General features: G+C 39.4%; 94 protein-coding genes, 4 tRNA genes and 1 pseudogene (2 of these 99 running past the window's edge). 62 read left to right on the top strand and 37 right to left on the bottom strand.

Annotated features, from left to right (window positions below):
• Together R3X28_RS13335 and R3X28_RS13340 are read left to right on the top strand one after the other, a co-directional pair.
• Positions 1 to 1556 carry the 3' portion of a hypothetical protein gene (locus tag R3X28_RS13335; protein ID WP_317664889.1) on the top strand. The gene continues 517 nt to the left of window position 1, outside the view, so 1556 of the gene's 2073 nt are visible here — the last part of the coding sequence; its start codon lies off the left edge, out of view; its stop codon occupies positions 1554 to 1556.
• A gap of 513 nt (positions 1557 to 2069) precedes the next feature.
• The gene (locus R3X28_RS13340; protein ID WP_317664891.1) at positions 2070 to 3485 is read left to right on the top strand and encodes an alkaline phosphatase; all 1416 of its coding nucleotides are present in this window, start codon (positions 2070 to 2072) and stop codon (positions 3483 to 3485) included.
• A 755-nt stretch (positions 3486 to 4240) separates the two neighbouring features.
• Here the strand turns inward: R3X28_RS13340 and R3X28_RS13345 are convergent.
• The 6 genes from R3X28_RS13345 to R3X28_RS13370 all read right to left on the bottom strand — a co-directional run bounded on the left by R3X28_RS13345 (position 4241) and on the right by R3X28_RS13370 (position 14161).
• Complete coding sequence (locus R3X28_RS13345; protein ID WP_317664893.1) at positions 4241 to 4909, bottom strand: RNA pseudouridine synthase; 669 nt, start codon at positions 4907 to 4909, stop codon at positions 4241 to 4243.
• Positions 4910 to 5017: 108 nt separating this feature from the next.
• Positions 5018 to 6970: a YgiQ family radical SAM protein gene (locus R3X28_RS13350; protein ID WP_317664895.1), complete on the bottom strand. Its 1953-nt coding sequence runs from the start codon at positions 6968 to 6970 to the stop codon at positions 5018 to 5020.
• An 838-nt stretch (positions 6971 to 7808) separates the two neighbouring features.
• Positions 7809 to 9794, bottom strand: a complete 1986-nt coding sequence (locus R3X28_RS13355; RefSeq protein WP_317664897.1) for an alpha/beta hydrolase-fold protein — start codon at positions 9792 to 9794, stop codon at positions 7809 to 7811.
• 164 nt (positions 9795 to 9958) lie between these two features.
• The gene (locus tag R3X28_RS13360) at positions 9959 to 10921 is read right to left on the bottom strand and encodes a glycoside hydrolase family 43 protein (RefSeq protein WP_317664899.1); all 963 of its coding nucleotides are present in this window, start codon (positions 10919 to 10921) and stop codon (positions 9959 to 9961) included.
• Positions 10922 to 10945: 24 nt separating this feature from the next.
• Positions 10946 to 12508 (bottom strand): carboxylesterase/lipase family protein, encoded by a 1563-nt coding sequence (locus R3X28_RS13365; RefSeq protein WP_317664901.1) that lies wholly within the window; start codon positions 12506 to 12508, stop codon positions 10946 to 10948.
• A gap of 129 nt (positions 12509 to 12637) precedes the next feature.
• Positions 12638 to 14161: an alpha-N-arabinofuranosidase gene (locus tag R3X28_RS13370; protein ID WP_317664903.1), complete on the bottom strand. Its 1524-nt coding sequence runs from the start codon at positions 14159 to 14161 to the stop codon at positions 12638 to 12640.
• Positions 14162 to 14222: 61 nt separating this feature from the next.
• Here R3X28_RS13370 and R3X28_RS13375 point away from each other — a divergent pair, with 61 nt between their 5' ends.
• A complete protein-coding gene (locus tag R3X28_RS13375) occupies positions 14223 to 14924 on the top strand; it encodes an NUDIX hydrolase (protein WP_317664904.1) in 702 nt (233 codons plus the stop codon).
• A gap of 275 nt (positions 14925 to 15199) precedes the next feature.
• Here R3X28_RS13375 and R3X28_RS13380 read toward each other — a convergent pair whose 3' ends face one another.
• From R3X28_RS13380 to hutH, 6 genes are all read right to left on the bottom strand, one after another.
• Positions 15200 to 15760 (bottom strand): hypothetical protein, encoded by a 561-nt coding sequence (locus R3X28_RS13380; RefSeq protein WP_317664905.1) that lies wholly within the window; start codon positions 15758 to 15760, stop codon positions 15200 to 15202.
• Between the two features lie 17 nt (positions 15761 to 15777).
• Positions 15778 to 16194: a hypothetical protein gene (locus R3X28_RS13385; protein WP_317664906.1), complete on the bottom strand. Its 417-nt coding sequence runs from the start codon at positions 16192 to 16194 to the stop codon at positions 15778 to 15780.
• Positions 16195 to 16326: 132 nt separating this feature from the next.
• Positions 16327 to 17277: a formimidoylglutamase gene (gene hutG / locus R3X28_RS13390; protein WP_317664907.1), complete on the bottom strand. Its 951-nt coding sequence runs from the start codon at positions 17275 to 17277 to the stop codon at positions 16327 to 16329.
• A gap of 2 nt (positions 17278 to 17279) precedes the next feature.
• The gene (locus R3X28_RS13395; RefSeq protein WP_317664909.1) at positions 17280 to 19304 is read right to left on the bottom strand and encodes a urocanate hydratase; all 2025 of its coding nucleotides are present in this window, start codon (positions 19302 to 19304) and stop codon (positions 17280 to 17282) included.
• A gap of 5 nt (positions 19305 to 19309) precedes the next feature.
• Entirely contained in the window at positions 19310 to 20557 is a 1248-nt protein-coding gene (gene hutI / locus R3X28_RS13400; protein ID WP_317664911.1) for an imidazolonepropionase, read from the bottom strand.
• A 60-nt stretch (positions 20558 to 20617) separates the two neighbouring features.
• On the bottom strand, positions 20618 to 22198 hold the full coding sequence (hutH, locus tag R3X28_RS13405) for a histidine ammonia-lyase (RefSeq protein WP_317664913.1): 1581 nt from the start codon (positions 22196 to 22198) through the stop codon (positions 20618 to 20620).
• Positions 22199 to 22275: 77 nt separating this feature from the next.
• Here hutH and R3X28_RS13410 point away from each other — a divergent pair, with 77 nt between their 5' ends.
• Together R3X28_RS13410 and R3X28_RS13415 are read left to right on the top strand one after the other, a co-directional pair.
• Positions 22276 to 23160: a LysR family transcriptional regulator gene (locus tag R3X28_RS13410; protein WP_317664915.1), complete on the top strand. Its 885-nt coding sequence runs from the start codon at positions 22276 to 22278 to the stop codon at positions 23158 to 23160.
• 40 nt (positions 23161 to 23200) lie between these two features.
• Positions 23201 to 23755, top strand: coding sequence for a nitroreductase (locus R3X28_RS13415; protein WP_317664917.1), 555 nt, complete (start codon positions 23201 to 23203; stop codon positions 23753 to 23755).
• Between the two features lie 12 nt (positions 23756 to 23767).
• On the opposite strand, the gene R3X28_RS13420 is transcribed toward R3X28_RS13415, so the two are convergent.
• A complete protein-coding gene (locus R3X28_RS13420) occupies positions 23768 to 24283 on the bottom strand; it encodes a DUF456 domain-containing protein (protein ID WP_317664918.1) in 516 nt (171 codons plus the stop codon).
• Between the two features lie 177 nt (positions 24284 to 24460).
• On the opposite strand from R3X28_RS13420, the gene R3X28_RS13425 reads away from it, so the two are divergent.
• The 12 genes from R3X28_RS13425 (at position 24461) to R3X28_RS13480 (ending at position 33878) form a co-directional block, all read left to right on the top strand.
• On the top strand, positions 24461 to 24823 hold the full coding sequence (locus R3X28_RS13425; RefSeq protein WP_282055318.1) for a BlaI/MecI/CopY family transcriptional regulator: 363 nt from the start codon (positions 24461 to 24463) through the stop codon (positions 24821 to 24823).
• Positions 24820 to 26202 carry a M56 family metallopeptidase gene (locus R3X28_RS13430; RefSeq protein WP_317664920.1) on the top strand — a complete coding sequence of 461 codons (1383 nt, stop codon included), beginning with the start codon at positions 24820 to 24822 and terminating at the stop codon, positions 26200 to 26202. Before R3X28_RS13425 ends, R3X28_RS13430 begins: the two co-directional genes overlap by 4 nt.
• Before the next feature lie 199 nt (positions 26203 to 26401).
• A complete protein-coding gene (locus tag R3X28_RS13435; RefSeq protein ID WP_154364260.1) occupies positions 26402 to 26878 on the top strand; it encodes a hypothetical protein in 477 nt (158 codons plus the stop codon).
• A 60-nt stretch (positions 26879 to 26938) separates the two neighbouring features.
• Positions 26939 to 27541, top strand: coding sequence for a crossover junction endodeoxyribonuclease RuvC (gene ruvC / locus R3X28_RS13440; RefSeq protein WP_317664922.1), 603 nt, complete (start codon positions 26939 to 26941; stop codon positions 27539 to 27541).
• Positions 27542 to 27751: 210 nt separating this feature from the next.
• Positions 27752 to 28885 (top strand): radical SAM family heme chaperone HemW, encoded by a 1134-nt coding sequence (gene hemW, locus R3X28_RS13445; protein WP_317664924.1) that lies wholly within the window; start codon positions 27752 to 27754, stop codon positions 28883 to 28885.
• Positions 28886 to 29009: 124 nt separating this feature from the next.
• A complete protein-coding gene (locus tag R3X28_RS13450) occupies positions 29010 to 29762 on the top strand; it encodes a cyclase family protein (RefSeq protein WP_317664926.1) in 753 nt (250 codons plus the stop codon).
• Positions 29763 to 29849: 87 nt separating this feature from the next.
• On the top strand, positions 29850 to 30209 hold the full coding sequence (locus R3X28_RS13455; RefSeq protein ID WP_282055313.1) for a DUF4260 domain-containing protein: 360 nt from the start codon (positions 29850 to 29852) through the stop codon (positions 30207 to 30209).
• Positions 30202 to 30825 carry a DUF4230 domain-containing protein gene (locus tag R3X28_RS13460; protein WP_154364250.1) on the top strand — a complete coding sequence of 208 codons (624 nt, stop codon included), beginning with the start codon at positions 30202 to 30204 and terminating at the stop codon, positions 30823 to 30825. Before R3X28_RS13455 ends, R3X28_RS13460 begins: the two co-directional genes overlap by 8 nt.
• A 65-nt stretch (positions 30826 to 30890) precedes the next feature.
• Positions 30891 to 31214, top strand: coding sequence for a Dabb family protein (locus tag R3X28_RS13465; protein ID WP_317664927.1), 324 nt, complete (start codon positions 30891 to 30893; stop codon positions 31212 to 31214).
• A gap of 11 nt (positions 31215 to 31225) precedes the next feature.
• A complete protein-coding gene (locus R3X28_RS13470) occupies positions 31226 to 31585 on the top strand; it encodes an MmcQ/YjbR family DNA-binding protein (protein ID WP_317664929.1) in 360 nt (119 codons plus the stop codon).
• A gap of 3 nt (positions 31586 to 31588) precedes the next feature.
• Positions 31589 to 32062 (top strand): DinB family protein, encoded by a 474-nt coding sequence (locus R3X28_RS13475; RefSeq protein ID WP_317664931.1) that lies wholly within the window; start codon positions 31589 to 31591, stop codon positions 32060 to 32062.
• 43 nt (positions 32063 to 32105) lie between these two features.
• Entirely contained in the window at positions 32106 to 33878 is a 1773-nt protein-coding gene (locus tag R3X28_RS13480) for a MutS-related protein (RefSeq protein ID WP_317664933.1), read from the top strand.
• 176 nt (positions 33879 to 34054) lie between these two features.
• Here R3X28_RS13480 and R3X28_RS13485 read toward each other — a convergent pair whose 3' ends face one another.
• Positions 34055 to 35155 (bottom strand): DUF4407 domain-containing protein, encoded by a 1101-nt coding sequence (locus R3X28_RS13485; RefSeq protein ID WP_317664934.1) that lies wholly within the window; start codon positions 35153 to 35155, stop codon positions 34055 to 34057.
• 341 nt (positions 35156 to 35496) lie between these two features.
• Between R3X28_RS13485 and R3X28_RS13490 the strand changes: the two genes are divergently transcribed.
• Positions 35497 to 36075, top strand: a complete 579-nt coding sequence (locus R3X28_RS13490; protein WP_317664935.1) for a PhnA domain-containing protein — start codon at positions 35497 to 35499, stop codon at positions 36073 to 36075.
• A 216-nt stretch (positions 36076 to 36291) separates the two neighbouring features.
• Here R3X28_RS13490 and R3X28_RS13495 read toward each other — a convergent pair whose 3' ends face one another.
• Positions 36292 to 37686: a dipeptidase gene (locus R3X28_RS13495; protein ID WP_317664937.1), complete on the bottom strand. Its 1395-nt coding sequence runs from the start codon at positions 37684 to 37686 to the stop codon at positions 36292 to 36294.
• A 122-nt stretch (positions 37687 to 37808) separates the two neighbouring features.
• On the opposite strand from R3X28_RS13495, the gene R3X28_RS13500 reads away from it, so the two are divergent.
• The 13 genes and pseudogenes from R3X28_RS13500 (at position 37809) to R3X28_RS13555 (ending at position 55298) form a co-directional block, all read left to right on the top strand.
• Positions 37809 to 37890: transfer RNA gene (locus tag R3X28_RS13500), tRNA-Leu, on the top strand.
• Between the two features lie 186 nt (positions 37891 to 38076).
• Positions 38077 to 40821: a substrate-binding domain-containing protein gene (locus tag R3X28_RS13505; protein WP_317664939.1), complete on the top strand. Its 2745-nt coding sequence runs from the start codon at positions 38077 to 38079 to the stop codon at positions 40819 to 40821.
• Positions 40822 to 41052: 231 nt separating this feature from the next.
• Positions 41053 to 42405, top strand: a complete 1353-nt coding sequence (locus R3X28_RS13510; protein ID WP_317664941.1) for a sugar porter family MFS transporter — start codon at positions 41053 to 41055, stop codon at positions 42403 to 42405.
• A gap of 38 nt (positions 42406 to 42443) precedes the next feature.
• Positions 42444 to 44069, top strand: coding sequence for a glycoside hydrolase family 32 protein (locus R3X28_RS13515; protein WP_317664943.1), 1626 nt, complete (start codon positions 42444 to 42446; stop codon positions 44067 to 44069).
• A gap of 13 nt (positions 44070 to 44082) precedes the next feature.
• Complete coding sequence (locus R3X28_RS13520; protein ID WP_317664945.1) at positions 44083 to 47235, top strand: TonB-dependent receptor; 3153 nt, start codon at positions 44083 to 44085, stop codon at positions 47233 to 47235.
• Between the two features lie 12 nt (positions 47236 to 47247).
• Positions 47248 to 48990 (top strand): RagB/SusD family nutrient uptake outer membrane protein, encoded by a 1743-nt coding sequence (locus R3X28_RS13525; RefSeq protein WP_317664947.1) that lies wholly within the window; start codon positions 47248 to 47250, stop codon positions 48988 to 48990.
• Between the two features lie 78 nt (positions 48991 to 49068).
• Positions 49069 to 49956, top strand: a complete 888-nt coding sequence (locus R3X28_RS13530; protein WP_317664948.1) for a carbohydrate kinase — start codon at positions 49069 to 49071, stop codon at positions 49954 to 49956.
• Between the two features lie 278 nt (positions 49957 to 50234).
• A tRNA-Leu gene (locus tag R3X28_RS13535) sits at positions 50235 to 50316 on the top strand.
• A gap of 241 nt (positions 50317 to 50557) precedes the next feature.
• A pseudogene (locus R3X28_RS13540) lies at positions 50558 to 51103 on the top strand (IS3 family transposase); the annotation flags it as partial.
• A 70-nt stretch (positions 51104 to 51173) separates the two neighbouring features.
• A complete protein-coding gene (locus R3X28_RS19385) occupies positions 51174 to 51305 on the top strand; it encodes a hypothetical protein (protein ID WP_411556613.1) in 132 nt (43 codons plus the stop codon).
• Positions 51306 to 51764: 459 nt separating this feature from the next.
• Complete coding sequence (locus R3X28_RS13545; RefSeq protein ID WP_317664949.1) at positions 51765 to 53294, top strand: glycoside hydrolase family 97 catalytic domain-containing protein; 1530 nt, start codon at positions 51765 to 51767, stop codon at positions 53292 to 53294.
• 31 nt (positions 53295 to 53325) lie between these two features.
• Positions 53326 to 53673 carry a glycoside hydrolase family 97 C-terminal domain-containing protein gene (locus R3X28_RS13550; protein WP_317664951.1) on the top strand — a complete coding sequence of 116 codons (348 nt, stop codon included), beginning with the start codon at positions 53326 to 53328 and terminating at the stop codon, positions 53671 to 53673.
• Positions 53674 to 53681: 8 nt separating this feature from the next.
• The gene (locus R3X28_RS13555; RefSeq protein WP_317664953.1) at positions 53682 to 55298 is read left to right on the top strand and encodes a sulfatase; all 1617 of its coding nucleotides are present in this window, start codon (positions 53682 to 53684) and stop codon (positions 55296 to 55298) included.
• Between the two features lie 910 nt (positions 55299 to 56208).
• Here R3X28_RS13555 and R3X28_RS13560 read toward each other — a convergent pair.
• From R3X28_RS13560 to R3X28_RS13570, 3 genes are all read right to left on the bottom strand, one after another.
• Positions 56209 to 56337 (bottom strand): hypothetical protein, encoded by a 129-nt coding sequence (locus R3X28_RS13560; protein WP_281351213.1) that lies wholly within the window; start codon positions 56335 to 56337, stop codon positions 56209 to 56211.
• A 214-nt stretch (positions 56338 to 56551) separates the two neighbouring features.
• A complete protein-coding gene (locus R3X28_RS13565) occupies positions 56552 to 56815 on the bottom strand; it encodes a hypothetical protein (RefSeq protein WP_317664957.1) in 264 nt (87 codons plus the stop codon).
• An 18-nt stretch (positions 56816 to 56833) separates the two neighbouring features.
• Positions 56834 to 58069 carry a 3-deoxy-D-manno-octulosonic acid transferase gene (locus R3X28_RS13570; protein WP_317664959.1) on the bottom strand — a complete coding sequence of 412 codons (1236 nt, stop codon included), beginning with the start codon at positions 58067 to 58069 and terminating at the stop codon, positions 56834 to 56836.
• Between the two features lie 82 nt (positions 58070 to 58151).
• Between R3X28_RS13570 and R3X28_RS13575 the strand changes: the two genes are divergently transcribed.
• The 3 genes from R3X28_RS13575 (at position 58152) to R3X28_RS13585 (ending at position 60845) form a co-directional block, all read left to right on the top strand.
• The gene (locus R3X28_RS13575) at positions 58152 to 59309 is read left to right on the top strand and encodes a DegT/DnrJ/EryC1/StrS family aminotransferase (RefSeq protein WP_317664961.1); all 1158 of its coding nucleotides are present in this window, start codon (positions 58152 to 58154) and stop codon (positions 59307 to 59309) included.
• 35 nt (positions 59310 to 59344) lie between these two features.
• Positions 59345 to 60361, top strand: a complete 1017-nt coding sequence (galE, locus tag R3X28_RS13580) for a UDP-glucose 4-epimerase GalE (RefSeq protein WP_317664963.1) — start codon at positions 59345 to 59347, stop codon at positions 60359 to 60361.
• 127 nt (positions 60362 to 60488) lie between these two features.
• Complete coding sequence (locus tag R3X28_RS13585) at positions 60489 to 60845, top strand: hypothetical protein (RefSeq protein WP_317664965.1); 357 nt, start codon at positions 60489 to 60491, stop codon at positions 60843 to 60845.
• Here the strand turns inward: R3X28_RS13585 and R3X28_RS13590 are convergent.
• A complete protein-coding gene (locus tag R3X28_RS13590) occupies positions 60842 to 61342 on the bottom strand; it encodes an alpha-ketoglutarate decarboxylase (RefSeq protein WP_317664967.1) in 501 nt (166 codons plus the stop codon). The genes R3X28_RS13585 and R3X28_RS13590 overlap by 4 nt on opposite strands.
• Positions 61343 to 61560: 218 nt before the next feature.
• Here R3X28_RS13590 and R3X28_RS13595 point away from each other — a divergent pair, with 218 nt between their 5' ends.
• Together R3X28_RS13595 and odhB are read left to right on the top strand one after the other, a co-directional pair.
• Positions 61561 to 64356, top strand: coding sequence for a 2-oxoglutarate dehydrogenase E1 component (locus R3X28_RS13595; protein WP_317664969.1), 2796 nt, complete (start codon positions 61561 to 61563; stop codon positions 64354 to 64356).
• A 28-nt stretch (positions 64357 to 64384) separates the two neighbouring features.
• Positions 64385 to 65599, top strand: coding sequence for a 2-oxoglutarate dehydrogenase complex dihydrolipoyllysine-residue succinyltransferase (odhB, locus tag R3X28_RS13600; RefSeq protein ID WP_317664971.1), 1215 nt, complete (start codon positions 64385 to 64387; stop codon positions 65597 to 65599).
• A 35-nt stretch (positions 65600 to 65634) separates the two neighbouring features.
• On the opposite strand, the gene R3X28_RS13605 is transcribed toward odhB, so the two are convergent.
• Positions 65635 to 66087 carry a retropepsin-like aspartic protease gene (locus tag R3X28_RS13605; protein WP_317664973.1) on the bottom strand — a complete coding sequence of 151 codons (453 nt, stop codon included), beginning with the start codon at positions 66085 to 66087 and terminating at the stop codon, positions 65635 to 65637.
• Positions 66088 to 66210: 123 nt separating this feature from the next.
• Here R3X28_RS13605 and R3X28_RS13610 point away from each other — a divergent pair, with 123 nt between their 5' ends.
• The 9 genes from R3X28_RS13610 to R3X28_RS13650 all read left to right on the top strand — a co-directional run bounded on the left by R3X28_RS13610 (position 66211) and on the right by R3X28_RS13650 (position 72383).
• Positions 66211 to 66978, top strand: coding sequence for a TatD family hydrolase (locus R3X28_RS13610; RefSeq protein WP_317664975.1), 768 nt, complete (start codon positions 66211 to 66213; stop codon positions 66976 to 66978).
• Between the two features lie 4 nt (positions 66979 to 66982).
• Positions 66983 to 68011 (top strand): asparaginase, encoded by a 1029-nt coding sequence (locus R3X28_RS13615; RefSeq protein WP_317664977.1) that lies wholly within the window; start codon positions 66983 to 66985, stop codon positions 68009 to 68011.
• A 66-nt stretch (positions 68012 to 68077) separates the two neighbouring features.
• Positions 68078 to 68165 (top strand) — tRNA-Ser (locus R3X28_RS13620).
• A gap of 227 nt (positions 68166 to 68392) precedes the next feature.
• Positions 68393 to 69142, top strand: coding sequence for a MotA/TolQ/ExbB proton channel family protein (locus R3X28_RS13625; RefSeq protein WP_154364201.1), 750 nt, complete (start codon positions 68393 to 68395; stop codon positions 69140 to 69142).
• A 24-nt stretch (positions 69143 to 69166) separates the two neighbouring features.
• The gene (locus R3X28_RS13630) at positions 69167 to 69598 is read left to right on the top strand and encodes a hypothetical protein (RefSeq protein WP_154364199.1); all 432 of its coding nucleotides are present in this window, start codon (positions 69167 to 69169) and stop codon (positions 69596 to 69598) included.
• Between the two features lie 13 nt (positions 69599 to 69611).
• The gene (locus R3X28_RS13635) at positions 69612 to 70220 is read left to right on the top strand and encodes an ExbD/TolR family protein (RefSeq protein WP_154364197.1); all 609 of its coding nucleotides are present in this window, start codon (positions 69612 to 69614) and stop codon (positions 70218 to 70220) included.
• A 19-nt stretch (positions 70221 to 70239) separates the two neighbouring features.
• Positions 70240 to 70722: an ExbD/TolR family protein gene (locus tag R3X28_RS13640; protein WP_154364195.1), complete on the top strand. Its 483-nt coding sequence runs from the start codon at positions 70240 to 70242 to the stop codon at positions 70720 to 70722.
• Positions 70723 to 70917: 195 nt separating this feature from the next.
• Positions 70918 to 71628, top strand: coding sequence for a porin family protein (locus R3X28_RS13645; RefSeq protein WP_317664982.1), 711 nt, complete (start codon positions 70918 to 70920; stop codon positions 71626 to 71628).
• A gap of 116 nt (positions 71629 to 71744) precedes the next feature.
• Positions 71745 to 72383: a biopolymer transporter ExbD gene (locus R3X28_RS13650; protein WP_317664984.1), complete on the top strand. Its 639-nt coding sequence runs from the start codon at positions 71745 to 71747 to the stop codon at positions 72381 to 72383.
• Positions 72384 to 72529: 146 nt separating this feature from the next.
• On the opposite strand, the gene R3X28_RS13655 is transcribed toward R3X28_RS13650, so the two are convergent.
• From R3X28_RS13655 to rplM, 10 genes are all read right to left on the bottom strand, one after another.
• Positions 72530 to 73135, bottom strand: a complete 606-nt coding sequence (locus R3X28_RS13655) for a hypothetical protein (RefSeq protein ID WP_154364189.1) — start codon at positions 73133 to 73135, stop codon at positions 72530 to 72532.
• Positions 73135 to 74592: an RNA polymerase factor sigma-54 gene (gene rpoN / locus R3X28_RS13660; RefSeq protein WP_154364187.1), complete on the bottom strand. Its 1458-nt coding sequence runs from the start codon at positions 74590 to 74592 to the stop codon at positions 73135 to 73137. Before rpoN ends, R3X28_RS13655 begins: the two co-directional genes overlap by 1 nt.
• Positions 74593 to 74632: 40 nt before the next feature.
• The gene (asnS, locus tag R3X28_RS13665) at positions 74633 to 76066 is read right to left on the bottom strand and encodes an asparagine--tRNA ligase (RefSeq protein ID WP_282055283.1); all 1434 of its coding nucleotides are present in this window, start codon (positions 76064 to 76066) and stop codon (positions 74633 to 74635) included.
• A gap of 188 nt (positions 76067 to 76254) precedes the next feature.
• The gene (locus R3X28_RS13670; protein ID WP_317664987.1) at positions 76255 to 78654 is read right to left on the bottom strand and encodes an efflux RND transporter permease subunit; all 2400 of its coding nucleotides are present in this window, start codon (positions 78652 to 78654) and stop codon (positions 76255 to 76257) included.
• Positions 78655 to 78799: 145 nt separating this feature from the next.
• On the bottom strand, positions 78800 to 79357 hold the full coding sequence (gene frr, locus R3X28_RS13675; protein ID WP_154364181.1) for a ribosome recycling factor: 558 nt from the start codon (positions 79355 to 79357) through the stop codon (positions 78800 to 78802).
• A 42-nt stretch (positions 79358 to 79399) separates the two neighbouring features.
• Positions 79400 to 80107, bottom strand: coding sequence for a UMP kinase (gene pyrH / locus R3X28_RS13680; RefSeq protein WP_154364179.1), 708 nt, complete (start codon positions 80105 to 80107; stop codon positions 79400 to 79402).
• A gap of 154 nt (positions 80108 to 80261) precedes the next feature.
• Positions 80262 to 81086: a translation elongation factor Ts gene (tsf, locus tag R3X28_RS13685; protein WP_154364178.1), complete on the bottom strand. Its 825-nt coding sequence runs from the start codon at positions 81084 to 81086 to the stop codon at positions 80262 to 80264.
• A gap of 74 nt (positions 81087 to 81160) precedes the next feature.
• Positions 81161 to 82243 carry a 30S ribosomal protein S2 gene (rpsB, locus tag R3X28_RS13690; RefSeq protein WP_154364176.1) on the bottom strand — a complete coding sequence of 361 codons (1083 nt, stop codon included), beginning with the start codon at positions 82241 to 82243 and terminating at the stop codon, positions 81161 to 81163.
• 242 nt (positions 82244 to 82485) lie between these two features.
• Positions 82486 to 82872 (bottom strand): 30S ribosomal protein S9, encoded by a 387-nt coding sequence (rpsI, locus tag R3X28_RS13695; RefSeq protein ID WP_154364174.1) that lies wholly within the window; start codon positions 82870 to 82872, stop codon positions 82486 to 82488.
• Positions 82872 to 83327, bottom strand: a complete 456-nt coding sequence (gene rplM / locus R3X28_RS13700) for a 50S ribosomal protein L13 (RefSeq protein WP_179955026.1) — start codon at positions 83325 to 83327, stop codon at positions 82872 to 82874. Before rplM ends, rpsI begins: the two co-directional genes overlap by 1 nt.
• 252 nt (positions 83328 to 83579) lie before the next feature.
• Here rplM and R3X28_RS13705 point away from each other — a divergent pair, with 252 nt between their 5' ends.
• Positions 83580 to 86231 carry a DUF5916 domain-containing protein gene (locus R3X28_RS13705; protein ID WP_317664989.1) on the top strand — a complete coding sequence of 884 codons (2652 nt, stop codon included), beginning with the start codon at positions 83580 to 83582 and terminating at the stop codon, positions 86229 to 86231.
• A 75-nt stretch (positions 86232 to 86306) separates the two neighbouring features.
• Complete coding sequence (locus tag R3X28_RS13710) at positions 86307 to 86807, top strand: lipocalin family protein (RefSeq protein WP_317664991.1); 501 nt, start codon at positions 86307 to 86309, stop codon at positions 86805 to 86807.
• A gap of 55 nt (positions 86808 to 86862) precedes the next feature.
• Here the strand turns inward: R3X28_RS13710 and R3X28_RS13715 are convergent, their stop codons facing one another.
• The 4 genes from R3X28_RS13715 to R3X28_RS13730 form a co-directional block, all read right to left on the bottom strand.
• Entirely contained in the window at positions 86863 to 87210 is a 348-nt protein-coding gene (locus R3X28_RS13715; protein ID WP_317664993.1) for a T9SS type A sorting domain-containing protein, read from the bottom strand.
• 129 nt (positions 87211 to 87339) lie between these two features.
• Positions 87340 to 90168 carry a DNA polymerase I gene (gene polA / locus R3X28_RS13720; RefSeq protein ID WP_317664995.1) on the bottom strand — a complete coding sequence of 943 codons (2829 nt, stop codon included), beginning with the start codon at positions 90166 to 90168 and terminating at the stop codon, positions 87340 to 87342.
• 73 nt (positions 90169 to 90241) lie between these two features.
• Positions 90242 to 90685 (bottom strand): DUF3291 domain-containing protein, encoded by a 444-nt coding sequence (locus R3X28_RS13725; protein WP_317664997.1) that lies wholly within the window; start codon positions 90683 to 90685, stop codon positions 90242 to 90244.
• 12 nt (positions 90686 to 90697) lie between these two features.
• Entirely contained in the window at positions 90698 to 91693 is a 996-nt protein-coding gene (locus R3X28_RS13730) for a N(4)-(beta-N-acetylglucosaminyl)-L-asparaginase (protein WP_317664999.1), read from the bottom strand.
• A 41-nt stretch (positions 91694 to 91734) separates the two neighbouring features.
• Here R3X28_RS13730 and R3X28_RS13735 point away from each other — a divergent pair, with 41 nt between their 5' ends.
• The 3 genes from R3X28_RS13735 (at position 91735) to R3X28_RS13745 (ending at position 94133) form a co-directional block, all read left to right on the top strand.
• Positions 91735 to 92457 carry a copper homeostasis protein CutC gene (locus tag R3X28_RS13735; protein WP_317665001.1) on the top strand — a complete coding sequence of 241 codons (723 nt, stop codon included), beginning with the start codon at positions 91735 to 91737 and terminating at the stop codon, positions 92455 to 92457.
• A 57-nt stretch (positions 92458 to 92514) separates the two neighbouring features.
• Positions 92515 to 93744 (top strand): metallophosphoesterase, encoded by a 1230-nt coding sequence (locus tag R3X28_RS13740; RefSeq protein ID WP_317665003.1) that lies wholly within the window; start codon positions 92515 to 92517, stop codon positions 93742 to 93744.
• Positions 93745 to 93836: 92 nt separating this feature from the next.
• A complete protein-coding gene (locus R3X28_RS13745; RefSeq protein WP_154364153.1) occupies positions 93837 to 94133 on the top strand; it encodes a thioredoxin family protein in 297 nt (98 codons plus the stop codon).
• 133 nt (positions 94134 to 94266) lie between these two features.
• On the opposite strand, the gene R3X28_RS13750 is transcribed toward R3X28_RS13745, so the two are convergent.
• Positions 94267 to 97590 carry a DUF2723 domain-containing protein gene (locus tag R3X28_RS13750; protein ID WP_317665005.1) on the bottom strand — a complete coding sequence of 1108 codons (3324 nt, stop codon included), beginning with the start codon at positions 97588 to 97590 and terminating at the stop codon, positions 94267 to 94269.
• A 211-nt stretch (positions 97591 to 97801) separates the two neighbouring features.
• Here R3X28_RS13750 and R3X28_RS13755 point away from each other — a divergent pair.
• Positions 97802 to 97873, top strand: a tRNA-Gln gene (locus tag R3X28_RS13755).
• Between the two features lie 132 nt (positions 97874 to 98005).
• Here the strand turns inward: R3X28_RS13755 and R3X28_RS13760 are convergent.
• Complete coding sequence (locus tag R3X28_RS13760; RefSeq protein WP_317665007.1) at positions 98006 to 99331, bottom strand: cation:proton antiporter; 1326 nt, start codon at positions 99329 to 99331, stop codon at positions 98006 to 98008.
• A 191-nt stretch (positions 99332 to 99522) separates the two neighbouring features.
• On the opposite strand from R3X28_RS13760, the gene rimP reads away from it, so the two are divergent.
• Genes rimP through infB form a run of 3 tightly spaced genes read left to right on the top strand, consistent with a single transcriptional unit; the run spans position 99523 to position 104100 of the window.
• A complete protein-coding gene (rimP, locus tag R3X28_RS13765) occupies positions 99523 to 99984 on the top strand; it encodes a ribosome assembly cofactor RimP (protein ID WP_154364147.1) in 462 nt (153 codons plus the stop codon).
• Positions 99985 to 99997: 13 nt separating this feature from the next.
• Positions 99998 to 101230, top strand: a complete 1233-nt coding sequence (gene nusA / locus R3X28_RS13770; protein WP_317665009.1) for a transcription termination factor NusA — start codon at positions 99998 to 100000, stop codon at positions 101228 to 101230.
• A gap of 41 nt (positions 101231 to 101271) precedes the next feature.
• The gene (gene infB / locus R3X28_RS13775) at positions 101272 to 104100 is read left to right on the top strand and encodes a translation initiation factor IF-2 (RefSeq protein ID WP_317665010.1); all 2829 of its coding nucleotides are present in this window, start codon (positions 101272 to 101274) and stop codon (positions 104098 to 104100) included.
• A 38-nt stretch (positions 104101 to 104138) separates the two neighbouring features.
• On the opposite strand, the gene R3X28_RS13780 is transcribed toward infB, so the two are convergent.
• Positions 104139 to 104507, bottom strand: a complete 369-nt coding sequence (locus R3X28_RS13780) for an SPOR domain-containing protein (RefSeq protein ID WP_154364141.1) — start codon at positions 104505 to 104507, stop codon at positions 104139 to 104141.
• A gap of 235 nt (positions 104508 to 104742) precedes the next feature.
• Here R3X28_RS13780 and R3X28_RS13785 point away from each other — a divergent pair, with 235 nt between their 5' ends.
• The 8 genes from R3X28_RS13785 to R3X28_RS13820 all read left to right on the top strand — a co-directional run.
• A complete protein-coding gene (locus R3X28_RS13785; protein ID WP_154364139.1) occupies positions 104743 to 106077 on the top strand; it encodes a cytochrome c3 family protein in 1335 nt (444 codons plus the stop codon).
• Between the two features lie 30 nt (positions 106078 to 106107).
• Positions 106108 to 109230 (top strand): TAT-variant-translocated molybdopterin oxidoreductase, encoded by a 3123-nt coding sequence (locus R3X28_RS13790; RefSeq protein ID WP_317665012.1) that lies wholly within the window; start codon positions 106108 to 106110, stop codon positions 109228 to 109230.
• 33 nt (positions 109231 to 109263) lie between these two features.
• On the top strand, positions 109264 to 110988 hold the full coding sequence (nrfD, locus tag R3X28_RS13795) for an NrfD/PsrC family molybdoenzyme membrane anchor subunit (RefSeq protein WP_317665014.1): 1725 nt from the start codon (positions 109264 to 109266) through the stop codon (positions 110986 to 110988).
• A 6-nt stretch (positions 110989 to 110994) separates the two neighbouring features.
• The gene (locus tag R3X28_RS13800) at positions 110995 to 111516 is read left to right on the top strand and encodes a DUF3341 domain-containing protein (protein ID WP_154364134.1); all 522 of its coding nucleotides are present in this window, start codon (positions 110995 to 110997) and stop codon (positions 111514 to 111516) included.
• Positions 111517 to 111526: 10 nt separating this feature from the next.
• Complete coding sequence (locus R3X28_RS13805) at positions 111527 to 112105, top strand: c-type cytochrome (RefSeq protein WP_154364739.1); 579 nt, start codon at positions 111527 to 111529, stop codon at positions 112103 to 112105.
• Between the two features lie 20 nt (positions 112106 to 112125).
• Entirely contained in the window at positions 112126 to 113433 is a 1308-nt protein-coding gene (locus R3X28_RS13810) for a quinol:cytochrome C oxidoreductase (RefSeq protein WP_154364132.1), read from the top strand.
• A 144-nt stretch (positions 113434 to 113577) separates the two neighbouring features.
• Positions 113578 to 114636 carry a cytochrome c oxidase subunit II gene (locus R3X28_RS13815; protein ID WP_317665015.1) on the top strand — a complete coding sequence of 353 codons (1059 nt, stop codon included), beginning with the start codon at positions 113578 to 113580 and terminating at the stop codon, positions 114634 to 114636.
• Between the two features lie 31 nt (positions 114637 to 114667).
• A protein-coding gene (locus R3X28_RS13820) for a cbb3-type cytochrome c oxidase subunit I (protein WP_154364128.1) crosses the window boundary here: on the top strand, positions 114668 to 115343 show its 5' end (the start). It continues 1151 nt past the right edge of the window; only the first 676 of its 1827 coding nucleotides appear in the window; its start codon is at positions 114668 to 114670; the stop codon falls past the right edge of the window.

The following is a 115343-nucleotide window of genomic DNA, read 5'->3' on the forward strand; positions in this document are numbered from 1 at the left end:
TCGAAAATTTAGCGAAGCCGACTGAGTATCTGTTGATGGATGGGGGAGACCTTCGGTTGAATATAGACGAAATCGATCTGTTGAACAAATATGGTTGCAGACCCTTTCCAAGGCCAGAAGCGTTTACATTTGCCTCTTCAACGGCAACGAGCGTTTCAAATTATGCTTTTGATAAAACGGACAAGGTTAGGAGTATACTTATTAGGAACAGTCTAAGAAATGGGTTTGAAAAAACCACCATCGAGTTTTCCGAATTATTGAAAAATAATCTTAGGAAAGTATTTAAATTATATGATGGGTGCGAAATTATATTCTCACCATCAGGCACCGATTCCGCATTGCAGATTGCTGCCATTACCCAAATTGTTTCCCAGAATGACATTACCCACGTCTTGGTTGCTTCCGATGAAACGGGAAGTGGTGTGCCGGCAGCATTGAAAGGATGCCATTTTGAGAATACCACTGCTTTGAACCATCCGGTTAAAAAAGGCGATAAGATCGAAGGCTTTAGGGATGTTGATGTAATCAAGATCACTTTCAGGGATGATAAAGGAGCGTTGAAATCGACCAAACAATTAGACGACGAGGTTTTCAATGCCATTTCCAAAACAAATGACCTAGGCCGGCATGTTGTATTGCATACCATGGATCAATCTAAGTTGGGTTATCAGTCCCCAAGTGATGAATTGATCCAAAAACTGAATAAGCTTAAAAAATTGTCCATGCAGATAATCGTTGATGGTTCACAGCTTCGGTTAGATCCCAAAGACGTTAAAAATTATTTGAAAAAGGGCTATATAGTAACCATTACGGGTAGTAAGTATTTTACAGGCCCTCCTTATTCCGGAGCATTGATATTGCCTAAAAGTGTAGGTGAGTTAGTGCAATCGGTTAAAAATAAATTACCTGAAGGTTTAACCGAATATTATAATCATTCTGATTGGCCAACTTCGTGGTTCTGTTCCAATGACCTTCCGGGAGGTTATAATTATGGCTCCTATATGCGTTGGAATGCTGCCATGGTTGAAATGGACAGATACTATAGAACACCGATCCTTTATCGAAATATGGGTGTAGAGATGTTCTGTAATTTCGTTGAGGATTCAATAAATGACGCCAGCTTTTTAGAACCTATTTATGGGAATGAGGCAAAAACGAATAGTTATAATAGTGAAGAATTCGGGATTCGGAATATCCGTACCATTTTCCCCTTTTTCATTCTTAAGGACAACGAGGTGTTATCTGTTGATAAAGTAAAGAAACTATATACCCTGTTGAATTCTGATTTATCTGATCAATTTCAAGATTCTTCTTTGGAAACTATTAGGCTTGCCGGTCAAAAATGCCATATAGGACAAGCGGTTAATGTAAAATATGGCAATGATATCGAAAGTGCCGTATTAAGGATCAGTCTAGGGGCAAGGGTAATTTCCGAAAGTTGGGTCAATAGGGATATTAGCCTTTATTTTAGGAATATAGAAACTCAAATGAGCCAAATCACCGTTATTATAAAGAAAATCGAATTGATTCTGAATAGTCCCGAATTGTTGGGTTGAGCAATTGCCAAGCCAGGACATTTTACGGCTTTTGGTTTTGATTTTGTAAAGATCTAGAATGGTCAGCTAAGGTATTGTTCGGTTAAAAATTGCTATAAACTTTAGTGGGGCTTTTGCACCCTGGGCGATTGGGTTTTCGTACCTTTAATCCAATAATCGAATTAAGGGTTTTCACGATTGTTCTGATTGTGTTTATGATTACCGGAAAGGTTTGTTTTCTTGGATTAAACATGGAAAAATGGTCAATGCATTTCATTTCTTTTGAAAAAAAATCAAGGATGCGCCGTTCTGATTGATTAGGCTTTAAATCTTTGTTTTTTGTTGCCATATTTCTGATTTGAAATTGTCCCGACCTTCCTGGATCTACCTGTTTTGGGTATTACTTCATTTGCATATTGACGGTATTAAATAAAAGGGCTTTCAGTAAGCGGCCCAAATCTTTTGGTGGCTTATTCGTTCGGTTCTTTTTAAATGAGGTGCATTCAAAACTATTATTACATAAAATAGTACATTATGAATAGAAGAAAATTTTTCAGGAACGGATCTCTTTTTGCACTTGGCTCCTCCTTACTTAGTCCTTTTGATCTAAAGGCAACGACCTTGGATCCTGATGCTATAAACAGGAACAAAAAAGCAAAGAATATAATTGTTTTGGTGAGTGACGGTATGAGTACCGGAACATTGAACATGGCCGATTTATACCTTTCAAGAAAAACGGGAAAGGGAAGTAATTGGCTTCAATTATATAAAGATAACAGGGTTAACCGGGCTTTGATGGATATGGCTTCCGCAAGTTCCATCGTAACCGATTCAGCCGCTGCTAGTTCTTCTTGGGGAAGTGGTTTCAGGATAAACAATGGTGGACTCAATATCGGCACCAAAGGCGAAACTTACGTTCCAATTTGGCAAAAATTCAAAAAGGCCGGTAAAATGGCAGGTTGCGTTACCACCGTACCTATTACCCATGCAACACCTGCCGGATTTTGTGTAAACAGCAAAAGCAGGAACGATCAAGAGGGAATTGCCGAAAAGTATTTAAGGCTGAAATTCGACATTATGATGGGTGGGGGAAATAATTATTTTTCTTCAGAGTATCGAAAGGATAAGGTAGATATGTACCGAAAATTTGAGGCACAAGGCTATCAGGTGGTCAAAAATAGGAGCGAGATGTTGAAGGCAACCTTAGACAAACCGATTTTAGGTGTTTTTAATAATGATGGACTTCCCTATACCATTGATAGAAATAACAATAAGGAATTGACTGAAAAAATTCCGACTTTGGCCGAAATGACCCAAAAAGCCATTGACCGCATGAAAAACCATGAAGAAGGTTTTGTACTTCAGGTAGAGGCAGGTAAAGTGGATTGGGCGGCACACGGTAATGATATTGCTGGTCTAATATATGACCAAACTGCACATGACGAAGCCGTAAAGGTGGCGATAGATTTTGCTGAAAAAGATGAGAATACACTGGTTATAATTACAACCGACCATGGAAATGCAAATCCGGGTGTTATCTATGGTAAAAAGGCCAACAAGCAATTTGACAGTATACAGGAATATAAACACACTAATGAGTGGATTTTAAATGGCTTTGGAAAGGAGACTTCGGTATCCCAGATAAAACAAAGAATTGAATACGCCAATAACATTGCCCTAACGACTGAAGAAGCCAATGTTCTTTTAAGTTATTACAACAGCATTAATACTGAAAAAGGATTATATAACCCCAAACAACTGCCATTTCATGAATTGGCGCAAATTCAAAAACAACACAATTCCGTTGGCTGGATCAGTATGAACCATTCTGCCGATTATGTAGAGCTTGCAATGTTCGGTCCCGGAAGTGATTTGTTGAAACCATTTATTAAGAATACGGACTTGCATTATTTAATGTTGGAGGCTGCTGAAGTAGAGAACAACTTCTGATATGTGTCTTATTAATCAAAGAAGGGTTTTTGCTGATAATAAGTCACTTTATATCATTGATCGTAACTACTTCTTTTAATATGGGTAGTATGTCCCTTCTATTGATAGAATTGTCGCTGTTTTGATGTTCTTAATGGTCAGAAAGAAAAGGACGGGGTCAAAATAGAAAAGAGGGTGGATTAAAAAGGAATTCCAAATACGATAAATTCCGATTTATTGTGTTAAATAAAAACCTTGGATAGTGATTGGAAGATTGGATAATTACGTTCTAGTTTTTTCAAGGGAATGTTGTACTAGGTACTTGTTATATGGTTAAAAAGTAAGGACATCCAACCATTTTAAAACTAATAGGAGTACAAAGGTAATACCGGTACTGAGATAAATCGCGCCTTGCCAATAATAGGTTCTTGCGGTCCAATTTTTCCACATCTTCTTTCCATATTCTTTTTTGAAGTAGCCACGAGTAGTTTTCCAAATCAGAAAATTAGTAATTAAAAAAACCAATATGGCTATAATGAACCCGAAATTTTCCATCCATCACATTTTTTACTGTTCATACTCCTAATCCGAAGTCCCAATGGGTCTCAATATTTATGATGTGTTTGTTAACAGACCAAGTTGATGATCGTTTTACTTTTTCACATCTTAATAAAGATAATGATTTTGATTTAAGGGTTGAAATAAAAATAAGGAAGGCTTTACCTTTGAATAGAGTTCATCCGGGCAATAGAGCTTATTAAAAATAGCCGATTAGCCTAGATGCATTTAAATGCCCAAAAAACGTTTTTGGGTACTTGAGCTTCGAAGGTATGGGATTCTTTGGAGCCAGAGACTTCATAAGTTAATTTCCATGCATGAAGACAAATAGATAGGGGGAAGTATTCTTGATCTGAACCATATTTTGCATCTCCGATGATAGGCAGACCAATATTCGCCAATTGGGCCCTTATTTGATGGAATCGACCGGTTTTTGGTTTTATTTCTAAAAGATAACCAAAATCATTTTTGCCCATTACTTGATAGGAAAGCATACAGCTTAAGGAGTCTTTTGATTTTATCCGCACGATTTCCGCTCTTTTTTCTTTGGTGTTTTTTACGAGAAAGTCCACAAGGTTCCCCTTGTTTTTTGCTGGCTTGTTTTTAACAATCGCTAAATAAGTTTTTTGGACTTTGCGGCTACTGAATAGGTTGTTGAAATCTACTAGGATGCTTTTTTTCTTTGCCAGAATCAATACGCCACTTGTTACGCGATCCAATCTATGTATTATGCCGATATAAGGTTTCCGCTTTTGTTTTAAAAGGTGATTGAAAACTTGGGTCTCAACCGTAACGGTTTCGTAAGGACTTTTTTCACTTATAAGACCGGCAGTTTTGTTTACGACAATATAATCGTTGTTTTCATGTATCACTTCAAGCTTAGGCATTCGCAATTATATTTTCAAATTTCAAAATAGTGTAATTACATTCAAGACTTTAAGGTGCAATCGGGTCGGTGAAGTTTTAATGACTTGAAATTAAGATTGGTCTACACATTAGCTTCTCTTCTTTTTCGATTTGTGTTTTCTTTTTCGACGGGAATGACTTGCGGGAATAGCATTATCAAAAGTGTTTTTAACGCTGGTAGGCTTAATGCTTTTCCATGACTTATTTTCTTTTTCAGGCACTAAAACATCGACAAGGTCTTTTCTGCCCAATTTATTCAAGGTATTTCTAATCCAATCTTTATTACTTTTTTTATACCAAAAGAAGAAACGATGTTGTTCGTCTTTTTCTTTTTTGGATTTTGGTGTTTTTGTAGGCTTTAAAGTATAGGGATGGTAACCACTATAGTAAATAACCGTTGCAACGGTCATTGGGGTGGGAGTGAAGCCTTGTACTTGCTCTAACTGAAACCCCATATCCTTAGTTTCAGCCGCTAGATTCGCCATATCTTCGACTTCGCAAGCAGGATGATTCGAAATAAAATATGGAATCAACTGAAGCTTCAGGTTCTTCTTTACGTTGATTTTATCAAAACGCTCTTTGAACTTGTGAAAATATTCGAAAGAAGGTTTGCGCATCAATTTCAAAACGGGATCGGAAGTGTGTTCCGGAGCTACTTTTAAACGCCCGGAAATATGTTTGGTCATAACTTCTTCCGTGTAATCATCTAATTCTTTAGGGTCGGCATTCTTATTGAATTCCGGCACCAACATATCATGGCGAATGCCACTGCCGATAAATGATTTTTTTACCTTCGGGTGCTTGTCTACGGCTTGGTATAGTTTGGTCAACGGTTTATGCGACGTATCCAAGTTGCTACATATTACAGGTGAAATACAAGAAGGTGCAACACATTTGTCGCATATGGATTGTATCTTCCCTTTCATCTTGTACATATTGGCTGAAGGACCTCCAATATCTGATAGATAGCCTTTGAAATCTGGCATGTTGGCCACTTTGTCAACTTCCCTTAATACAGATTCTTCACTACGACTTGCGATAAATTTTCCTTGATGTGCCGAAATTGTACAAAAACTACATCCTCCAAAACAACCACGATGGATGTTTATGGAAAACTTGATCATTTCAAACGCAGGAATCGGGCCGCGTTTATTGTATTTTGGATGAGGTAAACGGGTGTAGGGCAAATCGAAAGAAGCATCAATTTCCTTTTCCAACATCGTAGGAAATGGGGGGTTTATCACCAATGTCCTATCTTTTATCCCTTGAAAAATCCGTCTTGCTTTTAGTTTATTGGATTCTTGCTCAATGATTTTAAAATTGGAGGCGAACTTTTTCTTGTTCTCCAAGCAAACATCATGCGAATGGATCTCAACATCGTCCCAGTTTTTATTCTTTGGAATGGTCTCATCCTTACGTACTAAAAAAGCGGTTTGTTTTACGGTTCTTAAGCTTGAAAAAGGTACTCCCTTTTGAAGTAGTTTAACAACCTCCCTCAAAGGTTGTTCCCCCATACCATAAACCAATAGATCTGCTCTTGAGGTTTCAAGGATACTTGGCATTAGTTTGTCACTCCAATAATCGTAATGCGTTACACGACGCAGTGAAGCTTCTATACCCCCTATTAAAACCGGGACATCAGGAAATTTATCCTTTAAAATATTTGTATACACCGTTGTGGCGTAATCCGGTCTAAATCCTTTATCGCCATTTGGTGTATAGGCATCTTTATCCCTGCGTTTTTTACTCGCCGTATAATTACTCACCATGGGGTCCATACAGCCACCGGTAACACCGAAAAATAATTTTGGCGTTCCTAATTTTGTAAAATCCTGAAGATCATCGTTCACATTGGGTTGCGGAACGATGGCCACTTTTAATCCATAACTTTCTAAAATACGACCAATAACTGCAGGTCCAAAGGAAGGATGATCTACATAAGCGTCCCCACTAAATAGAATCACATCCAATTCTTCCCAACCTCGAATTTTAACTTCTTTGTTCGTTGTCGGCAGCCAATCTGAAAGTTTATTGATTTGCATATATCTGCAAATATATGGTTAAATTATTTTTGCAACTGAACAATAAGGTCTTTGAGGGCAACAGATTAGCTAGATTGAAGCCTTAAAGAAACTTTTGAAAATTACTTAAGTGCAATAAAGATCGTATTTTCTTCTTTAGAAATAAAGCCGTAAATAGTTGCTGCAAACCATACAATTATGACTCCGATTAGAATTCCTGTACTCGTTTAGATGGTTTCAATTCGGATTCCAAGTTTTCGGAGCTCTTCTTTTTTTATTGAATTATGGATGGCTAAGGCTTAGCTATGGGTAGTGCTAATGTAAACTGTCTATTGAAGCAACGAAGGAGTTGGTACGCTGGACAGTGTTCATCTGCAAATTAAGCTAAAGCTAATTGATTGGCTTTGTTTTTTCCTGTCCATAGCAGAAATTAAATGTATTGCTATCACGTAATTTTGAATATAACGGCTTTGTGAATATACATATACCTTCTGACAAGAACCAAAGCCCATATCATAATAGGTTTTATTGAAAACCGTTTTTATAGGCATTGGTTTTACTCTTCATCAATTACAATTAATTCATCTGTTGAGGGATTATTACTATTAAATTTTTATTGACTCAACATTATTCTAATCATATACCGTTTTATCCCCATTCAATTTGTTTTTCACCCTAGCTCTAGATTATCCATTTTAATGAAAAGAAAAATGTTAAACAATGTTGAATTTACTTGATATGCCATTTAGGCAATAAAATATGAGGAAATATTACTCAGATTTATCCCAAACGTTTATTTCTACTTTAGAAAATAGACTAAGGCTCTTTACAGGATGCATTGTTGAAGGTGGTTTTTTAGTTAATTTTCGTCAATTTTAAACAGTAAAGGGGCAAATTGATATAAACTACGCCGCCAACTTTGCCATTCATGATCAGTTTTGGGGGACACATAAAAATGTGTATTTAAACCATATTTCTTTAAAGCTTCGGTATTTGATTTTGGATTTCCCCCAAAATTAAATCTTTTACTTTCCAATTCATGACTGCCATAACTTACAAATAAGAGGTTTGTTTTATTTATAAAATCAGGATTATCATCAATATCTTTTATGCTAATGCTCCCACCACTGAACATTCCAACATAAGAGAACATATCTGGGTTTGCCAATGTTATAATACGAGTTTGCATACCGCCCATTGAAAGTCCTGCAATAGCGCGGTTTTTTTGATTGGGAATAGTTCTGTAATGAGTGTCTATTGTTGGAATAATATCCTCTAAAAGTGTATTCATGAAGTTATTGGCCCAACCTTTTGGTGGCCATGTTCCATTAGGGTCATTTCTCTTTGTTCCTTCCCACGTACCATTGTCCATAACAATTATAAAAGGATTGGCTTTATTTTCAGCAATTAAATTATCCATTATAAAGTTGGCGCGCCCTTGATTGGTCCAACCCGTTTCATTTTCTCCACCGCCATGTAGTAAGTATAAGACGGGATAATGCTTATCCAGATTTTTGCTGTATTCCGGTGGTGTGTATACAAAACAACGACGTACTTTGTTATTGACCTTAGAGAAGTAATTTAATTCACATATATTACCATGAGGTACATTTTTCAAAGCATAAAATTCTTGGTCTTTAGCTGGTACATCCACACCGCTTCCCCAACGGCTTGCGCCATAAAAATACAAGCTCCCAGGGTCTGGAACAGAAGCACCATCTATATTCAATTGATAATAATGAAATCCCTCGTCTTGCGGAGAAGACTCTCCAGTCCAAATTCCGTTTTCATCCTTTATTAAATCATATTTTACGGCACCAATATCTAATTGCACGTTTCTAGCATATGGTGCGGAAATTTGAACTCTTACTCTTCCTTCAGAATTCACTTGTGGATATTGTTTTCCCTTTTGTGTGGTTGCTGAAATAACATAATCTTCAAGGGCTCTTACCGAAGTTTCAGTTGTTAAAATTGATTTGTCATTATATAAATCTTGTTCCTTAAATAATAGTTGGGAAAAATTATACAGGCCATTTTTCCAAACTTCAAAATCATGTTTTCCTTCTTTTATTAAGTGATAATAGTGGGGTATTTCATGCTTTTCCAGATAGTCATGGGTCCTTTTGCTAATTTCATGCAAATCGTCTTTGTCACCGCAGGAAACCCATAAGAGTTTTAGCTTGTTCTTGACTTCTTTTGGGTCGGGGATCAACTCTTCCGGAACCTTAGTGTTGGGTGCTGAAGAAAAACCACCAACCCAAGAGAAAGTGTCTAAATTACCTAAACCAAAATTTAAAGATTGACCACCACCCATAGATAAACCAGCAATTCCACGATGTTCTTTATCCGTAATAACAGGATAATTCTTTTCAATAAAAGGAATCAAATCATTCAGTAAATCTTTTTCAAAAGTTGCGAATGCTTCAATTTTATCAGGCGAAAATATTTCTCCAACTGCCCTATCGTCTTTCATCGCTCTACCATTAGGTAAAACAACTATCATTGGTTCTAATTTATCCTTTGTATATAAATTATTTAGAATGATGTGCGGATTACCATTTTTAAACCATTCGTGTTCATCACCACCAATACCATGTAAAAGATAGAGTACCGGATATTGTTTGTCTTTTGAAAATTCCGGTGGTGTATAAACAAGCGCTTTTCTGGTAGTACCAACAGTTTTAGAATTGTATACAATAGTATCTATCTTACCTTCTTTGTAAGCTGGGTTTTCGTGAACCATATCAAAACCATTTGGTGATGATTCAATTCTAATTTGCGCAAAATTGCAAATGGTAAAACTCAAAAAGACTAGAGTAATAATGTAATTTCGACTTAATTGCATATTATAAAAATTTAAAAATATTTCGATTAAAACTACTCTTAATTACTTGTAGTTTTGGTAATAAGATATATTTGCTGTGACTTCATTTTCATTAGTAGCATAGAGAAAAACTACCTATACAGAACCAATTCCTAAATCAAGACCTACGCCTATAATTATTGATGTTAATTAATTTGTTTAACGCCTTTTTTTGTTTGCTTGATTTTTTTAATTGAACCATCTTCATTGTAGTACATATAGTCTACACAAATAGATCTTCTGTAACTACCTCCTGTGGGAAGTGTACCATTGTGTGAAAAGAAATAGGTTTTGCCTTTATAATCAATAACTCCTGGATGCGTAGTAAAGCTATTTTCCGCATTTCCAGCTATTATTCCTCTATATTCCCATGGACCAGTAATACTTTTAGAGGTACAATATTCTACCTGTTCTGGTTGTGCTCCTCTACCTGCATATAATAGATAGTAAAGTCCTTTTCGTTTATAGACCCACGGCCCTTCGATAAAGTTTTTAGGTTTGATGTAGTTTATTGGTCCATCAAGTTCTGTTAAATTATCTTTTAACTTTACCCATCTACAACTAAGATTTCCCCAAAATAAATAAGCTTGACCATCATCATCTACAAAAATTGAAGGGTCTATATCGTCCCAACCATGTTTTACATCTGTGGTCATTTCGTTATAAATTAATGCTTCTCCAATCGCATCTTTAAATGGTCCTGTTGGATTGTCGGATACTGCTACTCCTATGGCAGCACCACCTTTACTACGTTCAGTTTCTTTATGAAATGTTGATACAAACCAATAAAATTTACCATTGTGATGAATAGCTTCTGCAGCGTAAGCGTCTCCTGTAGCCCAGGAAAATGTTTTAGGGGATAATCGCACCCCATAGCTTTTCCAATTTATCATATCGGTGGTTGAAAAAATATGCCAATCCGGCATTTTATAATTGGTATCTTCAACAGTTGCACCATCATGGCTGGTGTAAAGGTAAAGCGTATCGTTATACACTAGCGGTGCAGGATCTGCAGTGAAAACATTTGTAATGATAGGATTTTTTGATGTTTTGCAAGATTGTAGTAAAAATGCTATTACAATTGCAATAAATACTTTGCTCAATTTCATCTTGAACTTTTTAATGTTGGCTATCTAATTAATAGGAGTCATGAAATTCATTAATTCTCTATCATGATTGTTTACAATTCTGGATTCATTATCAAAATACATTGTAACCCCATTTTCTGGCGTGTACGTTTCCCAATTTGGTAGTACCCCTTCTACATTAGGATTACCTGATTTTATAAAATTTAACCATGCTGAGCTCATTTTATCAGCTAAAGCCCAAGCTTCTTCTGTATCGCCTGTCCAGTCGGGTCTCAAATCCACAGTGTTAAATGCCAGAGGAATATCTAAACCATGAAACGAGCCTTTAGAAGAGTCTTCGACCGCACTTTTCCATGCTAGAAAATAAACATACAATGGTGCGTTTGACTCAATTGCTCTTGCATCAGCAGTACGGATAGTATATGGTCTAAAAACATCATCAACAGAAAGAAGATCTTGAGGTGTATAATTTGGGTAAGCCTTTGAAAAAAGCTCAATATATTCATCGGTTTTATCACCGTATTGTTTTGTTAATCTTTCTTTAGCTTCCTCTAGAGTTAAATCTTTTTCACCGTAAGCCGTTGGTTTTAATTCATTTAAAGTACTACCTATCATTACAGGTATGTTTTTTGATATATCCGCGAATCCTGGGCTGAAAGGTTGCTGTAACAAAACTTCACCATCTGCCGATGGCGCAAAACCAAACATGCTCGGTGAACCTGGAACTCTTGGTCCTGAAATTGAGGCTACAGCATCATTTCCTGCTTTAACCAGGTCTTGATACGGAATAGTATCTATTTTTTTTACATTTTCGGGACTAATCCCCAATGTATCTAATACTGCTAAACCAAGTTTTTGGGACTTCTCTTTGGTCATTGTATTAATTAAAGTTCCACTTTGTATTATAGCTTTATGAAATAGGCCTTTTGCAGAAGGCATACACATAAGTGTACCTACCTTACCTCCGCCTCCAGACTCTCCAACTATAGTAACATCTGATGGATTACCTCCAAAATTTTCAATATTATTTTGAATCCATTCCAATGACTTGACAATATCGAGCATGCCAACATTGGCAGATTTAGCATATTCGTCACCTAGTGCAGATAAGTCAAGAAAACCTAAAATATTTAATCTATGATTTACTGACACCACTACAACATCTCCTTTCCTAGCAAGTGCCTCACCATAGGTCATAGGATCGTTACTAGCACCTATAAAAAATCCGCCGCCATGTAACCATAACATCACAGGTCTCTTTTTACCATCATTTATTCCACGTGTCCAAACATTTACTGTAAATAATTCTCTTTCATTTTGTGCCGAATCAGGGTACCAAGGTGCCGTTTGTCTTGCTACTGGACCAAAATCCTTACATTCTCGAACTTCATCCCAAGCATCTGGATTTTGAGGCGGCATAAACCTTCCTGCTTTAGCATAAGGAATACCTTTATAGGCAAATACATTGTCATTGAGAATTCCAGATACTTTACCGGAATTGGTTTTAACGACTAGATCTTGTTTTTTGTTTTCTTTATTATTGCAACTCGTTAGGCTTAACCCCAATACAGCAACAAAACAAAGGAAGTAATTTGATAATAGTCTCATTATAAAATTTTTTGTTGGTTTTAATTTCTTTTTTGAGGCTTTATATATCGCAGATTCTAAATATTGATAAATTAGAAAACCTCTATAAAGGACAAAGTCATTGTTTAAGTAAATAAAAATTTAAAATGTTTAATTTTCGTAGAAAACAACAACCGATAAAGGTGGAATTGTAAGTGTAATTTTGTTGTTTTTAATTTTAAAATCTTTAAAATCTACAGGGCTAATTTTATTCGGATTGTCAAATGTATTATGATCCTGAGCCTTACCGGAAGTTAAAATTTTAGCTGTTGCACTCTTCAGCTTATCTATTGTAATTTCAACATCTAAAGATTTGCTGATATCAACATTTGTTAAAGAAATATGTCTTTTACCATCATTATTTTTTGATGCAGAAATGGTTACAGCTGGAATACTTCCGTAAGTCACATTACTTTCAATTTTAGAAGGTAATAACGTAGCATCTTGATGCACTTTGTACATATTCATAACATGATACGTAGGGGTTAATATCATTTTTTCTTCTTTTGTAAGAATAATTGCTTGAAGTACATTAACTGTTTGTGCCAAATTAGCCATATGTACTCTATCTGCATGATTGTTGAAAATGTTTAAAGTCATACCGGCAATCATCGCATCTCGTATGGTGTTTTGTTGGTATAATAGTCCACCGCCAGAAGGCATTGTCTCATACCATCCTCCCCATTCATCTACTATAAGTTCTACTCTTTTTTCTGGGTCGTATTTGTTCATGATTTCATCATTCTTTGAGATGAATTCTTCCATAAACCAAGCGCGTTTCATTGTTTTATAGTATTCATTATCTGTAAATTCAAATGATGAACCTTTGTTGCTCCAATCAAAGACAGAATAATGATGAACGGATAACCCTTCAATTCTTCTTGCAGGCACATTTTTCATTACCGTTTCTGTCCATTCATAATCCGGTGTGCCTGGCCCTACCGCTATACGGTATAGTTTTTTGGTATTGCTATAGCTTGTCATAGCAGTTGCGTAACGTTTGTATAAATTCACATAGTAATCGGCAGTCATGTGTCCGCCACAATCCCAAGATTCGTTGCCTATGCCCCAATATTTTACGTTCCAAGGTTTCTTCCTGCCATTTGTGGCCCGCAAATCTGTAAGCGAACTTGAACCATTTTCATTATTCACGTATTGTTCCCATTCCATAGCTTCCTGCACGGTACCGGAATTCATGTTAACCGCCAAATATGGCTCTGCGCCTAATTGCTCACACAAGTCTAAAAACTCATGTGTACCAAAAGCATTGTTTTCACGTATGTTACCCCAAGATAGATTTTCAATATGTTTGCGTTGATCTTTTGGACCTATGGCGTCTTTCCAATGGTAAATGTCTGCAAAACAGCCCCCAGGCCAGCGTAAATTTGGTATCTGAAGTTCTTTGAGAGCTTTAATGATATCATTTCTAACACCGTTGGTGTTGGGTATGATTTTATTCTCTTCGCCAACATAGATACCATCATAGATACAGCGTCCAAGATGTTCTGCGAAATGCCCATAAATGTGTTTGCTTATGGTATCTTTGGCGCGCGATTCTTGAATCGTAATCTTTACTTGTTGTGCCATTGAGACGCAAGAAATAAATAAGAAAATAAGGTTTAAAGCTGCTTTCATGATTATTAAGTGTATTAGTTACACTTGTAAATTTAGTAAAAAAAACAATACATTTGACAATATGACCCATAGTTACGATTCTGAAGACAAACTTATCGTTGCAGTAGACTGTATTATTTTTGGTTTTGATGCGAAAGAAGGATTGAAAATTTTACTGATCAGAAGACGTTTTGAGCCCAAAAAAGGACATTGGTCTTTGATGGGTGGTTTTCTTAAAAAGAATGAGACATTAGATGAAGCGGCTTATAGGGTCTTAAAAAAATTAACTGGTTTAAACCAGTTGCATTTAGAGCAGCTCGAAGCATATAGTGAAGTAGATAGGGATCCCGTTGAACGCACAATTTCAACTGCCTATTCCGCACTTATAAATACTAATAAATATGATGAAGCGCTATTAGAGCAATATGAAGCCCAATGGTTTTCTGTAACTAAAATACCTAAATTGATTTTTGATCATGATCAAATGGTTGAAAGGGCCATTAGAAGATTACGTTCTAAAGCTACAACACAGCCTATTGGTTTGGAATTGCTCCCTGAAAAGTTCACCATGAAACAGCTTCAGACCTTATATGAAACGATATTAGGTGAAACACTTGATAAACGAAATTTCATTAAAAAAATCCTAAGCATCGATGTTCTTATAAAGCTTGAGGAAAAGGACATGACTTCTTCTAAAAAAGGTTCATATTTGTACAAATTTGATTTGAAGAAATATGATGATAAATCTAAAGTGAATTTCTTTTTTAATTCAATAAAATTTTAAAATAGGTGGTTGTAATATCGGTACTTTTATAACGTTGCCCATAAAGCATCTATTTTAAATTTAGACCTACCTCTTATTTTTCCCATTTAATTGTTTCTATATAATCAATGCTAAAAAAGGTGAAGGCTATGCCTAAACTCGATGGTAATTAATAAATGGGGATTTGAGTTTATATTTTTAAATTTCAATCTAACACCGTTTTTAAGCGATTGTTTTTATTCAAATATTGTATAACTTATCTAATATTGAAGCAATGAGTCTGGGTTTACTTTTGCTTAATCATGGGCGTTTTTATCAGTTTCATATAACCTAATCGCCTTTAGATAATTTATCGCTCCGTTCATGGTCATATCATTACTGAAACCATCGAGTTCGGGATGGTTGTTTTTAATCCAATCCACTAAAGCATCTTTCTCCTTGTTCCAGATGTTCCAATTGGCACCTATGGATTCCAATTCTTCAATTTTTGAGATTTTCCCTGAAGTAAAAGAGATTTTTTGAAGGTACACCAAAGGGTTGTTTTTTAAAAACGTATTACGCATATTATTCTGGGCTATGGTAACGATAATCTGGTTGTTGCTTTCCTCTAATTCGATTACTTCATAAGACGATCTGAAAATGGAGTCCCATTTAAATTGTCCATAAAAACTATCAAGGTTATAAGGCATAACATAATCTCCTGAAATGAGTGTTATACTATCGTGTATAAGTGTTTTTAGTTCCTTATAGTTACCTGTGTTCCTGGCGTTATAGTATTTATATACAGATTCACGATGGGATAATGCCTTTTCCTTACACCCTGTAAGTAGGCAGAAGGCAAAAAGTATAAAAAACATGTTTTTCACTGACATCATCAATTACTAGATTGTGAGACTGTTATGCTATCGAAATAATTTCCGGCTTGTAATGCGATCATAAGTTTCCTTTCGATACCTGTTTCGTTTTTGGTCATTTCGATATATATTTCCGTAGCATTTTTTCTCTCGATTCTATATACGGTTTCATCTATGACAAAATTCTCAGCAGTAGTGTCGATTTCATTTCTGTCGAAACTTGAAGTGTCGTTCAAGTAGATGCCATCAATCCACCACCAGGATCCTTCCGTTGTGATAACGATGGAATCATTGTCAACACTGAGTTGGACTTTTTTTTGTGAGAGTTTAATATTGTCATCCCATTTTCCTATGGGCTGGTCAGATTCCGAGCAGGAAATAGTTGAGGTAAGAACTAGTAGAAATCCGATTATTTTAAGTTTGGTCCTAGTTTTCAAAGTGATATGGTTTAACGGGAAATTAGGTTCATTGCCACTTATCCATATTAAAAATAAGTATTTAAGTTTAAATGAGATATATAGAAAACGGCCACAGCTGCATTATCTGGACTAAAGTATATTTTTATAGGGTCATTCCGAAATTCTGTGTATCACAAAATGTATCAATGATGCTGCAAGTTTCGCCGTTTGATCGTCAATGTCATAGGTTGGGTTCATCTCGGCAATATCCAATCCCAGTAATTTCTTGGATTTGATTATCGTCCCTAAAGATCTTAACACGATATCAGGGGAAAAACCCATAGGTGATGCCGCACTTACCCCAGGGGCATATGCGGAAGAAAATCCGTCTAAATCAATGGTCACGTACACATGGTCTACTCCACTAATGAATTTTTTAATGACCCTTGATACTGTTTTCAACTTCTGTATATTGAATTCGGTATTCCTTAAGAATTCAACCTCTAAGTCGATGGCGGTTTCAAATAGGGTTTTATCATTGGAATCCGGGCGTATGCCCAAACACAGATATTTGAAGGGAGTTCCGTTGGCATTGCAATCCTGCGCGATTTGGTAAAAAGGAGTTCCTGAATTAGGGCCGTTTTCAACTGATCGTAAATCAAAATGGGCATCAAAATTAATAATGCCGATAGATTTTGCTTTTCCGATATGATTGGCCAGACCATTGTAATGTCCGTATGCAACATCATGTCCGCCACCCAAGATTATCGGGAGGGCGTTTTTGGTAAGCGATTTACTCACCATTTGGGACAATTTGTTTTGGGTAGTTTCCATATCCCCTTTGATACATTGGATAGTACCACAATCGTAAACCTCTATTTTTGAATCCAGATGGTTGGGCATTTTTCCTAGTTGTGCCCTGATGGCATTCGGACCGTCAACAGCCCCGACCCTACCTTGGTTGCGTTTTACGCCCTCATCACATTCATAACCCAATAGGGTAATAGAATGCGGTGAAATAGATTCAATAGGGCCACATTTTATCTTTTCATGCATATAAAGTCGTTGGTCAGAGGTTCTGCCCGACCAGATTTTGGGATTTGCTTTTTTGTAAATAGCCATAATCAATCGAATAAATTATCCAACATTCCTTCTTCCACTAAATTAGGTAGCGTGACCTTAAGTTCTGGGGTGCGGTCCATTTCCCTTTTTATAGCAAATAGAGCTTCTTCGTTTCTTGCCCAACTTCTTCTAGAAATTCCGTTGTTCACATCATAGAACAACATGTTCTTTAAACGTTTGGAGGCATCATCTGACCCGTCCAAGACCATTCCGAATCCGCCATTGATGACCTCGCCCCAGCCAACACCACCACCATTGTGGATAGAAACCCAGGTGGCACCTCTGAAACTGTCCCCGATTACATTGTGTATGGCCATATCTGCGGTGAATTTACTACCATCATAAATATTACTGGTTTCCCTAAAAGGGGAATCCGTACCACTAACATCATGATGGTCCCGCCCCAAAACTATGGGAGCGGTAATCACCTTATTCTTAATCGCTTTGTTAAAGGCTTCCGCGATTTTGGCCCTGCCTTCGGCATCGGCATATAAAATACGTGCTTGGGATCCTACCACCAATTTGTTCTGCTCGGCTTCTTGGATCCAAGTAATGTTGTCCTGTAGTTGTTGTTGAATTTCTTCCGGAGCAGCTTCTTTTACCCCTTTCATGACATTTAAGGCGATAGTATCGGTCTTTTGAAGGTCTTCAGGCTTACCTGAGGTACAGACCCATCGAAAGGGACCAAAACCATAGTCGAAACAAAGTGGCCCCAAAATATCCTGAACATAGGAGGGGTACATGAAATCGATGTTGTTTTCGGCCATAATATCCGCTCCTGCACGGGAGGCTTCCAACAAGAAGGCATTGCCGTAATCAAAAAAATAGGTTCCTTTAGCGGCGTGTTTATTGATTGCGACAACCTGTCTTCGTAATGATTTTTGTACTTGTGACTTAAAGGCGTCAGGATTTTTGGCCATCATATCGTTCGATGCCTCAAAAGTCATTCCGACAGGATAATATCCGCCCGACCAAGGGTTGTGCAAAGACGTTTGGTCCGACCCCAAATGCACGAAGATATTCTCACTGTCAAATTTCTCCCAAACATCTACCACGTTACCGATAAATGCCAAAGAAACTACTTCATTGTTCTCAATGGCCTTAAGGGTCCTGGCCACCAACTGGTTCATATCATCAATCAACTCATCGACCCAACCCTGCTTATGTCGTTTTTTTGCCGCGGCAGGATTCACTTCTGCACAAATGGTGATGCATCCGGCAATGTTTCCTGCTTTTGGTTGTGCACCGCTCATTCCCCCTAATCCGGCTGTTAAGAAGATTTTTCCTTTGGGAGATTCGTTCTTCTTCAATACTTTTCTAAAGGCGTTCATGACCGTAATTGCCGTGCCATGGACAATGCCCTGAGGGCCGATGTACATATAGGAGCCGGCCGTCATTTGTCCGTATTGGGTTACACCGAGCGCATTGTATTTTTCCCAGTCGTCGGGTTTGGAGTAGTTTGGGATCATCATGCCATTGGTTACGACGACCCTTGGTGCATCTTTTGATGAGGGAAAAAGACCCATGGGGTGCCCTGAATAGATGTGCAAAGTCTGTTCTTCGGTCATCGAAGCCAAATAGTGCATGGTCAATAGGTATTGTGCCCAATTCTGGAATACGGAGCCATTACCACCGTAGGTGATGAGTTCTTCGGGATGTTGTGCTACAGCGGGATCCAGATTGTTCTGGATCATTAACATGATGGCGGCTGCTTGAGGGGTTTGGGCAGGATACTCGGAAATGGCCCTTGCGAACATTTCATATTCCGGAATAAAGCGATACATATATATTCTGCCGTACATGCTCAATTCACTGGCAAACTCCTTGGCCAATTCGGCGTGCCAGGTTTTGGGGAAATACCGGAGCGCATTCTCGATAGCCAATTTCTTTTCCTCAATAGAAAGGATGTCCTTGCGTTTTGGGGCGTGACTGATTGTGGAACTCCGTTCCCTTTTCAAAGGTAATTCAGAAGGAATACCTTGCAGTATTTGTGATTTGAAATCTGTGGAAAAGCTATTTGATTGCATGTTGATCAGTGCTTATGTTTATTATAGGCCAACGCTCCTTTTTTCCATACCATGCATGGTTTAAAGTTTCCTTGATTGTATAAAATCTCTTTATAATCAGCGGTGTGGAAAATGCTGAGGTCGGCCAAACATCCCGATGATAATCGTCCCCTATCCGTTAAGTTCAGAGCTGCGGCAGCCCGAGTTGTAATACCCGCCAAAACTTCAGCGTTACTCAATTTTTGAAATGTACCCAAAATGGCGGCTTGGGTCAATAAATCGCCCATGGGGGCAGAACCCGGATTGTGGTCGCTTGCTATCGCCACGGCACCACCGGCATCCAGGATTTTACGTGCTGGGGTGAAATTACAACCCAATCCGATTGAAGCCCCAGGGAGTGCTGTTGCGATAACATTGCTCTTTGCCAAAAGTTTTATTTCAATATCCGTGCTGGCTTCTAAATGATCGGCGCTTATGGCCTTGTATCTAATGGCGACTTCACTGCCACCGGTGGAGAATTGGTCGGCGTGTACGGTAATGTCGAAACCAAGTTCCTTGGCCTTGTTGAAATAGGGTTCAATAAGTAAGGGATAAAATGCGCCCTCTTCTATAAAAGCATCGATTCTATTTGTAAGTTTTTCGGCTTTAAGTGTAGGGAGTAATTCACTTGTGATTTGTTCTAGATATTCAGCAGGACTTCCTTCAAAATCCCTTGGGACCATATGTGCCGCCAAGCAGGTCGGAACCAAATCAACAGGGAGCAATTCATCGGCATCTTTGATGGCATAGAGCATTTTAAGTTCTTCGGTCACGGAGAGTCCATAACCACTTTTGACCTCAATGGTGGTCACCCCGTTTGCCAAATGTCTTTTGGCTCTTTTAACGATGCCCTTCGTCAAGGTTTCTTTCGATGCTTTTCGGGTTTGGGTAACCGTGTCCCAAATGCCACCACCGGCTTTGGAGATTTCCATATAGGTCTTGCCGGAATTCCGCAGGGCATAGTCATTGGCCCTTGATCCCGCAAAGCAGATATGGGTATGTGCATCTATGAATCCAGGAAGGCAGGTGTGGTCTCCTTTAAGTTCGTGTATCTCGGTATCATTCAGGGATGTTACTTTAACTAAATCGTCGAATTTTCCGATTGTTTTAATGCGGTCCCCTTCAACAAGAATACCGCCATCTGCCACAATTTCCAATTGATTGTCGGTGATGGCCCCTTTTGTGGGGAGCCCTGTCATCGGGATTATTTGTTTAAATGGGCCTATGAGTTTCATGTTTTTGGGTTTTGATGTAAAATGCTTTTCCGCTTAAGCGGGAATTATAGAAAGCAACATTTAAAATACTTCAAATTCATTGGAAAACGGAGTCTTGAATGAAATCTTTTTCTCTTTTTTCGTTTTCTCGATGGTTTTGATGATGGTTTTATCCTTTATCATTTCTATTCCAATCGCTATGTCATCGGAAAATACCCTGTCCTTAGCTGCAAAAGGTACTTTTTCGCGAACTGCCTTATGCACTTCATCCAATAAAATACCCGATTTTAAGGGTTTCCTGAACTCAAAGGCCTGTGCTGCGGTCAAAAGTTCAATGGCTAAGATCTTCTCAACATTTTCAAGTACTTGCAAGGCTTTTCGTCCGCTGATCGAACCCATGCTCACATGGTCTTCTTGTCCCAACGAAGTAGGAATGCTGTCCGCACTTGAAGGATAACATAAACCCTTGTTTTCACTGGCCAATGCTGCAGTTGTATATTGCAGGATCATATAACCGGAATTGATCCCGGTATCCTGCATCAGTAATTTAGGCACCCCAGGACTATTACCTTCCAAAGCAAGATAGATCCTACGGTCTGAGATGTTCCCTATTTCCGAGGCAGCGAGACAGGCATAATCCAAGGCCATGGCCAAAGGCTGACCGTGAAAACTTCCACCACTAATGGTGAGCTCGTCGTCAATGATTATGGGATTATCGGTAACCGAATTCAATTCAATCTCCAATAATTCCTTCAGATGCAACCAAGCATTTCGGGAAGCTCCGTGTACTTGGGGAATGCAACGTAAAGAATAAGGGTCTTGAACCCGTTCACAAAAAGCATGGGCCTCCATGATTTCGGAGCCTTTTAATAAGCGTTTTATTCTCTTCGCTACGTGCACATTGCCTTTATAGGGTCTTAAGGCATGTAGTTCATTATAGAAAGGTTTTATGGAACCTTGTAGTCCTTCAATCATCATAGCGCCGATGATATCTGCCTGTGATAGGCAGCTGTGCATTTTTTCAACTACCTTAATGGCATGTGCGGCAATAAATTGTGTGCCATTGATTAGGGCAAGACCTTCTTTTGGCCCTAATTCCAAGGGCTGCAAATCTGTTTTTTCAAAGAGTTCATCAGTAGTAAGTATTTCACCTTTGTATTCCAATCTTCCCAAGCCAATTAAAGGAAGGAATAAATGGGAAAGGGGAGCCAAATCCCCGGAAGCACCTACAGAACCTTGGGAAGGCACTAAGGGAATGGCATTATGCTCAATATGCCAGATAATGCGCTCTAATGTGGTCTCTGAAATTCCTGAAAAACCTTTAGCAAGGGAATGTGCCTTTAAAATGAGCATAAGTTTTGCAATTTCCTTGTCAATAGGTTCACCCACGCCCACACTATGGCTTTGCAATATGTTGTTTTGGAGGATTTTCGTTTCCGCTTTCGATATCTTGGTAGTACAAAGTGGCCCGAAACCCGTATTTATGCCATAGACCGGTTGGCCTTTGTCAACGATGTTCCGGACGATTTCCCAACTTTCAGAAACCTTTGTACGTGTTTTTTTGGATAGGGTCAATTGTAAATCGCCATTTGCAATGGCAATAGCCACACTGGCCGTTAGCCAATCTTCCCCTAAGGCGAACGATTTTGGTAATGAAACCATTGGTATAGTTTTATACTATAAATTTATTGATTAAGTTTGATAATTACCAATACCAAAAATATCACGTTATAATAATTATGGGTTATCAATTAGAATTTCGACATTTTACTTATTTTTTAGCAGTGGCCGAGGAACTCCATTTTAGAAAAGCTGCTGAGAAGTTGTTTATTTCACAACCGGGATTAAGTAGGCAGATCAAACAAATGGAGGAAATTCTTGAAGTACAACTTTTTATACGCGACAAGAAAAAAGTAGTGCTTACTCCTGCAGGCCATTATCTAAAGACTAAGACGGAGGATATTTTCCATCAGATAAAAGAGATGAAAAGGCAATTGCAGTTGATCGGCGAAGGGGACTCTGGAGAAGTACGAATCGGGTTTTTGGGTTCTGCGATGCATAATGTTATCCCTAACCTCCTATTGGATTTGAAAGACAAATTTCCCAAAATAAAAACTTCATTGGAGGAGCTGCCCAATACGGATCAAGTCGAGGCTGTTTTAAAGGATGAATTGGACATGGGGTTTGTTCGGTTGTCAAGGGTTCCGGCGGCATTGCAAATGACCACGGTCTATGAGGATACGTTTTCATTGGTATTACCGGAGAGCTATCCCATGCTGACCCGTAATTATGAGGGAATGCATCAATTTGCCCATGATAATTTTATTTTGTTCAGCAAGGAGTACAGTCCGTTTTATTATGAGACGATCATGAGTATTTGTTCCGATGCCGGTTTCGTGCCCAAGGTATCGCACAAAACAGTACATGCCCACACCATATTTAAGTTGGTAGAGAATAATCTTGGGATAGCCATTGTGCCCACTGCCTTGCAATCGGGTTTTCGAATGCGGGTAAAATTCGTTGAACTGAAGCAAATTGACCAACGCGCATTGTTATCCGTAATATGGAAAAAGGACAACCCCAATCCTGTTTTGAAAAATTGTGTGGATTTACTTTTGAAGTAAGCCATGGAAAATAGTAGTTTTAGAACCTAAATAAAAAAACATGATTCAAGACTTGATCAAGGACAGACGTTCGGTCTTTCCTCCACAGTATATAGATATGGCCATTCCGAAAAAGAATTTGGACCAGATTTTAGAGGCCGCGAATTGGGCCCCTAACCATAAAAACACAGAGCCATGGAGATTTAAGGTCCTTCAAGGTGGGGCAAAGGTAAGATTGGGTAAGTTCTTATCTGAAAAGTATCAGCAAATTGCGGAACGCCCTCAACAGGTAAAGATTAAAAAGTTAGGCACGTATCCCGTTAAATCCGCTGCCGTGATTGCGATATGTATGCAAAGGGACCCCAAGGAATCCGTACCCGAATGGGAAGAAGTGGCTGCCGTTGCCATGGCCGTTCAGAATATGTGGCTAACCTGTACTGAAATGGGTATAGGTTGTTATTGGAGTTCTCCACCACTTATTGATTTCATGGATGAATTTTTTGATTTGGCCGAAGGGGAGAAGTGCCTCGGATTTTTATACATGGGTTATTATGAGGAAGAACTCTCGAGAGGCACAAGAAAACCAGTAAGTGAGAAAGTCGTTTGGCTCGAATAGTTCAGGGAATATTTAATTGAAGTAAGGAAACAATGTTCCTTTATATTCCCATGCAGTTGCGATAAAAAGACCTAGATACACGATGGTGACCATGAATTTTAGAAAGGTTCCGGTCAAAAATCCTATAAAAGAACCAAAAGCGGCCTTTGTGGCCGTTTTTTTATCCGCTTTGTTAAGAAGTTCCCCCACCAATGCTCCGATAAAGGGCCATATGATGATACCGAAAGGTCCTAAAACCGGAAAAATTAAGGCAACCAACAATCCTATGGTCGTTCCGAGCATTCCTGCTTTAGTGCCTCCGAATTTTTTGGTCCCGACAGCGGGAATAATATAATCCAATGCAAATACAACAAGTGCAATTGCCAGGGTAATGCCCAAGAAGACCCAGTCATCAGGTATGGCTTTGGTCAGGTATAATAGTAGAAGTCCGATCCAACTAATGGGCGGACCGGGCAAAACGGGAAGAAAACTCCCAAGAATCCCGATCAACATAAAAATAAATCCGAAAATCAGTAAAGCAATATCCATGTATTAATATTTATCGTTTGACGAAGATAAGGGGTAATTGTTACATAATACAATTGCAAATACTAAGGATTAAAATAGAATTTGAATTGGTGACCAATATTATTCAACTAAAAAATTAGTTTAAACTAAATATTTAGTTATATTTGTTGCATCAATGAACTAAAAACTTAGTTGAATATGAAACAATTGACCAAGGCAGAGGAAGAGGTAATGCAAATTTTATGGCTATTAAAACGGTGTAATGTTGCCGCCATAATCCAGGAATTACCTGAGCCTAAACCTGCTTATAATACGGTCTCTACCATAGTCCGAATATTGGAGAGTAAGGGTTTCGTGGATCATGAGCAGGAGGGTAAGGGCTATTTGTATTTTCCGGTGGTACAGAAATCGGACTACAGTAATCAATCTATTAATAAATTGGTTGATGGTTATTTTCAGGGGTCTTTTAAAAGTATGGTCTCATTTTTTATGAAAAAGAATGATTTGGGGCTTTCTGAGTTGGAAGCGGTTTTGAATGAGATTAAAAAAGAGGAGAAATGATACAGTATATCTTGGAATGTATTTCCTTTCAATTGGTCTTTCTTATCGTTTATGATTTCTTTCTTAAGAGGGAAACCTTTTTTCAATGGAACAGGTGGTATTTATTGGGCACCCATGTGTTGTCCTTGTTTTTGCCTTGGATCAAGATCGAGGCATTCACTACAGAGGTTGCGAATAATTATGGTTATCCTGAATTTTTATGGAATATGCAAGAAGCTCCAGTTGAGTTTGCCAAAAAAAGCGAACCTTGGATTGAACTTACATGGTTAGAAGGTGTGTTTTTATTCGGTGTTTTGATGGCTCTTTTTCTATTCGCTTATAAAATGTACCAAATTTACTTGCTACGGAAGAATGGGGAAATTCAATATTACAAAGAGTTTACGCAAATAATTATTTCCAATAGCCATTTGGCGTTTTCATTTTTCAAATCCATTTTCCTAGGAGATCAGGTCGTAAAGGAAGGACATGATAAAATCATACAGCATGAGCTTGTACATATAAAACAGAGACATACCATAGATCTTATGATCTTCGAGTTGTTGCGTATTGGCTGTTGGTTCAACCCGCTGGTATATATCTATCAAAATCGAATTTCGGAATTGCATGAGTTCATTGCAGACGCACAGGTCGCGAAGACCAATAAGAAAGACCAATATCAATTAATGCTTTCACAAGTATTTCAAACACAACATATATCATTTATCAATCAATTTTTTAAATCATCATTAATCAAAAAACGAATAGTCATGTTACAAAAATCAAAATCCAAAAAAATCTTACGGTTAAAGTATTTAGTATTATTTCCCGTTTTAATCACAATGCTATTCTATACTTCATGTAATTCTGCAAATACTCAAAAAGAGACTTCAAATGAAAGTACGCTGTCTGATAAAATAGTGGAACTTAGGAATGAAATAGAAGCCAAGGAATCTCTGACTACTGAAGAAAAAAAGGAACTTGTGCAATTAATATATGAGGTCTACCCAAAAGATATAAAAGGAATCTCTGGAAAGAATGGGGAATTGAAATATGGAGGAGTCCCTTTTGCGGTTGTTGATGAAGTCCCGGTTTTCCCAGGTTGTGAGGATGCTACGGATAAAAGGGCCTGTTTTCAGCAAAAAATGCAAGAACACATCAGTAAAAACTTCCACTATCCAGAGGAAGCACAAAAATTGGGTTATCAAGGTAGGGTTAACGTCTTGTTTACCATTAATAGTTCTGGGGAAATTGAAAATATAAAAAAAAGGGGTCCACATAAATTATTGGAAGAAGAAGTACATCGTATAATTTCCCGTTTACCGCAAATGCAACCAGGAAAACAAAAGGGGGAAGTAGTAGATGTTCCATATTCGATTCCCGTTTCGTTTGTGTTGGACTGATAAAAATGTTCAATTTAAATCTGGATTAACGGTTTTGAAAAAAACCTTCAAATTCAATTTCACCTCTTAAAAATGTCTCGACATTTATATTATAACAAGCAAGTTAGGCCCCATTTATCCGATGGGGCTTGTTTATTCTATATAAACGTATTGGTGAAGCTCCTTAAAAAATCGTAATTTCCCCCTTGAAATTGGGTTCATGAGAAAGTTTTTCACCATACTACTTTTATGCTCTTGCCTTTCCTGTGATTTGTTCGAATCGAAGGAGGCAAAGACCCAAAAATTGGTCAATAAGGAAATGCAGGCCATAGATTGGAACGATGTAGATAATTATCCGTTATTTGAAAATTGTGATGAATCAACCTCAAAAGCATTTCAAAAAGAGTGTTTTGAAACGGAATTGCTCAATCATATGGCAGCTACCTTAAATGGGTATGAATTTGTTATTGGTCCTGATATGGATACAATAGTTCAGGTAGATTTTTTAGTGGATCAAGAGGGTAAAATGACCGTACTCAATATTGCAAAGGATAGGACCATCAATGATTTTATGCCCGAATTCGATGGTATTATTTCGCAAAGCCTGAAGAATTTACCGCCCTTGGCACCAGCATTGAAGAGAGGTATCCCGGTAAAGGCAAAATTTAGGATACCCATTGTTCTCAGTGCGGATTAATTTCAATAATTCCGGTGTAAGTTTGCCAACGTAATTTTCTAACAGTTAATAGTATAAAATTTGTCCAACGAAAAAATCATATTGGGAATAGATCCAGGAACCACGATTATGGGTTTTGGACTTATAAAAGTAGAAAACAAGCAAATGAAATTCGTTCAGATGAACGAATTATTACTTCAAAAATATAAAGACCCTTACACCAAACTTAAACTCATCTTTGAGCGCACCATTGAGCTTATTGATACCTATCACCCTGATGAAATAGCCATTGAGGCCCCGTTTTTTGGAAAAAACGTACAGTCGATGTTGAAGTTGGGGCGTGCGCAAGGGGTAGCAATGGCCGCAGGGTTATCGCGGCAAATCCCTATTACCGAATACCTGCCCAAGAAAATAAAGATGGCGATTACCGGTAACGGAAATGCGAGTAAGGAACAAGTGGCACGAATGCTTCAAAGTACCCTTGGGTTAAAATCCTTACCCAAAAATCTGGATAGCACCGACGGACTTGCAGCTGCCGTTTGCCATTTTTACAATGAAGGTAAGATAGATGTTGGTAAAAGCTATTCAGGTTGGGATGCCTATGTAAAGCAGAACAGCCCCCCGACCCCCAAAGGGGGAGTTGGAAATACACCAATTGTAAATCTGCGTAAAAAGAAGAGTTAAAAAAGCCAACAGTTGGTGGTGAACAATGAATAGTTGGGAGTAAACAGTGAGAAGTGACAATAAACAATGATTATTATCAATAAACAATTAGATTGAGGAACCATCACCCAATGGATAAATCATATGAGTTTGCCTTGAAAATTATGGTGTTCTTTTATGAAAACTACAAGAATAAGCAAAGGCTAAAAATTGCTAATTGAAAACTGAATTATGTCCGGCATATACATCCACATTCCCTTTTGTAAACAGGCCTGTCACTATTGTGATTTCCATTTTTCGACCAGTATGGCGAAGAAGGATTCGATGCTCGAGGCCTTAAAAAAGGAGTTGGTTTTGCGTAAGGACGAATTCAAGGATGAACAAGTAGGGACCATTTATTTTGGTGGTGGTACGCCATCGGTTTTAGATACGAACGAAATCAACGATTTGATAATTACCGTACAATCGCACTATAAGGTTATTGAAAACCCGGAAATAACCCTTGAGGCCAATCCTGATGATTTGTCAAATGGGAAAATAGTGCAATTGTCCCAAAGTGCGGTCAATCGTTTAAGTATCGGGATTCAATCATTTTTCGAGGAAGACCTGAAGATGATGAACCGAGCACACAATGCAATAGAAGCGGAGGCATGTATAGCGGAAGCGGTAAAGTTTTTCGATAATATTTCCATAGACCTTATTTATGGAATCCCGGGAATGTCCAATGAGCGATGGCGACAGAACATAGAAAAGGCCCTTTCTTTCGGTATACCCCATATCTCTTCCTATGCTTTGACAGTTGAGCCTAAAACCGCTTTGGCCAGTTTTATTAAAAAAGGATTGATACCTCCTGTCGATGATGCCTTGGCGCAACGGCATTTTCAAATACTATATGAAACGTTGACCGATCAAGGCTATGATTGTTATGAGGTATCCAATTTTGGGAAACCAGGGTATTATTCAAAAAACAACACCTCTTATTGGCTAGGTAAGAAGTATATGGGCATAGGTCCGTCTGCCCATTCCTATGACGGGGAGCGTAGAAGTTGGAATATAAGCAATAATCCAACATATTTAAAAGCCATTGAACAAGGGAAACTGCCCATGACCAGTGAGGAACTTTCCCGAACCGATAAGTACAATGAATATGTAATGACCGGTCTGCGCACAAGTTGGGGTGTTTCTCTGGATAGGATAAGGCTTGAATTTGGTGAGAAATACCATGTGTATATTACCGAACAGATAAAAAAATATGTAGATAGGGACTTGTTGACCATAGCGAAAGGACAACTGGTAGCCACCAAAAAAGGAAAGTTCTTGGTCGATGGGATTGCCAGTGATTTGTTTATGGTTAACTTAGGATGACAAAAGTGTTTTTGATGTGATGTCGGTAAAACATAAAGATTCGGTTTTCGTCCGTTCGAGTGGGGTCGAGAACCAAAACCCTTAAACTCCAAGGCCTCGATTTCACTCGGCGAGGCATTTTTTTATGATTGCAACAGTTAAGGTCAATAACAGGAACCATACGATAGATCTTTCGAAACCCATTGATATTTCAATACCTATGAAAGGTGAAGCATCCGATGTAAATGCATGGTATATTGAACATCCACGTATAGAACCGCATACCGAAGGGGATTTTATCGGTGCCGTTTCCAAAGGGGCCGCTGTTAATTTCAATGACATTTGGTTCAACCCGCATGCACATGTCACGCATACCGAATGTGTAGGGCATATTACCGAGGAATTCCATTCGGTCAACAAAAATCTGAATCAGTATTTCTTTTATGCTGAGGTGGTTACTATTGCCCCGGAAAAGTTCAATGATGATTTTATTATTTCGAAAAAACAGCTGCAATATGCCTTTGGGAATAAAAAAAGGGATGCGATTATCATTCGAACATTACCCAATCTTAGGGATAAATTCTCCAAGCAGTACTCAAAAACAAATCCACCATATGTAACCGAGGAAGCTGCCAGGTTTTTGGTTGATAAGGGCATTGAACATTTATTGATCGACCTTCCTTCTATTGATAGGGAAAGGGACGGCGGTGAGTTACTGGCCCATAGGGCATTTTGGGATTTTGATGGTAAAATGAGAAAGCAGGCAACGATCACAGAGTTTATTTTTGTGCCCAATAGTATCGAGGATGGCACCTATTTCCTTAATTTACAGGTAGCACCTTTTGAGAACGATGCGTCGCCCAGTAGACCGGTGTTGTACAGGAATATAGAACAGTGAAAAGGTGGGGGCGAAGCCTTCGCGATGTTGGAGATGTCTCGGTTACGTGATTATGGCTTAGATTCCGATAACTTAAATAATAAGTAGATGAAGACATTGATTAAATTGGAAGAGTTGATGATGTTTATTCTAGGAATATTCATGTTCGGGTTGTTGGGTTACCAATGGTGGTGGTTCTTGGTTTTGATTTTAGCTCCAGATATAGGAATGGCAGGGTATTTGTTCGGTAAGAAGATCGGGGCATTTACCTATAATCTTTTTCATCATAAAGGTTTGGCCATAATTTTATACTTTGCCGGAATGTTTTTTTCGTCACCCATCATTCAGTTGGCAGGGATAATATTATTTTCGCATGCCTCCTTGGATAGGGCATTGGGTTATGGCCTAAAATATAACAAAGGATTTAAGTATACCCATTTAGGGGAAATCGGGAATAAAAATGGATAGTATATTAGAGATATTTCTTGGACTTATTTTAGGGGCCATCCTTATGTATTGGATGTTTTCCATGTTCAGGAAAAAGAAAAGTAAGGAACTGACAGAGCACCAATCAACAGTGCTTTTGGAGAAAATAAGAAGTGTTTGTAAACTTATTTCGGTGGAAGGGGATTTTGCCGAAATTTATAAGTACGAAAACACCAAGGAACGTTTCCTAAGTTTGGTGAGCAGTAAAAAGAAGGCCCTTATTGTTATTAATGCCAAGGCTTTGATCGGGTATGATCTTCAGAAGATATTGATGCATGCCGATAATGACAAAAAGAAAATCATTCTTACGAATTTTCCGGAACCCGAAGTCATTTCAATAGAACCCGAACTGGAATTCTATGACATACAAAACGGACTCTTCAATACCTTTACCCCAAATGACTTAACGTCATTGAATAAAGAGGCCAGAAAGCATATCATGGAAAAAATACCGGAAAGTGGACTTATGGAAACCGCAAAACGGGAAGCTTTGGAGGCGGTACTTTTGATTGAGAAGATCGTTGAGACCATAGGTTGGAAATTGGATTATTCGGCCTTGAAAATAGAGGGGAAACAAAAGAAACTATTGGATCTATGAAAACTTTGATGATGGTATTTTTTTTAACCTTTGGTATTATCACATATGGCCAAAAAAATGGCACTATGAGGGATTTTGACACGAATTTTGTACATACGGTTTATTTTTGGTTACAGCATCCGGAGAGCCAAGCAGACCGTGATGCTTTTGAGGCTTCCTTACAGAAATTCATGGATAATTCGGCATATGCAAAGACCAAATACATAGGAAGGCCCCCAAAGGCGAGTAGGGATGTTGTCGACGGTTCTTTTACGTATTCGTTGATCGTTACTTTCGAATCTGCGGAAGCCCAACAAAAATATCAAGACGAAGCCCCACATAAATTATTCATAGAGGAAGTCGGTCACCTTTGGTCAAAGGTCATTGTTTACGATTCCAAGGGAATTTAGGTATTTGTATTATGAACATAGAGGAGTTCAGGGAGTATTGTATAGCTAAAAAAGGAATAACAGAGGAATTTCCTTTTGATGAACATACCCTGGTTTTCAAGGTTATGGGTAAAATGTTTGCTTTGGTTGCTTTGGAAAGGTTTCCCTCCCAAGTTAATCTAAAGTGTGACCCGGAAAGGGCCATTGCCCTTAGGGAAGAGTTTGATGGCGATATTTTACCGGGCTATCATATGAGCAAGGTGCATTGGAATACCATTATGCTGGAAAATCTACCGAAGAAGTTGATAATGGATTTGATTGATCATTCCTATGAATTGGTAGTATCAAAATTTACCAGAAAGCTTAAAACCGAATTTGATGGTTTGGAATAAATTATGCGAACGGAGTTAGAATATATAATAAAGGATCTCAAGGAATGTTTTGATGGCAAACCATGGTATGGCGATTCGGTCATGAAAAAATTGGATGGCATTGATTGGCGAGTCGTGAATGACAAGGTTTATGGTGAAAAGACCATTGCCGTTTTAATGCAGCATATAATCAACTGGCGAATTTTCGTCCTCAAGAAATTAGAGGGAGATGTCGCTTATGATATCATTATAGATCAACTGAATGATTGGACCGTGATCACGGTCAATAATGAGCAGGAATGGCAAGCGCTATTGAATATGATTCGGAACAACCAAGAGAAAATCCTGAAGCATTTGGCCAAGTGCGATGATAATATACTCAATGAAACGGTACCCGGTAAAAAGTATAAATTCGGACCTATTTTAAGAAGCCTTCATCAACACGATATTTATCATTTGGGTCAGATAGCAATGCTGAATTCCATGGCCAAAAGCTAGGTAGGTTTACTTATCTTTACATACTAAATAAGTTACTGCCCCAATGCAAGAACCCTTAATGTTCTATAACGAACAGATTTCAGAATATAAAATTCAGTTGTCCCAAGTAAAAAAGCGATTGTACGCCTCTAGTATGTTGCGCTTGGCCATTTTTTGCCTATCGGCTTTTGGTGTTTATTATGCCTTTGGGAACGGCAAACTAGTGGCGGGGATAGTCATTGTTACGATTGTTCTTTTCATTTTTTTGGTTTCAAGACATACCGATTTGCAATACAAACGGGATAGGATAAAGGCATTGCTACGAATTAACACTACGGAGATTGAAGTGTTGCAAAGAAAGTTCCATGATTTGCCAGATGGTAAGGAATTTGATAGGGACGACCATTATTTTTGTAAGGATATAGACCTTTTTGGGAGAGGTTCATTTTATCAATATACCAATCGAACATCATTGAAAGAAGGGAGCGGGTATTTATCATCTCTCTTGTTGTCCAATGATATCGAGAATATTAAGGCCAAACAAGAAGCTATCAAGGAGTTGGGGCAAATGCCCAAATGGAGACAAGGGTTTTCTGCCGTGGCAAGCCTCGTAAAAACGGAGACACCTTTTAATGTTATCGTGAAATGGCTGAAAGGCTACCAGGTGTTTGTGCCTAAATACATGTCCTTTTTGCCCACTGTTTTTTCATTGGTTTCAATCGTTCTGATTACACTGTATTTTATTGACTTGCTCAATGGTTGGGGACTGGTGTTTTGGATGTTCCTAGGCTTGGGTATTACCGGGGGCTATTTAAAAAAAATAAACAAACTCTCCTCAGACACTTCAAAGGTTCAAAGTACCTTCCATCAATATCAAAAATTGATAATGCAATTGGAAAACACTGAATTCAAGGCCGATTTATTGAAAGAGAAGCGGGCCGTGATTTTGCATGATGAAGTCTCAACATCGAAGATTTTAGGGGAATTCTCAAAAATTTTGAATGCGTTCGACCAGCGGAACAATATGATTTTCGGGTTTTTGGGGAATGCATTTTTGCTATGGGATCTACGACAGTCCTTTAGATTGGAAAAATGGATAGAAGGTCATGGTAATGAAGTGGAATCTTGGTTCAACGTGGTCGCATTTTTTGATGCATATAATAGTTTGGGCAATTTTGCCTTTAACCATCCGAACTATTGTTATCCTAAGATTACAAACGGGGATGTGGTTTTAAATCCGACCAAGGCGGGCCACCCTTTGTTGGATCCGAATAAAAGTGTCTTGAACGATTTTCAGATAGATAAAGAACAGTTCTTTATCATTACCGGGGCCAATATGGCGGGGAAAAGTACATTTTTAAGAACAGTGTCCCTACAGATTGTAATGGCCAATGTAGGTTTGCCGATATGTGCCACACATTCGGAGTACTCCCCGATAAAGCTGATTACCAGTATGCGAACTTCCGATTCCTTGGCAGATGATGAATCATACTTTTTCTCTGAACTGAAGCGCTTGAAGTTCATAGTGGATGAAATTCAAAAAGACCGTTATTTCATCATATTGGATGAAATCTTAAAAGGCACAAATAGTACCGACAAGGCCATAGGTTCCAGAAAATTCGTTGAAAAACTGGTCGCTTCCAAATCAACGGGGATCATTGCTACCCATGATCTTAGTTTGTGTGAGGCAGCGGATGATATGCCCCAAGTACGGAATTTCTATTTCGACGCCGAGATAATCAACAATGAACTTCATTTTGACTATACACTTAAAAAGGGTGTATGTCAGAATATGAATGCTTCCTTTTTACTCAAAAAGATGGAGATAGTTGGATAGAAGCAAGATCCAATTCGTGATATGTTAGACAAACTCCAAATCCCAAATTCCAAATACGGAGCGCGAACAAAAGAAGAATCAATAGACCGGACTTTTTGTGGATTATCCCTTATCGAAAGTCTTGGTTCTAAAAGCACAACGCTCTTGTATCTCAAAGTCTTGGTTCCAAATTATATTCATAGGCCCTTCACCTGTAGGTCATGAAAAGCATTGGCCTGTAATTTTAACAACTCTTCGGCTTTTTTCTTTTTATGGGCATAGACGGCTTCTTCCTCTTCGATCTCACTGTAGATTTTATTGTTCAGGGCCATATCGGTTGACAAAATCTGTTCGCGTTGTTTTACCTTTTGGGTAACCCATGTCTTGAGTATGCTTTCCTCTTCTTCTTGCTTAATGTCATATTCTCCTTTTGGGGCCAATAATTTGGCTATAATGGGGGAAGTCTCAATGGCGAGGAACAAAAGAAAAATAAAGAAAGAAGGAAACCAAGGTAATTCGCCCAAGGCGTTGATACGTGCCATGAGTCCGTCGAACCCATCGATGATAGGCTGGGAAGTATTTACGGCCGTATTATATTCGGTATTTAAATTGGCGATTTGGGATTCCAAACCAGTAATTTTTTCCGCATTGGCAATTTTCAATTGTTGTAATTCTGCCAAGGCGGCATCGTGTTTCTCCCGCTTTTCGGCATAAACGGGGCCTTTTCCTAAAAGTCCGGTTCCGGCGGTACCTTCGGCCTCTGAAATATAGGTATCGTAAAGAGCGTTCGTTTCTGCTTCTTTGGAGTTTACCTCACCTTTCAATGCGATAATATCTTGATTCAATTTATCGATCAAAGGATTGTATTGTAATGCAATTTGGTCTTTATTGGCCAAAGTGAGTTCGTTCTTTTGTTCTAAAAGCACTTGATTGATTTCTTTTTCGAAAATCTTCATTTCAAGGGGTTTTGAAATGACCACGGCAATGATCACCGCTAAAATGATCCGTGGTGTAGCCTGTAATAGTTCATTACCAAAACTATTTCGTTTTTTAATGGTAGAAACGATAAAACGATCGAGGTTAAAGATCAATAATCCCCAAATGAGTCCAAAAAAGATGGCAGCGTAAATAGTATCAAAAACGGTGAAAAGGGCGTAAGCGCTGGCTAAAAATGCCATAACAGCGGTGAAAAAGACCGTAGCTCCGATGCCGGCATATTTATTCTGTTCACCTTGGGAGCATGTAGAAAGCAAAGAAGCATCTGCCCCTGAGCAGAGGATAAAAAAACGTTGTAACATAGTGTTCCGATTTAATTATTGAAACCACCCTCGAATTGTTCTTGGGAGGGAATTCCAATATTGATTGATGATTCATATAGATAATTAGAACGTCATCCATGATGTTTTGTTACAGAAAAGGCTTCTAAATTGAAGAATTTGGGCAAAATTTAAGATAAAACATAAGGTTTTATATAAATGTCATCGCTTTTCAAACCGTTTTAGAACACTGAAGATTATTTTTCTATTCTTAAAACGTTCCATTTTCAGAAAGGGTAAAATGATTGGTCATAATTTTAAGTGGATCCAAATTCCATTTGTCCCAAATATATGTAGCTTTGCAGCTCTTAAAAACTATCAGAATGGCATTATTGGAAGACTTACAAGCAAGAAGCGGCTCTAAATGTGAACTATGTGGAGCGACCGAAAATTTAAAAATCTACGAAGTGCCCCCAGTATCGACGGGTGGTATCGATGGCAGCCTTTTAGGGTGCGATACTTGCCTTGGTCAGATTGAGGCTTCCGAAACCATGGATCCCAACCATTGGCGTTGTTTAAATGATAGTATGTGGAGTGAGCATGGTGCGGTGCAGGTTGTCGCTTGGCGTATGCTTTCAAGATTGAAGACCGAAGGTTGGCCACAGGATCTTCTAGATATGATGTATTTGGATGATAAACTGTTGAACTGGGCCAAAGCAACCGGTGAAGGTCAGGACGAATCGGAGAAGATCGTACATAGGGATGTGAACGGTGTTATTTTGGAAAATGGGGATAGTGTGGTCCTTATCAAAGATTTGAAAGTAAAAGGGTCCAGTATGGTGGCCAAACAGGGTACGGCGGTGCGACGTATTTCCTTGGATAGGGAAAATGCCGAATATATTGAGGGCAAGGTAGGTGCACAGCAAATCGTTATCATCACGAAGTACGTTAAAAAGATCTAGGATTTAAAAATCAAATCGTAGAGACAGGCATTATAACGGCAAGAACCTACATTTAAAAACAAGGTTTTGCGTTAGGGATAGTAGTGAAAAGCTCTGAACTGTATGTATAGTGAAGACTTGTAGCGAATAGCCCGACCCTTGGGTAACGCCCAAATAAACAAAGGGCAAAAGGGTGGGCTTTATCCCCGAAACGTAAAAATGAGGTATCGATTCTAATTATTTCGAGGCCATCATTTCAGTGAAATACTTAAAGAAATAAGGAATGGTTTCTATGCCTTTATAATAGTACCAGAGTCCGTAATGTTCGTTGGGGGAGTGAATGGCATTACTATCCAATCCGAAGCCCATTAATATGGTCTTGCTGCCCAGTTCTTTCTCAAAAAGGGAAACTATGGGAATACTACCTCCGCTACGTTGTGGAATAGGGGTTTTTCCGAATGTGGTTTCATAGGCTTTGGACGCAGCTTGGTATGCGATGGTGTCTATAGGGGTTACATAACCTTGTCCTCCATGATGGGGGGTTACTTTCACTTTTGCCCCTTTGGGTGCGATTTCGTTAAAATGTTTTACGAACAATTCGGTAATTTCTTTCCAATCTTGGTGGGGGACCAAACGCATCGATATTTTGGCATAGGCCTTACTGGGGATAACGGTCTTGGCGCCTTCACCTGTGTAGCCGCCCCATATTCCATTGACATCCAATGTGGGTCTTATGGAATTACGTTCGTTTGTCGTATACCCTTTTTCTCCGTATACACTTTCAATTTCCAATGCATTTTGATAGGCATTGATGTCAAAAGGGGCTTTGGCCATTTCGGCCCTTTCTTCGGAGGATAGCTCCTCTACCTTGTCATAAAACCCGGGAATGGTAATATGGTTGTCCCCATCATGTAATGAGGCGATCATTTTGGTTAAGATATTGATGGGGTTCGCCACAGCCCCGCCGTATAATCCCGAATGCAGGTCGCGATTGGGTCCGGTAACCTCTACTTCAACATAGCTCAATCCCCGCAATCCGGTGGTAATGGAAGGAAATTCCTTGCTGATCATACCGGTATCGGAAATCAAGATCACATCATTTTTAAGTTTTTCTTTATTGTTGGCGACATAGGTAGCGATATTTACGCTGCCGACCTCTTCTTCCCCTTCGATCATGAATTTTACGTTACAGGGCAATTGATCAGTCTTGACCATGAATTCCAATGCCTTTACATGCATGTACATCTGACCTTTGTCATCACTGGCACCTCTTGCGAAGATAGCTCCCTCAGGGTGTTCCTCGGTTTCTTTGATCACAGGTTCGAATGGAGGTGAGTCCCAAAGCTCTACCGGGTCAGGTGGTTGTACGTCGTAATGGCCATAGACCAAGACCGTCGGTAACGAAGGATCTATGATTTTCTCTCCGTAAACAATGGGGTAGCCATCGGTTTCGCAGAGCTCAACAAGGTCGCATCCGGCATTGATCAAAGCTTTTTCCACTACTTCGGCCGTATTGATCACGTCTTGCGAAAAGGCCGAATCCGCACTGACCGATGGTATTTTTAGCAGCTCAATGAGCTCGTTTAAAAAGCGATTTTTATGTTGTTCTACGTACTCTTTGCTACTTTGCATGTTTCTTGTTTGGATATAAATTCAAAAATACAAAAAGAACTTTTTAAAAAGAGAGTATCGTAAATTCAAATTTTGCTTTATATTTGCATCCCGATAATCAAATAGGTTATTGGAACAAGTATGCGGGCGTGGTGGAATTGGTAGACACGCTAGACTTAGGATCTAGTGCCGCGAGGTGTGAGAGTTCGAGTCTCTCCGCCCGTACAACAAGAGAAAAGCCGACTTTTAGGAGTCGGCTTTTTTGTTTTTGGTAAACTTGGGTAACATCGGTTATTAGATGCTTGTTGAATGTACCTTGTAAATCAATTGCATATTCGATTAGAATTAAAGTATTCAAGGTTTTAAGGGTATTGTCAATTTCTTTAAATTTACGGGATAAACTCAATTTTCATGAGTCCCAAAAGAATCAACCCAATTTTATTTTTATTTCTGATTTTCCTTCTTTTCTCGTGTTCTTCACGGAATGAAAAAGATGGGATACGTATTGGATTCTCCCAAGCGATGGTAGATGATGAATGGAGGCAATCTATGAATAATGCCATGCAATTACGGGCATCCTTATATCCTAATATCACTTTAGACATATCAAATGCCAATTATGACGTTCAGCGACAGATAACACAGTTAAGGAAGTTCATTGCTGATAGTGTGGATATTATTATCGTTTCCCCTATTCAATCAAAGCCTATTACCCCTGTCGTGGAAGAAGCGATGAATTCCGGAATTCCTGTGGTATTGGTCGATAGAAAAACAGATAACGAAAAATATACCGTTTATGTTGGTGCCGATAATATTGAGGTTGGCCGCAATGCAGCTAAAATCATTGTTTCCAATATTCGTGATTCTTTAAGGGTAATAGAGATAAAGGGACTTAAAGGGTCTTCCCCGGCCAAGGAAAGAAGTCTTGGTTTTCATCAGGTAATCGATAAGTTTGGTAATATTGAGTTTTGTGGAGCTATTGAAGGTGATTGGGAGAAGGAATCCGTTACTGAAAGTTTTCGGGAAATGTTATTACGTACCGGACCTGTCGACTATGTTTTCGCCCATAACGACAGAATGGCAAAGGGTGCTTGGGAGGTCGCAAGAAACTTAGGTATTGAAAATAATATCAAGATTATTGGGGTTGACGGATTAAATGGCCCAAATGGGGGAATACAATTAGTCAAAGACGGCATGCTTGCAGCTACGATATTATATCCTACCGGGGGCGATGAGGCCATAAAAACGGCCTTGGGACTATTGAACAATGAGGATGTGCCTAAGAACATAATCCTTAATACTACTGTAATAGATCGGTTCAATGCTGAAATAATGCAAAACCAATTGAATAAAATAAATGAACATCAGACTCTCCTTGAATCACAGGTTTCTGCTATAAAAAGACAAGAACAACTGTACTACTCACAAAGCAATATCTTGAAGATCATTCTTGGTTTTTCTTTGATTATTCTAAGCTTGGCCATTTATAGTATATATTCAAAAATCGCTATTGTCAGGAAAAATAGGCAGTTAGAAATTACCAATAGAAAAATCACGGTCCAAAGAAATCAAATCGAAAAGATCGCTAATGAGGTCAAGGAAAGTAATGAGGCAAAAATGAATTTTTTTACTGGACTATCCCACGAGTTCAAAACTCCCATTACATTAATTATGAGTTCAATTGAGTCGTTAAGGGAATGGGACAAAAAAAAGGGGAATAAAACCGGCTTTGAAATTGAACTGATTCAGAATAATTCAAATCGTCTGCTTCGGTTGATCAATAGTTTGTTGGATTTTAGAAAAGTCGAGGATCAAAAGTTTAATGTAAGGGCCTCAAAAACCAATATTTATAAGTTTTCCAATAATATTTATAAAGAATTCAAAGGAGAAGCAAAAAAGAGGGGCATTAATTTCAATATTAGTTCCAATAATGAGGGTTTGGATTTGTTTATCGATAGAAATTTAATGGATAAGGTTTATTTTAACCTATTGTCCAATGCCTTTAAATTTACACCGGATAATGGTAGAATAGATATTGAAATCCATGATAATTTTGAAGAAAGCAGTATCAGCATCCATTTTAAGGACAACGGAATAGGAATACCGGAAAATGAATTGAAAAATGTATTCACCCCTTTTTTTAAGGGATCGAATAATAGGAAAAACAGTTCAGGGGTAGGTTTGCATTTAAGTAAACAGTTTGTTGAGCTTCATCTAGGGAAAATCGAAGTTAAATCCCACAATGGAACTGAATTCATTGTTACCTTGTTTAAAGGGAACACCCATTTCAATGAAGATCAAATTGTAGTGGACCCGGAGATAGTCGATTCGACTTTGATCAATTTTTCGGAAGATATTACGATGGATGATACCCATATTAAATTGGATACCAATGGTGGAGAGGAAAGGTATTGCATTCTTTTGATAGAGGATAATAGGGACTTGAGTTTCTTTCTTAAGAACAAGCTTAGTATCGAATATGATATCGTTTTGTCTGATGGAACGGATGGTACCGAGTTGGCGTTCGAGCATGTTCCCGATGTTATTTTATGTGATGTGAACCTTCCCGTTAAAAATGGTTTTGAGATTTGCGAAATATTAAAAAACGATTTGCGTACCTCACACATTCCGGTAATCATATTGACCGCCTTGGGGAATAAGGAATCTTTTATAAAAGGGCTTCAAAGCGGGGCCGATTTATATTTGACCAAGCCGTTTAACTATTCGATCTTAACGCAATCTATTAAGTCGCTCCTTTATAATCGGGAAAAATTAAGGTATTATTATACCAATAATATTCATAAAATAGACCAGGTGCAATCTTTTAGAAACCCGGAACAATTATTCGTTCGCGAATTGAATAAACAAATAAAGGACAATTTGGACAATGCAGGTTTTTCAGTTGAGAACCTGGCCGATGCACTGAATATCTCCAGGGTACAATTGTACAGAAAGGTCAAAGCTATGTTGGGTATCAGTGTTAGCGATTACATTTCCAATTTTAGATTGGAAAATGCGAAATCTATGCTAGAAACGACCGACAAATCCATTGCTGAAATAGGGTATAGTACAGGTTTTTCTTCCCCGAATTATTTTTCTACCGCCTTTAAAAGTAAATATGGTGTTACTCCAGGGGCCTATAAAAAATCATTTTAGGGCATTTTAATCTTTCCGCTCTTTAAATCATGTATCAATTTTAAACTTACGTGTTACAAAAGTGTAACCTATTAATTCTTCTTTGTTAAGGTGTTTGTGTTAGTATACTGATATTCAGTAGGTTAATATTGTTTGTGGAAATGTGAACGAAATCATAATAAACTGTAACATTGGTAAAATAACTCTTAAATAATTTGTAATAATATAGTCTTCGTATTTAATAATTGTGATATGAGGAAGATATTGGTTTGGTCTATTACTGCGGCTTTGGCAGGATTTTTATTTGGTTTTGATACCGTAGTGATTTCTGGAGCGGACAAAAAATTACAGATGTTATGGGGAACTTCAGATGTGTTCCACGGAACCGTGGTTATGGCCATGGCTTTATGGGGTACGGTAGTAGGTGCACTATTAGGGGGAATACCAACCAATAGGCTCGGTAGAAAAAAAACGCTTTTTTGGATCGGGGTTTTATATACCGTTTCCGCTTTAGGTTCTGCATTTGCAAATGACCCTATAACCTTTGCTTTCTTTAGGTTTTTGGGAGGGTTGGGTGTAGGGACATCCACAATAGCCGCTCCCGCATATATTTCTGAAATTTCACCCGCCAAGGATAGGGGGAAACTAGTAGGTCTGTACCAATTCAATATCGTTTTTGGAATATTGGTGGCCTTTTTATCCAATTACCTGTTAAGTGGTATTGGGGAAAATGCTTGGCGATGGATGGTTGGGGTAGAGGCCATTCCTGCTGTAATTTATACACTATTTGTCACCACCGTGCCACAGAGCCCTCGTTGGCTTTTGACAAAGCTTCGAACCGAAGAAGCTCTTAATGTGCTTAAAGTGATAAACCCTGATCAGAATGCGGAGGAAATGATGATGGAAATTAATCAGGAGAACGAAAATAAGGCACCGGGAGATAATATTTTCATGAAGAAATACCGCTTTGCACTGATTCTTGCTTTTTGTATGGCCTTTTTTAATCAAGCATCTGGTATAAATGCTTTTTTATACTACGCCCCTAGAATATTGGAAGAGGCCGGTCTGGGAGAAAGTACGGCTTTATTGAGCAGTATTGGAATAGGTGTCACCAACCTACTTTTTACCCTTGTGGGTATATTTCTAATTGATAGGTTCGGTCGCAAACAACTAATGTATATAGGCTCTTTTGGATATATAGTGTCGCTCACCTTGGTGTCTTGCGCTTTCTTCTTTGGTTGGGAAGGAATGTCCGTAGCCATATTCCTGTTCCTTTTCATTGCCGCACATGCCGTAGGGCAGGGTACTGTAATCTGGGTGTTCATTTCCGAAATTTTCCCCAATCACTTAAGAGGCTCCGGTCAATCCTTCGGAAGCTCGGTTCATTGGGTATTGGCGGCAGTGATCCCCTCATTGATCCCTGTGTTGTTCTCATCGATCGGTGCAGGAACCGTATTTGCCTTTTTTGCCTTTATGATGTTTTTGCAATTGCTCTTTGTAGCCTTTGTTATGCCAGAAACAAAGGGGGTTTCCTTGGAGGCTTTGAGCAAATCCTTAAGTAAATCAGAGGGTGCAAATACTAAAAAAGGCAATGTGATTGAATAGTGTAAATGTGTAAGATTTAAACCCAATTTATTTAGAGTATGAAAAAACATAGATTAAAATTAGTACTTGCCATTGCCGGCCTGTGTATGATTTTTGCATGCAAGGAACATCGGGAAAAAGAAAACAAGGGTGTTGTTGTACAACAAGAAAGTCCTTTAGATGCCGAAGAAGAGCTGTATCGCCCAAATTACCATTTTACACCTAAGGTAGGGTGGATGAACGATCCCAATGGGATGTTCCATTACAATGGGTATTACCATTTGTATTTTCAACATTATCCAGACGATAATAAATGGGGACCCATGCATTGGGGCCATGCAGTAAGTACCGATATGGTAAAATGGAAAGAGCAGCCTATTGCATTATACCCTGATGATATGGGATATATTTTTTCTGGGAGTGCGGTGGTTGATTTACAAAATTCCTCGGGCTTTGGGAAAGAAGGCCAAGTACCGATAATCGCCATGTTCACTTATCATAATATGGAAATTGAAAAAGCTGAAGGGATCGATGTCGAGTCACAGGCAATAGCCTATTCCTTGGATGAAGGGCTTACTTGGACAAAATATGAAGGGAATCCGGTTATTGAAAATCCCGGAATTAGGGATTTCAGGGACCCCAAGGTATCCTGGGACGAGGAACATGAAAAATGGGTTATGGTTTTGGCTGCCCATGACAAAGTGATGTTTTATGGTTCAAAGGATCTTAAAAAATGGGAACTGATGTCGGATTTTGGAGGGGATATGAAAAAGGATCTCGGGACACATGGTGGTGTTTGGGAATGTCCGGATCTTTTCCAGATGCCTGTAGCGGGTACAAATGAAACCAAATGGGTGCTTTATGTTAGTGTAAATCCTGGTGGTCCCAATGGAGGTAGTGCTACGCAATATTTTATTGGTGACTTTGATGGTCGAAAATTCACCATTGATAAGGGGTTTGAAACTGTCCTGAACAAAGGGCAGAAATTTTGGATAGATTTTGGAAAGGACAATTATGCCGGGGTCACCTTTTCCAACATCACCTCTAAGAAAGGTGGAAAATTTTATATGGGCTGGATGTCCAATTGGGAATATGCCAATGAAGTCCCAACAGAGACTTGGCGCAGTGCAATGACCGTGGCAAGGGAAGTGAAATTGATCAAGGATGCGGAAACCTATAGGTTGGCATTTGACCCGGTGGATGAATTAGACGCTTATAAAGGTGTAAAGTATAAGAAAGAAAGAATTGCCGTGAATGGGCTGTCGGCACTTCTTGATTCAGAAAAGGTAAATCTCTCACGAACTGCAATAAGTTTCAGTATTTCAGATGTAAAGAAAGATAGTTTCACTTTTAAACTTTCCAATAAACAAGGAGACGAATTATCCTTTGGATACAATGGGGGGGATAATAGTTTTTTCATTGATCGTGATACCTCCGGTAAAACAGGGTTTTCCGATAGGTTTTCGAATAAGGTCAGCAAAGCCAAACGATTTTCCGACAATGGAATGTTGTCCGGGACAATCCTCCTTGATAAGACATCAATAGAATTGTTTTTTGATGAAGGGTCTACGGTAATGACTGAGATTTTCTTTCCCAATGCGCCATTCGAGACACTTTCAATAGAGTCGGTAAGCGAAGACTTTGTTCTTGATTTTTTAGAAGTAAATGAACTGAATATTAACTAAATAAAACTCAATTATGAAACTAAAACTCTTTTTATTACTAATGACATTTGTTCCCTTGGGGTTATTGGCCCAAGAACGGATAAATGGTACGGTGACCTCCCAGGATGATGGTATGCCACTGCCAGGTGCCTCTGTGGTTGTATCTGGGACGACCATTGGTACAACGACGGATTTTGACGGGAACTTCACACTTGATAAAGTACCTGCGGATGCGACACTCTCGGTAAGTTATGTTGGCTTTTTAAAAGTTGAGGTCCAGGTAAATGGTCAAACTTCTTTTAATATTGTTTTACAGGCAGATGCGCAATTGTTAGATGAGATAGTGCTAACCGGTTATACAACTGAAAGAAAAGCCGATTTAACAGGAGCTGTTACAGTTGTAGAGCTTGGTCCTGTGGAAGGTCAAAGTTTAAGTTCGGGTAATGCCATGCAGGCCTTACAAGGTAGGGTGCCTGGACTTTTTGTTGAAAAATCAGGTAACCCGAACGGTACCAGTAGTCGAATTTTGATTCGGGGTGTCACCACCTTGGGAAATAACGATCCTCTTTATGTTATTGATGGGGTTCCAACGGTTAGGCAAGAAGTTTTTTCAGGTCTTAATCCCAGTACCATAGAATCAGTTCAAGTGTTGAAAGATGCTTCAGCCTCTTCCATTTACGGATCAAGGGCAGGTAATGGGGTAATTATCGTAACCACCAAAAATAGTTCTAAATCAGGAGGAGATGAAAAGTACAGGGTAATTATAAATTCGAATATTTCTGTGCAGTCTGAAAAAAAACAGCGATACGATATGTTGAATTCCATTCAGCGAGGAGAAGCTTTATGGAGGGCGTCTGTCAATGATGGTGCTGATCCGACCGGTGGATATGGCGAGATTTATAATTTTGATTGGAATGGCGATTTTAATAATCCAGTGCTGAACAGTGTAACGCTCCAGCCTTATGTTGGTGGTGATGTCAGCGTGCCGGTGGGAGATACGGATTGGCAGAATGAAGCGTATGAAACAGGTTATATTTTCAATAATGAAGTATCCATTTCGGGGGGCACTGATAAATCTTTTCATCTCATTAATTTGGGGCACCTTAAGAATACAGGCATTTTAAAGTATACGGGTTACGAAAGGTTTTCAGGCAAATTGAATTCCAATTTCAAATTGTTCAATGATAAATTAAAGGTTGGGGTCAATACGGTTTTCACCACTTCGGATGAAACTTTGGCCTCTACCGATATTGGTAGCGCCCCAACTCCTGCATTGGCAATTAGTTTGGCGCCGACCATTCCTTTGTTTGATAGTAACGGTAATTATGGTGGGCCATTGGGGGCAGGGTATTCGGATCGTAACAACCCTGTTTTGATGCAGTATTTGAATAGATGGGACAACACGGAAAGGACCAATATTTTTGGTAATGTATTTGCCGAACTCCAAATAATAGACAATTTAACTTTTAGGACTAGCATTGGTCTGGATTATGGTGACTACAAACGTAAGGATATAGAGCCCAAGGTAGCCAATGGATTTGTCAATAGGAGCAATAATAGGTTGATTTTGGACACCAATAAATTTACTAGCGTTGTGTTCACCAATACTTTAAATTACAACTTGGAGTTGGGAGATCATCGTTTTGGTCTACTGGTTGGAACAGAATCCATTAAAAATGATTTTGATTCGGTTACCGCTATTGCCGATGGTTTTGCGGTAGAAACGGAATCTTATTTTGTTCTGGATGCGGCTACAGGAGCTAGGACCAATACAGGTCGTTCCAGTGGAAGCAGCCTATTGTCACAATTTGGAAAATTGAACTATGCATTTGCAGATAAGTATTTAGCTTCAGTGACCGTGCGTAGGGATGGTTCCTCCCGATTTGGTGAAGAAAACAGGTATGGTGTTTTCCCGGCCGCAACTTTGGGATGGAGAATTAGCAGAGAAGATTTTTTCAATGATGAAGGTGCGGTTTCGGATTTAAAATTCCGTGCAGGATACGGTGAAGTTGGTAACCAATCTATTGGTGACCTGGCCAGATTTGGTTTGTACGAATCAAGATATGGTCCCAACCAAGATCAATTTGTTCCTGATTTTTTCAACCAGTATTATAATGTTGGAACAGCTTATGATTTAGGAGGTAATAACGGGGGAACCTTACCTTCAGGATTTGTTTCAATTCAAGCTGCGAACCCGGCGCTTAAGTGGGAAACTACCAAGGAATTTAACTTTGGTGTAGACTTTGGGCTTTTTAACAATGCAATAGTAGGTACTTTCGATTACTTTACCAGAGAAACAAGTGACATCTTGATTACACCTCCAATCGCCTCAGTTATTGGCGAAGGACAACAGCGTGTTCTTAATGGGGCTACCACAGAAACAAAAGGATGGGAGCTATCGGTGGCCTATTCCAAAATGTGGGATAGTGGATTTTCAATGGCGGTATCTACTAATTTTGGAGCTTTCAAAGACGAGATAACCTTTTTGCCTGAAGAAGTTAGGGCAGGTTTTCCCGGAACGGCAGAGAATTCTATCCTAGGTCAGTCACAATTTTCCATCTTTGGTTATAAAACGGATGGATTGTTCCAAAGTCAGGCCGATATCGATGCCAGTCCTGCACAGGTTGGGGCAAGACCTGGAGGCTTAAAATTCCAAGACCTTAACGGGGATAATGTAATAGATAGTGATGACCGCGACTTTATTGGGAATACCTTGCCAGACCTTGAATATGGTATTCGTGTAGATTTGGCATACCGTAATTTTGATTTCTCTGTTTTCGGATCAGGTGTTGCGGGTAGAATAGGGCAGGATCCATATATCTTATGGAACAATTTCACACAGGGCCGGGAGAATGCCGGACTTGGTGTTCTTGATGCATGGACCCCAACTAATACCGATTCCGATATTCCATCACTCTCACTAGCCTTTAATGATCTTAGAACTTCTGATTATTTATATAGGAAGAATTCGTATTTCAAAATAAGGAATTTACAATTGGGGTACTCCTTGCCCGAGGATTTAATTGGAAAATTAGGGGGAATGACCGGTTTACGCATTTATTTTCAAGGGGAAAACCTATTCTGGTTTACTCCGAAAGATTATATAGGCTCTGATCCAGAACGTACCACAGTAGATAATATTCCCGTTCCCACAGTACTTTCTTTAGGACTTAATGTGAATTTTTAATAAAAGAAAATCATGAAAAAAAATAAATTTTTAATATTAGGAATGCTGGTTACATTATTTCTGGCTTCTTGTGACAAGGATTTTTTAGAATATGAACCGGAGGGCGTGCTATCCAATGAGAACGTAGCAACTGCGGAAAATGCGGAAGCATTGGTGGTAGCAGCTTATGCAGGGATTGCCAATGATGAGATGATCGGGCCTTTGACCCATCAATGGGTGTATGGAAGTGTGCGATCGGATGATGCTTATAAAGGCGGTGGAGGCCGAAGTGATGTAGATGTAGTAGATCGCTATGAGCAATATAACTTAACCATTCCAGATTATGGGGATTGGATGGCACCCCGCACATGGACCAATTACTACAAGGCCATTTCAAGGGCTAATTTTGCATTGACCGTAATCAACGACATACCTGATGCGGAATATGCAAATAAGACTTTAAGACAGGCGGAACTTAGGTTTTTAAGAGGGCATTCCCACTTTATGTTGAAGCTGTTGTTCAAGAAAATACCCTATATAAAGGAAGGTTTGACCCAAGAAGAAATAGCGGCGGTTTCCAATGATGTGCCGAACGATGAATTGTGGAATACAATTGCGGAGGATTTTATTTTTGCTTATAACAATCTTCCCCAATCGCAAGATGAGGTTGGCAGGGCAGATAGAAATGCAGCTGCAGCCTATATGGCCAAACTTAGGCTTTACCAAGCCTATGAGCAAAATGACCAACATCAGGTCACTGCGATCAACCCTGAGCGACTTCAAGAGGTAATTGATTATGCTGATGAGGTTGTGGCAGGTCTTGAGGCAGATTATGGCAACAACTTTTTAGATGGTTTTGATAATGGTCCTGAATCTATTTGGGCCGCCCAATTTTCTATAAATGATGGTACCAAGGTTAGTAGGGTGAGTTTTGTTACAGGACTTAATTCCCCACATGGATCTGCGTTATATGGTTGTTGTGGGTTTCATTTGGCTAGTCAGAACATGGTAAACGCGTTTAGAACCGATGAAGCTGGACTACCTTTACTGGATAGTTTTAACGATACGGATATACTCACTGCCGTTAATGAGGATGGAACCGTAACGCCAGCTGCAGGATTAACGGTTGACCCTAGGTTGGATCATACGGTAGGAGTCCCGGGAAGGCCTTTTAAATATAGAAATACAGTGAATACTACAGGTGATATGGTTTATAACTTTACTTGGGCCAGGGATCCAGGGGTTTATGGTTATTTTGGGAATATGAAGGAACAACAAGCACCGGATTGCTCCTGTTACGTGAAGGAAGGGCCGTTTGTGGGTACTTCAAAGAATGTTGATTTTATTCGATATGCCGATATCTTACTTTTTAAGGCAGAGGCCTTGATACAATTGGATCGTTGGGATGAGGCTTTGCCCTTGGTCAATCAGGTTAGGGCACGTGCAGCTGCAAGTACCCAACGTCAAATCGATGCCGGTGCTACGGATATTTATAATGTACAGGAATACCTTTCTTTTCCAAATAAGGAATATGCTTGGAAAGCATTAAAATTTGAAAGAAGGTTGGAATTTGGGATGGAAGGACCTCGTTTCTTTGATTTGGTAAGATGGGGAGAGGCTGCAGAAGTGTTGAATGCCTATCTAACCGAGGAAAAAACCAAAAGGGATTTCTTGTCAAATGCAGAATTTACTGCCGGAAGGGATGAGTACTATCCAATTCCACAAAGGGAAATAGACTTTACAGGAGGTCTTTATAAGCAAAACCCGGGATATTAATATAAGACGAAATTGTTTGAGTTAGTTTATTAGGCACGGAGAGTGGTTTCTTCGTGCCTTTTATTTAAAGTTTGGTTTATGAAAAAATTAAATGTGATTTGTTTTGGTGAGGTTTTATTCGATAATTTCCCAACACACTCAAAGATCGGCGGAGCTCCCTTGAATGTTTCTTTACGACTAAGGTCATTTGATGTAGACGTAAGTATGATAAGTAGTGTAGGCGATGGTAAATATGGAAATAGGATACTTGACTTTCTGAATAATCGTGGGGTCAATACCGATGGGATTCAGATTAGTCCACTTTATCGTACAGGTCAAGTGAAAGTTAATTTAAATAGCAGTGGGGTGGCAACCTATGATATCTCCTATCCCGTTGCTTGGGATAAAATAACATCAAGAAGTAGTTATGAAAAACAACTGAAAGAAAGTGATGTTTTTATTTATGGCAGTCTTGCCTGCAGGGATAGCACATCAAGGACTACCTTGATAGGCTTATTGCAAAAAGCACCTTACAAGGTTTTCGATGTAAATTTAAGAGCACCATATTATTCGAAGGAGCTGCTTTTGGAATTGATACAGCAAGCCGATTTTGTCAAATTCAATGATGACGAATTGTATGAAGTGGCTGAATATCTTGGTTCCAAATATAACTCCATGGAGCAGACGATTGTGTTTTTGGCCGAACAGATTCAGATTGAAACCATTTGTGTAACCAAAGGGGCGTATGGTGCTGTATTGTATCACCAGAATGTATTTTATTATAATAGTGGATATAGAATTAAGGTTTTGGATACTGTAGGCTCCGGTGATTCATTTTTGGCTTCAGTAATCTACAAATTGCTAAATGGGGAAGGGCCACAAGAGGCTATCGATTTTGGTTGTGCTGTAGGAGCCTTGGTTGCTAAAAGCAATGGCGCTAATCCCAAATTGAGCATGCAGGAAATCGCAAAGTTTATGAATCCTTGACCTATCGGGTTGTTTAGTTTAAATCCTTGCTAAAAAAAAGTTATTGGTTTTTGTGTTGACAAGATTTTACAATCGGCTATGTTAAAATAAAACCAGTACTTAAAAATTTATATCCTTATAAGGGGTAATTATATGAAAAATCAGCAGGATAATAATTAATAAAGACCTCTTAGAAAATTGGTTTGACTTCTTAATATTCCCTCAAAGTTGATTTTTGAGATAACGTTATATATATAATAATAAGTCCCAATAATCAAATAGTTTTTTGGATCAAGAATGTGGGCGTGGTGGAATTGGTAGACACGTTAGACATAGGATCTAGTGCCGTGAGGTGTGAGAGTTCAAGTTTCTCCGCCCGTACTTCGATAAGCCCTTCAGAAATGAAGGGCTTTTTTTATTTTTAGTGTCTCGTCCTGAAATAAGTTGACATAAAATCGACTTATTTATGAAACATTCAATTATTACGGTGAACAAGCGAACCCAACGCGATTAAGATCTGGGCTTTAAATTAAGTGTTGTCCATCAGGTCGAAAAAGGCGAGATGACATATAAGCAGGCGCAAAAGGCTTATGGTATTCAGGGTAGAAGTACCGTTTTGGTTTGGCTTAGAAAACATCCTAATCTGATGAAAGAAATCAAAGATTGCAGACCGGAGGAGTTCTTCGTCAGTGACATTACAAACATTAAAAGCAGGGAGCGGACACATTACCTATCCTTGGTGACCGATGCCTATAGTAGAAAAATAATGGGGCACCATCTTAGTGATGATATGAGTGCGGAGAATGTGGTAAAGGCAGTAAAAATGGCGAACAACAATAGATTAACGAGCAAACATCTAATTCATCATTCCGATAGGGGATTGCAGTATTGCTCGGCCATATATCAAAAAGAACTACAGCAATGCAATATAACCCCATCAATGACAGATGGGTGTGATTGCTACCAAAATGCATTGGCAGAACGAATGAACGGTATATTGAAAGGTGAATTCTTGATATATAAATGTAACAGCGGCAAAGAGTTGAAAAAGCTTATAGCAGAATCATTAAGAACGTATAATAACAAAAGACCGCACTTGAGTCTAAAAAATAAAACACCTAACTTTATACATAACAAAAAACCAGAGAAGCTAGCTTCTCTGGTTTAATATTAATAATTTAAAAACTGTCAACCTATTTTAGGACGACTCAGGGGTAGTAAGTCCGGGTATTTCAGCGGTGTTTGTATTAGGTCTTTTTTGGAAAAAAACCACCAATAACGGGGCGATTTGGGGTGCTTTTTTATCCATACCGATTGCTTTGTTGTTGAAATATATTCCCATTTCGGCTTTGGAACCTTGGATGCACTAAATGGGATTGACGGCATTTTTAACCATGATGATCATTATGGGGGTAAGCCATCTTGAGACCAAAGGGAAAGATGATGCTAAAGGAATAATCTTGTCAAAAAAACTATTCGAAACATCCCCTTTGTTCAATATCGGGTATTTTGTTCTTTGTGTTGTTATTGCTGTTTTATATTGTTTGTTCTGGTAAAGACGATAAGGGATTGCTGAAAAAACAATCAAAGGCCATGCGAAACATGATCATGGTTATACCCCGAATTGCCAAGGCTGTCCAATGATTTTTCGGTAGCGCGTGGTTTATGGTTTGTTCTGTCAATGTGTGCCAAACGGAAAGGAAACAGGTCATGATGGAATGGTACAAGGTAGTGGGGCAGATGGTAAGAGGGCTTCCTAGGCCAAAAAACCAATGTTCAAGGAAGCTGTAAGGTAGCCTAAATAAAGAAAACGTTTTAAAATAGAAAAGATGAAAGGAATAGTAGTGGTTACAATGGGTCTTGCACTCATTTTCTTCAATTGTACAAAACCCAAACAGTTATCGATTACATCCCCCGATGGCCTAATTGAAGTTGTATTGGATCAAACCGATAAGGGTTTGGGCTACAACCTTTATGATGGTGGCAAAGACATCATTTTAAATTCAGGAATCTCCATTTTACCCGACTTGCAAGTAGAAGTTTTGGATGCTGAAATCAATGAAGTGCGTAAAACATGGAATCCCGTTTGGGGGCAGTTCAGTGAAATTGAAGACCATTACAAAGAGTTGGAAGTATCGCTGAATTACGAAGGTGTCCCTGTTACACTTTTGGTAAGAACCTACAATGATGGTGTTGCTTTTCGTTTTAAGGCCGATGAAATTCCAGCGGGGGCCAAGCCTTCTTTTTTTATCGAATACGGTTTGCCCGATACCAGTAACCTATATTCACCGGCGGGAGAAGGGGAGCCCTTTGGACCTGTGGCTTTGGCCGACTTGGGGAAAACCCAGCCCAATGGCAAAAAACAAAAATTGAAAATGCCCTTGGTCGTAGCGCATCAAGAAAGTAAATTTTTATCGCTTTTGGAATCGGATTTGATCAGTGCGCCGGGTTTTGATCTCATAAACTTCAATTATGATGACCAAAGAAACAAATTGGTTTCAAAAAACGGATTTGAGTCCGATGAGAGGAGCTTAACAACACCTTGGCGGGTAATTCTTTTGGAAGACCGAATGGGTGATTTACTTACCAATACGGTGCCACTGAATGTGGCGGCCCCTAATCAAATTGAAAACACATCATGGATTAAACCAGGAAAAACCCTTTGGGATTGGAGGGTTCATGGTTTGCAAGCCAAGGACGGATTTACGTATGGGATCGATAACGAAAGTTATTTCCGATTTATCGATTTTGCATCAAAAAATGGGATTGAATATTTCCTTATTGACGATGCCTGGTACACCCATGTGGAACCAGGGGAAATAACAATGTCCGATAAATTGGATTTGGATAAAGTAGCGGCGTATGCCAAAGAAAAAGGGGTGTCCCTAATTCTGTACTATGACAGGCGACAAGGGAATTATGGTGATGATGCCTTGTTCCCGTATTACAAATCCCTTGGGGTGAAAGGTATCAAATACGGTTTTATGGGGGCAAACGTGCCCTTTACCAGAGACGCCATTCGTATGAGTGCCGAAAGTAATTTATTGATTGATTTTCACGATGGACCCGTGCCGTTCACTGGGGTAACGAGAACCTACCCCAATGCCATTACTAGGGAATTTTGTCATGCACAACAAGATTCCAGACGGGCTTTCACGCCTAAAACCTTTATTAGGATGGCATTGATCAACGCGATACAAGGCCCCTTGGATATGAACAATGGTGTTTTCGATATTACAAGTGTTAATGCAGGCGAAAGGGAAAAAGGACCTAAAAAAACTGAATTCATTACGCACAACGGTCACTGCGGAAGCCGCCAGAACCCTTATCGTATTCAGCGGATTGGTGTGTATCCCTGATGCACCCGAGGCTTATGCCGAAAAACAGGATATGTTTGAATTCATTAAAGAAATGCCCGTAGGAAAATGGGATGAGACAAAAATATTGCACGCCAAAATGGATGGGTATATTTCCACGGCAAGACGGCATGGAGAGGAGTGGTTTATCGGTTCGGTGCACAACGAAGGGGGTACGCTTGATATTACACTGGACTTTTTGAATGATGACCAAGAATATACCATTACCTTTTATGAAGATACCGAAGAAACCGACAGCAATACGAATCCGGAAGCTTATCACGTACGAACCGCAACTGTAATGAAGGACGCTGTTGTAGAGGCCAAGATGGTTCCCGGTGGTGGCCATTGCATGTGGATAAGGCCTGAATCGAAGAAATAAGATCGCCCATGAAAAGACCAATATATTTCCTGGCGCTGATGACCCTTTTATCGGCATCATGCAAAAATGAAGATCATCTTTCAGATCCCAATAAACCTAACATCCTTTTTATCGTGGTAGACGATTTGGGGTATGCCGATTTAAGTGTTATGGGCAGCGAATACTATGAAACCCCGAATATCGATGCCGTGGCAAAATCGGGGAATGTTTTCACCAATGGCTATGCTACGTGTTCTGTTTGTAGCCCTTCGCGAGCAAGTTTGTTGAACGGGCAGTTTACGGCAAGGCATGGGATTACGCAGTTTGTTGGTGCGCCATCGGGATCGGAGTGGAAAAAAAAGAACCGATACACAAAGCTTTTACCGCCCGAGTACAAGCATCATTTGGATCACGATGATGTGACTTTACCTGAAGTATTGAAAGAGAACGGATACCGAACCTTTTTTGCGGGAAAATGGCATTTAGGAGGCACAGCGGATCACTCCTTACCGACCGATCACGGATTCGATATCAATCAAGGGGGGTATGAAAAAGGTGGGCCTTACAGCGGAGGTTATTTCTCTCCCTTCAACAATCCGCAAATGGAAGACCATGAGGAAGAAAAAGGAATGTCGCTTTCCATGAAATTGGCAAAAGAAACTTCAGGATTCATTGAGAAAAGCAAAGACACCACATTTTTGGCATACCTCTCTTTTTATGCGGTACATGCCCCTATACAGACCACCAAAGACAAATGGAAAAGGTATAGGTACAAAGCCGAACAAATGGGCATTGCAGAAAACGGCTTTGAAATGGAACGTATTTTACCTGCCCGAAAATACCAAGATAACCCAGTGTATGCCGGCTTGATCGAACAAGTGGATGAGGCTGTCGGAAGTGTCCTTAGGACTTTGAAAGATAATGGTTTGGATAAAAATACCATCGTCGTGTTCACTTCGGATAATGGGGGGGTTACTTCCGGAGACAACTTCTCGACCGATCAATTGATGTTAAGGGGAGGAAAAGGGTACCAATGGGAAGGCGGTTTACGGGTGCCTTATTTTATTTATGTTCCATGGTTAAAGCAAAATGGGGATATGATAGAAACCCCGGTTTCCGGCGCCGATCTGTACCCGACATTGTTAGACTTGGCGAATATCCCTTTAAAACCCGAAGCACATGCCGATGGCGTTAGTTTAAAGCCACTTTTAAACGGGGAAGAAATTGATGATAGACCACTTTATTGGCATTATCCGCATTACGGAAATCAAGGGGGGGAGCCGGTTTCCATTATTAGAAAGGATAATTGGAAACTGATTCATTACTGGGAAGACGATCATAATGAATTGTATGATTTGAATACAGACCTAAAAGAGGGTAACGATTTGTCTGGGAAAAACAAAGTGATAGCGGAAACCTTATACACACAATTAATTGATTGGTTGGAATCCATGAATACCCAATATGCAAAGGAAGACCCCGAATGGGATGAAGCTGCCCGTATTAAAAGACTGGAAAGCCATAAAACGAAACTCATGCCACGCTTGGAAAAGCAAAGAAGGGAAATGTTTAGTCCTGATTGGCAGCCCAATGACGATTGGTGGGGAAGTGAAGTCAACGAAATTAACAAAAATCAAAATTCATGAATCCTTAAGTGCCTATTGAATTATCTAGAAAAGACTTTTTATATTTAAAAATTGCATAAGAAGAATAAAGCTATTTCGATTTCAGTCTGTTAATGCTTTTCCTCTCGTCATATTTCTTCCTAATCAACCCATTGGGTTGTTTATGTCTTGAATGGGAAGATTTTACTTTTTCTGCTTGCTCATCCCAGAGGATTTAGGGTCTGTATTTTACCTATATAGCAATAATTTCGATTTCGATTTCAGGGAGCCGCATAGCTAATCTGTTATCCTTGTTTCCCTTTATGTTGGTTTTGGTGGGAAAAACTATTTTTAAGGTAGTATCATTTGACCTAGTTTTTATAATGATAAACAACCTGGCAAATGTTGGTAACACATTTTAGGGTTTCAAATCGATTTAAATGAGCTTAAGTTAAATTACAAGACGCACAAAATCAATTATATGTATTAATATGGTGTGATTTGACAAGTTAAAAAGCCAGACTTAGGATCTAGTGCCGCGAGGTGTGAGAGTTCGAGTCTCTCCACCCGTACAACAAGAGAAAAGCCGACTTATAGGAGTCGGCTTTTTTTATACGCTGTGTTTTTGGTCGGGAATTGGTATGTAATAGAGAAATGGTTGAGCCGGGCGAATTTAAAGTAAAGGTAGGGGCGGCATCAGATGATATTAGGTTGGAATCTGTGTTTCATGTAAAATAGGTCATTCAATGTATAGGATAAGAATACGGTAACCTATGAATCAATGGTTAAAAATTTTGGGATTGATTGGTTGGGTTCATTACTTAGTTAAGTAATGGCTTTAAAGAAGAAGTGATTGTGTGTGAATCAAAAAAGTCCATTTTTATGAAATGGACTTTGTTATTTCTTAAAAAAATAGGAGGTAATATTTGAGGAAATCTAAATTCAATCGCATTTAAAGTATCCCAACGGCAGCTAATAAAAGTCCGCCGACTACGGAAAGCAAAATCGCAATCAAAACCACAATCATAATACCCAGAAAAACGTTGAGTATTTTATTGCCAAATGTAATTTCGTGCTCCATGATTTTTATTATTTACTACAATATAAGCATTTGTCACCTGAATTTGCCCGAATTTCTAAGTTATTTCGACTAAGTGTCTGTCGCTTAGTATGTTTATCGGATGTATTACCCAAAAATTCGATGAGTGGCATAAGATGAAAAGAGAGCCTTTTTTAATTCCTTTGAGCTTACCGTTAAGCGCTTCCAATGAGTTTTATCCCCAACTATAAAGTGCTTAGTTATTAAGCAGGGCCATCTTGGGCTTCAATGTATCCAGATCTTTTGATTTTTTACGCTTTTTGGAAATGCTGTCGCGGGAACTTTTGTTAGGAACCTGATAATCCTCCTTAGGGGTTGATCTTGAATTTTGGTGTTCTTCTGTAGACGGAGCGCTTTTCTCTTGATTTTCGGTATCATCGTATTTGGTGCGTACTTCTTTACATGAAGTAAGAAGTACGCCGAACAATACCATAAGTATAAAAATTTGGGGAATTCTCATATTGGTTCTCTAATCGTATCATAGTAATGTACGTAGATATGATATGATTTGGACGCTTGCACCTTTATTCGCTGTGACATAGTCGGAGTTCACCTTACCGGTTTTGGCGGCGAATTCTGGGTTTTCCAGTAATCGGGTCATTGTATCGTTGAATTGTAGACTGTTTTGAACGACTATAATGCCTTCTTTCCTGACCAAGGTTTCAGCTTCTTTAAAACCAGAATAATCAGGGCCAATTATTACGGGGATGCCATGAACGGCGGGTTCAAGGGTGTTGTGAAGTCCGGTGCCGAAAGCCCCTCCCACATAGGCGATGTTCGCATAACTGTAAATTTTTGTGAGTAAGCCTATGGTGTCAATGATCAGGACATCAAAATTAGAGGGGTCATGTTGCTCTAATTCGGAGTATAATAGAGTAGTTTTTGAGATTGATTTTTTTAAAGAAACAATGTGTTCCGGCTTAATATTGTGCGGGGCAAGAACGAACTTTAGGTTTTTTTCGGTTTCATTGATGAATGGTAGCATAATGGCTTCATCATCTGGCCAAGTGCTTCCTGCAACGAAACATAAGGAACCTTCCTTGAAATGGTCCATAAACATAAGCTGATTATCCTGTTGTAGAATTTCGGAAACCCTGTCAAAACGTGTATCACCGCTTAAGGTTGGATTTTTCAAGTCAATACCTTTCAATAATTCTACCGATTTCTCATCTTGAACAAAGAAATGGGTGAAGGTTTGCAAAGCCTTGCGCATAAGACCACCGTACCATTTAAAGAATACTTGGTCTTTTCTGAAAATGGCCGAGATTAAAATAGTCGGTATATTATTCTCTGCCAGTACTTTTAGGTAATTGGGCCAAATCTCATATTTCACGAATATCGCTACTTTGGGATTTATGGTATTTATAAAACGTTTGGCATTCCCGATTGTGTCGATCGGTAGATAAACAATTGCATCGGCTACGGCCGAGTTCTTTTTTACCTCATAGCCCGATGGGGAGAAAAAGCTTATTACTATTTTGTATAAAGGATATTGGATCTTGAGCTTCTCTATTACGGGCAGTCCTTGCTCAAATTCCCCTAATGAAGCTACGTGTACCCAAATAACGGAATCATCTTTTTGGATCGATTTACTTAAAATGGAAAAAGTTTCTTTTCTTCCTTTGACGAAAAGCTTGATTTTTGGCTGAAAAAAAGCCACTGATTTTAACAGAAACCATGAAAAATATGCAATGGTATTGTAGATGTAGATCACTAGGTTATGGTTTGTCGCTAAAATACGGTTCTTTCCAGAATTGTTCCTTATTTTTGCACCGATACTATGCTAAAACTTGCAGATGCGAAAAATACAAATGGTAGACCTTAATGGTCAATACCAATCCATCAAAGAGCAGATAAACTCATCTATTGCGAATATTCTAGATACTTCGGCCTATATCAATGGTCCGGAGGTACATGCCTTTCAAAAGGAATTGGAAGAATATTTAGGCGTGAAACATGTGATTCCCTGTGCCAATGGTACGGATGCATTGCAGATTGCCATGATGGGTTTAGGATTGCAACCTGGTGACGAAGTAATCACCGTTGATTTTACTTTTGCGGCTACCGTAGAAGTTATAGCCCTTCTTCAATTGACACCTGTTTTGGTCGATGTTGATGTAGAAACCTTCAATATCGATATTGCGGCCCTTGAGCGAGCCATTACCCAAAAGACAAGGGCTATTGTCCCAGTTCATCTTTTTGGGCAATGTGCCAATATGGATGCTATAATGGCATTGGCCAAAAAACACGATTTGTTCGTTATAGAAGATAATGCACAGGCTATTGGTGCCAACTACAAGTGGTCCGATGGTTCTAAACAAAAAGCCGGTACTATAGGCGATGTAGGTGCTACCTCATTCTTTCCTTCCAAAAACTTGGGATGTTATGGTGATGGAGGTGCGATTTTCACCAATGACGATGACTTGGCACATACTATAAGGGGTATGGTGAACCATGGTATGTACGAAAGGTACCATCACGATGTGGTCGGTGTAAATTCTCGATTAGATTCTATTCAGGCTGCGGTTCTTAGGGCAAAACTTCCTTTGTTGGATAGTTATTGTGATGCGCGTAGAAAAGCGGCACGGGCCTATACAAAGGCCTTTGAAGGTCAAGAAAACATTATTGTTCCCGTTACTGTAAATAATTGCGGGGAGATTTGCGATACTTGTGATTGTCATGTTTTTCATCAATACACTTTAAGGATAACCAATGGAAAAAGGGATGCCTTGGTAGCACATTTGGCCGAGAAGCAAATTCCTTTTGGGGTTTATTATCCCATTCCTTTGCATAGCCAAAAAGCGTATACGGATGAGAGGTACCGGGAATCCGATTTCCCTGTAACCAATCAACTGGTAAAAGAGGTTGTCTCATTACCCATGCATACGGAGTTGGATGCGGAGCAGATAGATTTTATAACCGAAACGGTTATTGGTTTTGTAAATGGCAAATGATCATTTATTATAATTTGAATTAAATTAAGGTTTAGATGAAAATATTGGTTACTGGCGGATTGGGATTTATAGGTTCACATACCGTGGTTGAACTTCAGAATGAAGGCTATGAGGTCGTTATTATAGATGATTGTTCAAATGCTGATAAAAAGGTGCTTGATGGGATTACGGCCATCACGGGTAAAAAGCCTGTATTCGAAAAAATCGATTTAAAGGAAAGATCCAAAGTCGAAGGGTTTTTTAAAAGACATCAAGATATCGAAGGGGTTATACACTTCGCGGCATCCAAAGCGGTGGGAGAGAGTGTAGAAAAACCATTATTGTATTATGAGAACAATATTGGAACACTCGTTTATATGTTGAAGGAATTATCGGCAAAGGCTTCGGCCAGTTTCATATTCAGTTCTAGTTGCACGGTTTACGGTCAGGCCGATACCATGCCAATAACCGAAAATGCCCCGGTAAAACCGGCAGAATCCCCTTATGGCAATACCAAACAGATAGGGGAAGAGATTATTCGCGATACATGCAAGGTAACCCCGGGTTTAAATGCGATTGCCCTGCGTTACTTTAATCCAATGGGAGCCCATCCAAGTAGCGAGATAGGTGAGTTGCCTATTGGTGTGCCACAAAATCTGGTTCCTTTTATTACCCAAACAGGTGTGGGTCTACGGGAGCAACTATCAGTGTTCGGTGATGATTATCCAACATCTGATGGTACTTGTGTTCGGGATTACATCTATGTGGTAGATTTGGCAAAGGCCCATGTTGTGGCCCTTCAACGCTTATTGGGCGGTAAGAACAAGGACAACTATGAGGTGTTCAACGTAGGTACCGGTAAAGGTAGTACGGTTCTTGAAGTTATCAAGAGTTTTGAAAAGGTATCCGGCAGAAAACTCAATTACAAAATTGTGGATCGGAGACCTGGGGATATTACTTCGGCCTATGCCGATACGACCCTTGCAAATAAGGAACTTGGTTGGAAAGCGCAATATTCTTTGGATCAGGCCATGAAATCGGCATGGGATTGGGAGCAAAAAATAAGAAGCTGATTTTATCTTTGTATTGACAACTGGATAATTGGCAGGCATTTTTTTAAACGGAAGAATCAAGATCGCTCCAGTACATGGCATAGATAGCGTTGTAAACCAAAAACCCATCAACCTACGTATGTAATTTATGAGACTTGACTTCCCCAATAGCAATGAGCTTTTAGCAAATGTCAAAACCGAAAACCTTTATGGTAAACTGGTGCAACAGATCAAGAAAGATTTCGGGCTTGCCAACATACCAATAGATCTTGCCGATACTGTTTCCTCCGAAGACTTGAGGATATTTCTTCATGAGAAGATATATTATTTGATCATGGAAAAATTCGTTGAGTATTTAAACTTACTATATGTAATAGATGTACCTGAAAAGGCATTTAGAGAGATTCAAGTGACAGATGCTGTTGAGGTTGCCGAGCAAGTTTCCTTTTTGGTCTTGAAGCGGGAGTTTCAAAAGGTTTGGTTGAAAAAAAAATATTCCTCTTAAAAGTACACTCTTACAAAAGGCATTAATGCATTGGCATATATACTTTTGTTGTCGTCGTAGAGCACATCGTACCGAAGTCCGAACGTAACGTTTTGGTTACTATACCCCAAGCCAAGGAAAAGGGCAGGGGACCAATAATTGTCTTCCCTGTTTCCCCCATCAAGGGCGTATGTCCTGTTTATTCTCAATTGCTCCAATTCTGCGGATAATTGAATATTGGGGATAGGATTGTATAACGTTAATATGCTTCCACCATAAGCGAAAAGTTTGTCGTCGTTGAATTTGGCATAATTGAAGTTTAGGCTGGTCCCTGCCGCGAACTGCTCATTTACCTGATAAATTGCACTAGGTGAAATAGAACCGTTAAAACTACCGTTGGTGAAACCGATTCCGATACCACCTCCAAAACGTACATTATCCCAAAAATTATTGGAAGAACCTTGGCCAAAACAAGAAATGCCAATAAGTAATAGAAGTGTAAATATGTAATGTTTCATTTTGTGTAGATTTTGTGTTTTATATAAACAGATCTTGATTTTTGGTCAATATTACTAATGAAGATACGCCTAGATATGTGAAATATTGTATTTTTGACCAGTTTTTGTTATTGAAACTTTATTTGAAAATTACTGATTATTTTTTTCAAACAAAATAAAATAGAATTGATCTCGTCCTATGACGGGATTTGTTTCTTATAATAAGATAGAGCATATTCATGGATAAATATTCCTTTTTAAATGCGGCGCATACTTCATATTTTGCTGAGGTATACGACAAATATTTAACAGATCCCGATAGTGTTGAGCCAAGTTGGAGGGCATTTTTTCAAGGTTTTGATTTTGGGGTAGAAAGTTCAACGGACGGGCCATATGTTTCTTCGGAACAAGAAGCAGTGTCATCTACTTTGGTTGCGGATGGCCAAGTGCCAGAGCATATGCAGAAAGAATTTAAAGTGGTTCGTTTGATCAATGGCTACCGAACAAGGGGCCATCTTTTTACAAAGACCAATCCGGTACGTAAACGTAGAACTTATGTTCCAACATTGGATCTTGAGAATTTTGGTCTAAGTGATGGTGATTTGGATACGGTATTCACTGCCGGTGAGGTAATAGGTCTTGGTCCTAACACACTTCGTGAAATAGTAGGGCATTTACAGCGTATTTATTGTGATGCTATTGGTGTAGAGTACATTTATATTCGCAAGCCCGAATTCGTGAATTGGATACAGGATTGGATAAACGTGAACGATAACCATCCGGATTTCAATAGCGACCAAAAAAAACATATTCTTAAAAAATTGAACCAAGCTGTTTCATTTGAAAGCTTTCTTCATACAAAATATGTGGGCCAGAAACGTTTTTCCTTAGAAGGAAACGAATCGTTGATCCCTGCTTTGGACGCCATTGTTGAAAGGGCTGCGGAAATGGGCGTTGAGCAGTTTGTTATGGGTATGGCGCACAGGGGAAGACTCAATGTTCTTACGAATATTTTCGGAAAATCCGCTAAGGCCATATTCAGTGAATTTGATGGAAAGGATTACGAACAGGAGATTTTTGACGGTGATGTTAAATACCATTTAGGATGGACCTCAGACAGAAAATCTGATAATGGTAATAAGATAAAAATGAACATTGCCCCCAATCCGTCGCATTTAGAGACGGTCGGTCCTGTGGTCGAAGGTATCGTAAGGGCCAAGCAAGATGCCCATTATAAGGATAATTTTTCCAAAGTATTGCCGATTGTCGTACATGGGGATGCGGCCATTGCTGGTCAAGGTGTGGTTTATGAAGTGGTACAAATGGCGAAACTAGATGGTTATAAGACCAATGGTACCATACATATAGTAGTGAACAACCAAATCGGATTCACAACTAACTATCTGGATGCACGATCATCTACCTATTGTACAGACGTTGGTAAGGTTACTTTAAGTCCGGTCCTACATGTTAATGCAGATGATGTAGAAGCGGTTTGCCATGCGGCATTATTTGCCTTGGAGTACCGAATGCGTTTTAATACCGATGTTTTCATTGACCTATTGGGTTATAGAAAATATGGTCATAATGAAGGGGACGAACCAAGGTTCACACAACCTAAATTATATAAAGCAATAGCCAAACATAAAAATCCAAGGGATATTTATGCTGAAAAATTAATTGCCGAAGGAATCATTGAAGAAGGGTATGTTAGGCAATTGGAGGAAGAGTACAAGGCATCTTTGGAAGAAGAACTTGAGGATTCAAGAAAAGAGGATAAAACCATTATCACTCCCTTCATGGCCGATGAATGGAAAGATTTTACGGCAGTTCGTGAATGGGAAATGCTCGATTATATTGATACTACCTACGATAAAAATAAATTGTCCCATATAGCGGAGGTTCTTACCAAGCTTCCTGAGGATAAGAAGTTCTTGAGAAAAATGGTCAAATTGGTAGGTGATCGAAAGAAAATGTTCTTTGAAACCGACAAATTGGATTGGGCTATGGGGGAATTATTGGCCTACGGTTCCCTATTGGAAGAAGGTTTTGATGTTCGTATGTCAGGTCAGGATGTTGAAAGGGGTACATTTTCACATAGACATGCCGTAATGAAAGTTGAAGATAGCGAGGAAGAGATCATGCTGTTGAACAATGTTTCTGAAAAGCAAGGGAATTTTCATATATATAACTCCTTACTTTCTGAATATGCGGTCGTTGGTTTTGATTATGGTTATGCAATGGCCAGTCCAAATACATTGACCATTTGGGAAGCACAGTTCGGTGATTTCAGTAATGGGGCCCAGATAATGATCGATCAATATATTTCTGCGGCTGAGGATAAGTGGAAACTTCAGAATGGTTTGGTTATGTTATTGCCACACGGTTATGAAGGTCAAGGGGCCGAGCATTCATCGGCACGAATGGAGAGATATCTACAATTGTGCGCACGTGATAATATGTATATTGCCGATGTTACCACACCGGCACAAATGTTCCATATCTTAAGACGTCAAATTAAGGCGAACTTTAGAAAGCCGTTGATCATCTTTACACCAAAGAGTTTGTTGAGGCACCCTGAAGCCGTATCGTCGGTAGAGGATTTCGTTTCCGGACGGTTCAAAGAAGTTCTTGATGATGCAACTGCTGAGGTACATAAGGTGAAGTCCTTGGTACTCTGTACAGGTAAGTTCTATTATGATCTCTTGGCTGAAAGGAATAGGTTGAAAAGGAATGATGTAGCTTTGGTAAGGATTGAACAGTTATTTCCATTGCCAATTGATCAAATAGATGCTATCTTGGAAAAATATAGCGGTGCCGATGATGTGGTTTGGGCACAGGAAGAACCACGGAATATGGGTGCATGGAGCCACCTGATGATGCATTATGAAAAATCGAATGGTTTCAGGGTGGCATCGAGAAGGTTTTATGCTTCACCAGCTGCAGGAAGTGCAGTGCGTTCTAAAAACAGACACCAACAAGTGTTGGATTTTGTTTTTGACAAGAGCAAGGATAATATGACAAGACCAAAATAAAGAAATTAAACATCTAATTTTTTAAAGAATGATTTTAGAAATGAAAGTCCCCTCACCGGGAGAATCTATTACCGAGGTTGAGATTGCGGAATGGTTGGTCGAGGATGGCGATTATGTTGAAAAGGATCAAGCTATTGCCGAAGTTGATTCAGACAAGGCAACATTGGAGCTTCCTGCCGAAGCTAGTGGTGTTATTACATTAAAGGCCGAAGTAGGTGATGCCGTAGCGGTAGGTGCCATTGTTTGTTTGATCGATACTTCAGCCGCTAAACCGGAAGGGGCTGCGTCTAAAAGTGTAGAGCCCGAAGCGACTAAAACTGAAGCTCCGGCTCCAAAGGTGGAAGAGAAAAAAGAGGCAACCTACGCAACAGGCACTGCTTCACCGGCTGCCAAAAAAATATTGGCAGAAAAGAATCTTGACGCAGCCAATATAAAGGGGACGGGAAAGGATGGTCGAATTACCAAAGAGGATGCCGTAAAGGCCGTGCCGTCTATGGGGACAACACCCAATTGGGGTAGCCGAGGTGAGACCCGTTCAAAACTTTCAATGCTAAGAAGAAAGGTTGCCGAGCGATTGGTGGCAGCTAAGAACGAAACGGCAATGTTGACCACATTCAATGAAGTGGACATGTCTCCTATTTTTGAACTTCGGAAAAAATTTAAGGAGGATTTCAAAACCAAACATGGGGTTAGCCTTGGGTTTATGTCATTCTTTACTAAAGCCGTTGTTAGGGCATTGGAAATGTATCCGGCTGTAAATTCGATGATCGATGGGAAAGAGATGATATCTTATGATTTTGCCGATATCAGTATTGCGGTATCTGGTCCCAAAGGTTTAATGGTCCCTGTTATCCGTAATGCGGAGAAACTTACCTTTAGAGGGGTTGAGGCAGAGGTAAAACGATTGGCTATCCGAGCACGTGAAGGTGAGATTACGGTTGATGAAATGACAGGTGGCACGTTCACCATTACCAATGGCGGTGTATTCGGATCTATGTTGTCTACACCGATTATCAATCCTCCCCAAAGCGCTATTTTAGGAATGCATAATATCGTGGAAAGACCTATCGTAAGAAATGGTGAGATAGTGGTTGCACCTATTATGTATGTAGCCCTATCCTATGATCATAGGATTATAGACGGAAAGGAATCCGTAGGTTTTTTGGTTGCTGTTAAAGAAGCATTGGAAAGTCCGGAAGAACTTTTAATGGACAATAATGTAAAGAAGGCTTTGGAAATGTAATTCCAGGGTATGTAATAAGATGAAAAGGGCTCGATTTATTTCGAGCCTTTTTGTTTTAGATATACACAGGATTTTTCGTAGTCGATTATCGCTTTACCTTTTTTGAGTACATCGGCACCTATTATTCCATCTACGGGAAGTGCTTTGTGGGTGGTGAGGGCTTCATTTACATGGGTAAGGTCGAACAATACTATCTTGAGTTTCTTTTTGCTCCATTTTCCGATTTTTATCGAGTTTTTTGTCGATATCATGGTTTCCATATTGGTGGCCCCGGCCCCGGCAGCCTTAATTTTGGACTCTTTTGAATTTAAATTGAAAAGTTCGGTTTTATCCAGTCCAATACAGGTGTTCGAAGCCCCGGTATCCAGAATGAAACGCCCTAGGACCCCATTGATTTTTGCAACCACTTCAAAATGATTGGTGGCGGTATAAACCAAGGGAATTTGAATGTAGTTTTTCTTCTTTAAAAACTTTTTGAGGCTCAACATCTATTTTTTTGATAAAGATAAGGCTATTTTTGCTCCTTGAAATGGGACCGTCTGTCAATCATGACATTCTATGTGCGCCTGTTTTAATGATGGTAAGTCTTAAATTTAAAGAGTCGAACACAAATGATATTAACCGATACGCATACACATTTATATAGTGAGGCTTTCGACGAAGATAGGGATGAGGTAATACGGAATGCTATAAAAAATGGGGTAGAACGTTTTTTTATTCCCGCAATAGATTCGACCTACACCGAGTCTATGTTTGCCTTGCAGGCAGCTTATCCAGAGCATATGTTTTTAATGACGGGGCTTCATCCAACTCATGTGAAAGAGGATTTTCGTGAAGAGTTGAATCATGTTGAAAAGCTATTGTCACAGAGGAAGTTTTATGCCATTGGCGAAATCGGAATTGATTTATATTGGGACAAGACCTTTCTAAAGGAACAGCAAGAGGCATTTCAATATCAGATTCAATTGGCCAAAAAGCATGGTTTGCCTATTGTTATTCATTGTAGGGAGGCTTTTGATGAAGTTTTTGACGTGCTTGAACGTGAAAAAGGTGAGGGACTCTTTGGTATTTTCCATTGCTTCACAGGAACTTTGGAACAAGCTGAAAAAGCAATCTCGTACAATCTGAAATTAGGGATAGGTGGCGTAGTGACCTTTAAAAATGGAAAAATAGATACATTTTTACAACAGGTTCCTATAGAACATATCGTTCTGGAAACCGATGCGCCTTATTTGGCACCCGTACCATATAGGGGAAAACGGAATGAAAGTGGTTATTTAGTGAATGTTGCCAATAAATTATCAAATATTTATAATATGGATATTGAAGACCTTGCTAGGATTACCACTCAAAATTCAAAAGAAATATTCGGAATATAACACCATGGATCCAAGGCCACATATATTGCTTATTTATACAGGAGGTACCATTGGTATGATCAAGGATTATGCTACCGGTTCGCTTAAGGCTTTTGATTTTAAGGGCTTAACCAGTAATATTCCCGAGTTGAACCAATTAGATTGCGCCATAGAAAGTGTTTCGTTCGATGTTCCGCTGGATTCTTCCAATATGAACCCGCAGTATTGGGTGAAGATCGCGGAATTGATCGAAGATAATTATTCTGTTTATGATGGGTTTGTTGTATTGCATGGCAGTGATACGATGAGTTATACTGCATCGGCACTAGGGTTTATGTTAGAGAATTTGTCCAAACCTGTGATATTTACAGGTTCCCAGTTGCCCATAGGGGATTTGCGAACGGATGCAAAGGAGAACCTTATTACATCGATACAAATAGCGGCGTTACAAGAGGGAGGGAAACCGGTAATACAAGAAGTGGGACTTTATTTTGAGTATAAGCTCTATAGGGCCAATAGGACCACAAAAATAAATGCAGAGCATTTTCAGGCCTTTAATTCCCCTAATTATCCTCCATTGGCAGAATCAGGGGTGCATTTAAAGGTTTATAAGGAGTATTTGTTAAAAGCAAAGCCGTCAAAAAAACTTAAAGTGCATAAGAATTTGAATACTGATGTTGCGATTTTGAAAATGTTCCCGGGATTAAATGAATCCGTAGTGAAAAGTGTGTTGGGAACACCAAATCTGAAAGCTCTGATTTTGGAGACATATGGCGCCGGAAACGCCCCGACTGACGAATGGTTGTTAAATATTTTAAAAAAAGCCATTGCCCAAAATATTCATGTAATCAACGTAACCCAATGCCCCGGAGGCAGTGTTATAATGGGGCAATATGAGACGAGCAGGGCATTGATGCAAATGCAAGTCATTAATGGTAAGGATATTACGACAGAGGCCGCTATAACGAAGTTGATGTACTTATTGGGGGATAAAGTTTCCCCAAAATTGTTCAAAACGATTTTCGAAACTTCGTTGCGTGGAGAAATGCAATAAAAATAACGTTTTAAATTTTATTACTTGAGTATTTTTTTGTTAATTGGCCAACCTTTAGGCTAAACTAGAGAGGTGGCCGAGTGGTCGAAGGCGCACGCCTGGAAAGTGTGTATACACCAAAAGTGTATCGAGGGTTCGAATCCCTTCCTCTCTGCAAAAGCATTTGTACTTAAAAAACAAATGGGGAAGATAACTTCAGCATTTTTTAAAGGGTACGACTAGGTCCTAATACGACTAAAGGGAATGCTTGTTATTTTTTAATCGGAGGTATTGGAAACAACGTGGTTTTTCCCTTCCTCAATGCAAAAATTTTTAGTATTTTTGTCATGTTTTTTATTTATCTTTAACCCTATTAACTAACTAAATTTAAGTTTGAAAGAAATGAAAAGATTATTCTCTACCCTAGCTGTTGCTGGGTTATTTGTAGCAGGTACAAATACAGTAAGTGCAAACGTTGCTTCAGCGATGGTTGCTGTTCAGGATGCAGCTCCGGAAGCATCTAAAGGTTTTACCCAAGTTTTAAAGGAAATGTTCATAACAGGTGGTGCCGGTTTCATGGGTATCGTACTTTTATGTTTGATTCTTGGATTGGCGGTTGCTATTGAAAGGATTATTTACTTGAACATGGCTACTACCAACACGACAAAATTAAAACAACAAGTAGAAGATGCTTTGGCATCAGGTGGTGTTGAGGCTGCCAAGGAAGTTTGTAGAAATACAAAAGGACCTGTTGCTTCTATCTATTACCAAGGTTTGGACAGGGCTGATGAAAGTATAGATTCTGCTGAAAAATCAGTTGTTGCTTACGGTGGCGTTCAAATGGGTCAATTAGAGAAAAACGTTTCTTGGTTGTCTTTATTTATCGCAATTGCACCAATGCTTGGTTTCATGGGTACGGTAATCGGTATGATTCAGGCCTTCCAGAAAATTAGTGCAGTTGGTAACTTAAGTGCCTCTTTGATTGCAGGTGATATTCAGGTTGCGTTATTAACAACGGTATTCGGTCTTATTACGGCTATCATACTTCAAATCTTCTATAACTACATCATTGCAAAAATCGATAGTATTGTAAATGATATGGAAGATTCATCAATCTCTTTGATTGATATGTTGGTAGACCACAAGAAATAAGTAGGACTTAATACAAATAGTATCATGCATAAATTTTTAAAATTATTTTTGTTGATAATTGGCGTTATTTCCGCTATACTCTGGTATTTGTTGCCAGAGAAGGATATGCCAGTTGCAGAAGCAGCCCAAAGTGGGGCGATGAACGCCATGTTCATGATTACTTACCTTCTATTGGGTATTGCTGTAGTCGCTAGTTTGGTGTTCACATTGAAAAACCTTTTTGCTAATCCTGCAGGTCTTAAAAAGACCTTGTTCGTGATTGGTGGTTTTCTTTTGGTTGTTGTTATATCCTATGTATTGGCTAGCGGAACAGACGTAGCTGATGATTATATGGCAATGTCAGATGAAAGTACAGTGAAGAAAATAGGAATGGGACTTAATGTCTTCTTTATCCTTACCGTAGTAGCTGTTGTGGCAATTGTATTGCCAGGGATAAAAAGAATGTTCAGTAAATAAAATATTATAAACTATGGCTAGACGAGGAGGAGCACCTGAGGTGAATGCTGGATCTATGGCCGACATAGCTTTCTTACTATTGATCTTTTTCTTGGTTACTACAACCATTGAGACTGATGCAGGTTTGGATCGTATGTTACCACCGATTGAGCCGCCTGATTCCGATGTTATTATTAAACAGAAGAATATATTTCAGGTCAATATTAACAAGAATGGTCAATTGTTGGCCGATGAAGAATTGACAGATCTAAAAAACCTAAGGGCTAAGGCTATGGCTTTTTTGGATAATGGTGGGGATGGTACCTGTAGTTATTGCAAAGGGAAAAAGAACACTGAGTCATCGGATAATCCAACTAAGGCGATTATATCATTGAAGAATGATAGGGAGACTAAATATGGTACCTATATCACTGTTCAAAATGAATTGGTCGGTGCTTACAATGATTTGAGGAATAGGGAAGCGCAGCGCTTGTACGGTAGAAAATTTACCGATATGGAAGCTGAGTATCTAAATCCTGAAACAGCTCAAAGCGTTAAGGACGAACTTAAGGAGAAAGTGAAGAAAATACAAGATCTGTTTCCACAGAAATTGTCTGAAGCTGAAACCTCTACCGCGAATTAATAATATCTAAAGAGAAGCTATGTCTAAATTTAGTAAGAAAAAAAGTGGCGAACTGCCACCAGTATCTACGGCATCTTTACCGGATATCGTGTTTATGTTGTTATTCTTCTTCATGACGGTTACCGTAATGAAAGATAGTTCGCTTAAAGTTGAGAATGTACTGCCAAACGCTAGTGAAGTCAAAAAGCTAGAAAAGAAAGATCGTGTTATTTATATCTATGTTGGTAAACCAACACAGGAATTTCAAAAGGTTTTTGGTTCTGAGCCAAAGATTCAATTGAATGATAAATTCGCTAGTCCTTCTGAGGTGGGTGATTACATCTTGTCAGAGAGAGCTAAAAAGTCACAGGAATTACAAAATGTTTTGACAACTGCTTTAAAAGTTGATAAAAATGCCAATATGGGATTAATATCCGACATTAAGCAGGAGTTACGTAAAGTGAATGCACTTAAGGTGAACTACACCACTTATGAAGGTGATGCATTTAGAAATTTACAGTAAACAATATCATTTCAAACTTAAAAAACGCCCTGATAAAATTATCAGGGCGTTTTTTATTTCATTATTTTTAGTTTTCATTTGAGGGTTTGTACGGTTATTCTATAGTTTTTGTGAATATGCAATAATTTATTGTTTAACCTCCTTCTTATATATCACTAACATTAGTTCCTGAATAAAGATATAGTACTTAGATATATGAAACAGTTGCTTTTTGGCTTCATTCTTTTGACTAATTTGAGTGTCCTTGCTCAGAACGACAGGCAATCTGATCATATGGATTTAAAATATCTTGAAGATCAGTTCTATTTAGGAATCACCTATAATTCGCTCTTGAATAAACCTACCGATTTTACACAGCGAAATTTATCATACGGTTTACAAGGTGGTTTTATCAAAGATATACCCGTAAATGCCGATCGGACTTTCGCAATAGGTCTAGGTCTAGGTTATGCGATAAATTCTTACTATTCCAACTTATGGGCATCGGAGACATCTGAAGGTGTTGAATATAGTATCATAGATGAGGATGTCATTACCCTAGATGGGAACGAGGTTACCGTAAAAAGGAATAAATTCGAAACACATCTACTTGAGGTTCCCTTGGAATTTAGATGGAGAAATTCCTCCCCCAATGTTTATAAATTTACAAGGATCTATGCGGGTATGAAATTCGGATATATTATTGGAGGAAGATCTAAACTGGTCACTTCATCTGATAAATCGTCTTTTGAAAATCCGGATATAAGGAAGTTCCAATATGGCCTTATGCTAAATGTCGGTTATAATACCTTCAATATACATGTTTATTATGCGTTAAGTAAACTTCTAGAGGACGGTGCTTTCGTTGATTCGGAAAGTTTTGATCTACAACCCCTGCGCATAGGGTTGATTTTTTACATTTTATGATCGGCATGCATTTTGATTCTTTTAAAGTAATTACGGTCAAGGATGGTTGATTTCACTTGACTTAGTTACCTTCCCAAGGGTTTCTTACTATACAAATTATACTTTACTATGGTTTTATGATGAAACCAACACAAAGTATTATGGGAAAGAAGACCAATTTTCCAAAAGTTAATGCCGGATCAATGGCGGATATCGCCTTTTTGATTTTGATTTTTTTCTTGGTAACAACGACAATTCATTCAGATTCTGGTATAGATAGATTGCTACCTAAGCTCCAGGATGAATCTGAAATAGGTCTCGTGCAAGAAAAGAATATTTTAAGGGTAATAATCAATGAAGAGGGTGACGTGTTGGTTGATGGCCAGATAACAGCGCTAGATGAATTAAAAGAAACCGTAAAAGGGTTTTTGGACAATGGTGGATTGACGAAGCTTGATCCGGAATATTGTGGTTATTGTTTGGGTGATAGAAGTAATACATCATCCGATAACCCTTCCAGGGCCATTGTTGTACTATCCTATGACAGAAAGGCCTATTACAGTAATTATATTGCGGTACAGGATAAATTAATGGCCGCTTATAATGAATTAAGAAATCGGGAGGCGCAGCGTCTATATGGGGAAGATTATACGGTTTTAGAAACTAAATTTGTTCAACCAGGTACTTCCGATGACTCCAAAATACTCATTAAAGCCAAAATAGAGTCTATACGGGCTTTATATCCCCTTAAGCTATCGGAAATCGAAACCAAATAAATAATGTGTTAACGGCTTTGGTTTTAGGGTTCGTTTAGAAAATTCCTTTAGCGATTTCCATTATTGAAAGCTGAACTTACTGTATTTACTTTTTTGTAAAACCAATGTACAAGAAGACGGTTATTGGTTAAAAAAATATAGTTTGGTTACAACCAGTATTTTACGGTCAATAGTTGCGAAATGATGCCAATAGTAAGGCCTATTAGTAATTCTAATTTGCTGTGGGCGTGAAAGTATAGCCTTGATGTGGCTACGAGACCGATAATGAGTATGAATATACTCAGGGCAATGGTTATATTGATCTCAAAATGAATACTGAGATTAATTAAGAACATCAACAAACTGCCCATTCCCATGAGGTGCATGCTGCTTTTTATCTTTAAAAATAAAAGTAGGGTCGTAGCGACGGTTGCGCCGATGAGACCAACGAAATAGAAATAAAGTTCAATGACGTAGTTATTTGGAATTACCTTAAAAACGATCATTGACAAGAGAACAAGATTAATGATCAATGGGTACTTGCGTTCCTTTAAAGTAGGTAACTGTACCGAATGTACATAGCCGATATTCTTTAAAATAAGAAATGTAATGATGGGTATTATTACCGTAAGGATGAAAATGGGCAATATATTGCCACTTTGCAGTTCTAAAGGACTGTATTTGGGTGTTATTATGAAATAGGCAAAGGTCCCGGCAATTGGAACAAAAAGTGGGTGAAAGATATTGGTTATCGCCTTTTGAAAAAGTCTCATTAAATTTGTTTACGCAACCTTGCTACAGGTATACCTAGTTGTTCCCTGTATTTGGCTACCGTTCTACGAGCTATGGGGTAGCCTTTTTCTTTTAATATCGCCGCTAATTTATCATCGGTCAGAGGCTTTTTCTTTACTTCATCCGCTATAACGGTTTCCAGGATTTTTTTGATTTCCTTGGTAGATACGTCTTCGCCTTGCTCGTTTTTCATGGATTCGGAAAAGTAATCCTTAATCAACTTGGTGCCGTAGGGAGTGTCAACATATTTACTGTTGGCAACCCTTGAAACCGTAGATACGTCCATATGAATTTCATCGGCGATATCTTTAAGGATCATAGGTCTCAGATTTCTTTCATCACCGGTCAGGAAGTATTCTTTCTGGTATTCCATTATGGCGCTCATGGTTATGAACAAAGTCTGTTGCCTTTGTTTTATGGCATCAATAAACCATTTCGCGGCATCTAACTTCTGTTTGATGAACATGACGGTATCCTTTTGGGATTTTGACTTTTCTTTAGAGTCCTTGAATCCCTTGAGCATATTGTTGTATTCTTTGGAGACATGCAATTCGGGAGCGTTCCTGCCGTTCAGTGTCAATTCCAACTCACCATCTACGATCCTGATGGAAAAATCGGGAACAACATGTTCTACGATACGGTTGTTACCTGCATATGACCCGCCTGGTTTGGGGTTTAATTTTTCAATTTCGGAGATGGCGTCCTTAAGCTCTTCTTCGGTAATATTATGTTTTTGAAGTAGTTTTTTGTAATGCTTTTTTGTGAATTGCTCAAAGGATTTTTCCAATATGGTAATGGCCATTTCAATATTGGCATTTATTTCCTTTCGTTTCAATTGAATTATTAGACACTCTTCCAATGACCTGGCTGCAACTCCTGGAGGATCCAATGACTGTACAACCTTCAAAACCGATTCTATGGTCTTTTCATCGGTGTAAATATTTTGGGTAAAAGCCAAATCGTCCATAATGTCGGTCAAAGGCCTTCTTATATAACCACTTTCATCTACACTCCCTACCAAGAATTCGGCAATGGCCCATTCTTCATCACTCAGGTAAACGGTGTTCAGCTGGTTCAATAAATATTGATTGAATGAAGTACCTGCTGCATAAGGGACACTCTTTTCATCGTCATCGGCGCTATAGTTGTTGGCCTTGGTTCGATAATCGGGAATCTCGTCATCACTCAGGTATTCGTCTATATTGATATCCTCTGTACTGATATTCTCACTATCCAATTCATTTTCATAGAGGTCGTCGAATTCGTCCTCGATGGTATCACTTTCTTCTTTACCGCCCTCCAATGCAGGGTTCTCTTCCAATTCTTGTTTCAAACGTTGTTCAAAGGCCTGCGTAGGCAATTGAATCAACTTCATCAACTGAATTTGTTGGGGTGAAAGTTTTTGTGATAATTTGAACTGTAAGTGTTGTTTGAGCATAAATATTGTTTGTATGCCTTATAAAGTTAACGATTTCAATTTAGAATTCCGCATTCTGCGGTGTTCTTGGAAAAGGTATTACATCTCGAATATTGCCCATACCCGTAGCGAACAACACCAGCCGTTCAAAGCCTAGTCCAAATCCGCTATGTACGGCAGAACCAAATTTCCGTAGGTCAAGATACCACCAAAGCTCTTTTTCGTCAATACCTAAGGCTTTGATTTTATCAATTAGAACATCTAGGCGTTCTTCCCTTTGAGAACCTCCGACTATTTCACCTATACCTGGGAAAAGGATGTCCATTGCCCTTACGGTTTTGCCATCTTCGTTCAATCGCATATAAAATGCTTTGATGTTGGCAGGGTAATCGAATAGTATAACAGGGCATTTAAAATGCTTTTCAACAAGGTAGCGTTCGTGTTCACTTTGAAGGTCGGCACCCCATTCATCGATGGTGAATTGGAATTTTTTCTTTTTATTCGGTTTGCTGTTTCTCAAGATTTCTATGGCTTCTGTATAAGAGACCCTTCTGAAATTATTCTCACAAATGAATTTCAATTTTTCTATCAATGCCATATCGCTGCGCTCGGCTTGTGGTTTTGACTTTTCTTCATCAAGGAGTCTTTTTTCCAAAAACTGTAAATCGTCCTGACAATGTTCTAGAACGTAATTGATTACATTTTTGATGAAATCCTCGGCCAGATCCATGTTTGCGTCAAGGTCATAAAAGGCCATTTCCGGTTCGATCATCCAAAACTCCGCTAGGTGTCTAGAGGTGTTCGAGTTTTCGGCCCTAAATGTTGGTCCAAACGTATATACCTTGCCCAATGCCATGGCATAGGTTTCTGCTTCCAATTGTCCGGAAACGGTAAGATTGGTCTCTTTCCCGAAGAAATCCTCTTTATAGTTTACCTCTCCGTCATCAGTTAAAGGCGGGTTTTTGCTGTCCAAGGTAGATACTTTAAACATTTCGCCTGCCCCCTCTGCATCTGACCCTGTAATTATCGGGGCATGAAAATAATGGAAATCATTCTGTCTAAAATACTGATGTATGGCAAATGCCAATGCCGAACGTACACGCATAACGGCCGAAAATGTATTGGTCCTTATACGTAAATGGGCTTTTTCCCGAAGAAACTCCAATGAGTGCTTTTTGGGTTGGATCGGATATAGTTCTGGATCTGCATTTCCGTGTACGAAGATGTCGGTCACCTGAATTTCAACATTCTGGCCCTTGCCTTGACTTTCTACCAAAGTTCCGGTAATTTTTAAGGCCGATCCGGTATTGATTTGCTTTAAAACGTCTTCACTGAAATTTTCAAAGTCAACAACACACTGTATGTTATTTATCGTAGATCCATCATTTAAGGCGATAAACCTGTTGCTTCTAAAAGTTCTGACCCATCCGTTTACGGTTACTTCCTGGAGCTTGGGAGCCATTGAAAGTAGTTCTTTTACACTTGAAGATTTCATTTTAAATCAAATAAAAATTAAAAGGGCAAAGATAGACTTTTGGACAAAAAGAAGCGAGTTCTATAATGTTTAAAAAAATATTAAGGTTTTTTGCTGAAATCAGCATGCGTTTAAGCTTGTTTTAGGCAATTATACCTAAAGTCAAATAATTTTTATTGCACTTGATTCTGAAAGATCATAAAGACGTTTCAGTCCAAATCCTTTATGTTGTCCTCTTCTATGGGGAGAATGTCTATCTGTGGTTTTTTAAGCACCTCTTTGTTCGCAATACTGCGTTCTAATGATAATAATAAAGAAGGTAATAGTATTAAATTGGCAAGCATGGCGAATAATAATGTTGCGGAAACCAATGAACCTAATGCAACGGTGCCTCCGAAATTGGATATGACAAAAACCGAAAATCCGAAAAAGAGAACAATGGAGGTATAGAACATACTAACTCCGGTTTCCCTCAATGCCGCGTAAACCGATTTTTTTATCTGCCAACGATGTGTTGCAAGTTCTTGCCGGTATTTGGCCAGAAAGTGAATCGTGTCATCGACCGAAATCCCAAAAGCGATACTGAATACCAAAATAGTGGAAGGTTTTATAGGTACGCCAACGAACCCCATAACACCTGCTGTTATAACCAGTGGTAGTAAGTTCGGAATCAAGGAGATAATGATCATTTTGAAGGACCGGAAAAGGAAGGCCATGAACAATGCGATAAGGAAAATGGCAAATGCTAGGGAAATTACAAGGTTCTTTACCAAATATTTTGTGCCTTTTAGGAATAAAAGTGCACTACCTGTCATATACACATTATATCTTTCAGAGGGGAATATTTTCGCGATATCCTCTAATAAGTGGGCTTCAATACCTTCCATGCGCTCGGTCTTAACGTCTTTCATGAAGGTGGTAATGCGTGCTGTTTGCCCTGTACTATCTACAAAGCTCTTTAAAAGATTTCCATCAGTGGATGATTTACGGGCCATATCCATGATGAAACTATTCTCTTGTGTAGTAGGTAGTTGATAGTATTTGGGAATACCGTTGTAAAATGCCTGTTTTGAGTATTTTACTAAATTAACAACGGATACCGGTTTTGATAATTCGGGAATATCATCGATTTCCGTACTCAAGCGATCCATTCGTTTAAGGGTAGCGGGTTTTAAGACTCCTTTTGGTCTTTTGGTGTCAACTACGATTTCCACTGGCATAATGCCATCGAATTCCTGTTCAAAAAAACGGATATCCTTAAAGAATCCGGCTTTTTTTGGCATGTCTTCAATTGGGCTTCCCGATATTTCTATCTGATAAATACCGATAATGCTTACTACCAACAATACTATGGAAGTTACATAAACGGTAATTCGCTTGTTCCGAACGATATGTTCCATCCAATTGACAAATGCATCGATCCATTTTTTGTTTAAATGTTTCAGATGTTTTGTTTTGGGTAAGGACATGAAACTGTAAATGATCGGTATGATCAACAAGGATAGTACAAAAATGCCTAAAATGTTTATTGAGGCTACAATACCGAATTCCTTAAGCAATTTACTATCGGTTATGATAAAGGTAGCAAAACCGGATGCTGTCGTAATATTGGTCATTAAAGTGGCATTCCCGACCTTTGATATGACCCGTTGTAAAGACAAGGCTTGGTTCCCGTGCTTTTTTACTTCTTGTTGGTATTTGTTTATAAGGAATATACAGTTGGGGATCCCGATTACAATGATCAAAGGGGGGATCAATGCGGTAAGTACCGTTATTTCGTACTGTAGTAAACCTAAAATCCCAAAAGCCCACATTACACCTATGATTACAACGAACATGGAAATAAGGGTCGCCCGGAAACTTCTGAAAAAGAAAAAGAATATCAAAGAGGTTACACCAAGTGCAGCTAAGATGAATTTACCGATCTCATCAATAATATTCTGGGAATTCAGAGTTCGTATGTAGGGCATTCCAGATATTCTAACGTCAAGTCCGGTTTCCTCTTCGAAACTATCGATTAAATGTGTAAGGTCTTCAAGGATAAAGTCTTTCCGTACAGATGTGTTCACAATATCCTTATCCAGATACATTACCGTTCTAATAGTTCTACTTTCCTTATTGAATAAAAGGTTTTCATAGAAAGGTAGGTCATTGAACAGGTGGTTAATGACCGTGTCAACATCTTTTTGGGTATTGATTGCGCCTTTGATCAAGGGCTCAAAGATGAAACTTTTATTCTCTTTGTCTTTTACCAGTTCCTGAAGATTATCGGTGGAGATTACAAAATCCACTTCAGGAAAAGCACCGAGTTGTTTACTGAGCTTATTCCATCTATTGAAATTAGTAGGGGAGTATAGGGTACTGTCTTTTACCGCGAATACTACCGCATTGCCTTCCTCTCCAAATTGATGCAAGAATTTTTGATATTCCAGATTTACCGGATGGTCATCCGGCAATAGGTTGGCTTGGGAATTGCTGAAGCGCATATTGTCCCACTGCATGGCCAAAAAGAAGGTTACCGCAGCGACCAAAAAAAGGATTAATATCCTATTCCTTAAAATTATTCGGGCAACCTTAGCCCAAAAGCCTTGTGTGAGTTTAGCAACCATCAGGAATTTTTACGAGCGCAAAGGTAAAGAATGCTTGGCTGTCTTCCTAAATTGCGTGCCTTAAATAAAACATAATCCATTGAGATGGAAAAAGCGCCCTTTTGGGGCGCTTTTTCTATTATTGTTTCTATCGTTTGCGGTTTGCTTAAACCTTCATGATCTCTTCTTCTTTGGCAGATAAGAAATCATCTATTTTTTTTATGTATTTGTCAGTTAAATTCTGTACATCAACTTCTGCATTTTTCTGAAGATCTTCAGAGGCATCTTCAGAATCACGAATTTCTTTGTTGGCTTCTTGTCTGGCATTTCGCACCCCGACTTTAGCATGTTCTGCTTCTGCCTTCGCTTGTTTGGCCAATTGAATCCTTCGTTCTTCAGTCAATGGTGGTACATTGATGATGATCATGTCACCATTGTTCATTGGATTGAAACCAAGATTGGCGTTCATGATTGCCTTTTCTATTTCTTGTAACATGTTCTTTTCCCATGGCTGTACCGATAGTGTACGGCCATCGGGAGTATTGATGTTGGCCACCTGTGACAATGGGGTTTGTGATCCGTAATAATCAACCTTTACGGATGATAACATGGAAGGGTTTGCCTTACCGGCACGAATCTTTATAAATTCTTTTTGAAGATGGACAATAGCTGCATCCATACTTTCTTTAGCTGCATCTAAAATGAATGTAATTTCTTCGTTCATATTTTAATCTTTAAAAATAAAACTAGCACAAAGTGTACCAAACTATAGATTTACTTTTGTACCTACATTTTCCCCATCAAGTACCCGGAGTAGGTTTCCTTTTTTGTTCATATCGAAAACGATGATGGGAAGTTCGTTCTCTTGACTCAAGGTAAATGCTGTTGTGTCCATAACCTTTAAGCCTTTGCTTAACACTTCGTTGAATGATATATTGTCGAACTTAGTGGCATCTTTATTTTTCTCTGGGTCGGAAGTATAAATACCATCAACCCGGGTTCCTTTTAAGATAACATCGGCTTCAATTTCGATTGCCCGCAAAACAGCTGCTGAATCGGTTGTAAAATACGGATTCCCGGTTCCACCACCAAAAATCACTACCCTGCCTTTTTCTAAATGTCTCATGGCCCGCCTGCGAATAAAGGGTTCTGCCACCTCATTGATTTTAATGGCTGACTGTAAACGTGTTTCAACGCCTTCTATCTCTAAGGCACTTTGAAGCGCAAGACCATTGATTACCGTTGCCAGCATTCCCATATGATCGCCTTGAACACGGTCCATACCATTACTTGCACCCGCTAAACCTCTAAATATATTTCCGCCGCCAATGACTATGGCAACCTGCATGCCTTTTTCTACGACTTCTTTTATTTCCTGGGCATATTCCGCAAGTCTTTTGGGGTCGATACCATATTGTTTCTCGCCCATCAAGGCTTCGCCACTTAGTTTTAAAAGTATTCTTTTGTATTGCATGCTTTGTGATTGTTTGACACAAAAATAGGCAAAAAAAATTATGCTACGATTCACTTTGTAGGGATTAAATCATAGAGGTTGCCACAAAATAAATAGTAATAAAAAACCACCATACGAAAGTATGGTGGTTTTAATATTTATAAAGAAACTTTAATTAACCTAAAGCAACCCTTTTGAAACCAGTTACGGTTAAATCGGCATTTACCGATTTTACGTATTGGGCAACACTTTGCTTGCTATCTTTGATAAAATCTTGGTTTACCAAGGTGTTGTCTTTGAAGAATCTTTTAAGTTTACCTTTGGCAATATTGTCTAACATTGCTTCAGGTTTTCCTTCTTGACGTAATTGATCTTTCGCAATCTCGATTTCTTTATCGATAACCGATTGGTCAACACCATCTTCGTTCAAAGCAACCGGATTCATCGCGGCAGCTTGCATGGCAACATCTTTGGCAACAACATCAGCACCATCAACAGCAGCTGAAAGACCCGACAATGTAGCTATTTTGTTACCTGCATGAATGTAAGAACCAACGAAAGGAGCATTTAATTTAGCAAAACCTCCTATTTCGATTTTCTCACCGATAACACCTGTTTGCTCAGTTAGTTTGTCTTGTACGCTTAACCCGTTGAAGTCAGCAGCAAGAAAATCTTCTTTACTGTCGCAACCCAAGGCTAATTCAGCCAAGTCATTGGCCAAACTAACGAAACTGTCATTTTTGGCAACGAAATCGGTTTCACAGTTCAAAGAGATAATGACCCCTGTAGTGTTGTCAGCATTGACTTTAGCTATAGCGGCTCCTTCAGAAGACTCTCTATCTGCTCTTTTAGCAGCAACTTTCTGACCTTTTTTACGAAGGATCTCAATTGCTTTTTCGAAATCGCCTTCTGCTTCGACCAATGCATTCTTGCAGTCCATCATTCCTGCTCCAGTGGTCTTTCTTAAATTATTTACTTCTGCGGCGGTAATTTTAGCCATTTTATTTACTTTTTAATATTGTCATGGTCTATGACAATGTTATTATTTATTGAAATGTCGTTTATGACGAAAGACTATTCAACACCACCTTTGGTGTTGTCTTGCCATTCTTTAAGCTCGTCCCATTTACCTTCAGCGGCCATTTTAGCTTGTTTAGGCCATGAGGTAGGGTCTAAATGTGCCATTCTTGAGCTAGCTTCAGTAAGGATTTCCTTAATGTTGTCAGCGTTCGCCTCAGCTAATTGTGCGTAAGTTTTGATTCCTGCTTTAACGATAGCCTCGGCAGCTTTAGGGCCTATGCCTTCTACCTTGGTAAGGTCGTCAGCTTCTGTTGTGGCTGGTTCCTCTGCCTCTACCTTAGGAGCTTCAACTGCTTTTTCCTCAACAACTTCAGGAGCTGGGGTAGGGGCTGGTGCTGGTGCTGCTTTTTCTTCTTTTTTGGCTTTTGGGGCTTCGCTTTGTTTCTCGGCTTTTCGTTCGGATAAACCTTCTGCAACGGCATCTGTAACTTGACCCATGATGATATCTATGGATTTTGATGCATCGTCATTTGAAGGGATAACGTAATCAATATCCCTAGGGTCACAGTTGGTGTCTACCATTGCGAAAATCGGAATATTCAATTTAAGGGCCTCCTTAACAGCGATGTGTTCTCTCATGGTGTCTACAATGAAAAGAGCGCCGGGTAGACGTGTCATTTCAGAGATAGAACCTAAGTTCTTTTCTAATTTTGCTCTTAAACGATCAACTTGTAAACGTTCTTTTTTAGAAAGTGTGTTGAATGTACCGTCTTTCTTCATTCTGTCGATAGAAGCCATTTTCTTAACAGCTTTACGAATGGTAACGAAGTTGGTCAACATTCCACCAGGCCATCTTTCTGTAATATAAGGCATGTTTACCTTTGCTACTTTATCTGCAACGATGTCCTTGGCTTGTTTTTTTGTGGCAACGAAAAGTATTTTTCGGCCTGAAGCAGCAATTTTCTTAAGAGCCTCATTGGCCTCATCTAATTTTGCTACTGTTTTGTAAAGGTTGATGACGTGAATTCCGTTACGCTCCATGTAGATGTAGGGCGCCATGTTAGGATTCCACTTTCTTGTAAGGTGTCCAAAATGCACACCAGCTTCCAATAATTCTTTTACTTCGACTTTCGCCATTTTAAATTTAGTTTACGTTCTTTTGAATTAGCAATGTTGAAGTGGTATTGCGTTATAGCGCAAAGCCTTCACCATTTAGATGCTAAACTAATTTACCCTATTACGATATGTTTTTATACCGTTAATTTTCATAGGAAATGAAAATCGGGATTTTTTAATTGCCCCAGTAAGAGGCTTTCAATGAACAAGTTAAAAAATATAATAAAGGTGCTCTTTGAAAAGAGCACCTGGTAATCCTGATATTAACGTTTTGAGAACTGGAACTTCTTACGGGCTTTCTTCTGTCCGAATTTCTTACGTTCCACCATCCTTGGGTCCCTTGTCAATAAACCTTCTGGTTTAAGGGCGCCCCTGTTTTCTTCGTCGATTTCACACAATGCTCTTGAAAGTGCCAAACGAATGGCTTCTGCCTGTCCGGTTATACCACCGCCATAAACATTAACCTTAACATCGTAGTTATCTTCGGTGTTGGTCAATGCAAAAGCTTGTTTCACTTTGTATTGAAGTGTTGCTGTAGGAAAGTAATTGGCCAATTCCCTGTTGTTTACAGTAATGTCTCCTTTACCTTCTGAAAGATAAACTCGCGCTACGGCCGTTTTTCTTCTACCTATTTTGTGAATTACTTCCATTATTTAAGGTCGTTTAAATTTATTGCAGTTGGTTTTTGGGCTTCTTGTTCGTGATTTGGGCCAACATAAACCTTAAGGTTTCTGAAAAGGTCGGCACCTAACCTATTTTTAGGAAGCATACCTTTAATGGCTTTTTCAACGATTCTTCCAGGATTCTTGTCCAACAACTGTTTTACACTTGTTGTTCGTTGACCACCTGGGTAGCCTGTATAACGACTGTATGTTTTGCTATCCCACTTGTTCCCCGAAAGGGTGATTTTTTCAGCATTGATGATAACAATGTTATCTCCACAATCAACATGGGGAGTGAAATTAGGTTTGTGTTTGCCTCTAAGTAATTTGGCAACTTTAGAAGCTAGACGTCCTAATGTCTCTCCTTCAGCATCAACCAATAACCACTGCTTGTTTACAGTAGCCTTGTTGGCTGATATAGTCTTGTAGCTTAATGTGTCCACACTAATAATTTTATTGATTAAATACTCCAATCCCGACAAACGGGGTGCAAATGTACAATTATTATATAAAAATACAAATGCAAAAATCGTAATATTTTTTCGAATAAAAAAAGGCAAGTACAGAAGCTTGGTTTTAATTTCAAAAAAAGGAAACAAATTCCTATTGATACTAGAAAAAAAGTGACGGTACTGTAACGTTTTTCAATTCCTCTTGTCTTTAGGGTACATCAATCAATCAAAAACGAATTTCAGATGAGAACGAGCCTTCTTTTAATCTGTATGGTCTTTATTGTGCCATTTATTTCAATTGCACAGGACTCTACTATTATTGTTCCAAAAAGAGTTTATACGACAAAACCTTTAAAAAGTGTTGAACCTCCCGTTGTAGATGGGAAACTTAATGATATTTCTTGGGACATTGTTTCTTGGGAAGATGGGTTTACTGAGTCCAGGCCTGATGAGAATACACCACCAAGTAACCAGACCCGATTTAAGGTTATCTATGATCGGAAGTATATTTATGTGGGAATACAATGTCTGGACAATGAACCGGATAAAATCGTAAAGCGATTGTCCCGTCGTGATGGTTTTGATGGGGATTGGGTGGGAATATTCATCGACAGTTATTATGACAAACGCACGGCCTTTGGGTTTATAGTTTCGGCTGCCGGTGTTAAGGGAGATGTGTTCGAGTCCAATAACGGTGGAAATGAGGACGATAGTTGGAACCCTATTTGGTATACCAAAACCAATATAGATGCTGAAGGTTGGACGGCGGAAATGAAAATACCCCTAAGCCAGTTGAAATTCGGGAAATCCAAGGAACAAGTATGGGGCTTTGAAGTAATGCGAAGGCATTTTAGGGAGGAGGAACGTTCGGTTTGGCAAAGGTTACCACCTGATACCGGTGGATTTGTTAGCGAATTCGGGGAATTGCATGGGTTAATGGATCTGGAGCCACAGAATCAATTGGAGATACAACCATATACAGTCGGCAGCGTAAAAACATATGAGGCGGAAGAAGGTAATCCGTTCCGTGATGGGAGCGATGGGAAATTGACGGTAGGTTTGGATGCTAAAATCGGAATAACGAATGATTTGACAATGGATGTAACCATTAATCCAGATTTTGGGCAGGTAGAAGCAGATCCATCTGCCATTGCCTTGGACGGTTTTCAGATTTTCTTTGAGGAACAACGCCCGTTCTTTGTGGAGAATAAGAATATTTTTGATTACACGGTTTCGTCTTCGGAAGCAGGTAATACTTTTGGTTCGGATAACCTGTTTTATTCGAGGCGGATAGGCCGCAGTCCGCAAGGGTATCCTGATCTGTTAGATAATGAATTTATTGATCAACCTGAGAATGCCAATATTTTGGGGGCGGCCAAATTTAGCGGTAAGACCAAAAACGGATGGTCTATTGGTGTGTTAGAGAGTGTTACGGCAAGAAAACAGGCTACTATTGTAAATAATGGGGAACGTAGAAAAGAGGTTGTGGAACCCCTGACCAACTACTTTGTGGGGCGTTTGCAAAAGGACTTCAATGACCGCAATACTTTTGTGGGGGGTATTTTAACGGCAACAAACAGGAATCAATTGACACCGGAACTCGATTTTTTACATAAGTCTGCCTATTCCGGAGGGTTGGATTTTAAACATCAATGGAATGATCGGGATTGGTATGTGGGGGGAAATGTGATATGGAGCCATGTAATGGGTAGTGAGGAGGCTATCCGAAACACCCAAGAGTCCATTGCGCATTTATTTCAAAGGGTGGGGGCAGACCATGTAGAATTGGACCCGGGAAGAACTTCATTGACCGGTACGGGAGGTAATTTGCAACTTGGGAAAATAGGTAATGGGCATTGGAAGTTCGAAACCGGTGCAACATGGCGTTCTCCGGAACTTGAGCTGAACGATATCGGGTTTCAAAGAAGGGCGGATGATATTCGCCATTATACATGGATCGGGTATCAAACCTTAAAGCCTGATAATACTTTTAGAAAGGTTGGGATTAATTACAATCATTGGAGTGTTTGGGATTTTGGGGGTAATTTCAATAGCCTAATGTTCAATACCAATTCTTGGCAAAACTGGAAAAACAATTGGTTCAGTAATTTCGGTTTTAATATAGAACCTGTTTCCTATTCTAATTTTGCGTTACGTGGCGGGCCAAGATTAAGGGAGTCTCCACAGATGTCTTTTTGGAACGGCATTAGCATGGACGAGCGTAAAAAGCTGAGATTCGAATTTTTCCATAACGGGAACAAGGCATCTGACAATTCATTCAGTTCTTATTATGTTGAATTTGGAGCAGTTTATCAACCTTTTAACTCTTTGCGTATTTCCGCCTCTCCCGAGTATGGAACCAATAGAAACAAATTACAATATATAGATAACTTGGACGTAAATGGCGAAACGAGGTATTTGAACGGTACGGTGGAACAGCGAACCTTGAGTATGTCATTCCGTCTAAATTATACCATAAACCCAAATCTTACCATTCAGTATTGGGGGCAACCCTTTATTTCCCGGGGTAGATATAGTAATTTTAAGGAAGTGGTAGATCCTTTGGCCAAAAACTTTGATGATAGGATATCACCATTTTTAGAAAATCAGCTTTCGCTTTCTGAAGATGTATATGCTGTGGATGATGATTTGGATGGTACAACGGACTTCAGTTTTGATAATCCGGATTTTTCATTTGTACAATTTAGGTCAAATTTAGTAGTGCGATGGGAATACATTCCGGGCTCGGAGATTTTTCTGGTATGGTCGCAGGATTTATCACAATCGGGAAATCCTAGAGAGATGCTTTTTCAGGATCTACAAGACAATATTTTCAACAATGAAAAGCCTCAGAATATCTTTCTGATCAAGGCCACATATCGGTTTATTCTATAGGCGTCAATATTTGCGAACATAATAGATCATCTATTTTTACGTTTTGTTTTCATATTAATAAAACTAAACTAATAGATGAAACGATATTTGTTTTTAAGTGCCATAGCGGCATTCATGGTGTTTTCATGTTCTACGGATAAGGAAGATGAAGCGATTTCTGAGGGTTCGATTGTTGGGACTTGGAAGTTTCAAGAGTTGAATATAGACAATGCCGATTCGCCAGACGAAATAAGATTGGCCAATGATGTTATTGAGGTTTTGGTTGCTTCCGGTTGTGAAATACTTGTTTTTGATTTTAAATCAGATAATACGGTAACTGCTTCGGCAAAGGATTTTACCGAAACGGGAAGGGATATAAATGCCGAAGGTACAGGTCTATTGATAGAATGTCCTTCAGATGTTGAGACCAGTTCTTCTGTTTGGGAGCTAGACGGTGATCAATTGACTTTTGTTGATGAAAACGGTTTAGAGGAAACAATTACCATTAAATTAGATGGTGATACCCTGACAATACCAGCCGAAATTGTAGATGAAGATAATCTGGATGGGGCGGAAGCAATTTTTATAAGGGAATAAACCATAAGATATATTCAATATGATTTAAAGACTACCTAATTTTTAGGTAGTCTTTTTATTTTTTATAGAACTTGGTCTGTACTTTCTGTTCTTGGGAAATAATGGTGACCATATAAATACCAGCATTCAAAGATGCAATGGGAATGTTCAATGCATTGGTCTTTATTTGCCATTGATATCGCAAAAGTGAATTCCCGTATACATCCGAAATAACGATATCGGCCCTATTACTGTTTTTGAGCCCAAGAATATTGACCACATTGGTTGCGGGGTTAGGGAATACCTTTATTTTTTGAGCGACATTGTTCTGGGCTGTTTGGGTCCCGTTTTGGGGAATATCCTGTGCATGTCCGGTAAAGGAACATAAAAGAATTAGCATGAAAATATAAAACGCCCTTCTCATCGTCATTCGGTATTTAGAATTACCTCTTTGTCAATAACGTAAAAAATGGATTCTTTAGTGTTGCTGTACTCCTAATAAAAGGTTAAAAATGAAAGTGTTGGGTTTAGGGGTGTTTGTTTTTTCAGTTTATTAATGTGCCTCGAGCCAATTTTGGCCAATGCCCAAGTCTACATCCAAGGGAACGGCAAGTTCATAGGCATTTTCCATTTCCGATTTGATCATGGTCTGTAACGCTTCCAATTCGGGTTTGTATACATCAAAAACCAATTCATCATGTACTTGTAAAAGCATTTTGGATTTGTAATTGCCTTCCCCAAGTTTTTTGTGGATGTTGATCATCGCGATTTTGATGATATCCGCGGCACTTCCTTGAATGGGGGCGTTTACGGCATTCCGTTCTGCTGCTCCTCTAACTATGGCATTACTTCCATTGATGTCTTTTAAATACCTGCGTCTGCCCAAAACAGTCTGCACATAACCATTATCGCGGGCAAAATCTACTTGCTCACTAATATAACTTCGTAATTTAGGATAGGTCTTGTAATAGGTTTCTATCAATTCCTTGGCTTCAGAGCGTGAAAGATCGGTTTGATTGCTTAGTCCAAATGCCGATACTCCATAGATAATCCCGAAATTCACGGTTTTGGCATTACTACGTTGTTCTCGGGTTACTTCGGCCAACGGAACATTGAAGACTTTCGAAGCTGTGGAGGCGTGTATGTCCTCACCGTTTTTAAAAGCCTCGATCATGGTGGTCTCGTTGCTTAAAGCCGCGATTATGCGTAATTCTATCTGTGAATAATCCGCTGCCAACAAGATGTAATTTTCATCCCTCGGAACAAAAGCTTTACGTACTTGACGCCCGCGCTCCGTTCGTATAGGAATGTTCTGCAGGTTCGGATTGTTACTGCTCAAACGACCTGTGGCAGCGACCGTTTGCATATAATCGGTGTGTACCCTTCCGGTAGAGGGTTCAATCTGTTCTGGCAAGGCATCGATATACGTACTCTTTAATTTTGAAAGTCCGCGATAGTCCAATACGCATTGCACGATCTCATGGTCTTTGGCCAAGTAAGAAAGTACATCCTCTGCGGTGGAATATTGTCCGGTTTTGGTCTTTTTGGGTTTGTCGACCAGCTTCAATTTGTCAAAAAGGATTTCACCCAATTGTTTTGGGGATGCAATGTTGAATTCCTGATCGGCTTCTTTATAGATTTTTTCTTGAAGGTCCAAGATGTCCTTGTCAAGGTCTTTGGAAAGTGAGTGTAAAAACTCCTTATCCAGATTAATGCCTTCCAATTCCATGTCGGCAAGCACATGCAATAAAGGGATTTCGATGGTGTTAAAAAGTTCTTCGGTTTTGGCTTCGGCCAATTCAGGTCTAAAATGTTGCGCCAACTGGAAGGTAATATCGGCATCCTCAACGGCATATTCGGTCTGTTGTTCCAAAGGCACGTCTCGCATACTCAATTGGTTCTTTCCTTTTTTGCCAATGAGTTCGGTTATGGAAACCGGGGTATAATTTAAATAGGTTTCTGATAAAACATCCATATTATGGCGCATATCGGGATTTATAAGATAATGGGCCAACATGGTGTCAAAACATTTGCCTTTGACTTGAACATTGTACTTATGTAATACTTTGATGTCGTATTTCAGGTTCTGTCCAATTTTCTCTATTTCCTCTGATACAAAAAACGGCCGCAAGGTTTCGATAACCTCTTGAGCTTCGTCTTTATTTTCGGGAAACGGTACGTAAAACCCTTTTCCGGCTTCCCATGAAAATGCGATTCCCACCAATTCAGCTGTCAACGGATTAAGTCCGGTCGTTTCCGTGTCAAAGCAGACGGAAGGCTGTTTCATTAGATTTTGCATGAAGAGTTTCATGGCCATAGGGCTGTTGATGCTCTGGTAAACATGCGCAACATCCTTTATCGTTTTTCTGCCTGAACTTTCTGTAATGGTCGCTGGTGCGTCACCATCGTTTCCGAATAAGGAAAACTGACCCTCACCCGCACTTGTTGATGTTTTTTTAGGAGTTGGAGAGTCCTCCGAATTTGTATCGGCAGTATTTGTGTTGAATATTTTGGCAAATTGGTCTTTGAGTCGTCTAAATTCGAGATCATCAAAGATTTCCTGTACTTTTTCATTATTAGGTTCGGACATTTCATAGTCCTTTGCATCGAATTTTACATCTACGGTAGTACAGATCGTTGCCAATTTTTTTGAGAGTAATCCGAGTTCCGCATTCTCAATGACCTTCTCTTTCATTTTGCCTTTAAGCTTCTCGGTGTTGGCAAGGAGCCCTTCCAACGAACCAAATTCATTGATGAATTTTTTTGCCGTTTTATCACCTACACCCGGAAGACCTGGAATATTATCACTGGCATCGCCCATCATGCCCAAATAATCGATCACTTGTTCAGGGTGTTCTACCCCAAAGCGCTTTTGTATTTCTGGTATTCCCCAAATCTCGATGCCGTTACCCATACGGGCGGGGCGGTACATGAAAATATTCTCGGAAACCAATTGTCCAAAATCCTTGTCCGGCGTTACCATATATACTTTGTACTCTTCTTTTTCTGCTTGCTTGGCCAAAGTGCCGATGATATCATCGGCTTCCCATCCTTCTTGAACCACTACCGGGATATGCATGGCCTCCAGGATTTGTTGAATGTAAGGGACAGCTATTTTTATCGCATCTGGGGTTTCGAGACGGTTGGCTTTATAGTCAGGGAACATTTCAGTACGTTCCACGCTGCCTCCTTTATCAAAACATACGGCTATATGGTCTGGTTTTTCACGTCTGATGACATCGAATAGGGAATTGGTGAACCCCATAATGGCAGAAGTGTCCATGCCTTTGGAATTTATTCTTGGGTTTTTTATAAGTGCATAATACCCACGGAAAATCAAAGCGAAGGCATCCAATAAAAAAAGTCGTTTTTGCTCGGCCATTTTAGGTTTTTTAATTTTCGTAAATCTACGAAGATTATAATTTTCAGTAATGTTGTTACTGGGGTTAATGATTCTATAAATCCTCTGGTTTGAACTTGCTCTTAAATGAGAAGGCATATGGGGTCTCTCCATTGGTCTGCAGATATTCCAATCTTTCCTTTGCTTCCAATGGAGTAGGGAAAATACCTTCTTTCACATACCAAAGCGCCATATGCATATCTTCCATTTTATCGAACCACTCCTTTTTGCGTTTCAACACTTCTACATGCATGGAATTGTATACATAATCTTTGAGTGATGTAGCATTTTCCCAAACGGACATATTGATGATAAGATAGTCATTATCGAAAATCTTAATGGCCGTTGCATTGTCCTCTTCATCCTTAAGCCTCCAAACAAAACCTTTGCTTTTATCCGCAATGGCATTGATGCTATCCAGGTTATTTACAAAGTCGGTCATGATCGGACTATCGATCGGGGCTTTCATTTTCGCGATATTTACTTGTGCTAAATGCATAGACTTATACCATTATCGTTTTATAAAAGAATCTGAAGGGTTGTTCACATGTCCTTCATTGGAATATTGACGATAGGTAAACCCTGGATGTATGCAAAAACTACCGGTTTCCCCTTTTTTGTTCATCGCGATAAAACCTATTTGAAAATCGGTATTGTCCTTGTTTTTGGCCATGATACGTTTTACACCTTCCTCGCAGGCTTCTTGGGGCGATTTCCCTTGGCGCATTAATTCTACGATCAAAAAGCTGCCCACGGTACGTACCACCTCTTCACCAACACCGGTTGCAGTGGCGCCACCGACTTCATTATCAACGAAAAGTCCGGCACCTATAATGGGCGAATCCCCGACACGACCAGCATATTTATAGGCCATACCGCTTGTGGTACAGGCTCCGGAAATATCACCGTTTTTATCAATGGCCAACATGCCAATGGTATCGTGGTTTTCAATATTGATAATAGGCTTGTACTTTGATGTTTTTTTCCATTCGAGCCATTCTTGTTTTGATTTTTCGGTAAGTAGGTTCACTTTCTCGAACCCTTTTTCATAAGCGAATTGTTCGGCTCCTTTACCGGCAAGCATAACATGGGGTGTATCTTCCATTACCTTGCGCGCCACGGAAACTGGGTGGGCTATGTTCTGCATGGCCAATACGGCCCCACAATTTCCATCTTTGTCCATGATGCATGCATCCAAGGTTACATTCCCATTTCTGTCCGGACGGCCTCCTTTACCTACCGTTTGGTTGTTTTCGTTGGCTTCCTCAACCATAACACCTTGCTCAACGGCATCCAAAGCGCTTCCTCCGTCTTTCAAGACTTCCCAGGCTTTGGCTGTGGCGTTTTGAAAATTCCATGTGCAAATGGCAATGGGTTTGGTTTCTACGGCGTGGTCATTGGTCTTGGTTTCGATTTTTCTGGTATCTGGGTATGAGGCCAATAAAGGGGCCGAAACCAATCCGGCAGTGATCTTAGTTGAATTTTTAAGGAATTTTCTTCGTTTCATCTGTATGCGTTACTTAATTTTAGGGAGTTAAATATAACAATATGTTAGTAGAAGTCTGTGCCAATTCCTTGGAATCTGCAATGAATGCACAAAAGGCCGGAGCCGATAGGATTGAACTCTGTTCAGAGTTGGCCGTTGGGGGAATTACCCCTTCTTATGGATTGTTAAAAGCTGTAAAAGAAAATGTGGACATTCCCGTTCATGTGCTAATTAGGCCACGAAGTGGTGATTTTTCATTTACTGAAGATGAGTTTAAGATCATGAAACGGAATATTGAGCTGTGTGTTGATATGGGTTTCGACGGAATCGTTTCCGGGGTTCTGCAAACGAATTTCACTTTGGATTTGGAAAAGACCAAGATGTTGGTCGACTTGTCCGGGGATTTGAAATTTACTTTTCATCGAGCTTTTGATTGGGTCGATGATCCAATGGGTGCCATGAAGCAGTTAGAAGGTTTGGGGGTAGATTTTATACTATCTTCAGGGCAAGAAAAGTCCGCTTTAGAAGGCATCGATTTATTGACTCGGCTTCAGCATGAAGCTTCTACATGTTTAATAATGCCCGGTAGTGGGGTGAATGCCGGTAATGTGCGGGAATTCAAGAAAAATGGCTTTAAAGTGGTTCATTTGTCGGGTTCATTATTTGAAGCCAGATTGTTGAATGCCCCAAAGGTATCTATGAATTCGCCTTCTTTTTTAAAGGACAAGGGTGTTTTTGTTTCCAATGTCGAGGTTGTTCAAAAAGTAATAAAAGAAGTTAAATAAACCGTAAAGGATGCGAATAGCGTTCACATTAGAAATAACTTTGTAAAAAATAGGATTATGTTACGTTGGATAATTTTTGTGGCACTTTACACCGCACTTGGTTTCTATGCCTTGCAGGCACTTAGGACGGTAACACGGTTCCCGTGGGTCTACTTTACCTATATGGGTATTTCGCTGATCGTGCTTTTGAATTTTATATATCATTTTACTTGGGGTGAAGATGCCGGAAGGGTCTTGAGCAGACCCAAGAGTTATGCGTTTGGATTTTTACTTACCATTATCGTTTTTAATGTTATTACGGTCATTTTTCTTTTCTCTGAAGATTTGTTCCGTTTTTTAACAAGTGTGTATCATAAACTTTTCGGTGGGAATAAAGAACTGACTTTTCCCGAGCGAAGAAGGTTTTTGAGTATGATGGCAATGGGAATCGCCGCTATTCCTTTTGGGGCATTGCTTTATGGTATGTACAGGGGGAAATATAATTTCCAGGTTTTGAAATATAAGATGGAGTTTGATGATCTTCCCGATGCCTTCGATGGTTTTCAGATAACACAGATTTCCGATGTGCATAGCGGTAGTTTTGATAACCGAAAAAAAATAGAATACGCAATTGATCTTATAAATAAGCAGCAAAGTAATGTTATTTTGTTTACGGGGGATATGGTGAACAACAAGGCCGAAGAGATGGAGCCTTGGAAAGAGACCTTTGCGCGGTTGGAAGCAAAGGATGGGAAGTTTTCCATCTTGGGCAATCATGATTACGGTGATTATGTAGATTGGGAAACACCGGAATTGAAAAGTAAGAACCTAGAGGACCTTAAAGTACTACAGCGCGAGATCGGTTTTGATCTTTTATTGAACGAAAGCAGGTATTTGAGTAAAGGGGATGATAAGATCGCATTGGTCGGTGTTGAGAATTGGGGTCGTGGAGGATTCAAGAAAGCCGGGGACTTGTCCAAAGCGGCCGAAGCGATAGCCAAGGATGACTTTAAGATATTGATGAGTCATGATCCATCCCATTGGGAAGATGTCGTGATTAGCGATGATTACCACTATCATCTTACCTTAAGTGGTCATACCCATGGTATGCAGTTCGGGATAGAAATACCTGGATGGGTAAAATGGAGCCCAATAAAATGGCGCTATAAATATTGGGCCGGTATTTATGAGGAAATGGGTCAGTTCATAAACGTGAACCGTGGGTTCGGCTTTTTAGGTTACCCTGGTAGGGTGGGTATTTGGCCAGAAATATCGGTTATTACCCTAAAGAAAAAGTCGTTAACATGATTTTAACGGCAAACTTTGACTACAATTAGGTGGCAGAAACTGGTGTTTTAACATTTTTTCTTACATTTGATTTGTAACCGAAACAACTATATATGTCGAAGTTTGGTGAACTCATAGATTTACCTGTTCCAGTTTTATTGGATTTTTATGCCGAATGGAACGAACAATCAACTGCAATGCATGCCGTACTTAGGGATGTTGCGGCCGCTCTGGGGGATAAAGGTAAGGTCATTAAGATAGATGTGGATAAGAACAAGGAATTGTCCCAGGCATTACGTGTAAAAGGATTGCCGACCCTAATTATATACAAAAAAGGGGAGATGGTTTGGCGCCAAAGTGGGGAGCAAGATGCCAATACACTTATCGGTATCCTAAATGAATACGTTTAATACTTTGTTATTTGGGTAATACGGCCCTTTTGAATAACTTATTTAAAATAAAAACACCTATCTATATTTTGTAGATAGGTGTTTTTTATTGGTTATGGTCTAAACAGGATGTTAAACCAATTTTGGGCTGCTTTTATTCGCTGGTTTTAACGGTGTCCAAAGCTACGGTATCCTTAAAGTCCGGATTATCCTGCATGAGGGGTTCATCCTCTTCCAGCATCTCATCTTGATAAAAATGACTGAACTTGTCAATATATTCATTGAAAATGATGGTTTCCTTTTCCGCCATCTGCCTGTCATTGTTCTCAATAAGTACATCTATCAACCTACGATACGATTCCATATCGGATATAATGTCATCGATTTTTTTGTATTGCTGATCTAAAGGTATTCCTTCATAATACTCCAAGCGCTCTTGGTATATGTTTTTCAGGGTTTCATAAATTTCGTGGGCCTTGTTGGTTTCGCCCACCTTGTAATAGCCATCTATGAAAGGAAGTACAAAATGGTAGTAACTGAAGTATGCAACGGGCATCTTCTCCATGGCGAGGTCAATGATTTCCTTGGCCTTGTCAACCTTGTTTTCTTGAATCAATTTCTCCATTAATCGGGCAAGGTTACTTCGGTAAGAAATGCCTTGGACCCTTGTCTGTGGATCGTGATAGATATCCGGGCTGCCCGAGTTGCCCCATTCCCAGTTGGTAACGATGTTGTACATGAGTTCGGAGTCTATCCGGCCCATATCAAAGGAATTACTTCGTTCTGTTTTTATAGGGACCAATTTATAGGCCATTCCGTCTAATTGAAGATAATCTTTCATCCAGATGAATTCGGCATCATCAAAGCTTCCTCCTGAGAAGTACAAAGGCCGTTTCCAATCGTTGTTGGCCACAATATCCAGCATCATCATACTTTTCTTGGTAATGGCACTTGGAAGGTCAATGTCTATGTAATCCACGATTTGCGCGGAATCCTTCGCTTTTACCAATCCGCTCTCCAAAACATTCGTTTTATTAACTGGGATGCGTATTTTTTGGGTAGGATAGTATACCAGATTTTGCGTATTCTCGGGATATTCATCTACATCAACATCTTGTTGTTCCAAGAAAAACTTGAACTTGGTCTGGGGTTTGTCGCTATCTATCCAATCAATAAAATCTTTAATGTTCCAGCGGCTCTTGGAAACTTCCCTGTTGAACAATGGGTCAACATTTTGGAAGTAAAGAACGTCCCTAGATCCCCATCGGTATTTGTCATGGGTGATTTGGGAAGGTATTGGGTCGCTCGTATATGCTTTACGCTTCATTTGGTCTACATACCAGTCCGTTTCAAAAAGACTTGTACAAACAATACGCACATCGGTCCTGTAATTTTCTATTTCCTGGGCGTACCAGAGAGGGAAAGTATCGTTGTCCCCGATAGTGAATAACAAGGCCCCAGCATCTTTTTGACAAGAGTCGAGGTAGGCTTTTGCAGAGGATTCGGCGGTATAACGGTTAGATCGGTCGTGGTCATCCCAATTTTGAACGGCCATTACCGTAGGTACGGCCAACAGGCATAGTACGGTAATTACAGGTGCCAAAACCGTTGGGTTCACCCATTTCTTGAATTCATCGAACAGGCCATATACCCCAAGCCCTATCCAAAGGGCGAAAACATAGAATGAGCCAACTAAGGAATAATCCCTTTCCCGAGGTTGGAATATATAGGGGTTCGTGTAAAACTGTATGGCGATTCCCGTGAACAAAAAGAAAACCAGTAAGACCCAAAATTGCTTTGGGTTTTTCGAGACTTGGAACAATATGCCGATGATTCCTAGAATAAGCGGTAAAAAGAAATAGGTGTTACGTGCTTTATTGTCCTTGATGTCACTTGGTAGGTTGTCTTGACTGCCATGAAAAGCGCTGTCGATAATCGGTATGCCCGATAACCACTTGCCGTTTTCGTCGTAACGACCCTGTATATCATTGTTCTTGCCAACGAAATTCCACATGAAATAACGCCAGTACATGTAACCGAATTGAAACTCGAACATGTATTTTACATTGTCCCAAATGGTCGGGGGTTGTACTTCAAGATAGTCATCGAACCGTTTTAGGAAGCTTATGTATTGTTCAGCATCTATATCCCCGTTGGCATATCCGGTCTTTACTTGGGCTACTGCTTGTCTAAGTTCATCGTTGGATTGTTTCATCTTAAAATCCAACGGCCCAAAATACTTCATATAATTTTCGGCATGCTGTCCGCTCCACATTCGGGGTAAAATACCTTTATGCTTTTCGTTGGAGTCTTGCAGTGCATTTTTATAGTAGTTTACGATTACGTATTTCCCTTTTTCATAATCTTTTTCGTACTTGGGCTTATCATCTTTTTCCTCACCTGCAGGAGCGAAAATATCGGAATAATACGCGCCGTAAACAGGACTGTCAACACCAGGGTATTGTTCCCTGTTGTAATAGGCCAATAAGGATCTTGCATCTGAGGGATTGTTCTCATTGATCACCACATTGGCATTGGCCCTGATGGGGAGCATTAACCATGTAGAGAAACCGAAGAACAGGAACATGATGCAAAGGACGATGGTATTCGCATTGCGAAAATCGTTTTTGCGTGTATATCGTAATCCAACATAAAAAGTGATGATGAAAATAAGTCCCATGATCAAGGATCCGGAATTAAAGGGTAATCCAATGTTGTTTACAAAGAAGACCTCTGCCCATCCGAATAACTTCAGGACGTAGGTCAGCGAAAACTTATAAACCAGCATTAGGACCGCGATGACCATGATATTGGCCAAAAGGAAATTTTTTACAGTGGTGGTTTTGTATTTTTTGAAATAATAGAGTAAACCTACGGAGGGGATGGCTAAAAAGCCCATGAACTGAACCCCGAAGGTTAGGCCGACAACAAAGGAAATAAGTACCAGCCAACGGTTGCCACGTGGTGTGTCCAGGTTATCCGTCCATTTGAGTCCAAGCCAAAGGAGCAATGACATGATCAAACTTGCACTTGCATAAACTTCGGTTTCAACGGCATTGAACCAAAAACTATCGGAAAATGTGAACGCTAAAGCACCAACCAAACCGCTACCAAGGACCGCTACCGATTTGCTATCGGAGAGTATTTCTTTTTCACCGATCAATTTTCTGGTAAGATTGGTAATTGTCCAAAACATAAAAAGAATGGTAAACGCACTACTTACACCGGAAACATAATTGACCATTCGGGCAACTTGATCGGGTTCAAGGGCGAACATAGCGAAAAACGCCCCGATCATTTGTAATAATGGTGCTCCTGGGGGATGGCCAACCTGTAATTTTGCGGAAGTTGCGATATATTCCCCGGCATCCCAAAAACTACTTGTGGGTTCTACGGTAATACTATAGGTTATAAGTGCTATAAAGAAGACTACCCATCCGAGTATGGTGTCCCATTTTTCGAAGTTCTTAGAAAACATGCAATATTTGGTTTTACCTTGAGGGCGAATTTAGTAATTAAAATATATATGCTCACACATTTTTGATAAACCTTTAACAACGCAAGTTGGTGTTTTTTCGATGAATGTTTTTAAAAATGTTTGCTCAAACCAAACTTTGTTTTAAATTTGCACGCTCTAAAGCTGAAACAATTTCTAAATTTTTTTCGGAGTTGGGCTTTAGATGAGGTATTGGCCTATGGTGTAATTGGCAACACAGCTGGTTTTGGTCCAGTCGTTCTAGGTTCGAGTCCTAGTAGGCCAACAGATTTAAAAAGAATCCTGATATTGAAAAATATCAGGATTTTTTCGTTTTTGGTAAATTTTCTTTACTTCAAAGCTGAAGTTATGCTGGGTTCGTGGGGTCCTTATATCTTAAATAAATGAGGAAATGGCTTTATTCCTTGGGAATACTGCCTTGGTTGTCCTCATCTTTCAGGTCTAAATCAATATTGTTTTGGGTATTGGGTGTTTCCGATTCCGGTAATTCATTTTCCTCTAATGGATCATGTGGGATTTCGTTATCAGTTATAATACTTGGTATTTTTCCTTCTTTGATCAAGGCCCAAGTCATGATCAGACTAGTGGCTATGATAACGAAAAGTAAAATACCAGATTCGAAATTTGCCACTTCCGCCTCTTTTGGAATGGCATAAAATAAAAGAACGGTTATAAGTCCCCGTGGGGCTATAAACAGTTGGGGCATTATATCGCTGCCAAAAAAAGTACGGAGTATAACAAATCGTATAAGGTAAATAGAGATGATGATCAAGATGCTTATCATAGCTACACTTAGGCTAAAAAGTGAAGAGATGGCTATGGTAAGACCGAATATCACAAAGAAAAACGTGCGTACCACAAAGGCGGTTTCCAGTGTGATGATGTGAAGTTCATGGTACATTTGGCCTACTTTGTCATTTTTTAGAATACGGGATAACCTGCCGGGAAAGAACAGTTTCACATTGGCGATGACCAAACCGAAGATCAATATGATGATAAGTGAGGAAAGGTGGAATTTCTTTCCGATGGCATATAATAACAAGAGTATGGCAATCAATAAAAATAATTTTGCCTGACTTTTTATACGTTGAAATATAAGGATGATAGCATAGCTCGCGATAAGTGCTATTACAACTGTTATTAAAAGATTTATTGAAAACCCTGCAAAACCTGTGTCCTCTGCAGGATTCAATCCTCCGATAAGAAAATAGAACATCATAATGCCCATGATATCCGAAAATGTGCTTTCGTAGATATGAAACTCTTTTTTCGATTCTGAAAGTCCACTTACACTGGGAATGATGATCGCACTGGACAATATGGATAAAGGAGTGGCGTACAGCCATGCCGATTGCATGCTCATTTCAGGTATGAACTGATGCATAATGAGGGCTGCGGCCCAAGCTGAACCCAATAATCCCAGTAAGGCTATACCCATAGCTTTAAGAATAGGGATTATTTTTTCTTTTTTTAGTTCAAGTTCTAGGGCAGCTTCAAGAACGATCATAATTAGACCAACAATGCCCAATATTTCCAAGGCCCCATCGAATTCGGGTTTATCGGGCATAAAATAGCCTAATGCATATTGAAGGATAATACCTAGGGCGATCAACATTAATACCGACGGAATATTGGTTTTTTCGGATAGGCCGTTAAACCAAAATGATAAAATTATAATGATAGAAGCTTCAATGATAATGTTGTAAGAAGAGAAAATTTCCATAAAAAAGGGCTTTGGTCCAAAGGCTAAAAGTAATATTTAATTATAACTTTAAATAAGAAGGATTATTAATAGGGGATATCTTGAAAATAAGCTTGTTGCGGATACTAAAAATGTTGTATATTTGTGCCACTGAAAGGATATTAAGGTATTCATGAGGGGACAATTTGTCCCCTCTTTTGTTACTGAAAATTATGTTGAAGGATAAAGTAAAGGCCCTTTTGAACGAAGCCCTGGCCCAGGACGAATCACTCTTTTTAATCGATTTCACCATGGGTGCGGACAATAGCATACATGTGGTATTGGATGGAGATAAGGGTGTAAGCGTTCAAGATTGTATAAAAGTGAGTAGGGCAATAGAACATAACCTGGATAGGGACGAGGAAGATTTTTCCTTGACCGTTACTTCTTCGGGAGCTGCGTCCCCAATGGTTGACCCACGTCAATACAAGAAGAATATTGGTAGAAAAATAAAGGTGCAGACCATCGAGGAATCGTATGAAGGTAATCTTACCGGAGCCGATAACCAGGGTATTGTGCTGGAATGGAAAGCAAGGGAACCCAAACCCATAGGAAAAGGGAAAACAACGGTTCAGAAAAAAAAGGAGATCTTATTTTCTGATATTAAGGAAGCAAAAGTTATTTTAAAATATTAATTGTAGTATATAAATGGAAAATATTGCGCTGATTGAGTCTTTTTCGGAATTTAAGGATGACAAATTCATTGACAGGGTAACATTAATGGCAATCTTGGAAGATGTTTTTAGAAACGCGCTTAAAAAGAAATTCGGTTCCGATGAGAACTTCGATATAATTATAAACCCTGATAAAGGGGATTTGGAGATATGGAGAAACCGTATCGTAGTTGAAGATGGGGAAGTCGAAGAGCCAAATGAAGAGATTTCATTGTCCGAGGCAAGGAAAATCGAGCCCGATTTTGAAGTTGGTGAAGATGTTTCTGAAGAGGTGAAATTAATTGATTTGGGTCGTAGGGCGATTTTGGCATTACGTCAAAATCTGATTTCAAAGATCCATGAACACGATAATACCACCATATATAAGCAATTTAAAGACTTGGAGGGTGAAATTTATACCGCTGAAGTACATCACATAAGACATAAGGCTGTAATTTTGTTGGATGATGAGGGTAATGAGATTATTTTGCCTAAAGACAGACAAATTCCATCTGACTTCTTTAGAAAAGGGGATAATGTCAGAGGGGTTATCGAAAGTGTGGAGCTTAAGGGAAATAAACCTACTATTATTATGTCAAGGAGTTCCCCTCGCTTTTTGGAGCAGCTTTTCTTTCAGGAGATACCAGAGGTTTTCGATGGTTTGATCACTATCAAAAAAGCAGTTCGTATTCCAGGGGAAAAGGCCAAAGTGGCTGTTGATTCCTATGATGATCGTATTGATCCGGTCGGTGCCTGTGTAGGGATGAAAGGTTCCAGGATACATGGTATCGTTAGGGAGTTGGGAAATGAAAATATTGATGTTATCAACTGGACGAGTAACCCTCAGTTGTTGGTAACCAGGGCATTGAGCCCTGCAAGGGTTTCTTCGGTGAAACTAAATGACGAAAAAATGACCGCCCAGGTTTATTTAAGGCCTGAAGAGGTTTCCAAGGCCATTGGTAGGGGAGGTCATAATATCCGTTTGGCAGGAAAACTTACGGGTTATGAGATAGATGTGTTCCGTGAAGGGGTAGAGGAAGATGTGGAGTTGACCGAATTTTCAGATGAAATCGATGCTTGGATCATCGAAGAGTTCAAGAAAATCGGAATGGATACTGCAAGAAGTGTGTTGGAGCAAGATGTGGACGATCTAGTGAAAAGAACGGACTTGGAAGAGGAAACGATTTCCGAAGTTGTTCGTATACTTAAAGAAGAATTAGAAGATTAGCTATATATTAGCGGCAGTTTTAGAATAAGGAAGTAATATTTATGGCAGACAATGCAACAATTAGACTTAATAAGGTACTAAGGGAGCTCAATATCTCTTTGGACAGGGCAGTGGATTTCCTAAAGTCGAAAGGGCATGAGGTTGAGGCGAGGCCCACTACAAAGATATCTGAGAAGGTACACCAAGTGCTATTGGATGAGTTCCAAACCGATATGAGCAAGAAAGTTGCTTCTAAGGAAGTAGGGGAGGAGAAAAGAAAGGAGAAGGAAGCCATAAGATTGCAGGTAGAGCAAGAGCAAGAAGAGCGGAGGTTGGCGCGTGAAAAAAGGGCTGAGGCCTCTGAACGCATCATCAAGGCCAAAGTTGAGCTTGCCGGGCCTAAAACTGTAGGTAAGATCGATCTTAATCCTAAGAAAAAGGCAGATCCGGTTGTAGAGAAGAAAATTGAAGAAGTAAAGAAAGAGGAAGATTCAGCCAAGGTAGAACCTAAGAAAGTTGAGGTTGTCAAAAAAGAGGAGCCTAAGAAAGTAGAGGTTAAAAAAGAAGAAGTTAAGAAGGAGGAGGTTAAGAAGGAAGAGGTTAAAGAAGTTGTTGCCCAGCCCATTGTTGGGAAAGAGGAAAAACCAAAAACTCCAATAGCTAAGGAAGAGAAAGCCGAGGATGTTGCTCCTGCAGCAGAGGAAGAGCCAAAGAAAGAAGAGAAGATAAAAACCCAATATCAAAAACTTAGTGGTCCTAAGATAATGGGGGACAAAATCGACCTTAGTCAATTTAATAGGCCTAAGAAGAAAAAAGAGGACCCAAAGGCCTCGAAGGACAATACGGATAGGAAAAAAAGAAGAAAAAGGATTGTCAGTAGTCCTGGTAGTGGTCCTGGCCGTAATACCACCCCTAGAACAGGTGGTCCTGGAAACAGAAAAGGAGGTAAACGTTTTGCGACGGTTAATAAAGTTGAACCTTCTGAAGAAGATGTTCAAAAACAAGTACGGGAAACCTTGGAGAAATTGCAAGGGAAATCCAAGAAAGGAAAAGGCGCAAAATATAGAAGGGATAAAAGGGACCAACACCGTCAGCAAACCGAAAAAGATCTGGAGCAACAAGAACTTGAAAGTAAAATACTTAAAGTTACCGAGTTTGTTACCGCAAGTGAGGTTGCGACCATGATGAACGTTAGTACAACGGAAATTATTTCTGCCTGTATGTCGCTTGGTATCATGGTAACCATGAACCAAAGATTGGATGCTGAAACCTTGTCCATCGTTGCGGATGAATTTGGTTATGAGGTAGAGTTCGTTACAGCTGATATTGAAGAAAGTATCATAGAAGAAGAGGACGCACCGGAAGACTTAAAACCAAGGGCTCCGATAGTGACCGTAATGGGACATGTTGACCATGGTAAGACTTCTTTGCTGGATTATATTCGTGAAGAGAACGTTATCGCAGGTGAAAGCGGGGGCATTACACAGCACATTGGTGCTTATGCGGTGACACTTCCCGGCGGACAAAAAATCTCATTCTTGGATACCCCAGGTCACGAGGCCTTTACGGCAATGCGTGCGCGAGGGGCCCAAGTTACTGATATTGCGATTATCGTTGTGGCTGCTGATGATGACATTATGCCACAGACCAAGGAGGCCATTAGCCATGCCCAAGCAGCTGGTGTGCCGATTGTTTTCGCAATAAACAAAATAGATAGGCCTACGGCCAATCCTGATAAGATTAAAGAAGGTCTGGCACAAATGAATTTGTTGGTCGAAGATTGGGGAGGTAAGATCCAATCCCATGATATCTCGGCCAAAACAGGTGAAGGTGTTAAGGAACTATTGGAAAAAGTACTTCTTGAGGCCGAATTGTTAGAATTGAAGGCCAATCCTGATAAGTTAGCATCCGGTACGGTCGTTGAGGCCTTTTTGGATAAAGGAAAAGGTTACGTGTCGACAATTCTGGTTCAAGCAGGTACCCTGAAAATCGGGGATTATGTTTTGGCCGGTACCTGTAGTGGTAAGGTCAAGGCCATGCAAGATGAAAGGGGTAAAGAGGTAAGTGAAGTCGGACCTTCGTCCCCAATTTCAATCCTTGGATTGGACGGTGCCCCACAGGCGGGTGACAAATTCAATGTATTGGAAGATGAGCGAGAGGCAAAACAAATTGCAACGAGGAGGTCTCAATTACAAAGGGAACAGTCGGTGCGTACGCAAAGACACATCACATTGGATGAAATTGGAAGACGTATTGCCTTAGGTGATTTCAAAGAATTGAATATTATCCTTAAAGGTGATGTGGATGGTTCCGTTGAGGCGTTGACTGATTCTTTCCAGAAATTATCAACCGAAGAAATTCAGGTCAATATTATCCATAAAGGGGTAGGGCCAATAACCGAATCCGATGTGCTTTTGGCTTCGGCTTCCGATGCGGTGATTATCGGGTTTAATGTGAGGCCAATGGGCAACGCAAGAATGGTCGCTGAAAAAGAAGAGATAGATATTCGTATGTACTCGATTATCTATGATGCTATCAATGATCTTAAGGATGCGATGGAAGGTATGCTTTCACCGGTAATGAAGGAAGAGATTACCGGTACTGCGGAAATTAGGGAAACATTCAAGATTTCTAAGGTCGGTACCATTGCAGGATGTATGGTGACCAATGGAAAAATATTCCGTAACTCCAATATCCGCTTAATACGTGATGGTGTGGTGATATACACAGGAACCTTGGCTTCGTTGAAACGATTTAAAGATGATGTCAAAGAAGTCGCGAAGGGATATGATTGTGGTTTACAGATAAATAACTATAATGATATCAGGGAATTGGATATTGTAGAGGCATTCCAGGAGGTAGCTGTTAAGAAGAAATTGAAATCAAAATAAAATAAACAATTAATATTAGGCAAAAAAAATCGACTTGATCAAGTCGATTTTTTTGGTTTTAAAAGCATTGCATCAGGATATTTGGCGCGAACTTCGATAAATTTTCTTTCGGCCTCGAGTTTTGTTTTGAACCGCCCGACCCGAACACGGTAGGTGGGTGAGTCAAAATCTATTTTTGAAAATAGGTCGGGGAAATCAATCTCCACATTTTCCTTTATACGTTGGGCTTTGGCATATGAACCGAAGCCAACCTGTATTTTATAATAATCATGACTTTCATTCGATGATTTGTAAATGCTTAATAAGTCTTTGATCCGATTGTCTTCTTGTATGTTGACGTGTCCGTTCTGTGCGACACCAACGGTGGTCGACAAAGCGATAAGACCAGTAATTAACAGTTGCTTCATTATTATGTAGTTATAATATGGATTGCGTTTTTGCAAAAGTAAATTTTAAATGAATAAGGTAAACTTTTCTTTCTTATTTAGAATAATTATAAATTGAGATTATCAATACCTTAACATTTTGCAAATAAAGTCTAATCCTTATTTTTGCCCTCAATGCAGGTACGGTTTCTTTGAATGTGTTTATCCTTTAATATAGTAATAACCGTGCCAAAATTTCGATTGAAATATTCTATATATGAAAAAGGTAACATACCGCAATCAAATTTCTAGAGTTTTAGGTGTTAGTCTAGTAGTTTTTCTACTTTTTTCCGGTGCTATTTTTGGGCAGGATGAAGCTGCGGCTGCTGGTGATCCAGCAAAGGGTAAGGCTCTTTTTAATCAAAATTGTGCCGCATGTCATGCATTGAATAGGAAAATGACCGGCCCGGCTTTGGCAAATGTTGAATCCCGTCTAAGTGAGGATGAAGGTTTAGATCGTGAATGGATCTATGCATGGGTTAAGAATAGCCCAGGTGTTATAAAGTCCGGTGATGACTATGCGAACAAGGTGTTCAATGAGTATAATCAGGCGCCTATGACTGCTTTCCCGACATTGTCGAACGGTGATATAGATAATATTTTGGCGTATACCGCCGCACCTCCTCCGGAGCCCGTTGTTGCTGAGGCCGCAGTAGCGGAAGAAGGGTCTGGGGATTCTTCTGGAATTTCCAATGAGTTGATATTAGGGGCTTTAGTGATAATATTCGGGCTTTTGGTCATGATGTTGGTATTGGTTCAAAGAACCCTAAGGCGTATTGCGGTTGCCAATGGTCTTGATTTGGAAAAAGAAAAGGCGGAACGCGGTTTGCCGTTGTGGAAGGCATTCGCACAGAATCAGTTCTTGGTTTTGGTAACTGTGGTTTTATTGTTGTTGTCCGGTGCTTATTTTGCATATGGTTGGTTAATGCAAGTTGGTGTTGATCAAGGGTATATGCCAATCCAAGAAATTCATTATTCACATAAGATCCATGCGGGTGATAATAAGATCGATTGTAAGTATTGTCATTCATCTGCCCGTGTTTCCAAGCATTCAGGAATTCCTTCCTTAAATGTTTGTATGAATTGCCATAAATCTATTTATGAGTACAAAGGAAATGCCGAAGGTCCTTCAAAAGAAGATTTGGCCAATGGTTATACCAATGAATTCTATACAGGGGAGATAAAGAAATTGTATAAGGCCGTTGGTTGGGATGAGGACAATCAAAGTTATACCGGTGAAAGCAAACCCGTAGAGTGGGTGAGAATCCATAACCTTCCCGATTTGGTTTACTTTAACCATTCACAACACGTTTCCGTTGCTGGTATTGAATGCCAGACTTGTCATGGTCCTGTAGAGGAAATGGAAATCATGTACCAGTATGCTCCGTTGACCATGGGGTGGTGTATCAACTGTCATAGGGAAACCAATGTCAAGGTTGAGGACAATGAGTATTATGCAAAAATACATGAAGAGCTTTCCAAGAAATATGGGGTCGAAGAGCTTACTGCTGCCCAAATGGGTGGTTTGGAATGTGGAAAATGTCATTATTAATAAAATTAAGTAGCTAATTACAGATATAGTATGGCATCAAACAAAAAATATTGGAAAAGCGAAGCGGAGTTAAATCCAAACGATTCCATTGTTGAGGCGCTAAGACAGAATGAATTTGTTGAGGAAATTCCTGTTGATGAATTTTTGGGGGACAAAGAGAAACTGTCCTCGACCAATACAAATAGAAGGGATTTTTTAAAATACGTAGGTTTTAGTACTGCGGCTGCATCTTTGGCAGCCTGTGAAGGGCCGGTTAAAAAATCGATTCCTTATGTTGTTCAGCCTGAAAGGATTATTCCTGGAGTAGCGAACTATTATGCAACTACAATTGCCAATGGTTTTGATTTCGCTAGTGTATTGGTTAAGACCCGTGAAGGTAGGCCGATAAAAATCGAGAATAATACAGATGCCAAGGTTAATGGTGGTGCAAACGCTCGTGTTCAAGGCTCGGTATTGTCCTTATATGACAGTACAAGGTTGCAAGGACCTGTAAAAGGGGGTGAGGCAATTGAGTGGAGTGCATTGGATGCTGATGTCAAGGCGAAATTAAACGCCTCGAAAGGTTCTGGTAAACAAATAGCTTTGTTGACCCAGACCTATGCTAGTCCATCGACTTCAAAATTGATTGCGGAGTTCAAGGAAATGTACGGTTCAGTGAATCATGTTGTATATGATGCAATTTCCGAAGATGCTGCGTTAACTGCTTTTGAGGCTAGATATGGTGAAAGGGCTTTAGCGGACTATGATTTTGAAAAAGCCGAGGTTATCGTTTCTTTCGGAGCTGATTTCCTAGCTGACTGGCAAGGTGGGGGATATGATAGTGGATATTCCAAAGGACGTGTGCCGAAGAATGGCAAAATGTCCAAGCATGTTCAGTTTGAAGCCAATATGTCTTTGACCGGGGCCAATGCGGATAAGCGTGTTGCCTTAACACCTATGCAACAAAAAATTGCTCTTGCCAAGCTGTATGCCAAATTGAACGGTACTTCTATAGGGGGTGAAATTCCTGAATATGCACAACGGGCCATTGATGCTGTTGTTGCTGAAATAGATAAGAACAAAGGTGCGGCGGTTGTCGTTACCGGTTTGCAAGATGTGAATGCCCAGGCGGTTGTTCTGGCAATCAATGAAAGTTTGGGTAGTAAGGCGTATGATGCCAAAGCGCCCAAATATATCCGTCAAGGAAGTGTTAAGGGTTTAAATGCATTGGTAGCGGACATGAAGTCAGGTCGTGTTGGTGCATTGATTATGGATGGTGTTAATCCAATGTATACTTTGCCAAATGCTTCTGAGTTTGAAGAAGCACTTGGAAAGGTGGATTTGTCTGTAAGTTTTTCAACAAGTTGGAATGAGACTACAGAGGTTATCCAATATGCTGCTGCGGCAAACCATTACTTGGAGTCTTGGGGGGATACCGAAATTAAAAAAGGCCATTATAGTCTTATACAGCCAACGATAAAAGAGCTTTTCGATACACGACAATTCCAAACGGCCTTGTTGGCTTGGATGGATAGTGATAAGAGTTATTACGATTATATAAAAGAAACATGGGATGCTGATGTATTGGGAGGTGCTGATTGGAATCAGGCCCTGCATGATGGTGTATATGTTTCAGGGTCAAATTCAATAGATCAATTTGTTGAAACCGTTGCGAGTACGGTAGGCCTGGATGAAGTTGATACTTCCGGGGTCGATATTTCATCGGCAGTAAGGAACTTATCCAAAGCCGTTAGTGGTGGAGGCATGGAGCTTACTTTGTATTCTAAGGTAGGTATGGGAGATGGTCAACAAGCCGGTAACCCATGGTTGCAAGAATTTCCGGATCCAATATCGAGGGTATCATGGGATAACTATGTAACGGTATCCAAAGCTGATGCTATTACATTGGAATTGGTCAATGAACATGCTGCAAACGGAGGTTTGGATGGTAGTTATGCAAAATTGACCGTTAATGGTGTTACCGTGGATAATGTTCCTGTTTTGATCCAACCCGGTCAGGCGCCAGGATCTATAGGTCTTGCTTTAGGTTATGGTCGTTCGGTAGGTATGAAGGAAGAAATGAAAACAGGTGTTAATGCCTATCCTTTATATCAAGGGTTTAACAATGTGCAATCCGTAACCATTGAAAAGACTGCTGGTATGCATGAATTTGCATGTATACAATTGCATAATACCTTAATGGGTAGGGGTGATATTATTAAAGAAACCACATTAGAGATCTTTAACACGAAAGATCATGCAGAGTGGAATAAAGTTCCGATGGTCTCGTTGGACCATCAAGAGGTAGAAGCTACATCTGTTGATTTATGGGATAGCTTTGATCGATCTATCGGTCACCACTTTAATATGTCCATAGATCTAAATGCTTGTACCGGTTGTGGGGCTTGTGTTGTTGCCTGTAGTGCAGAGAACAATGTGCCTGTTGTCGGTAAGGAAGAGGTAAGGCGATCTAGGGATATGCACTGGTTGCGTATAGACAGGTATTATTCTTCTGAAGATACCTTTGAAGCTGATAATACCAAAAAGGAAGAGTTTGATGGCTTGTCCGGAGATAAAGGTTCTTTAGGTGGTTTTGGTGAGTTGGAAGATCCGGCTACAAATCCTCAAGTAGCTTTTCAGCCTGTAATGTGTCAGCATTGCAACCATGCACCTTGTGAAACCGTTTGTCCTGTTGCAGCGACATCCCATGGTCGACAAGGGCAAAATCAAATGGCATACAATAGGTGTGTAGGTACAAGATATTGTGCTAACAACTGTCCATATAAGGTTCGTAGGTTCAACTGGTTCTTATACAATAATAATGACGAGTTCGATTTCCATATGAACAATGACTTAGGTAAAATGGTCATCAACCCTGATGTTACCGTTAGGTCTAGGGGGGTGATTGAAAAATGCTCTATGTGTATACAGAAAACACAAAAGACCATTCTTGATGCCAAACGTGATGGTAGGGTAATCAAAGATGGAGAGTTCCAAACAGCTTGTTCTATGGCTTGTAGCAATGGAGCGATTGTGTTTGGGGATGTCAATGATAAGGAAAGTAAGGTCGCGGAATTGAAAGAAAGTGATCGTATGTACCACCTTTTGGAGCATGTGGGAACAAAACCTAATGTATTCTATCACGTTAAAGTGAGAAATAACAACGAAGCGTAAAAATATTATTTAGCAAAGTAACTATAAAAGATTATGGCGTCGCATTACGAAGCACCTATACGAAAACCCTTAGTTCTTGGAGACAAAGGCTATCATGATGTAACAGTTGATATAGCCGCTCCTGTTGAGGGAAGGGCCAATAAGCATTGGTGGATAGTATTTTCCATTGCGTTGGCAGCATTCCTTTGGGGAATCGGCTGTATTATTTATACTGTTTCCACTGGTATCGGAACCTGGGGTTTGAATAAAACCGTAAACTGGGCTTGGGATATTACAAACTTTGTTTGGTGGGTAGGGATAGGTCACGCAGGAACCTTGATTTCTGCCGTTCTATTATTGTTCAGGCAAAAATGGAGAATGGCCATTAACCGTTCTGCTGAGGCGATGACTATTTTTTCGGTTGTACAGGCCGGTCTTTTTCCAATTATCCATATGGGTCGACCATGGTTGGCATATTGGGTGTTGCCAATACCAAACCAATTTGGGTCATTATGGGTAAACTTTAACTCCCCATTGCTTTGGGATGTATTTGCGATTTCAACATACCTTTCTGTTTCTTTAGTGTTCTGGTGGACAGGTTTATTACCTGATTTTGCCATGATCAGGGATAGAGCGGTACTTCCTTTCCAAAAGAAAATATATGGCTTGTTAAGTTTTGGATGGACAGGCCGTGCCAAAGATTGGCAACGATTTGAAGAAGTTTCCTTGGTCTTGGCTGGTTTGGCTACGCCATTGGTACTTTCAGTGCATACCATTGTATCCTTTGACTTTGCCACATCGGTTATTCCTGGATGGCATACCACGATATTCCCGCCATATTTTGTTGCTGGGGCGGTATTCTCAGGATTCGCAATGGTAAATACCTTATTGATTATCATGAGAAAGGTTTCCGGATTGGAAGCTTACATTACCGTACAACATATTGAGTTGATGAACATCGTTATCATGATCACTGGTTCAATTGTAGGTTGTGCATATATCACTGAATTGTTCATGGCTTGGTATTCAGGTGTTGAATATGAACAATATGCTTTCTTGAATAGGGCTACAGGGCCATATGCTTGGGCTTATTGGGCTATGATGAGTTGTAATGTGTTCTCGCCACAATTTATGTGGTTCAAAAAACTGAGAACCAGTATTATGTTCTCTTTCTTTATTTCCATAATCGTAAATATCGGTATGTGGTTCGAGCGTTTTGTGATTATCGTAACATCATTACATAGGGATTATTTACCTTCTTCATGGAGTATGTTCTCCCCTACATTTGTAGACATAGGGACTTTTATTGGGACTATTGGATTCTTCTTTGTTCTTTTCCTTTTATATTCAAGGACATTCCCGGTAATTGCACAGGCAGAGGTGAAAACCATTTTGAAATCTTCTGGAGAGAAGTACAAAAAATTAAGGGACGCTGGTAAACCGTTATATCAAATCAGTGCGAATAGTATTGTTAAGGAAGAATTGTCCGAGGTGATAGAAGAAGCTCCAAAAGATGCTGAAAAAAACGTTTCAAGTTTGTTGGATTCTATTGGGACCTTCGATGCGTCTAAAGATAAGGCCGATGACCTTAAGAAAGTAAAAGGTATTGGACCCCAAATGGAAAAGACATTGAATCAAATCGGAATTTTCACATTCGCCCAAGTAAGTCGAATGACAGAGAAGGAATATAATTTATTGGATTCAATAACAGGTTCGTTCCCGGGTAGGGCGCAACGTGATGATTGGGCCGGTCAAGCAAAAAAATTAAATAACAACTAAGAAGATATGGCATCTAAAGTTATACATGCATACTACAATGATGACGACGTGCTGATGCATGCTGTCAAAAAGGTGAAGGACGCCAAGCATCATATAGAGGAAGTGTACTGTCCTTTCCCTGTTCATGGTTTGGATAAGGCCATGGGGCTTGCTCCTACTAGAATAGCCATAACATCGTTTCTATATGGTTGTGTGGGTCTTACTGTGGCAATCTTGATGATGAACTTTATCATGATCCAGGATTGGCCTCAGGATATTGGCGGTAAGCCAAGTTTTAGTTATTTAGAGAACATGCCTGCTTTCGTACCTATTATGTTCGAGCTAACGGTTTTCTTCGCAGCGCATTTAATGGTTATCACTTTTTATCTTAGAAGTAGATTGTGGCCATTTAAAAAGGCTGAGAACCCAGACGTAAGAACAACTGATGACCATTTTGTAATGGAGTTGGCCATTCACGATAACGAAAAAGAATTAAAGAATTTATTGATGGGTACCGGTGCGGTAGAAATCAATGTATCAGAAAAGTAGTCCTAAGATGATGAACAGTTTTATTAAAGTAGGAATAACATTTGTAATGGTACTATTATTGGCTTCATGTGCCGATGATAGCAGACCTAACTATCAGTACATGCCCAACATGTACGAGCCAGTGGGCTATGAGACCTACCAAGGGTTCAATGAAGAGGATGCCACTAGGATTGCTTTGTTCAAAGGGGTTTCTGAAGCTATGTTGCCACCTGATAATACTATTCCAAGAGGTTGGATGCCTTATGGTATAGAGAATACGATGGAAGGAAAAGAACTTTCAAGGGTGAATCCTAGTCCTTTGGATTCATTACAGTCAGAAGCCAATATGGCCAAAGGTAAAGAGCTTTTTGATATTTATTGTGCAATTTGTCATGGGACAAAAGGGGATGGTCAAGGCACATTGGTCAAAAGAGAGAAGATTTTGGGTGTCCCAACTTATGCGGATGCAGCCCGGGATATTACGGTTGGTAGTACGTATCACGTAATATATTATGGTTTGAACTCCATGGGGTCGTATGCCGTGCAATTGAACCATGAAGAACGTTGGCAAGTAGCCGAATACGTTATGAAATTGAAACAAGATTTATAAAATAATACATAGATTAAGATATGTACACGTTTTCAAGCAGACTTAGAATGGCTTCCTTCATCATGATGATCGTAGGGGTATTAGGTATCGGAATAGGGTTTATGTCGGCCCCAAGCACGGTTGAAGAAGCTAAAGCTTTAGTGGCCAGTCATGGTGATGCGCATGCCGAAGAGGCTGCACATGCAGTGGCAACAGAAGAACATCATGCTGAAAGTCATGATGCCGCACACGACGAACATGTTTTGCACCAACTGCAGAATAAACCATGGTCGGCATTGTATGTTGCTGCATTTTTCTTCTTTATGATTGCATTGGGCGTATTGGCTTTTTATGCAATTCAAAGGGCTGCACAGGCAGGTTGGTCCCCACTCTTATTTAGGGTAATGGAAGGTATTACATCATATTTGGTGCCCGGAGGTATAATCGTGTTCGTTATTTTGGTGTTATCCGTATTGCATATGAACCATTTATTTGTATGGATGGATGCTGATGTCGTGGCACATGATCACCTTCTACAAGGTAAAGCAGGTTATTTAAACCCAACATTTTTCCTAATTCGTGCCGCCGTTTTCTTAGGGGGATGGATATTGTACAGGGAGTACTCAAGAAAATTATCATTAAAGCAAGATGAATCTGATGATAACTCGAACTTTAAATTGAATTTCAGGATTTCAGCTGCATTTTTGGTATTCTATTTAATTTCCGAATCCATGATGTCTTGGGATTGGATTATGAGTGTTGACCCACATTGGTTCAGTACTTTGTTCGGTTGGTATGTGTTTGCAAGTATGTTCGTGTCGGGTATAACTGTTATAGCCATGGTAACCATTTATTTGAAGTCAAAGGATTATTTACCGGAAGTAAATGATAGCCATATTCATGATTTAGCTAAATTCATGTTCGGTATAAGTGTCTTTTGGACCTATCTTTGGTTCTCGCAATTTATGCTTATCTGGTATTCCAATATACCGGAAGAGGTAACCTATTACGTAACGCGTATCCAGGATTTCAAGCTTCCTTTCTTCGGAATGGTCGTTATGAATTTCGTTTTACCATTGTTGTTGTTGATGAACAGTGATTATAAAAGAATCAATTGGTTCGTAATCCTAACGGGTATTATCATATTAGTGGGTCATTATATGGACATCTTTAACATGATCATGCCTTCAACGGTAGGCGACCAATGGTCAATAGGTATTCCTGAGATAGGGTCTGTATTGTTCTTCGCCGGATTGTTCATTTTCTGGGTCTTTAGGGCATTGACCAAGGCACCTCTTCAGCCTAAACGTAATCCGTTTATCGAAGAGAGTAGACATTTTCACTATTAATTTTTACAGTATAGATCCCGTACTTCCTAGTATAAACTGGGTCGTACGGGATTATTGTTTTAACACTGCATTGGATAGGTTTCTTTTCAATGATGGTGGGTTTAAGTTTTTTTTATTAAGTTTAGCGAAATTTTAAATTATACAATGACTACATTTTTGATTTTAGCTGTTTTGGTTCTAGTGGCAATTGCAATATGGCAAATGACCAAGATTTTTGAATTGTCGCAAATTAAAGCTGTGAATTCCCAAATTGCGAATGACACGGATAATAAATACAATGGTTATTTGTTATTCTTGTTTTTGATTTTCATTTATGGGATAACCATTTTTAGTTTTTGGAAATACGGAAAAATGCTTTTACCCGAAGCGGCATCCGCACATGGCGCTGAATATGATAATTTAATGCTCGTGTCCATGGTGATAATATTTTTCGTTCAGACCATTACTCAGGCGTTATTACACTACTTTGGGTATAAGTATAGGGGAGAGCAAGGTAAGAAAGCCCTTTTCTATGCGGATAATGATAAACTCGAGTTCATATGGACCATCATACCGGTCATTGTCTTGGCAGGTTTGATCTTATGGGGTTTATATACATGGACCAGCATAATGGATATCAATGATGAGGATGATCCCATTGTTGTTGAGTTGTATGCGCAACAATTTAATTGGACGGCAAGATATGCCGGTGCTGATAACGTTTTAGGGGATGCGAATGTTCGAATGATAGATATTGATAGGGCCAATATCCTAGGTGTCGATGAATCGGATGACTATGCGAAGGATGATATTATCGTTAAGGAATTGCATTTGCCCGTTGGTAGAAAGGTAAATTTCAAAATGCGGTCACAAGACGTTCTTCATTCGGCCTATATGCCACATTTTAGAGCCCAAATGAACTGTGTGCCCGGTATGATCACACAATTCTCTTTTACGCCGTCAATTACGACTGCGGATATGAGGAATAAGCCCGAAATAATAGACAAGGTAAAAAGAACCAATACCATTAGGGCCGAAAAAGCCGCTGCAGGTGTTGAGAATTCAGACCCTTGGGAGTTCGATTATATTTTACTTTGCAATAAGATCTGCGGAAAATCCCATTATAACATGCAAATGAAGATAATCGTAGAAGAGGAAGAGGATTACAACAAATGGCTTGCTGAACAGCAAACCTTTTCTCAATCAATGGCATCAGTTCAATAGAATTACTAAAAAATAAAAAAAAGAAATATTTATGTCGGCCACAGCACATGCACATATAGAAGACCACGCAGATGATCACGGGCATCATCACAAGGAGACTTTTGTGACCAAATACATTTTTAGTCAAGACCATAAAATGATAGCAAAACAGTATTTGATTACTGGGGTTTTGTTTATGGGCTTTATCGGTATTGCAATGTCATTATTATTTAGGATGCAATTGGCATGGCCAGGGGAATCGTTTTCGGTTTTCGAGGCATTGTTAGGTAAATGGGCACCGGGAGGTGTCATGGATGCTGATATATATTTAGCCTTGGTAACGATTCATGGTACCATTATGGTGTTTTTCGTACTTACGGCCGGATTAAGCGGTACGTTCAGTAACCTGCTTATTCCTTTACAGATTGGGGCACGTGATATGGCATCAGGTTTTTTAAACATGGTTTCCTATTGGTTGTTCTTTATATCTTGTGTGGTCATGCTCTCTTCTTTGTTCATAGAGGCGGGACCTGCGGCTGCTGGTTGGACGATTTATCCACCTTTAAGTGCCCTTCCAATGGCACAGCCAGGTTCAGGGTTGGGTATGACCCTTTGGTTGGTGGCCATGGCCATATTCATTGCTTCATCCCTTTTAGGTTCTTTGAATTATATTGTAACCGTAATTAACCTAAGAACAAAGGGTATGTCAATGACCAGATTGCCATTAA

It is taken from the genome of Maribacter sp. TH_r10 (genome assembly GCF_033101095.1).
Lineage (GTDB): Bacteria > Bacteroidota > Bacteroidia > Flavobacteriales > Flavobacteriaceae > Maribacter_A > Maribacter_A luteus.

Bases quoted from the DNA above. Each gene is read 5' to 3' on its own strand.
- R3X28_RS13340 (WP_317664891.1), top strand. From the start codon at position 2,070: ATGAATAGAAGAAAATTTTTCAGGAACGGATCTCTTTTTGCACTTGGC.
- R3X28_RS13345 (WP_317664893.1), bottom strand. From the start codon at position 4,909: ATGCCTAAGCTTGAAGTGATACATGAAAACAACGATTATATTGTCGTA.
- R3X28_RS13350 (WP_317664895.1), bottom strand. From the start codon at position 6,970: ATGCAAATCAATAAACTTTCAGATTGGCTGCCGACAACGAACAAAGAA.
- R3X28_RS13355 (WP_317664897.1), bottom strand. From the start codon at position 9,794: ATGCAATTAAGTCGAAATTACATTATTACTCTAGTCTTTTTGAGTTTT.
- R3X28_RS13360 (WP_317664899.1), bottom strand. From the start codon at position 10,921: ATGAAATTGAGCAAAGTATTTATTGCAATTGTAATAGCATTTTTACTA.
- R3X28_RS13365 (WP_317664901.1), bottom strand. From the start codon at position 12,508: ATGAGACTATTATCAAATTACTTCCTTTGTTTTGTTGCTGTATTGGGG.
- R3X28_RS13370 (WP_317664903.1), bottom strand. From the start codon at position 14,161: ATGAAAGCAGCTTTAAACCTTATTTTCTTATTTATTTCTTGCGTCTCA.
- R3X28_RS13375 (WP_317664904.1), top strand. From the start codon at position 14,223: ATGACCCATAGTTACGATTCTGAAGACAAACTTATCGTTGCAGTAGAC.
- R3X28_RS13380 (WP_317664905.1), bottom strand. From the start codon at position 15,760: ATGTTTTTTATACTTTTTGCCTTCTGCCTACTTACAGGGTGTAAGGAA.
- hutG (WP_317664907.1), bottom strand. From the start codon at position 17,277: ATGGCTATTTACAAAAAAGCAAATCCCAAAATCTGGTCGGGCAGAACC.
- R3X28_RS13395 (WP_317664909.1), bottom strand. From the start codon at position 19,304: ATGCAATCAAATAGCTTTTCCACAGATTTCAAATCACAAATACTGCAA.
- hutI (WP_317664911.1), bottom strand. From the start codon at position 20,557: ATGAAACTCATAGGCCCATTTAAACAAATAATCCCGATGACAGGGCTC.
- hutH (WP_317664913.1), bottom strand. From the start codon at position 22,198: ATGGTTTCATTACCAAAATCGTTCGCCTTAGGGGAAGATTGGCTAACG.
- R3X28_RS13410 (WP_317664915.1), top strand. From the start codon at position 22,276: ATGGGTTATCAATTAGAATTTCGACATTTTACTTATTTTTTAGCAGTG.
- R3X28_RS13415 (WP_317664917.1), top strand. From the start codon at position 23,201: ATGATTCAAGACTTGATCAAGGACAGACGTTCGGTCTTTCCTCCACAG.
- R3X28_RS13420 (WP_317664918.1), bottom strand. From the start codon at position 24,283: ATGGATATTGCTTTACTGATTTTCGGATTTATTTTTATGTTGATCGGG.
- R3X28_RS13425 (WP_282055318.1), top strand. From the start codon at position 24,461: ATGAAACAATTGACCAAGGCAGAGGAAGAGGTAATGCAAATTTTATGG.
- R3X28_RS13430 (WP_317664920.1), top strand. From the start codon at position 24,820: ATGATACAGTATATCTTGGAATGTATTTCCTTTCAATTGGTCTTTCTT.
- R3X28_RS13435 (WP_154364260.1), top strand. From the start codon at position 26,402: ATGAGAAAGTTTTTCACCATACTACTTTTATGCTCTTGCCTTTCCTGT.
- hemW (WP_317664924.1), top strand. From the start codon at position 27,752: ATGTCCGGCATATACATCCACATTCCCTTTTGTAAACAGGCCTGTCAC.
- R3X28_RS13450 (WP_317664926.1), top strand. From the start codon at position 29,010: ATGATTGCAACAGTTAAGGTCAATAACAGGAACCATACGATAGATCTT.
- R3X28_RS13455 (WP_282055313.1), top strand. From the start codon at position 29,850: ATGAAGACATTGATTAAATTGGAAGAGTTGATGATGTTTATTCTAGGA.
- R3X28_RS13460 (WP_154364250.1), top strand. From the start codon at position 30,202: ATGGATAGTATATTAGAGATATTTCTTGGACTTATTTTAGGGGCCATC.
- R3X28_RS13465 (WP_317664927.1), top strand. From the start codon at position 30,891: ATGAGGGATTTTGACACGAATTTTGTACATACGGTTTATTTTTGGTTA.
- R3X28_RS13470 (WP_317664929.1), top strand. From the start codon at position 31,226: ATGAACATAGAGGAGTTCAGGGAGTATTGTATAGCTAAAAAAGGAATA.
- R3X28_RS13475 (WP_317664931.1), top strand. From the start codon at position 31,589: ATGCGAACGGAGTTAGAATATATAATAAAGGATCTCAAGGAATGTTTT.
- R3X28_RS13480 (WP_317664933.1), top strand. From the start codon at position 32,106: ATGCAAGAACCCTTAATGTTCTATAACGAACAGATTTCAGAATATAAA.
- R3X28_RS13485 (WP_317664934.1), bottom strand. From the start codon at position 35,155: ATGTTACAACGTTTTTTTATCCTCTGCTCAGGGGCAGATGCTTCTTTG.
- R3X28_RS13490 (WP_317664935.1), top strand. From the start codon at position 35,497: ATGGCATTATTGGAAGACTTACAAGCAAGAAGCGGCTCTAAATGTGAA.
- R3X28_RS13495 (WP_317664937.1), bottom strand. From the start codon at position 37,686: ATGCAAAGTAGCAAAGAGTACGTAGAACAACATAAAAATCGCTTTTTA.
- R3X28_RS13505 (WP_317664939.1), top strand. From the start codon at position 38,077: ATGAGTCCCAAAAGAATCAACCCAATTTTATTTTTATTTCTGATTTTC.
- R3X28_RS13510 (WP_317664941.1), top strand. From the start codon at position 41,053: ATGAGGAAGATATTGGTTTGGTCTATTACTGCGGCTTTGGCAGGATTT.
- R3X28_RS13515 (WP_317664943.1), top strand. From the start codon at position 42,444: ATGAAAAAACATAGATTAAAATTAGTACTTGCCATTGCCGGCCTGTGT.
- R3X28_RS13520 (WP_317664945.1), top strand. From the start codon at position 44,083: ATGAAACTAAAACTCTTTTTATTACTAATGACATTTGTTCCCTTGGGG.
- R3X28_RS13525 (WP_317664947.1), top strand. From the start codon at position 47,248: ATGAAAAAAAATAAATTTTTAATATTAGGAATGCTGGTTACATTATTT.
- R3X28_RS13530 (WP_317664948.1), top strand. From the start codon at position 49,069: ATGAAAAAATTAAATGTGATTTGTTTTGGTGAGGTTTTATTCGATAAT.
- R3X28_RS13545 (WP_317664949.1), top strand. From the start codon at position 51,765: ATGAAAGGAATAGTAGTGGTTACAATGGGTCTTGCACTCATTTTCTTC.
- R3X28_RS13550 (WP_317664951.1), top strand. From the start codon at position 53,326: ATGTTTGAATTCATTAAAGAAATGCCCGTAGGAAAATGGGATGAGACA.
- R3X28_RS13555 (WP_317664953.1), top strand. From the start codon at position 53,682: ATGAAAAGACCAATATATTTCCTGGCGCTGATGACCCTTTTATCGGCA.
- R3X28_RS13560 (WP_281351213.1), bottom strand. From the start codon at position 56,337: ATGGAGCACGAAATTACATTTGGCAATAAAATACTCAACGTTTTTCTG.
- R3X28_RS13565 (WP_317664957.1), bottom strand. From the start codon at position 56,815: ATGAGAATTCCCCAAATTTTTATACTTATGGTATTGTTCGGCGTACTT.
- R3X28_RS13575 (WP_317664961.1), top strand. From the start codon at position 58,152: ATGCGAAAAATACAAATGGTAGACCTTAATGGTCAATACCAATCCATC.
- galE (WP_317664963.1), top strand. From the start codon at position 59,345: ATGAAAATATTGGTTACTGGCGGATTGGGATTTATAGGTTCACATACC.
- R3X28_RS13585 (WP_317664965.1), top strand. From the start codon at position 60,489: ATGAGACTTGACTTCCCCAATAGCAATGAGCTTTTAGCAAATGTCAAA.
- R3X28_RS13590 (WP_317664967.1), bottom strand. From the start codon at position 61,342: ATGAAACATTACATATTTACACTTCTATTACTTATTGGCATTTCTTGT.
- R3X28_RS13595 (WP_317664969.1), top strand. From the start codon at position 61,561: ATGGATAAATATTCCTTTTTAAATGCGGCGCATACTTCATATTTTGCT.
- odhB (WP_317664971.1), top strand. From the start codon at position 64,385: ATGATTTTAGAAATGAAAGTCCCCTCACCGGGAGAATCTATTACCGAG.
- R3X28_RS13605 (WP_317664973.1), bottom strand. From the start codon at position 66,087: ATGTTGAGCCTCAAAAAGTTTTTAAAGAAGAAAAACTACATTCAAATT.
- R3X28_RS13610 (WP_317664975.1), top strand. From the start codon at position 66,211: ATGATATTAACCGATACGCATACACATTTATATAGTGAGGCTTTCGAC.
- R3X28_RS13615 (WP_317664977.1), top strand. From the start codon at position 66,983: ATGGATCCAAGGCCACATATATTGCTTATTTATACAGGAGGTACCATT.
- R3X28_RS13625 (WP_154364201.1), top strand. From the start codon at position 68,393: ATGAAAAGATTATTCTCTACCCTAGCTGTTGCTGGGTTATTTGTAGCA.
- R3X28_RS13630 (WP_154364199.1), top strand. From the start codon at position 69,167: ATGCATAAATTTTTAAAATTATTTTTGTTGATAATTGGCGTTATTTCC.
- R3X28_RS13635 (WP_154364197.1), top strand. From the start codon at position 69,612: ATGGCTAGACGAGGAGGAGCACCTGAGGTGAATGCTGGATCTATGGCC.
- R3X28_RS13640 (WP_154364195.1), top strand. From the start codon at position 70,240: ATGTCTAAATTTAGTAAGAAAAAAAGTGGCGAACTGCCACCAGTATCT.
- R3X28_RS13645 (WP_317664982.1), top strand. From the start codon at position 70,918: ATGAAACAGTTGCTTTTTGGCTTCATTCTTTTGACTAATTTGAGTGTC.
- R3X28_RS13650 (WP_317664984.1), top strand. From the start codon at position 71,745: ATGATGAAACCAACACAAAGTATTATGGGAAAGAAGACCAATTTTCCA.
- R3X28_RS13655 (WP_154364189.1), bottom strand. From the start codon at position 73,135: ATGAGACTTTTTCAAAAGGCGATAACCAATATCTTTCACCCACTTTTT.
- rpoN (WP_154364187.1), bottom strand. From the start codon at position 74,592: ATGCTCAAACAACACTTACAGTTCAAATTATCACAAAAACTTTCACCC.
- asnS (WP_282055283.1), bottom strand. From the start codon at position 76,066: ATGAAATCTTCAAGTGTAAAAGAACTACTTTCAATGGCTCCCAAGCTC.
- R3X28_RS13670 (WP_317664987.1), bottom strand. From the start codon at position 78,654: ATGGTTGCTAAACTCACACAAGGCTTTTGGGCTAAGGTTGCCCGAATA.
- frr (WP_154364181.1), bottom strand. From the start codon at position 79,357: ATGAACGAAGAAATTACATTCATTTTAGATGCAGCTAAAGAAAGTATG.
- pyrH (WP_154364179.1), bottom strand. From the start codon at position 80,107: ATGCAATACAAAAGAATACTTTTAAAACTAAGTGGCGAAGCCTTGATG.
- tsf (WP_154364178.1), bottom strand. From the start codon at position 81,086: ATGGCTAAAATTACCGCCGCAGAAGTAAATAATTTAAGAAAGACCACT.
- rpsB (WP_154364176.1), bottom strand. From the start codon at position 82,243: ATGGCGAAAGTCGAAGTAAAAGAATTATTGGAAGCTGGTGTGCATTTT.
- rpsI (WP_154364174.1), bottom strand. From the start codon at position 82,872: ATGGAAGTAATTCACAAAATAGGTAGAAGAAAAACGGCCGTAGCGCGA.
- R3X28_RS13705 (WP_317664989.1), top strand. From the start codon at position 83,580: ATGAGAACGAGCCTTCTTTTAATCTGTATGGTCTTTATTGTGCCATTT.
- R3X28_RS13710 (WP_317664991.1), top strand. From the start codon at position 86,307: ATGAAACGATATTTGTTTTTAAGTGCCATAGCGGCATTCATGGTGTTT.
- R3X28_RS13715 (WP_317664993.1), bottom strand. From the start codon at position 87,210: ATGAGAAGGGCGTTTTATATTTTCATGCTAATTCTTTTATGTTCCTTT.
- polA (WP_317664995.1), bottom strand. From the start codon at position 90,168: ATGGCCGAGCAAAAACGACTTTTTTTATTGGATGCCTTCGCTTTGATT.
- R3X28_RS13725 (WP_317664997.1), bottom strand. From the start codon at position 90,685: ATGCATTTAGCACAAGTAAATATCGCGAAAATGAAAGCCCCGATCGAT.
- R3X28_RS13730 (WP_317664999.1), bottom strand. From the start codon at position 91,693: ATGAAACGAAGAAAATTCCTTAAAAATTCAACTAAGATCACTGCCGGA.
- R3X28_RS13735 (WP_317665001.1), top strand. From the start codon at position 91,735: ATGTTAGTAGAAGTCTGTGCCAATTCCTTGGAATCTGCAATGAATGCA.
- R3X28_RS13740 (WP_317665003.1), top strand. From the start codon at position 92,515: ATGTTACGTTGGATAATTTTTGTGGCACTTTACACCGCACTTGGTTTC.
- R3X28_RS13745 (WP_154364153.1), top strand. From the start codon at position 93,837: ATGTCGAAGTTTGGTGAACTCATAGATTTACCTGTTCCAGTTTTATTG.
- R3X28_RS13750 (WP_317665005.1), bottom strand. From the start codon at position 97,590: ATGTTTTCTAAGAACTTCGAAAAATGGGACACCATACTCGGATGGGTA.
- R3X28_RS13760 (WP_317665007.1), bottom strand. From the start codon at position 99,331: ATGGAAATTTTCTCTTCTTACAACATTATCATTGAAGCTTCTATCATT.
- rimP (WP_154364147.1), top strand. From the start codon at position 99,523: ATGTTGAAGGATAAAGTAAAGGCCCTTTTGAACGAAGCCCTGGCCCAG.
- nusA (WP_317665009.1), top strand. From the start codon at position 99,998: ATGGAAAATATTGCGCTGATTGAGTCTTTTTCGGAATTTAAGGATGAC.
- infB (WP_317665010.1), top strand. From the start codon at position 101,272: ATGGCAGACAATGCAACAATTAGACTTAATAAGGTACTAAGGGAGCTC.
- R3X28_RS13780 (WP_154364141.1), bottom strand. From the start codon at position 104,507: ATGAAGCAACTGTTAATTACTGGTCTTATCGCTTTGTCGACCACCGTT.
- R3X28_RS13785 (WP_154364139.1), top strand. From the start codon at position 104,743: ATGAAAAAGGTAACATACCGCAATCAAATTTCTAGAGTTTTAGGTGTT.
- R3X28_RS13790 (WP_317665012.1), top strand. From the start codon at position 106,108: ATGGCATCAAACAAAAAATATTGGAAAAGCGAAGCGGAGTTAAATCCA.
- nrfD (WP_317665014.1), top strand. From the start codon at position 109,264: ATGGCGTCGCATTACGAAGCACCTATACGAAAACCCTTAGTTCTTGGA.
- R3X28_RS13800 (WP_154364134.1), top strand. From the start codon at position 110,995: ATGGCATCTAAAGTTATACATGCATACTACAATGATGACGACGTGCTG.
- R3X28_RS13805 (WP_154364739.1), top strand. From the start codon at position 111,527: ATGAACAGTTTTATTAAAGTAGGAATAACATTTGTAATGGTACTATTA.
- R3X28_RS13810 (WP_154364132.1), top strand. From the start codon at position 112,126: ATGTACACGTTTTCAAGCAGACTTAGAATGGCTTCCTTCATCATGATG.
- R3X28_RS13815 (WP_317665015.1), top strand. From the start codon at position 113,578: ATGACTACATTTTTGATTTTAGCTGTTTTGGTTCTAGTGGCAATTGCA.